The following is a 112,759-nucleotide window of genomic DNA, read 5'->3' as shown; positions in this document are numbered from 1 at the left end:
GCGTTGAAAAGGCTGGCCGGGCAAAAGCGCCCGCCGCCGCAATTCAGCACGCCCCAGGAGACAGCGATGAAAGCACCACTGCGATCCCACGGTTTCGACAAGCCCTCGGACCTTGACGACCATCTGGCCGAACTGGACGAAGAGGCCGTGGAGAAGAAGGCTGCAAAACCCGCTGTTGCCCGAAGGGTGCGGGCGTCCGCCCCGGCGGAATCATCCTTGCGGGCGGAGCTGGATGATTTGCGCAAACAGCTCGAAAAGATTCGCCGCGACGTCAAACGGCTGGAAGCCGCCTCCAACCCGTCGCACCACAAAGCCGTCGATGCCCGGCATGAGCGCGCCCGCGAGAATTCGCGCCTGATGACAGTGGTGCGCTCCGTTGCCGTCACGTCGCTGGCAAGCCGCATCTTCGCCTCCTCGCCCGTCATGGCGGCGCTGGTGGCCGTGGTGCCAATCGCGCTTGGCCTTGCCGCACGGCGCAATGAGGGGGCGTAAGCCGCCACCCGCTGCGCCGCTACCTGCTGGCCCGGCGGATGCCCGAGAGCGGGTTTTCCGCCGCAATCCGGCCTTCGCCGGGCAGACTTTCCAGCCATCCACAGGCGCCGTGAAAAAACTGTCAAAAAACTTCGCGATGGCGCTTGCCATGTCCGAACAAGATGTTATAACCCCGCTCACTTTCGGGGCACCAAACAGCCCCGCCCGCCAAAAGCGGAGGTTCTTCAAGGACCTGAAGTGCCCGGATAGCTCAGTTGGTAGAGCAGCGGATTGAAAATCCGCGTGTCGGTGGTTCAAATCCGCCTCCGGGCACCATTATAACATTGTTCCTAAGCGCTGAATTTATTTCCTATATCATTTTGGAGATCTCTTTGATTGTTCAATCGGCATCAAAGTGGTACGCCAGATTTGTAAATTGAAGCTCGCGTAGCGGTGGCTGACTAGGGAAATCTACAGGACTGCCCTGCGTGTCGAGCATCATGATGATGGTGCTGGTGCATACTCTGTGGCAAATATAATCGTGTATTATGTTTAACGCATATTCCATTTTTACCTTCGTCCTGCCAGTAATCGACGATTGAATCGGAGGTTCTGGATGGCTACTGTTTCTGATACGGCTGACAGCGTTAAGGACTTGAACGATCGCTTGATTGCGGTATTCAAATCGCACGGGTGGGGAGAAGGAATCCCTTTGAACTCGTTGCAGTCATATTTGCCATCATACAGTTTTACTTTTATAACCGACTATATCTCCTACACCGAGCGCCAAGTCAGAAGCTTGACCGATGACCATATGAGTAAGCCGGAACTGGCGGCCTTCGTGTCATCCATTCCAACACTCGTGAGTGCACTACCCGTTCAACAGTTGGCGAACGATCCCGCCACGACAGTTAGCGGCCTCATGATGACGTTACATATGATCAACTCGCGATTGCCGACCGAGCCAAGAGGGCCGATTAAGTTGGACTGGGAGAGTGTGGAGGATAAGTCATTCTTTCCAAAAGATTTAGCGCGGCGACTGAGAGATGTAGATAATCGTCTTATCTCATTAGAGCCGCGTTCCGCCGAAATCGATAAAAAAATCAGTGATATAGAAGCGGCGCATGAAACAGCCGAGCAGCTTCCTGAAGACCTTGCCGAGCTTGCATCAAAGCGCGCTGAAGTAAGCAAAATAGTCACGCAAACCGAGGAAATTTTCGAACGAGCCACAAAAGTTGGAGCAAAAATAGATGCGACAAGTGATGCTGCTGCTGATGCTCGGCAGCGTATGGCAGCTTCGGAGAAGCAAGCGGAAAAGCTCATAGAAAAAAGTGAACAAGCGCTTCGTGGCTCTACTGGCGTCGGGTTAGCGAATGCGTTTGAAAAACGAAAGGAAGGTTTGACCTGGGCCGGGGCAGCATGGGTAGCGGGGTTAGTCTCAGCACTTGTTTCCGCTTTTTTTATAGGAGCTAATAGGGTAACTGCCCTCCAAGCCGTTTTAAGTAACGATAGCCCGTCGCACATTGTTTGGATGAATGTTGTACTCGTCGTATTCGGCATCGGTGGGCCGATCTGGTTCGCTTGGTTGTCAACGAAACAAATTGCGGTGAACTTTAAATTGGCGGAAGACTATGCATTCAAGGCAGCGGTATCGAAGGCATATGAAGGGTATAGAAAAGAAGCGATTGAGATAGATCCTGCCTTGCAAGGTCGCCTATTCGCTTCAGCATTAGATAGGTTGGAGGAAGCCCCAATCCGTCTTATGGAAAAGGAAACGCACAGTTCTCCACTACAGGAACTCCTCGCAAATCCGACTATCCGTAAAGGTCTTGAGGGCATTCCCGGTATCGCCGACAAGATTATCGCGCTGATTCCGGAAAAAGGTGGAATGGCTGCTGTCGTTGGATCGGCCGCAGCCGTCTCAAGTGCCATGTCTACAGAAACGATGTCTGCTCCAAAGCCAAGAGCCAAGAAATCAGACGATGAGTAGGATATGTGGGGTCTGTATTTAAGCTGGCCTAGCGCGTCGCTGTTACGCTCGCGTTATTTAGCTGTTCAAGGCTTCGCGACAACGCTCAATCTCGCCGCGCACACGCCGCCATTTGCCCTGCTCGAAGCTTCGCGAATAGCGCCATGCCCGGTCTTCTTCCATTGCGGCGAATTCCTCCGCGCGCTCGCCATGTCGTTCAATCAGGTCATCAGCAAGGCGTTTAATCTCCGAGCTTGGTAAGAGAAGGGGTCGAATGCGGGTCTGCCATTCGAGCCAGAGGTAAGCCGCCAGGACGAAACTGCAGCACGCGATGAGATAGAGATAATCGGCGCTGAGCGGCATAGCCTACCTATAATGACGTGATCTTTAACGCCATAATGTACATAGACCCGTGGTTTCTGTCAGGAACAATCTGTTCCTATGGAATCATTTGCAGCAAATCTGAAAAAGCGCGCGAAGGAGCTTGGTCTCTCCAATGCGGAAGTTGCCCGCCGAGCGGGACTTACGGAGCGTCGTTACGGCAATTACATCATGGGCCGAAGGGAGCCAGATCTGGCGACACTCGTTCGGATAGCCACCGTTCTGGATAGCACTCCGAACGCATTGCTTGATTTTGAGAAGAAAACAGCCGTGCTGACTGGCCATGATCTGCTGAAAGCAAAGATCGCTTCGGCAGCAAATGCACTGCCGGAAAGCGATCTGGAAGTCATGGCCATCGCAATTGAGGCAGTGGCGAACAGCCGGGCAAAGTAGCCCGGCGCTCTAAAGATGCTCCCGATTATCCGTATTCTGCTCCGCCCGGTCCCGATAAAGCGCAGCACGTCCCAACAGCATCAGGGAAACCGGTGTCGTCACCGTCATGAAGATGCCGATGAAGATTTCGTGGAAGGCGAAGCGGTCGCCGGAGACGGAGAAATAGATGATCGAGGCCATGACGATGCCGCCGGTGCCCCAGCTGGTGCCGAGTGTCGGCGCGTGCAGGCGCTCATAAAAGCTGTTGAGCCTGGCAAAGCCGATGGTGCCGATCAGCGTCAGCGAAGCGCCCAGAAGGACGAAGAAGGCCACGGCAATGGCGGCCCAGAGGGGAAATTCGTGCGCCTCGCTCATTCGATCACCTCGCCGCGCATCAGGAATTTGGAAAGGGCGACGGTGGAGACGAAGCCGAGGATCGCAATCAGCAGCGACGCCTCGAAATAAATGTCGTTGCCGGTGCGCAGGCCGAAGGTCAACAGAAGCAGCATGGCGTTGACATAGAGCGTATCCACGCCCAGCACGCGGTCCTGCGCGCGCGGGCCGATGGCGATGCGGTAGACCGAAATCGCCATGGCGATGGCCAGCATGAACTGCGCCAGCGAAAAGGACCAGAAAAGGATAATCGAACTCATTCGAATATCTCCATCAGCAGTTTTTCATAACGGTTCTTGATGAGGCTTATCCAGGCCGCCTCATCCACGTCGTCGAGAACGTGAAGCAGCAGCGTGCCCTGGCTGGAATTATATTCGAGCCATGCGCTTCCCGGCGTCGAGGTCAGGATCGTCGCCAGAACCGCAAGCGCCATCGGATCGCGAATATCGAGCGGCACGGCCAGGAAGCCGGATTTGCGGTCCCTCTCGCGCTTGAACAGGATGATCTTCACGACCGAGAGATTGGACCTGACGATATCGTAAAGCACGATCAGGATGAGCTGCACCAGCCTGTGCCAGTTGCGGATGCGCGGTTTGGCGGGCCTGAGCGACGCCATCGCCCAGGAGGCGACAAGTGCGACCCCGGTGCCGAGCAGCAGATGCCCGGGCGAAAAGCTGTTGATCGTCATCCAGAAAAAGATCAGCGAGATCGTCAGCAGCGGGTAGGGCAGGACACGGCTTATCATGGCTCTGCCTCCGGGTTGCTTCCCGCTCGGGGTGCGGAAATGACGCCCTGAATATAGCTTGCCGGCAGGTCGAGAATACGCGCCGTTTCCTGCATGTATCGCATCACCGGTCCTGCCTGCACGGTCATGGCGAGCGTCAAGCCGAGCAGCAGCATCACGGGGGCGATTTCGATGACGAGAACGCGCGGCACAGTGCCTTCGATGGAGGCCCAGAAGGTGCGGATGCCGGCGCGCGTCATCGAGATCAGCGAGGCGAAACCGGCAAAGACGATCAAGAAGACCAGCCACCAGGACAGTGTGGAAACGCTGTCATTGGCGCCGAGCCCGGAAGGGTTGAGAATGGCGGTCAGCATCGAGAATTTGGCGATGAAACCCGAAAGCGGCGGCAGGCCGGCCAGAAGAATGCCGCAGGCGGCAAAACAGGCGCCGAGCACCGCCATGGTGGCGGGCATCGTCACGCCGACTTCCTCCTCCTCCTCTTCCTCGTCGCCCTCGCCATAGGCCTCCATGGTCACGGCAAGAACGTTCGCGCCGGCATCCTGTCCGCGTTCGACGAGTTCGATCAGCATGAAGAAGGCGCTGATGGTGAGGGTGGAGCTGACCATGTAATAAAGCGCGCCGGCCGCCACCGTCGGATTGCCGGTGCCCATGGCGGCAAGCAGCGTTCCCGATGAGACGAGAACCGAAAAGCCGGCCAGCCGCCCCAGCGCCTGCGATGCCAGAACGCCGATGGCGCCGAAGATGATGGTGGCGATGCCGCCAACCAGCAGCGCATCATGGCCGAAACCGGCCGATTCCCCGGCCGTCTGCCCGAAAAGCAGGAAGGAAAGGCGGGCGATGACATAAATCCCGACCTTGCTCATGATGGCGAAGAGCCCGCCCACCGGGGCCGATGCCGCGCCATAGGCGGAAGGCAGCCAGAAATTCAGCGGCCACATGCCGGCCTTGACCAGAAAGGCGATGCCGAGGATGGCCGAGCCGGTTTCCAAGAGCATGCGCTGATCGGGGTTGAGCCCCTCGATGCGATGGGCGAGGTCGCCCATGTTCAGCGTGCCGGTAACGCCATAGATGAGGCTGACGCCGATCAGAAAGAACAGGGCGGCGACGAGGTTGATGGCGATATAATGCAGCCCTGCCTTGACGCGCTGCTGGCCGGAACCATGCAGCAGCAGACCGTAGGACGCGGCCAGCATCACTTCGAAGAAGACGAAGAGATTGAAGAGGTCGCCGGTCAGGAATGCGCCGTTGACGCCCATCAGCATCATCTGGAACAGCGAATGGAAATGCGCGCCAGACCTGTGCCACTTCGCCATCGAATAGATCAGGGACGGAATGGCAAGCAGCGCCGTAAGCAGCACCATCAGGCCCGAAAGACGGTCGGCGACGAGCACGATGCCGAAGGGCGCCGGCCAGTTGCCGAGCAGATAGACGCCGCTCGAAACCACGGCGGCGATCTCGGTATTGACCGTCGAGTTCACTTCGCGGAACAGCAATATGGCGACCACCAGCAACAGCACGGTCGAGGTGAGGCTGATGGCGGCTTTCGCCACGCGCTGGCGCTCGTCGAAGAACAGCAGCAGCGCGGCGGTAATCAGCGGCAGAAGAATCGGCGCGATGACGATGTGGAAGGGGAAAGACATCATTTCGACTCCCTCCCGTCCACATGGTCGGTGCCAGTGAGGCCGCGGGCGGCGAGCAGCACGACGAGGAACAATGCGGTGGTGGCGAAACCGATGACGATGGCCGTCAGCACCAGCGCCTGCGGCACGGGGTCGGCGAGCGTCGAACTGTCGACGCCGTTCACCAGCACCGGCGGCGCATTGGTCTTGATGCCGCCGACGCCGAAGATGAAGAGGTTGACGGCGTAAGACAGCAGCGAAAGTCCGACGATGACCTGATAGGTGCGCGGGCGCAGCACCAGCCAAACGCCGGAGCCGGTCATGATGCCGATGCCGATTGCGAGAATGAGTTCCATTACACGTCCTCCGCTTTTGCGGCTTCAGGCGTGCGAACGCGGTAGTTACGCAACGATTGGTGTGCCAGTGCTATCAGGATAAGAACAACGGAGCCGACGACCAGCGAGAAGACGCCGAGGTCGAACAGCAGGGCGGATGCCGTCGGCATTTTGCCGATATAGGGTATCTCCGTATACTGGAAATAGGAGGTCAGGAACGGGTAGCCGAAATACCAGGAGCCGATACCCGTCGCCGCCGCCATCAAAAGGCCGAAGCCCATCCAGCGCAGCGGCAGGATGCGGATGCGGTCTTCCGCCCAGCGCGCGCCGCCGGCGAGATATTGCAGCAGGAAGCCGATGGCCATGGTGATGCCGGCCGCAAAGCCGCCGCCCGGCAGGTCGTGCCCGCGCATGAACAGGAAGATCGAGAAGGTGATGATGACCGGGAACATCCACTGCATCACGATGGACGGCACATAGAGATAGTCGCGAACCGTATCGCCCTTGCTGCGGTCCGGCCGTTCGGCATCGAAGGCGTTCTGCATCTGCTGCTGTTCCGGCACCCCGATGCTTTCATGGGCGGGGCGGAAACGGCGAAGCAGCGCAAAGACGGTGAGCGCCACGATGGCCAGCACCGCGATTTCTCCGAAGGTGTCGAAGCCGCGGAAATCGACGAGGATGACGTTCACGACATTGGTGCCGCCGCCTTCGGTATAGGCGCGTTCGAGGAAATAGGTCGCAATCGCGTTCGGCACCGGCAGCGTCATCACGGCATAGGCGATGACGGACATGCCGATACCGCTGCCTGCGGCCAGCAAAAAGTCGCGGGCGCGGCGAAGCTGCGCCGGCAGCTCATCGCTGCTGTCGACCTTTTCGACGCGTTTCGGCAACCATCTGAGGCCGAGCAGGATGAGAACCGTGGTGACGATTTCCACCAGCAGCTGGGTGATGGCCAGATCCGGCGCGGAAAGCCAGACGAAGGTAAGGCAGGTGACGAGGCCCGAGACGCCGAGCATGACGAGCGCGGCGAGGCGATGATATTTCGCCTGCCAGGCCGCACCCATGGCCGCGATCATGCCGATCAGCCAGAGAATGGCGAAGATCGGATCGAATGTCGTGACGCGCGGCAGCGACAGGGAGAATTCCGAAAGGAAGAGAGGCGAGAAACCGGCAAGAAGCGCCACGAGGATAAGAAGCCTCAGCTGCGGCTGCAAACGCCGGGTGCCGAGCGTGCTTTCCAGCCACCGCGCCCATTTCCAGGACACGGTGACGAGAATGCGCTCGAAGATGCGCTGTCCACGCAAATGCCGGAAGACCGGCGGTCCATCATCACAGCGCGAGAAATAACCGCCGAGCAGGGCATAGATCGTAACCCCGCCGATCAGCGCCGCGATACTCATGATCAGCGGCAGGTTGAAACCGTGCCAGATCGACAGGCTGTAGACCGGCGTTTGCGCACCCAGAACCGAAAGCACGGCCGAGTGCAGGAACGGGCCGATGGAGAGGCTCGGAACGATGCCGACGATCAGGCAGGCGAAGACGAGGAACTCGATCGGGAAACGCATCCAGCGCGGCGGCTCGTGCGGATGCGGGTTCGGCAGATCGACGGGCTTGGGGCCGAAGAAGACCGTATGGATGAAGCGCAGCGAATAGGCGACGGCGAAGGCGCCCGATAGCGTCGCGACATAGGGCAGCGCCCGGTCCAGCAGCGAGTCGGCATGGGTTTCGACGGCCTCGGCAAAGAACATTTCCTTGGAAAGGAAGCCGTTGAACAGCGGCACGCCGGCCATGGCCGCACTTGCCGCCATGGCGAGCGTCGCGGTTGCAGGCATATAGGTGTAAAGCCCGCTTAAGCGCCGCATGTCGCGCGTGCCGGTTTCATGGTCGATGATGCCGGCCGCCATGAAGAGCGAGGCCTTGAAGGTGGCGTGGTTGACCATGTGGAAGATGGCCGCCACTGCCGCAAGCGGGCTGCCGAGGCTGAGCAGCGTGGTGATGAGGCCAAGATGGCTGATGGTGGAATAGGCGAGCAGCCCCTTCAGATCCTGCTGGAACATGGCGAAATAGGCGCCGAGCAGCAAGGTTATGATGCCGGCCGCGCCCACCAGCCAGAACCATTCCGGCGTGCCCGCCAGCACCGGCCAGAACCGCGCCAGCAGGAAAACCCCGGCCTTCACCATGGTGGCCGAATGCAGATAGGCGGAAACGGGTGTGGGCGCCGCCATGGCGTTGGGCAGCCAGAAATGGAACGGAAACTGCGCGCTCTTGGTCAGCGCGCCGCCGAGAATGAGGATGAGCGCCGGTACATAGAGGGAATGGGCGCGGATGGCCGCACCGGCCTCGATGATCCTGTCGAGGTCATAGCTTCCCGCCATATGGCCGAGGATCAGCAGGCCGGCCAGCAGGCTGAAACCGCCGATGCCGGTCACTGTCAGCGCCATGCGGGCGCCGTCGCGCGCACCGGCGTTCTGATGCCAGTAGCCGATCAGCAGGAACGAAAAGATGCTGGTCATTTCCCAGAAGATCGACAGCAGGATGACGTTGCCGGAGAGCACCACGCCGAGCATCGAGCCCATGAAGGCGAGCAGGAAGGCGAAGAAACGGGGGATCGGGTCTTCGGCCGACATATAATAACGCGCGTAGAGCACCACCAGCAGGCCAATGCCGGTAATGAGCATCGTGAAAATCCAGGCAAATCCGTCCAGCCGCAGGGTAAAGTTCAGGCCGAGCTGGGGCAGCCATTCCACATCATACTTGAGAACCGCGCCGCCGCTGACGCTCGTATAGAGAAAAATGCTGCTGACAAGGCCGAAAAGGGCGACGCCGCCCGCAACGGAGGCGGGACCGGCGGCCGCACCCTCGCGCGGCATGAAGGCCGTCAGAAGCGCGCCAACGAAGGGCAATGCGACAATGAATGGAAGAATGGTTGCAAGTGTCATATGCGGCGGCGGTTTTCTCTCTGGAATGGGAGCCTACGGCGGGTTTCCGACGACTCCGATCCCTCAAGGTTCGCAATGAACCGAATGATGAGGACCGCCGGAATGACTAATACATAATATGCGGAGGCGCGCGTGGAACCACGCTGGCAAAGTCTCGGAAAGCTTGTGGCACGATGGCAACAGCAACGAGCGAGACGTCGGCATTATCCCTGAGGCTCGGGGCGGATGAGGCAAACGCATCCAGGCGAAAGCCTGAGCCGGCATCGCCGGTCCTGCAGCCGAAATCATTGCCGCTATCGCAATCCTTTTCGCGAAGAGAAAGGGAACGGCCGGGATCGACGCTCTGCAATCGTTCGAGGCGGCTGGTTTTGGAAAGGGGCTTGACGCCGGCCGGTGCCTGAAAGCCGATCATGACCAGCAGGCTCGCGACCACGAGACCGATCAACACTTGCGGATGGCGCCTTGAACTGCGGCCTTTCTCCATCCATGGCAAGTTGGCATCTCCTTGATCGTAAAGGTCTCTTTAAAGCATCACCGTTGAGCGAATATCCTGTTGATTTGTTTTAGGGGAAGCCGGACACGCTTGTCCAGCGCGCATGCGGGAAAAACCGCCCGCACCGTCCGATTCCTTTTCGTTTTTGCCCGTTTGCGGCAAAGTGAGGGCGGCATTGGCTAAAAGCTTTTACAAATTTTACCGTTTGACGCCGACGCCTGTGTTTCTTAACTTTCAAGCAAGGAATTAACCATAAAGATTGATGGTATTTCCACGGCGGAATGGGGTTCTCTCCCCTTCCAGGCATGACGCCGCACTGCCGTACCGGTGCCGATCCGGTATTTTCGTTTCTTGGTTCAAGAAGGTCTGGCAGGCGTCGATGCCGCATCGTCCGCGATGGGTATGTTCGTTCAAAAATCCCCTTAGGGTGCTGGCGTTCTGAACCTTGGCCAATTTGGCCGGGTTTTACCGGCCGTCATGTTGTTGGGGACGTCGGTTGGGGCAGGATTTGCCATCAGATCAAGCGCGCAGATCGGCAGGCGGAAGCCTGGCGGGACGGTTGCGTTTTGCCGGCCTCGACGAGACGCAATCCGATTTCCTGCGCAGCTATCGCAGCATGCTGGAGCCTTACGTCAAGGCCGGCCTGCGGGACGTGATGACCCGTTTCCAGTCCATGCCGGACTGTTCTCCGTCTTTCGAAAGCGAAAACCAGCTCGACCGCCTGCACGATCTGCAATCCTCGCACTGGAGCGTTCTGACCGATGCGCGTTTCGATGCGCTCTATGCCGAGCGGGTGAAGGTTCTTTCCGACAATGCCAGCCGCATGGGTCTCGATCCGCGCTGGCAGATCGCCAGCCACGCGGTGGTTCTGGAACATCTCGTCGGCGGGCTGGTGGCAGAACATGCACCGCGCTCCATCCTGCCCGGCAACCGCAAGAAAACCCGTGAACTGGCGGAAGCCGTCAAGAATGTCGTCCGTCTGGTGATGGTCGATACCGAAATCGCTGTCTCGCTGCGCTTCAACGAATTGCGCCTGCGCCATGGCCGCGAACTGGCGGAACAACGCGACAATGATCGTTCCGAAGCGGCGAAGTTGCTGGGCACGGCACTGACGGCCTTTGCCGCAGGCGATTTGCAGGCCCGCATCGGCGGCGAAGTGCCCGAAGCCTATCGCGATGTTGCGGCTTCCTTCAACACGGCTTTGGAAACGATTGGCGCATCGCTGATCGCGGCGCAAAACAGCATCGGCGAGGCCGAGGCGCTCGGCGCGCGCTTTGCCGATATGGGCCGCTCCATGGCCGAGCGCTCCCGCCAGCAGGCCGAAGCCCTTGCCGAAACCTCCCGCGCCATCCAGACGATGATCGGGAACGTTGCTGAAAACAGCGCCCGCATATCGGCCACGGAAACGGCTGTTTCCCGCGCCCGCGAGGCGGCGGTCGAAAGCGGCAAGGCTATCGGCGAGGCGATTGAAGCCATGTCGGACATCGAGCAATCCGCCGAACAGATCGGCAGGATCATCGGCACGATTGACGAGATCGCTTTTCAGACCAACCTTCTCGCCCTCAATGCCGGCATCGAGGCGGCGCGCGCGGGTGAAAGCGGACGTGGTTTCGCGGTCGTCGCGCAGGAAGTCCGGGCGCTCGCCCAGCGTTCCGCCGACGCTGCAAGGGAGATCAAGAGCCTTGTCGGCACCACCAAGACGCAGGTTGAGGGCGGCGTGCGCATGGTCAACCGCACGCAGGACGCAATCGGCGGCGTCGTCCGGCAGGTCTCGGGCATCAATGACATGATCGCGGAAGTCTCCCGGCATACGGCCGAGCAGGCGGGTGAACTGCAATCTGTTGCCGCCGATATCGGTGAGCAGCAAAGGCAGGCTGGCCGGAATGCCGTCGATATCAGCGCGAGCGCTTCCGAGGCTGACGCGCTTCAAGCCGTCATTCTCGAACTCGGCCGCACCATCCGCGAATTCCGCATCGCCCGTCAGGGGCAGGCGAGAGCGGCGTCCGGTGCGGACCGGCAGGACACTTCATTTATGGCCCGTGCGGATAGTCGCACGGATTACGGCCAGGATTACCAACAATTCAGACGTCAGGGAGTCATGTAATGGCAGCCAGAAAAGCAGCTGAGGCGACGCTGAAACTGTCACCGGTGCTGGATCTCAACGAAGCATCGGCCCTGCACGGCAAGCTGATGACGCTGAGGGGAGCACCTTTGTCGGTAGATGCGTCCGAGGTTGAGCGTATCGGCGCGCTTTGCGCCCAGGTTCTGATGGCCGGCGCGAAATCCTGGGAAGAGGACGGCAAGCGGTTCGGTTTTGCCAGGGTGTCCGATGCATTCGACAAGACGATGAAACTGATAGGCGTCGATATTGACCATTTGCTCCCCAAGGAGATGCAAAAGTGAAGAAAAAAGTTCTTACCGTGGATGATTCCCGGACGATCAGGAACATGCTCCTGGTCACGCTCAACAATGCCGGTTTCGAAACCATTCAGGCCGAAGACGGCATCGAGGGCCTCGAAGTGCTCGAGCAGAGCAACCCCGATGTTATCGTGACGGACATCAACATGCCCCGTCTCGATGGTTTCGGCTTCATCGAGGGTGTACGGCGCAACGAAAAATATCGTGCGATCCCGATCCTCGTCCTGACGACCGAAAGCGACGCAGAGAAGAAGAACCGCGCCCGTCAGGCCGGTGCGACGGGCTGGATCGTCAAGCCGTTCGACCCTGCGAAACTCATCGATGCCATTGAACGCGTAACCGCCTGATACGGGACATTTCACGATGGATATGAACGAAATCAAGGAAATCTTTTTCCAGGAATGCGAGGAGCAGCTCGCTGAACTGGAATCGGGGCTTCTTAAATTGAATGACGGCGACCGCGATCCGGAAACCGTCAACGCCGTTTTCCGTGCCGTTCATTCCATCAAGGGCGGGGCGGGTGCCTTCGGTCTCGATGATCTCGTGGCCTTCGCCCACGTTTTTGAAACGACCCTCGACTGCGTCCGCTCCAACAAGCTGGAGCCGACACAGGATGTTCTGAAAGTTATGCTGCGCTCCGCCGACGTGCTGGCGGACCTGACCAATGCGGCCAGAGACGGCGGCAGCGTCGATGAAAGCCGCACCCGCGGCCTCGTCAAGGAGCTGGAAGCGCTGGCAAATGGCGAAACCGTGCAGGTTTCCGCGCCCGTGGCAGCGCCGGCCGCCGTCAAGGCGCCGCAACCCGTCCCACCCAAGCCGACGGATGAGAGCGGCTTCGAGCCGATCCCGTTCTCCTTCACGGACTTTGCCGACGAAACCACGCCGCTGATGGAAGCGCCATCCTTCCAGATCACCTTCAAGCCGCATGCGTCGCTTTATTCGAAGGGCAACGAGGCGGCACTTCTCCTGCGCGATCTTTCGCGCATCGGCGATATGAGCATCAATTGCGACATGTCGGAGCTGCCTTCGCTCGACAAGCTCGATCCTGAAGCATCCTATCTCTCCTGGACGGTTTCGATTGCGACCGACAAGGGCGAAGAGGGCATCCGCAGCGTCTTCGAATTTGCCGAATGGGATTGCGATCTGGAAATCGTGCCGGTTGTTTCGGATGCCGCAGACGATGCGGAAGAGCTTCCGATGATCCCGGTGCCGTTCGATCTTTCGGCCCTCGATAGCGGACCGGAAGAGCAGCCCGCTGTTGAAATCGCCACGGCTGAAGCGTCCTACGTTGCCGCAGCCGTCGAAACGGCCGTCGCGACAACGCAGATCGCCCAGAGCGTCAATGCCGCCATCGAAAAGCGTGAAGCGGCGGCAGCGCCTGCCGCAGCTCAGGCGAATGCCAATGCGGCGGCCAATGCCAGCGCCGGCCAGACCATCCGTGTCGACCTCGACCGTGTCGACCGCCTGATCAACCTCGTCGGTGAGCTCGTCATCAATCAGGCGATGCTGTCGCAGAGCGTGATCGAAAACGATGCGAGCGGCACCTCCGCCGTCAATATGGGTCTGGACGAACTGCAGCAGCTGACGCGCGAAATCCAGGACAGCGTCATGGCGATCCGCGCGCAGCCGGTAAAGCCGGTGTTCCAGCGCATGTCGCGTATCGTCCGCGAAGTCGCCGACATGATCGGCAAGCAGATCCGCCTTGTCACCGAAGGTGAAAACACCGAAGTCGACAAGACGGTCATCGACAAGCTGGCCGAACCTCTGACGCATATGATCCGCAACGCCGTCGACCACGGCATCGAAACGCCGGAAAAACGCGAAGCGGCGGGCAAGAACCCGGAAGGCACCATCAAGCTTTCGGCCAAGCACCGTTCGGGCCGTATCCTGATCGAGCTTCAGGACGATGGTGCCGGCATCAACCGCGAGCGCGTTCGCCAGAAGGCAATCGACAACGACCTCATCGCCGCCGATGCGAACCTGACCGATGAGGAGATCGACAATCTGATCTTCGCGCCGGGCTTCTCCACCGCCGACAAGATTTCCGACATTTCCGGCCGCGGCGTCGGCATGGATGTGGTCAAGCGTTCCATTCAGGCGCTTGGCGGTCGCATCAGCATCTCCTCGCGCCCCGGCCATGGCTCGACCTTCACCATGAGCCTGCCGCTGACGCTTGCCGTTCTCGACGGCATGGTGGTGACCGTTGCCGGCCAGACGCTGGTGGTGCCGCTGACGGCAATCGTCGAAACCCTGCAGCCGGAAGCGAAGAACATTCATTCCTTCGGCGCGAACCAGCGGCTGATCTCCATCCGCAACTCCTTCTGCCCGCTGGTGGATGTCGGCCGCGTGCTGAACTTCCGCCCGACCCAGGCCGATCCGGTCGAAGGTGTCGCCCTTCTGGTGGAATCGGAAGGCGGCGGCCAGCGCGCCCTGATGGTGGATGCGATCCAGGGCCAGCGTCAGGTTGTCATCAAGTCGTTGGAAGCCAACTATACCCATGTTCAGGGCATCGCCGCCGCCACTATTCTGGGTGACGGCCGTGTCGCGCTTATTCTGGATGTCGATGCCATCGTCAGCGCCTCGCGCGGACAGCCCCTGAAGCAGGAAATGTCGCTTGCGGCGACAGGTTGAAAGCGGATCATCCATGGCATCACTTAACTTCAGCGACCAGCGCCAGTCTCCCGATGAGGTTCTTGCCAGCGGCGAATATCCGCTGACGAGACGCGACCTGTCGGAAATCGCGGCGATGATCTATGCCGATGCGGGCATCTATCTCAACGACACCAAGGCGTCGCTGGTTTATTCCCGCCTGTCGAAGCATATCCGCAATCTCGGCCTGTCGGGTTTCCGCGAATATTGCGCATTGGTGTCCTCGCCGGATGGCGCGCAGGCGCGGCGCGAAATGCTGTCGCACCTGACGACGAATTTCACCCGTTTCTTCCGCGAAAACCATCATTTCGAACATCTGCGCGACGAGGTCCTGCCGGGCCTCATCGCCCGGGCGAAGAGCGGCGGTCGTGTCCGCATCTGGTCGGCCGCCTGTTCGGATGGGCAGGAGCCCTATTCCATCGCGCTTACCGTGCTCGCAATGTTCCCGAATGCGGCGGATTACGATTTCAAGATTCTGGCGACGGATATCGACCCCAAGATTTTGGCGCAGGCCCGGGCAGGGGTCTATGACGACAATGCGCTCGAAACCGTGTCTCCCGCCATGCGCAAGCAATGGTTCACGGAGGTCGATGCCGGCGGTCGCCGCAAATTCCGCATCGATGACAAGGTCAAGCGCCTCATCACCTTCAACGAATTGAACCTGATGACGCAATGGCCCTTCAAGGGCAATTTCGACGTGATCTTCTGCCGCAACGTCGTCATCTATTTCGACGAGCCAACGCAGATGCGCATCTGGTCGCGTTTTGCCGGGCTGCTGCCGGAAGGCGGACATCTTTATATCGGGCATTCCGAACGCGTTTCCGGTGACGCCAAGAACCTGTTCGACAATACGGGCATCACCACCTACCGCTTCACTGGCCACGCTTCGGGGAGGAAGGCATGAGCGCACTCGCACGGGTACTCGTCGTCGATGATTCCCCCACCATGCGCGGTCTGATTTCGGCTGTCCTCAAGGCCGATCCGGAAGTCGAGGTGGTCGGGCAGGCCGGTAACGCCATGGAGGCGAGGGCCGCCATCAAGCAGCTCAACCCCGATGTCGTGACGCTCGACATCGAGATGCCGGAAATGAACGGGCTGGAATTTCTCGAAAAGATCATGCGCCTGCGGCCCATGCCGGTCATCATGGTTTCGTCGCTGACCCATCGCGGTGCGGATGCTTCGCTTGCCGCGCTTGAAATCGGCGCCTTCGACTGTGTCGGCAAGCCGGCGCCGGGCGATGCACGCCCCTTCGGCGATCTGGCCGACAAGGTGAAGGCCGCCGCCCGCTCGCAACACGCCGCCTACCGTGCGGCGCGCCCGGAAGCCGTTGCCGCGCCGCAGCCGGTCCCGGTCAGTGAATATCGGGCTGGGCGCAAGGTCGTGGCCATCGGTTCCTCCACGGGCGGTGTCGAAGCGCTGATCGCCGTGCTGCAGAAATTCCCGGCCAATTGCCCGCCGACCGTCATCACCCAGCACATGCCGCCGACCTTCACCAAGAGTTTCGCCGAACGGCTGAACCGCATCTGCGCCCCCGTGGTGGAAGAGGCGACGGACGGTGCACGTCTGCAGACCGGCAAGATCTATCTTGCGCCGGGCGGCGAGCGCCACTTGCAGATCGCCAACCGGTCCGCACCCTGCTGCCGGCTTGTCGAACGCGATCCCGTCAACGGCCACCGGCCCTCCGTCGATGTGCTGTTCGATTCGGTGGCTGAACTTGCCGGCCGTAACGCCGTTGGCGTCATTCTCACCGGCATGGGCCGCGATGGCGCAGCCGGGCTGTTGAAAATGCGTCATGCCGGCGCACGCACCGTCGGCCAGAACGAAAAAACATGTGTCGTCTACGGCATGCCCCGCGTGGCCTATGAACTTGGCGCCGTGGAACAGCAACTCCCGCTGGCCTCCATCGGCGAAGAAATCCTGAAACTAACCACTGCCCGCAAAGAAGGTGCTGACTAATGTCTCTCGCAGAAAAGATCAAAGTTCTGATCGTCGACGATCAGGTGACCAGCCGGCTGCTCCTCAGCGATGCGCTGACACAGCTCGGCTTCAAGCAGATCACCGCCGCCGGTGACGGCGAGCAGGGAATGAAGATCATGGAGCAGCAGCCCCATCATCTTGTCATTTCCGATTTCAACATGCCGAAGATGGACGGTCTCGGTTTCCTGCATGCCGTCAGGGCCAACCCGACCACCAAGAAGGCCGCCTTCATCATCCTCACCGCGCAGGGCGACCGCGCGCTGGTGCAGAAGGCAGCCCAGCTCGGTGCCAACAACGTGCTGGCCAAGCCCTTCACGATCGACAAGATGCGCGCTGCCATCGAGGCGGTTTTCGGATCGCTGAAATGATTGAAGCTGCGGCCAAGCGCGTACATATCATTCAGGGCGAGTATAAGGTCGTCAGCGATCCCGATGTGGTGCTGACGACTATACTCGGTTCGTGCGTGGCTGCCTGTCTGAGAGACCCCGTTGCCGGCCTGGGAGGCATGAACCACTTCCTGCTGCCGGGAACGGGAAATGTGACCGGCGGAGACGCCACGCGTTATGGTGTGCATCTCATGGAGCTCCTGATCAACGGCCTCTTGAAGCAGGGGGCGCGGCGTGATCGGCTGGAAGCCAAGGTTTTCGGCGGCGCGAAGACGATTGCCAGCTTCTCAAACGTCGGCGAGCAGAATGCCATCTTCGCCATGCAGTTTCTGAAGGATGAAGGTATTCCGGTCTTAAGCTCCTCCACGGGTGGGGACCACGGCCGAAAGATCGAATTCTGGCCGGTCTCCGGGCGCGCGCGTCAGCATCCGCTCAGCGGCGCGGAAACCCAGAAGACGGTTGCCATGGAAACGCGTCCGGTGCCGGCCCCCAAGCCAGTCGCCAACGACATCGAATTTTTCTAGTCACGGAGTTTCCAATGCAGCTTGCAGAGCACACCGCCGCCACTCCGTTCGAAGAAGCCCTGCCGGACGTTCTGATGCGCGTGGTATCGGAACTGCACGACGTCGCCTATCTCATCGAGCGCATCGAGCCGCAATTGCTTGAAGTGACCAGCGGTCAATTGTCCAGCGAAGGCGTCAAGCTGCTGCAGGGCATCGATCTTGCCGTCCAGAAAACCCGCGGCCTTGCGGAATTCATCGATACCATCACCGGTTCCATCCCCGGAAACTGGATCGTGGATGTTTCCACCGCCCTCAGCCTGGTCAAGCTGGCCGAAATGCAGAAGGCGCTCGGCGCGGCCTTCCGCCATGGCCATTCCCAGCCGCTCGACAAGGCCTCGGGCGACTTCGATCTGTTCTAGAACTATTTCGGCCAGCGTTGCCGTCCTTCGCGGAATGCGGAGAAAGGCAACGCTCGCGCAAGCTTCGCACCCTATTGTCACGACGGGGCCAAAAGGTCTCGGACTCTATGAATGACGGTGCGGAACAGAATGAATCTGTTAAATCAAATCCCTCAGGTCTTGAAGAATGTCGCGGCGCTGGGGCAGACACGGCTGCTGATGCTGGGCGGCGTGGGCGTTGTGTCCATGGCCATCATCCTTGCCGCAGCTCTTTACGTGAACCGTCCCGCTTACGAGACCCTCTATGTGGGGCTTGAAAAAAGCGACCTTAACAAGATCAGCATTGCGCTCGCCGAATCGGGTCTGGACTTTCAGGTGGGGACCGATGGTTCCAGCCTTCAGGTTCCCGTCGGCCTCACCAGCAAGGCACGACTGCTTCTGGCCGAGCGCGGCCTGCCCGACAGCGCCAATGCCGGTTATGAGCTTTTCGACAATGTCGGCTCTCTCGGCCTGACCTCCTTCATGCAGGAAGTGACGCGCGTTCGCGCCCTTGAGGGCGAGATCGGCCGCTCCATCCAGCAGATCGACGGCATTGCGGCCGCACGCGTCCATATCGTCATGCCTGACGTCGGCAATTTCCGCCGTGGCGAACAGAAGCCCACCGCATCGGTCATGATTCGTGCCAGTGCTTCGGCCGGCCGCAAGGCGTCCGCCTCCATCCGTCACCTCGTCGCCTCGGCTGTTCCCGGCCTCGAAGTCGACGATGTGACCCTGCTTGATTCGACCGGCCAGCTTCTCGCTTCCGGCGACGATGTCACCAATGCCGCCATGAACCGCTCGCTGACGCTGGCGCAGAATGTGCAGCAGGAAATCGAAACCAATATCGACAAGGCGCTGGCGCCTTTCCTCGGCATGGACAATTTCCGCTCCAGCGTCACGGCGCAGCTCAATACCGACAGCCGCCAGATTCAGGAAACCGTTTACGATCCGGAATCGCGCGTCGAGCGCTCCGTGCGCACGGTAAAGGAAGACCAGAAGTCCCAGGAAACGCAGCCGGATACGGCCGCGACCGTGGAGCAGAACGTACCGCAGGCCGCACCCCAGGGCGGCGGCGGCGGTCCGCAGTCCTCCGACCAGTCGGCCAAGAAGGAAGAGCAGACCAACTACGAGATCAATTCCAAGACGGTAGCCACGGTCAAGAACGGCTACACCGTCGAGAAGATTTCGGTCGCGGTCGTCGTCAACAAGGGCCGGATCGCCAAGATGGTCGGCGAGCCCGCCGATCAGGCAAAGATCGACGCTTATCTTGCCGAAATGCAGAAGATCGTCACCTCGGCAGCGGGCATTTCCTCCGACCGTGGCGACATCGTCTCGCTGACGGCGATGGACTTCCTCGAAACGCAATTGCTGGATGAGGCCGCAACCGGACCGGGCGTCATGGAAGTGCTGAGCCGCAATTCCGCCGGCATCATCAACTCGCTCGCCTTTGTCGCGGTCGCCTTCCTTGTCGTCTGGCTCGGTGTACGCCCTCTGGTTCGCACGGTGACCGGCAACGGTGCCGCCGCAGGTCAGCTCAGCCAGGAGGCCGCGGGTCTCGAACTGCCGGATTTCTCTCCCGGCATGGATGCGGGCGCAGGCGGTCTCATGGAAGGTTTCGGGGCGGATTTCGGCTTCGACAGCACCGACGACCTTCTGGCAGGCGGCGATGGCGAGGGCACATTCAACCGCCGGGTTCGCGAAGGACCGGAACGCAGGCTCTCCCGCATGGTGGAAATCAGCGAGGAAAGAGCCGCCAAAATCCTGCGCAAATGGGCGGTGGAAAAAGCAGCGTAATATCGAAAAGGCCGGTTTTACCCGGCCTTTTTCCCGTTTTTGGGCTTTTTGCTATGCTTGGCGGGCGAGCCGTGGCAATCTCGTTTCAGGACAGTGTTTACAAAAAATTCAGCAACGATACAGTTTGCTGGGAATTGGCTGAGAATGCCGTTTATGGATTGAACAGCTTTTCAGTATGTTTTTTTAGTAATAGACGAGCAGGGAAATACGTGGAAAGGCTGGTGTCAGGTAATGGCAAATCCCAGTCCGTTCCATAAAATGAAGTGATTCGGTCTCCGGGGGCTTGCCGTCCCATTTTGGTAAGCTTCTCGAATGGAATGATTCCATCCCGAGGTATAATCTCCCACTGGGAGCAAGAGGGCGTAGGCGATTGAAAGTCGATGTTGATATCCGCAGGCTGTCTGCCAAGCCTATGGAGGGCATGGGTAAGCCCTTGCCGCGCGATCAGCTTGCTAAAAACGTCGCAGCCACGGCTGCTGCCGGTAACGTTGCAGGCGCACTGGATCTGCTCGTAACCTACGCTGGCGCCTCGCATTATCTGCTGGCGCGGGATGATCTTCTCGAAGAAACCGGACTGAAATTCATCGTCACCTCCGACTGGCCTTTCGATCTGGTCCGCAGGCTTGGTATCGAACTGGCCAACAGCCAGAACAGATCGAGCGAAATGGAGAAATGCCTTTCGCTTCTGCAGCCGCGGCTGCTCTTCCTTCCCGACGATGTTTCTGTTCCCTACGGCATAGACCGGCAATATTCGGCGCTGTCTTTCTGTGTGGGACGTATCCGGCTTTCGCTGCTGCTGCTGTTTCCCGAAGAAGCGGTGCCTTCGCCGGAACGGCTGCGCGAAATCGCCTTGCTGACGGGCTATTGCGTCAGCTTCGGCATTGCCAGCGAAGCAAAGACCGTGCGCGATATCGATCTTACGGAGCGCGAGCTTGAATGCCTGTTCTGGATCGCGGAAGGCAAGACGAGCGATGAAATTGCGATGATCCTTGGCATTTCGCGCAATACGATCAATAATTACATTACAAGCGTGATGCGTAAAACCGCGACGAAAACCCGCTCGGAGGCAATTGCCTATGCCGTGCGCAACAACCTCGTATAATGGTCGGACGGATGGTACAGACGAAAGACAATGAGGGTTCAGGTCAGACGGGCATGTTTTACCGCAGCCCTGTCGTGACGAGCCGGTCGGATCTTTTTCCGAAGCTCGTCGCCATGCAGAAGCTGGTCGGCGCGCGCAATTTCGTGGTGACGAAGGCTGCCGCTTCCGGTTTCCCCAACAAGAAGAAGCTGACCTGCGAGCTGGAAAACTGGGGCATGAATGCCGCAGAGCAGAGCGCGCAGTTCATCCGCGCTGTCGGCGACATTCTTCTCGATCATATCGAGACATCGCTTTTGCCGGTTATCTGGCGCAACAAGAATGCCGGCGGCTTTGCCGATCTTCCCGATGTGCCCGCACTTCTGCGTCGCATCGAGAACGACACATTGCCCTATGCGGGGCTCGCGCTTCCGGTGCGGCTCGGCACCATCGGCAACGGTTACATCGTCTTCTGCGGCACCAACCTCGTTCTCGACAATGAGGTCGTGATCGAACAGCACATCAAGTGCTGCGAGATCATGGTGGACATGCTGGCGCTGGACGAGCGCAAGGCGGCGCCTTCCGAGGCGCTGAGCGAGAGGGAAATCGCCTGCCTGCAACTGGCGGGGGACGGCCGTATCAGCGAAGAAATCGCGGTCAAGCTCGGGCTTTCCGTGCACACCGTCAACGCCTATCTCGGTTCGGCGACGATCAAGCTCGATTCCGTCAACCGCATCCAGGCGATCGCCAAGGCCATCCGGCTCGGCTATATCCACTGATGGCGGACGGGTTTTCCCGTCCTTCATAAGCCGGCAGGCGCCGGCCCGGCTTGTGCCCCCCTAAAAGGCGCTATCGACACTTCGCGTTTTTTTAACAGTTGCCTACTAGAACTTTTATAAGTTTGGCTTTGGGGAACTGTTTCATGCACAACCGGCTCTTTAAGTCCGTTGCCGGCAAGGTCGTCGCGTTGACGATCGGCCTGATCACGCTCAGCGTGGCGGCAGTTGGTTTTTCGACCTACATTCGCTTGAAGGACAACATCATCACCACCGCGCTGCGTGATACGCACAGCGCAATGCGCGGCATGGCCATCCTCTATGAGATGAAGGTCGGCGGCGTTGCCCTCGAAATGGTGGATGGCGAGTTGAAGAGCGTCGGTCGCGCCAGCATCGGAACGATGCGTGACAATGATCTCGTCGATCGCACGGCAGCCGGCAACGGCGGTATCTCTACTGTTTTTGAAGCCAAGGCCGGCGAGTTCATTCGCCTGACCACCAATCTGAAGAACGAAAAGGGTGAGAGAGCAGCAGGCACCAAGCTTGCTACCGATCATCCCGCTTTCCCGAAAGTTTCCAAGGGCGAGGCCTATTTTGGCACCGCCACGCTGTTCGGCACCAGCTACATGACCGGTTATATGCCGGTTACGAACAAGACCGGCGCAACCGTCGGCATCCTGTTCGTGGGCGTTCCCATGGATGTCTACGATGCGCAGATATACAGCCTGCGCGACATGATGCTGATCTGCGGCGCGCTCGCCATGCTTGGCGTCGGATTGCTCGCCTATTTCGTCATCAAGCGCACGCTTCAGCCGCTTGGCAAGCTGACCGATGCGGTGAAGTCCCTTTCGGACGGCAATCTCGACACGCCGATCCCCTACGCCACCAACACCAATGAATTCGGCAACATCGCCCGCGCGCTGGTGATTTTCCGCGAGAATGCGATCGAGAAACTGGCGATTGAGGGCAAAAGCGCCGAGGAACGCTCCGCAGCCGAGTCCGAACGTCACCGCAACGACGCCGAGAAACAGGAGCTCGACGGCCAGATCGAATTTGCGGTCAGCGAGATTGCTTCAGGCCTCGGCAGGCTCTCGCGTGGCGATCTGAGCCGCACGATCGAGACGCCTTTCGCTGGTCGTCTTGACCGTCTGCGCACGGATTTCAACGAATCCCTTCTCAACCTGCGCGATGCGCTGGGGCAAATCCGCGAGCGCACGCTGATCATCCAGCATAGCGGCTTTGAAATCGAGCAATCGTCGGTCGATCTGTCGAAGCGTACCGAAAATCAGGCCGCCTCGCTGGAAGAGACTGCCGCCGCCGTGGACGAAATCACGGTTACCGTCAGATCCTCGGCCGAGCGGGCGCGGGAGGCCAATGAGGCCGTGCGCATCACCAAGCAGAGCGCCGACAGTTCCGGTTCGGTCGTCAGCAACGCCGTCGACGCCATGGGCCGCATCGAAGACGCCTCGCGCAAGATCGAGCAGATCATCGAGGTCATCGACGACATCGCCTTCCAGACCAATCTCCTTGCGCTCAATGCCGGCATCGAGGCCGCGCGTGCGGGTGAGGCGGGCAAGGGTTTTGCGGTGGTGGCGCAGGAAGTGCGCGAGCTTGCCCAGCGCTCCGCCGACGCGGCCCGCGAGATCAAGCAGCTCATCAACCAGTCGACGCATGAGGTCAGCTCCGGCTCGAAGCTGGTGCAGGAGGCGGGCACGGTTCTCTCCGCCATCAGCCAGCAGATCGTTACCGTCAGCCAACATGTCGAAACCATCGCGACGGCGACGCAGGATCAGTCCTCCGCGCTTCACAACGTCAACAGCTCCGTCAACCAGATGGATCAGATGACGCAGCAGAATGCGGCGCTTGCCGAACAGTCGAGCGCGGCCAGCCGGGTACTGTCAGGCGAGGTGGAAGCGCTGCTCGATCTGGTACAGCGGTTCCAGATGGAACAGGGTTCGGCGACCGGCAGGGATCGCTACAATCAGGCGGCCTGATAGGTCTGTTTTTTGAAGGTCAAAACCGCTCCCGGATCGCAAGGTCCGGGAGTTTTTATTCGGCGGCCGCCCGCACCGTACTGGATATCTGGTTGATATAGGCCCGCAGCGCCGCCGGTTTGACCGGTTTGTGCTGAACAGAAATCCCGTATTTTTCGGCATCGCTGCGCACTTCCGGGCTGCGATCCGCCGTCACCAGCAGTGCAGGGATCGTCTTGCCGTAAAATGTCCTGATGAGACGGATGGCGCTGATGCCGTCGCCATCGTCCAGATGGTAATCGGCGACGATGACGTCGGGTGCTGCGGCCAAAGTGAGGAAGGGTTCCTCCAGCGTCGCCACGGAACCTGCGGGTAAAACCTCACAGCCCCATCCCGTCAAGAGCAGCGTCATGCCCTCCAGGATTTTCGGCTCGTTGTCGATGCAGAGCACCCGGACGCCCTGAAGGCGGTCGCTGGCTGCGGGACTGATTGTCCCGCCATCGACTTTGGCCGGTACGAGGCGATCCGCCTCGCGCGGCAGGTGGATGCGGAAGGTCGTGCCTTTTCCGGGGGTGGAAATCAGCTGTACCGGATGGTGCAGCATGCGCGACAGCCGGTCGACGATGGAAAGACCGAGCCCGAGGCCGGATGCCGTTCTTGCACCCTCGTCCAACCGGGCGAATTCCTTGAAGACGGTGCGAAACTTGGATGAAGGAATGCCGATACCGGAATCCGTCACCTGAATGACCACTTCACCGCCCCGGCGGCGCGCGCCGACGACCACCTTGCCCTTCAGCGTGTATTTGATGGCGTTGGACACCAGGTTCTGTATCAGACGCCGCAGGAGATTGGGGTCGGAGCGGACCGTGAGCGAGGTCGGCATGACCACGAGGTCGAGGTTCTTTTCCTGCGCCATCGGCGCGAAATCGGTTTCGATGCGTTTCAGCAGCTCATTCAGCGGCACGGATGTCATACGCGCCTTCATCGAGCCGGTGTCGAGACGGGAAATATCGAGAACCGCGCCGAGAATGGTTTCGACCGATTCCAGTGCCGAATCGATATTGTGGACGAGATCGCTTTCTCCCGATGCGCCAAGCCGTTCGACCAGAGAGGAAGAATAGAGGCGGGCGGCATTCAGCGGCTGGAGAATATCGTGGCCGGCGGCGGCGAAAAACCGCGTCTTGCCGATATTCGCCTCGTCGGCGGATGCCCTCGCTTCCGCCAGTTCGCGGTTGACGCGGGTAAGCTCCACGGTTCGCTCCGCCACGCGCTGCTCCAGCGTCTCGTTTGCCTGTTTCAGCGCCTGATCGCTCGCCACACGCTGGGTGATATCGGTGAAGGTGGCGACGATGCCCTTGTCCGGCATGGTGTTGGAGCGCACTTCGATGATGCGCTCGCCGCCCGCCAGCACCAGCGAGAAGGGCAGGTCCATGGTCAGGAAGCTGGTAATCAGCTCGTTCGTGTCGCCGTCAGGCATGTCGCCGCGTTCCTGCAGCATCGAAACGATATCCGTGAGCGGTACGCCGACTTGCCCGAATTGCTCGGGCAAATCCAGCAGCGTGCGGAAGCGCCGGTTCCAGATGGTGAGCTGCTGCGAACTGTCGAAAACCGCAATGCCCTGATCCATCTGGGCGAGCGCGGTCTGCAGCATGTCCTGATTATATTGCAGGGCCTCGCTTGCCTGATCGAGCAGCCATGCCGTGTCCGCGCTGGTATCTTCCGCCTTCTGAAGAATGATCGAAAGCACCAGGCGGGCGGAGGAGGAGCCGATGGCGCTGCCCAGCAACTGTTCGGAGAAATGGATCAGCGCCATGTCCGCCGGCTGGTCGTCATTCAGTTTCCTGCCCGCCGTCTTTTCATAGGTCGCGAGTGACCGCAGCATGCGCTCCTCGCCGAGATAACGGGCGACCGCGCTTTTGAGGTCGCCGACGCTGACACGGGTTTTCCAGCCGCGTGTCGCAAATTGCGATTTCGAGTGGCGCTTGACGAAGATGCCGGACTGGATGCGCTCCACCGGCCTCGGATTGCGCGAAAGCGAGCCGAGCACGAAGGCAAGGCTGTTGACGAGCAGGCTGAGAATGACCGCATTCACGAACGGATCGGCTTCAGGCCCGTTGAATACCGTGCTGCCGGAAAACAGGAAGCCGAGAATATTCGCCGCGACCTCGGAATTATCCGGCCCGCCGAAGCTTGGGAGAAACAACAGATAGGCCCAGACGAAAAAGCCTGAACTCAGCCCGGCGATTGCGCCGCGCGCATTGGCGCGCCGCCAGAACAGCCCGCCGAACAAGGCAGGGGCCATCTGGGCGATGGCGGCAAATGCGAGAAGGCCGATGGAGGCGAGGCCCGTAGCGCTGTCGGCGGCGCGATAATAGCCATAGCCCAGAAGCAGCACCGCAAAGATTGCCGTTCTGCGGATGTTGAGCAGCGTCTTGGCGAAGTCGTCCCGGTGCGGAGAACGGTTCAGCAGCTTCTGCCGCAGGAAGATCGGCATGACGATGTCGTTGGAAATCATGATCGATAGCGCCACCGAAGCGACGATCACCATCGCGGTCGCCGCCGAAAATCCGCCGATGAAGGTGATCAGCGACACGACCGGCATTTGGTGATTGAGCGGCAATTGCAGCACGTAGAGGTCGGCATCGCCATTGGCGCCGAGCGTCAGAATGCCGGCCAGCGCAATCGGCAGCACGAAGATGTTGATCGCGATGAGATAAAGCGGCAGCAGGAACCCCGCCATGCGCAGCTCTTGCGGCGTGCGATTTTCAACCACGGTGACGTGGAACTGGCGTGGCAGCAGGATGATGGCGAAGCCGGAAAGCAGCGTCATCACGATCCAGCGGCTGACGGGCGTGTGATAGGATATGGCCCGCATGGCCTGTTCGTTCTCGGAGGCGAGCTGCCATAGGTGCACGGGACCGTTGAAGAGCACGAAGAGCACATAAAAGCCGACGGTGCACATGGCGACCAGCTTGACCAGCGATTCCATCGAGATCGCCAGAATGAGCCCGTCCTGATGTTCGGTGGCATCGGTGTGCCGGGTGCCGAACATGACGGCAAACCCCGCCATGACGATGGTGACGACCAGCGGCAGATCGAGGAAATAAAGATTGCCGCTGCCAATGCCGTAATCGCCAGGATCGACCATCGTCGCCACCGAGCTGGAAACGGCTTTCAGCTGCAGCGCGATATAGGGAATGGCGCCGACGAGCGCGATGATGGCGACGATCATCGCCACGGTGGAGTTCTTGCCGTAACGGGCGGCAATGAAATCCGCAACGGACGTCAGCTTTTCCGTTTTCGCCAGTTCGACGATGCGGCGGATGATCGGCATGCCGATGGTGAAGGCAAGGATAGGGCCGGTATAGATGCCGAGAAATTCCAGCCCCCTGTCTGCCGCGAGCCCCACGCCGCCGAAATAGGTCCAGGAGGTGCAATAGATCGCCAGGCTGAGCGCATAGACGAACGGACGTCCCTTGTTCGGAGCGTTTCTTTTGCGGCTCTTCCTGTCCCCATAGCTTGCAACCGCAAACAGCAGCAGGACATAAGCGAAGGCCGAACCGAATATGATCCACCCAGGAAGCACGCATCCTCCCCATGCAAGAATTCCCTGATATCAAGCATAGGCGAATTCAGCGCCGTTGAGAATGAGCGCGGTCTGAGCATAAAGTTCAAGGTGAGCGTGCAAAAAAGCTAATAAATGCAATCCCGCGGATTCCAAATGAAGCCCGGACCCTATATGGTTCGACCCGTAGGGACAGTCACATAGCTTCAGCTCGCGAAGCAGGAGAGAGGGACAATCTGAATGCTTAACGAATTTAAAACCTTCATTGCCCGCGGCAATGTCATGGATCTGGCCGTGGGTGTTATTATCGGTGCGGCTTTCAGCAAGATCGTCGACTCCGTCGTCAACGATCTCATCATGCCGATTGTCGGCGCCATCTTCGGCGGGTTCGATTTTTCGAACTACTTCCTGCCGCTGAGCTCCAGCGTCAACGCCACGTCGCTCGCCGCCGCCCGCGATCAGGGCGCCGTCTTCGCCTACGGCAATTTTCTGACGGTTCTCATCAACTTCCTTATCCTGGCCTGGATCATTTTCCTGATGGTCAAGGGCGTCAACAAGCTTCGTGATTCCGTTGAACGCAAGAAGGTCGAGGAAAAGCCGGAAGCAGCACCGCCGCCGGAAGACGTCAAGCTTCTCACCGAAATCCGCGATCTGCTGAAGACGCGTTGATTGTCGCCATCGTCCCCGGCCTGATGTGCCGGCCCATGAGGCCGGCGATCTCCTGCCGGGGATGACCCATAAAGAAAATCCATGATCGCCTCACGGAATATCATGCACATGGCTGGTTCGATGCGATAAGAAGGCACCAAACGGAGTGTCTTTAATGTCCATTTTGAACAGTCTGAGTGCGCGCTCTCTGGCGGCTCCCGAGAGCGGCATTGTTGAAGTCGTGAATTACGCCCGCGGGCGGGACAATCTCCTGCCGCTGTGGGTCGGCGAAGGCGATCTGCCGAGCCCGGACTTCATCAATCAGGCCGCCATCGATGGGCTGAACAACGGCGAAACCTTCTATACCTGGCAGCGCGGCATTCCCGAATTGCGCCAGGCGCTGAGCCGTTATTATCAACGTCATTTCGCAGCGTCGCTGCCGCCGGAGCATTTTTACGCGACCGGTTCCGGCATGCAGGCCATCGTGCTTGCCGTGCAGGCGCTGACCTCGCCGGGCGACGAAATGGTCTATTTGTCTCCGACATGGCCGAATATCGTGGCCGCCATCGGCGTGGCGGGTGCGAAGGCGGTTCCGGTCGGTATCGATTTCCGCGACGGCCGCTGGGATTTCGATATCAACAGGCTGGAAAGCGCGATCACCGGCAAGACGAAGGCGCTTTTCATCAATACGCCCTCCAACCCGACCGGCTGGACGGCGACGCTCGACAATCTCCGCGACGTTCTGACGCTCGCCCGCAAACACGATCTGTGGATCGTCGCCGACGAGATTTATGCGCTTTATCATTATTCCGGCAGCCGTGCGCCGTCCTTCCTCGACGTCATGGAGCCGGACGACAAGATCGTCTTCGCCAATTCCTTCTCGAAGAACTGGTCCATGACCGGCTGGCGCGTCGGCTGGCTCGTCGCCCCGCCGGCCATCGGTCAGGTGATCGAGAATCTCATTCAATATTCCACCTCAGGCGTGGCGCAATTCATGCAGCGCGGCGCGGTCGCCGCCCTCGATCACGGCGATGGTTTCGTCCGCGAGAATTACGAACGCGCTCTGACATCCCGCGATATTCTCTGCGATGCGCTCATCGCGACGAACCGTGTGGAAACCCTGAAGCCGGACGGCGCCCTTTACGCCTTCCTCAAGATTGACGGCGTGACGGACAGCCGGGCGACGGCGCTCGATATCGTCGACAAGACCGGCGTCGGTCTTGCGCCCGGCACGGCCTTCGGTCCGGGAGGGGAGCTGTTTCTCCGCGCCTGTTTCCTGCGCAACCCCAGGCAGATAGAAGACGCGGCCGACCGGCTGGCATCCTATATCCTCGGCAGGTAAGCGTCGGCTTTCCGTATAATGGTTTCCCCTGCCGTGCCGGGATCGCGCTTCGGTAGGGAAATCGACAACAAAATCACAGCGAAGACCTAAAACTGCAACCCCACGGCGCAACCATCGACGTGGGGCATTTTCTGTGATATGCGCTCCTTGTTCCATTTATGAGAACATTTTCACTAATAGATAAAAAGCACTTCATTGCGCTAACCAATCGTAAGCCACCTTTTTAATGGGGCGGTGGATTGGTCGCGTATTCGCTGTGCAAGTAATCAATGATGAAGAATTATTGGCTTTGATGAGCTCAAGAAAAGCAAACAGGGAAGTAGTGTCATGGCTGTTCTGGTCACGGGTGGGGCCGGTTATATAGGAAGCCACATGGTGTGGGCTTTGCTCGATGCCGGGGAAGAGGTCGTTGTTGTTGACCGGCTTTCGACGGGGTCGCGCTGGGCTGTTGCGCCAGCGGCGCGTTTTTATCTGGGCGACGTGGCGGACCGCGCCCTGCTGGACCAGATTTTCGAAGAAAACCAGATCGAGACCATTTTCCACTTCGCAGGCTCTGTCAGCGTTCCTGAATCGATCAGCCAGCCGCTCGAATATTACGAAAACAATACGGGCACGACCCGCGCCCTCGTCGCTGCGGCGGTCGCCCATGGCATCCGCAATTTCATCTTCTCCTCGACAGCCGCCGTCTATGGAAACCAGCCCTTTGATGGCCCGGTTCCCGAAACTGCGATCCTCAGCCCGGAAAACCCCTACGGCCTGTCGAAACTCGCTTCCGAGATCATGCTGCGTGACGTCGTCAAGGCGCATGATTTCAACTATGTGGCGCTGCGTTATTTCAATGTCGCCGGAGCCGACCCGCAGGGCCGCGCCGGGCCTTCCCTCACGGGCGTGGCAAACCTCATCAAAGTCGCCTGCGAAGCCGCAACCGGTCGCCGCGACCAAGTGGAAGTTTACGGAACGGATTACCCGACCGCCGATGGCACCGGCGTCCGCGACTATATTCACGTCAGCGACCTGATTGACGCCCATATGCTCGCCATGGCGCATCTGCGCGCCGGTGGCGGCACCCGCACACTCAATTGCGGTTATGGCGTTGGTTATTCGGTTCTGGACGTCCTGCAGGCCGTGCAGCGGGAATCGGGACGCGATTTTCCGATCATCCATTGTCCGCGCCGGGCGGGCGATATTGCGACCATGGTGGCGGATTCGTCGCGTATCCAGTCGGAGCTGGGCTGGCGTCCCCGCTTCAACGATCTGGCGACAATCGTTCGCACAGCACTTCAGTGGGAGGCCAAGCGTCAGGCCCAGCAAAGCGACAGGATTCCGCCGGTGCGGCGCAAGCTCGCAGCGATAGGCTGAGCGGCCTTTGCCTCACCGGACACGGTCTTTATTGACGGAAGGATAGAGCGCCGGCCGATCCATTCGCGCGGCTGGGCTAAGCCAGCCATCCCGGTCAAAAAAGCTGCGTGTCAGCTTCACCCCCGGCGATTGTTCGCTTGCGAGCAAAATCACGTTCAGGCGATGCGGCGCCGTCGGTTCCGGTTTTATGGAAACCGAAATACCGAAATGTTGTGCCTGATAGGGCTGCATCCGGCGTGCCGGCTCCAGCATGTCCGCTAGATCGGCCCAGCGTGTCTGTCCGATAATCATGGTGAGTGCTTCATCGAGCTTCGTCAGAACGGCCGCTCCGTCCGGTGTCTTGGGCGCAACCGCCTTCATCCGGATGGAGCGAACCTCCCCCGAGGCTTCCCCCCTGATTTCAAGAAAGAGCGATGCCCGCTCGGCCGGGTCCGATGCGTTTCCTGCCGCAAAATCGGCCATGCATTCGAAACTGCGGATGTTGACCGGGCTCGCGTGCCAGCCCCGCGGGTTGGAGAAACCTGCGGTGGTAAAGCGGTCGCAAAGCTCCTTGCCGGAAACAACGAAATCGCGGGCGAAAGATGCTCTGTCGCCCACTTGCTCGAACTTCAGCAGATGCGGCGGCAGAGAGACTTTTTGGACGGCGAGTTTCTGCCGCTTGACGGGCTTCATCTTCGGTGGCGTGGCGGACTGTATGGCGGGCGTCAGATTGAGATAGGCCAGCAGGCTTTTGAGGTGCTTCTTGTCATTGGCTAGCAGCACCGTCGCGCCTATGGCAAGGCAAACGGCCAGCACCGCAAACAGCAGCGCGCCATGGCTCACTCTCTTTTGCAAGCCTGCGTCCATCGCAAGACCTTAAGGGGCTGGCGGAAAAAGGCGTCAGCCGGTTCTGATATGGTTTTTCGGGCTGTCGGCAACCCGGTGAATATGTGGTGTGAGCGGTGGCTCTGAAAATCTTATGCAATTCACCGCCGAAGTTTCCGGCGGTGCAGGTTCTCATTCGGCGTTATTCTTGCCGCCGTCCTGTCCGCCGGCGCTGCTTTCATCGTCCGCAACCGGAATGGCGTAGGAGCCGTTCAGCCAGCGGGCGAGATCGAGCGAGCGGCAGCGATCCGAACAGAAAGGATAGTCTTCGCGCGTCGAGGGCCGCCCGCATTCCGGGCATGGCTGGGATTTGCGAAGCGGGGTGACGTTTCCAGCGCCTTCTGTGGGGGACTTTGCCATGGCCTATCCTTCGAGCCAGCCCGAAGTCACCTCAAATCCTTCTCCGGAAAGAAGCGACATGGTTTCATAAAGCGGCAGGCCGACGACATTGGTATAGGAGCCGGTCAGTTTCTGCACGAAGGCGCCGGCAATGCCCTGGATGCCATAGGCACCAGCTTTGCCGCGCCACTGGCCCGACGCGATGTAAGCCTCGATCTCCCGCGTGGAGAGGCGCTTGAAGCGCACCTTGGTCTCCGCGACCTTCTGGCGGATCTTGCCGCCGGGGGTCACAAGGCAGATGCCGGTATAGACCCAATGGCTGCGTCCCGAGAGAAGATGCAGCGCCGCCGAGGCCTCTTCCGTATATTCGGCCTTGCCGACGATGCGGCGACCAACGGCGACCACCGTATCGGATCCCAGAACATAGGCGTCTTTCCACGCCTGTTCGTTCTTCAGCGCCGCCTGCGCGGCTTCCGCCTTCTGCAATGACAGACGGCGGCAGAGCGTGCGCGGATGCTCGAGCTTGGCCGGCGTCTCGTCGATGTCCATCGGCATCAGACGTGCCGGTTCGATACCGATCTGATGCAGCAGCTCCAGACGCCGCGGCGAGCCGGATGCCAGAACGAGCTTTTGTTTTGAATTGGTCATTGCGCTGCCCGGGCGTCCGATGCGGAAGGTGGATTACTTGAAGCGATAGGTGATGCGGCCCTTGGTGAGGTCGTAAGGCGTCATTTCGACCAGCACCTTGTCGCCGGCCAGAACGCGGATACGGTTCTTGCGCATGCGGCCCGCCGTGTGGGCGATGATTTCGTGGTCGTTCTCAAGCTTCACGCGGAATGTTGCGTTCGGCAGCAATTCGGTTACGATGCCCGGGAATTCAAGGACTTCTTCTTTTGTCATGTAAGGGTTTTCTTCCTGTTGATAGTGCCGGACATATCGAGTCCGGGAAAATTGCGCGGAAACTACACAATCCCGGCACATTTGTGAACCTCTAAAGCATCGGCTTGAAAATCGCGATTGATTTTAACAGGCCGAGGCAGTTTTCAGTCTTTTGAAAGCGTATCCGCCACCGGCTGCTGCCGCCTTGGCAATCGTTCCGAGATCAGTTTTGCCAGATGGTCCCGCACCTCGCGATAGGCGTCGAGAATCTGCTCGCGCGTGCCTGTGATCACCGTCGGGTCCATGGTCGGCCAATAGACCACGTCCAGCGAATTCGAGCGCGTCAGTTCCAGTGCGGCGTGATGGGCTTCCGGCGTCAATGTAATGATCAGATCGAAAAAATCATCCTCGATCTCATCCAGAGTGCGCGGCTTGTGCTTGCCGAGCGAAAAGCCCTGTTCTTCCAGCACCGCATCCACGAATGGATCGCGCTCGCCCGCCCGCACGCCGGCGGACTGGATGTAGATGCCGGGCGCCACCAGCCGTTTGGCGATGACCTCCGCCATGGGGGAACGGATGGAGTTCATGCCGCACATGAAGAGGACCGATTTCGGCGCTCGTCCCTCGTTTGGCGCTGCGGCAGGATCGATCATCTCTAACCCCGCCAATAAAGCACGCAGACAAGGGTGAAGAGGCGGCGCGCCGTGTCGAAATCGATCCTGATCTTGCCCGAAAGCCGGTCCATCAGCGTCTGCGAGCCATCATTGTGAATGCCGCGCCGGCCCATGTCGATCGCCTCGATCTGGCTCGGCGTAGAGGAGCGGATCGCTTCGTAATAGCTTTCGCAGATCAGGAAATAATCCTTGATGATGCGGCGGAACGGCGTCAGCGACAGAATATGGGTCGCGACATCCTTCTCGTCTTCGGTGCGGATCGAAAAAACCAGCTTGGCATCGACCAGCGATATATGCAGCCGATAGGGGCCGCCATCATGGCCGAAAGGTTCGAAGCTGTTTTCTTCGATCAGGTCGAAAATGGCGACGGCGCGTTCATGCTCCACGTCGGGCGTGGACCGGCCGATGCTGTCGTCCAGTACCACGTCGCAAAGCCGGAAATCGCCTGAAGCCATCGCTTAACTTTCCGGATTGAGGCGAATGGAGACGGAACGCGCATGCGCGTCCAGTCCCTCGGACCGGGCAAGGGTGATGGCCGCGGGCGCAAGCTGTCGCAACTGCTCCGGCCCAAGCCGCAGGATCGAAGTGCGCTTGACGAAATCCAGCACCGAGAGGCCAGAGGAGAAGCGCGCCGACCGCGCTGTCGGGAGCACGTGGTTGGAGCCGCCGACATAATCGCCGATCACTTCCGGCGTATGGCGTCCGACGAAAATCGCACCTGCATTGCGGATATGCGCCATCAGGGCATCCGGGTCATCGACGGCAAGTTCCAGATGCTCGGCGGCGATGCGGTTGGCGAGCGGAATGGCGTCGGAAAGCTTTTCGACCAGAATGACCGCGCCGAAATCGGCCCAGCTTGCCGCCGCCGTCTCGGAGCGCGACAGGCGCTTCAACTGCCGCTCGACAGCGGCTTCAACGGCCTTGCCGAGTTCGGCATTGTCGGTGATGAGGATGGATTGCGCGCCGCGATCATGCTCCGCCTGCGCCAGAAGATCGGCTGCAAGCCAGTCGGGATCATTGTCCCTGCCGGCAATGATCAGCACTTCGGAGGGACCGGCGATCATGTCGATGCCGACGGTGCCGAAGACCTGGCGCTTTGCGGCCGCCACATAGGCATTGCCGGGACCGACGATCTTGGCGACCGGTGCGATGGTTTCCGTGCCATAGGCAAGGGCTGCGACAGCCTGCGCGCCGCCGATGCGATAGATTTCCTCGACGCCCGCAATACGCGCCGCAGCCAGCACCGCCGGATTGACCGCACCGCCATTGGCCGGCACGACCATGACGATGCGCTCCACACCGGCGACCCTGGCAGGCACGGCGTTCATCAGCACCGAGCTTGGATAGCTGGCCGTGCCGCCGGGCACATAAAGGCCCACGGCCTCGATGGCGGTCCAGCGCGAGCCGAGGCCCACGCCGATATCGTCCTCATAAATATCATCCTTCGGCATCTGCCGTGCATGGTGTTTTTCGATACGCCGGGCGGCAAGTTCAAGCGCCTCGATGACGCTTCTGTCGACGGCGGCGAAGGCCGCATCGATCTCATCCGCCGTGACACGCATCGAAACCTTGGTGAAATCGATACCGTCGAATTTCTGGGAATAATGGGCAAGGGCCGCATCGCCGCGATGGCGGACATCGTTGATGATCTCGCGAACGGTTGCGTTGACGTCTTCGGAAACTTCTCTCTTGGTTGTCAGGAAGGCCGCGAATTTCTGTTCGAAATCCGCCGACGCCTGCTCCAGCCAGATTGCCACGCCATTACCCTTTCATTGTCCCCGCGGGCGATCCCGCGAGGTGCACGAACTTACCGCAGAAAAATTGCGGCTCTGGTATGTGGCATAAATCGAAACGGTGACGAAAGGCAACCGTTGCAATGGCGCGGTGTGCTTATTCGCTGTCTGGATGGTGCGGTTTGGCAGCCGTTTCCCATGCGCCGCTCACATCGGTCAATTGCGCCTCGATGCATTCGACATCAAGCGCGATGGCGCCGCCGCCCGAAAGCGTCAATTCCACGGCTCCATCAGGTCCTTCGCCGTTCTGCACGAAGCGGATGGCCAGAAGCGACAGCACCTGTTCCCTGTCGGCGCGGTTGATACCGTGCGAGCGGACGGCCGAGACCCGTTTCAGGAAAACGACGCTGCGGCAGCGTTCCGGCGGCAGGTTCTTTTTGTCAGTGCTTTCCCAGACAAAACGGTTGGCGGAAAGCGTGAACTGGCCGTGCTTCGGCTCGAAGGCAACATCCTTCAGCTTGAAGACACTGTCCTGCATATGTGTCGAGATGACAGAGAGATCTTCAGTATCCAGCGCGAGCAATTTCAGGCCGCTCATCTTTTTCTTCCTTCTTCTGCGGTGCGGACCGCTATTTCCATGACTTACATTGGAAATAGGCAGTCCGGGCCCACTCTGCAACGGGTAGAAAACGGATGAGCGGCGAAGACAGGATCAATCGCTGACGCGTTCGACCAGTGCACCGCAGCGGGTGAGCTTTTCCTCAAGGCGTTCGAAGCCGCGATCGAGGTGGTAGACGCGCGAAACCATGGTCTCGCCTTCCGCCACGAGGCCGGCAATGACCAGCGATACGGAAGCGCGCAGGTCGGTCGCCATGACAGGCGCGCCCTTCAGGCGGGAGACGCCCTCGATGCGGGCCATCTGGCCGGAAAGCGAAATCTTCGCACCGAGACGGGCGAGTTCCTGCACATGCATGAAGCGGTTTTCAAAGATGGTTTCGGTGATATGCGAAACACCCTGCGAGCGGGTCATCAGCGCCATGAACTGCGCCTGCAGGTCGGTGGGGAAGCCGGGGAAGGGCTCGGTGACGATATCGACCGGCTGGATGCCGTTGCCGTTGCGCACGACGCGAAGGCCTGTCTCCGTCTCGCTGATCGTGGCGCCTGCAAGCCTGAGCGTATCGAGCGCGTTGTCGAGCAGCGCTGCGCGCGTGCCTTCCAGCACCACGTCACCGCCGGTCATTGCCACTGCCATGGCATAGGTGCCGGTTTCGATACGATCCGGCAGAACGCGGTGACGTGCTCCAGAGAGCGAGGTGACGCCTTCGATGGTGATGGTAGAGGTGCCGGCGCCTTCGATCTTCGCGCCCATGGCGATCAGGCATTGCGCAAGATCTACCACTTCCGGCTCGCGGGCGGCGTTGTGGATGACGGTGGTGCCGCGGGCAAGGCTTGCGGCCATCAGCATCACATGCGTCGCGCCGACGGAAACTTTCGGGAAGGTGTAAACCGCGCCGATCAGACCGCCCTTGGGCGCCGTGGCGTTGATGTAGCCGCCATCGATCTCCATCGTTGCGCCAAGCGCCTCGAGGCCCTCGATGAACAGGTCGACCGGGCGCGTGCCGATGGCGCAGCCGCCGGGCAGGGAAACGCGGGCGCGGCCCTCACGCGCCAGAAGCGGGCCGATGACCCAGAAGCTTGCGCGCATCTTGGACACCAGCTCGTAAGGTGCGGTGGTATCGACAATGGTGCGGCAGGTGAAGTGCACGGTGCGGGAATAGGCTTCGCCCTGGCTTTCGCGGCGACCGTTGACGGAAATATCGACGCCGTGATTGCCGAGAATGCGGATGAGCTGCTCCACGTCCGCCAGATGCGGCACGTTTTCGAGCGTCAGCGTGTCGCTGGTCAGAAGCGATGCGATCATCAACGGCAAGGCGGCGTTTTTGGCGCCGGAGATGGGAATGATGCCGTTTAGCTTGTTGCCACCCGTAATTCTGATGCGATCCATGCGTCCCTACGGGCCTGTGCCCGCCTTTCTTTATCGTGCCTTGCGGAAAGGCGCGTCCTTAGACGAATTTCCGCGGCGTTTCAATTTATGCTTGGTGAATTCTCTATGAGGATGATTCGTCCGTTTTTGCGGCAGGCAGGCCAATCGTCTCGTCCTCTTCGCCGGCACGGCGCGCGCGAACCTGCTGTTTGCGCTTTAAAAGATTTTCACGAAGCTTCTTGGCCGCCCGCGCCTTGCGTTCCGCCTCGCGCTGCCGCGCCTTTTCGCCGGGCCCCGCCTGCGGCTTACCATCGGCCACCGGGGCGGATGCTTCCGCGGAAGCGCCAGCGGAAACCGCTGCCTTTGCCTGTTTGTCATGATGTTCGTTCATAGATTCAGCAATATCTGAAAAATGTATTTTTCAACAGGGGGCACGCTTTTTTGCCCCGCTTGATGAAGAATATCGTTTTGCGACTTGCGCTCGTCAAAAACCTATGGCAATAGGCCGCCACGCTTGATGCTGAAGCAAACGCTTCGGCACCGGATGCTGCTATAGCTCAGGGGTAGAGCACTCCCTTGGTAAGGGAGAGGCCGAGAGTTCAAATCTCTCTAGCAGCACCATTTCTCTCCAAAATTTCAAATGTTTACGTGGTTGTTGAACCGGTCGCCTGCGGCGGTTGATGCATGCGCGCGCCACGCAGTTAGCGGCAAATGGAAAACCGCGCCCCTTTCGAAGCGCGGTTTCCATATCCGAATATTCTGTTGCTGCCAGAGCGGGACGAAACCGCCCGTAGCCATCGGGCGCCGCTTACTGACGGAATAGCGACAGGATATTTTCGGAACTGGTATTGGCGATGGAAAGCGACTGGATGCCCAGCTGCTGCTGTGTCTGCAATGCCTTGAGGCGGGTTGATTCTTCGTTCATATCCGCATCCACCAGGCGGCCGATGCCGCTGTCGATGGAGTCGGTGAGCTTGGAGATGAAATCTTCCTGCAGGCCGATGCGCATCTTGATGGAGCCGAGGGCGGAGGAGGCGCTGCTGAGCGACTGAAACGCGGTTTCGACATCGGTGAGAAGATTGCCGATCGTGTAGGTCGGGGGCGTTGCACTATCGAAAAGCTTGAGATCGATGTCCCATACGGAAATGCCCGAAGCTACGCCGGCCTCTCCGATGATGCCTTTCGTGGTGTCGACCGTTGCCGGCGTGCCGGTCAGGCCAAAAATCACATTGGGTGTTTCTGTCGCGGTCGTCGTATCGATAAGCGTATAGTCGGTTTTCGTAACGTTGACGGAACCGCTGCCGTCACGGACAAAGCCGGAAACGACGGTCTTTGCGCCGGTGCCCAGCAACCAGTTTTCACCGCTGAAAGACGCGCCCTGCGCAATCGATTCCAGCTGCTTTTTCAGCTGGTCGATTTCTTCCTGGATCTTCGTCTTGTCGACGCCCTCTTCGGTTGCCGCGACGATTTTCGATTTGATTTCTTTCACGACTTCGACGGCGCTTTCCATTGCGGAATAGGCGACATCGATCTTCGCGGCACCCAGTCCCAGTGCATCCTGAACCGCGGAAAGGGCCATGTTGTCCGAACGCATGGTGGTCGCGATCGACCAGTAAGCGGCGTTGTCGGAAGCCGTTTTAACGCGCAGCCCGGAAGAAACTCTGGATTGTGTGTCTTCGAGCTGGCCGCTGATTGCACGCAGTGTCTGAAGCGCCGACATGGCGGCGGTGTTTGTCAGAATACTTGTCATAATTGCCCCTCTGAGCTGGCTAAATGGGAAGGGACATTCCGGGATCGCCGGAAACGACAACGCGGCGTGATGCCTGTTAACCTCTTTTTCGTCTTGGTTAACGAGTCGTTTCGATGGCTTGATTTAGCGGTGATTTGGTTAATGAAGTCTTAATCAAGAAATGAATGAATTTTGCAGTCAATTGCACAAACAAAAACCGCGCCTTTCGGCGCGGTTGATTTTTTCGCTTTCGGTCTTCGATTAACGGAAGAGCGACAGGATGCTTTCGGAGTTGCTGTTGGCGATCGAGAGAGCCTGAACGCCGAGCTGCTGCTGGGTCTGCAGGGCCTTGAGGCGGGTGGACTCTTCGTTCATGTCAGCGTCCACGAGGCGGCCAATGCCCTTGTCGATGGAGTCGGACAGCTTGGAAGCGAAGTCTTCCTGCAGGCCGATACGCATGGAGAGCGAGCCGAGCTTGGCTGCGGCGCTCGTCATTGCCTTGAGAGCGTTTTCAACCAGCGTCAGTGCTTCGGCCATGTTGGTGGCGCGGTCTGCGGCTGCATACTGGGTGATGTCCAGTGTGTAGACGGACTGAGCGGTGACAGTCGTGAACGTTCCGGTCGTGCCGAGAATACCGCTCGTGTCGGGGGCGCCCGTGGCGTCAACCGAACCGAAAAGAGTGTTGCCGGTTGCGGTGTTGTCGAGGGCGTATTTCGTGGTCGTGACGTTAACGGCACCGCCGGTGGAGCGAACGAAGCCAGCGACGACCGACTTGTCCGGGTCCGTGCCAGGCGTGGTAGCGCCGAGGGTCGAAGTGCCTACGAGCCAGTTTTCGCCGTAGAAGGATGCGCCCTGTGCGATCGATACGAGCTGGTTCTGCAGCTGATCGATTTCTTCCTGAACCTTGGTGCGGTCGACGCCTTCTTCAGTTGCCGTGACCAGCTTTGCCTTGATTTCCTTAACGACTTCGATTGCCGATTCCATGCCGGCAGAAGCGGTGTCTACCTTGGCGGCGCCGAGGCCGAGAGCGTCGGAAACCGAGGAAAGCGCCATGTTGTCGGAGCGCATGGTGGTCGCGATCGACCAGTAGGCAGCATTGTCAGCAGCTTCGCCAACGCGGAGGCCGGAGGAAACGCGTGCCTGGGTGGATTCCATGTTCTGGCCGATGGTGCGCAGAGTCTGGAGCGCAGACATTGCTGCGACATTGGTAATAATGCTCGTCATAGTAGTGTGCCCCTTGAATGGCTGATTAAAGAAGGGACATTCCGGTTTCACCGGGAACGGCGCACAGCATCATGCCTGCTAACTGGCTGATTTTTAACGTTAGCTCGCCGTTTCGATGAGCTTAGGTAACGCCAGTTTGGTTAATGAATTGATAAGCGGGAAAAGAAAATCAGCATTATGAAAATTCAAAATTACAACTCTCGCGCGTGCGCGCGCGTATCCCGAAATATTTAAAAAAAAGATAAGGCCGCATCCTTATTCGGGATGCGGCCTGTCTGGTGCATTCGGTTCGATTCAGCCTATCGAACCTTTATGCTTTCTGCCCGGATATGCATTTGGTCAGCCCCCGAATGCATGTGGGAAGAAAATGGGTCCCCCAGCCCCGAAGGGCTATGAGAAGTTCAGCTCTTAGCGGAAGAGCGACAGGATGTTCTGCGAGTCGCTGTTGGCGATCGACAGAGCCTGGATTGCCAGCTGCTGCTGCGTCTGCAGAGCCTTCAGCTTGGTGGACTCTTCGTTCATGTCGGCGTCGACGAGGCGGCCAACACCCTTTTCGATGGAGTCGGACAGCTTGTCGGCGAAGTCGGTCTGCAGGTCGATACGTGCAGACAGCGAGCCGAGCTTGGCGCCGGCGCTGGTCATCTTCGTCAGGGCCGTTTCAACGGAGTAAAGAGCGTTGTCCAGGTCATCGGTGCCGACGTTGAGGTCGAGAACGGAGATCTGGGTGTAGGTCTTGGCGCCGACGGTGGTGGTTGCACCGGTAGCGTTCAGGATACCGGAGTTGGCATCGATCGTGCCCGGCGTCGCTTCGGTGTAGAGCATGGACGATGCATCCAGCGCGTAGTCCGTCGTCTTGACGCTGACATTGCCGTTGTCGTCACGGACGAAGCCGGATACGACCGTCTTGGTGGCGTTGGCGGTGGAAACGAGCCAGTTTTCACCGTTGAACGAAGCGCCCGTGCCGATCGACTTCAGCTGATCGAGAAGCTGGGTAACTTCTTCCTGAATCTTGGTCTTGTCGACGCCTTCTTCCTTTGCGGCAACGACCTTGGCCTTGATCTGGGTAACAACATCGATAGCGGCTTCCATACCGGCAGATGCGGTGTCAACCTTGGCAGCGCCCATGCCCAGTGCGTCAGATACTGCGCCCAGAGCCTTGTTGTCGGAACGCATGGTGGTCGCGATCGACCAGTAAGCAGCGTTGTCCGAAGCCGAACCAACCTTCAGGCCGGAAGAAATGCGGTCCTGCGTGGTCGACAGGTCGGAAGCGATGGAACGCAGGGTCGAGAGAGCGGCCATTGCGTTGGTGTTGGTGAGAATGCTTGCCATAATAAATGTGTCCCTTGTTTTTACGAGATACTGGAGTGGGGACATACCGGGTTTGGTATTACCGGTCGCAACGTTTCGGCTTCATGCCACTCGGTTCGGAAATGCTTAGTTTCAGAAACCAAACCCGCTGCGTGTAGAAAGAAATTCGCAGCGAAAAATTGCCCAATTATTAATTTGGCAGCCAAGAAATATTGGAAAATACTTATGGTTACTTTTTGATTTAGTTAAATGGTAATTTTTTTATTTAAAAAGATAGTTACCAAGTCGCCAGAAAAACTGGTAACCAAAGCGTAAAAACGCGCAAAACCCGCGTACCTGGGCACGCGGGGTTAAAAAACAGGGTTAACGGGTGTCAATCAGGCACAGAGGCCGTCAGTTGAACGATCTGACGAGACTGCCGACCAGCAGGTTCCAGCCGTCGATCAGCACGAAGAACAGGATCTTGAACGGCAGGGAAATCGAGGTCGGCGGCAGCATCATCATGCCCATCGCCATGGTGATGGTGGCGACGATCAGATCGATGACCAGAAACGGCAGGATGATGAGAAAACCGATCTCGAAACCGCGCCGGATTTCCGACAGCATGAAGGCCGGAACGAGCACGCGGTAATCGACGACATTGTCGGTCATCACTTCCTGGCCGCGCTCGCGGGCGATATCCACAAAAAGCTTCAGATCCTTGTCACGCGTATTGGCGTTCATGAAGGTGCGGAAGGGCTCGGCGATGCGCTGCACGGCCTGCTGTTCGTTGATCTGGTTCTGCAGAAGCGGCTGCACGCCGTCGGTCCAGGCTTTGTCGAAGGTGGGCGACATGACGTAGAAGGTCATGAACATCGCCATCGACAGCAGGATCATGTTGGACGGGGTCGAAGCCAGTCCCATGCCGGATCTGAGGATCGAAAAGGCGATCACGAAGCGCGGAAAGCTCGTGACCATGATCAGGATGCCCGGCGCGACCGAGAGAACCGTCAACAGGCCGAAGGTGCGGATGATCCATGCCGCGACGGAGCCGTCTATCTGCGTGTTGAACAGATCGGACGGAAATTGCTGGGCACTGGCAAGACCCGGCAAGGCAAGGAGGACGGCGATGGTTACAAGAAATCGAATCATTCGATGACAAAGGTCCGGAACATGACCTTGGATACGCGTCCTTGAGAGCGCAGGTCAACTCGTTCCTGAATGTCATCCTTAAGATATTGAAAGCCGCGCGGCCCTTCCAGCTGCTGAAGGGAAACGGTGCGGACATAGGCCATGATGTCCTGGTGGATCTCTTCCGCCAGACCCACCTCGACCGGCCCCTTGAACATCAGCGCCACTTCCAGCCGCACCCAGTTCGTCGAGGGATAGGCGAGGTTGGTGGTAATGGGATCGAGCTGGACGATGCCGTTCGCTTCGGCCGAGATTTTCTCGATACCCTCTTCCTTTTTCTCGCCGTGTCCGCCGGCGGCAGCCGGGGCATGCGCCTCCGCGCCGGCGATCTTCGGCGCGATCATGCCGCCCACCAGCCAGCCGCCGCCCGCGCCGAGCAGGGTGAGGATCGCAACGCCTGCGATGGTCATGACCAGAGGGGAGGATTTTTTCTTGCCCTCAGCCTGTTCGTTTTCCATGGGTCAGTCCCGTTCCCGTGTGCCGAGGTCAGAGCGGCGAGAACAGGTCGACGACCTGTTGCCCGACCGGGGGCTGCTGCACTTCCGTCAGACGTCCGCGACCGCCATAGGAGATGCGCGCTTCCGCGATGCGCTCGTAGGAGATCATGTTCTGTGCATCCACATCCTGCGGCCTGACGATACCGCCGACATTGAGGATACGGATTTCGTGGTTCACGCGCACTTCCTGCGAACCGCTGATGATGAGGTTGCCGTTTTCCAGAATGCCGGTCACCACGGCGGCCACGAGGAGCGTCAGCTTTTCAGAACGCTTGGTCTTGCCCTTTGCCTGGGTGTCGGTGTCGGAACCGTAATTGATGCTGGAATCGGCCTTCGGGTTCCAGCCGAACACCTGCGCATCCGCCTTCCAGTTCAAACCGCTGGAATTGGTGCGGTTGCGCTCGGTCTCGTTGTCGAAATCGGCCTTGTCGTTGATCTGGATGTTGACGGTCAGGATGTCGCCGATGTTGAGCGCGCGCAGATCCTTGAACAGGGCGCCCTGGCTGTCGCTCCACAGCGAATAGCCGCTCGCCATGTGCTTCGGCTGCTTCGGATACATGCCCATTTGCGGCGTCTGGCTGAATTGCAGGCCGCTGCCGATCGGGCTCATCGCCGGTGCGTTGCCGATTTCCTTCAGGGTCTGGTTGTTCTGGCAGCCGGCAAGCAAGGCGAGCGGCAGGAGGAGGGCCGGAAGACGACGCGTGCTCATGAAGGATCCTTCGAAGTGTTTTTATCGGTTGCCTGCGACATGATGCCGGCGACGACAGCGGCCTTCTGCGCATCCATCTCGCTGAGGATGAGGCCCGATTGGCGCGGGGGCAGCTGCATGATGATGGCGGCCGCTATTTCCACATGCATCTTTTCGAGCTGGGGCGCGGCGGCATCGGCCTTCATCGTCTTGTAGATATCGACGAGATTGCTTTTCGCCTGATTGAGGAAATGTTCGCGGCGGGCCAGCCAGTCCTCATATTCCGCCTTGCGGTCTTCCAGCACGGCAATGCGCTCGTTGACGTCGGACTGCAGCTTTTCCAGCTCCTGCTTTTGCAGCAGATAGCGCTGGTCGCGGGCCGCATCGGCGATGTTGGTGCAGAATTTCTGGATTTCATCCTGCGTGCTGAGTTCCGAAACCACGTTCTGCTGGCTTTCGGCGTCAGCAGCGGGAAGCAGGAAAAGCAGCGAGGCGACGGCCGCGAAGCGGACAAGACCATTCGGGAAAGCGTTGTTCTTCCGAGTTTCCATCATTGCAGCACAAGCTCCGCCTGAAGGGCGCCGGCGGATTTGATGCCTTGCAGAATGGCGATGATGCCGTCCGCCTTGAGCCCGATGCTGTTGAGACCGGCAACCAGCGTGCGAAGGTCAGGCCCTTCGACGATGGCGACCTTGCTGCCTTCCTGCAATGCCATGATATCCGTCTGCGGCTGGACGGCCGTCTGGCCGCGCGAGAAGGGCGCCGGCTGGATGACCTGCGGCGATTCCGTCACCTGCACGGTCAGCGTTCCGTAGCTGACCGCGACGCGGGAAATGCGCACATCCGCGCCGATGACGATCGTGCCGGTGCGCTCGTTGATGACGACCTTGGCCGGCGTATCCGTTTCCACGGTCAGGTTTTCGATTTCCGCCATCAGCCGGGTGAGATCCGCGACACGGGGCTTCTGCACCGCGATTTCCTGCGAATCGCGCGGCTCGGCGATGGGATCGCCATAACGGGCGCGCGCAAAGGCGTTGACGACATCGGCGACGCGAACGGCCGTCGAAAAATCGGGATTGCGCAGCTGAAGGACCAGATTGACCGAATCCTTGAACTTGGACGGCAGCTCCCGCTCGATGATCGCGCCGTTCGGCACGCGGGCGGAGGTGGTGACGCCCTGCGTCAGCGTCGCGGCATCGCCCTGCGCCGAAAAGCCGTTGACGATCAGCGCACCCTGGGCGACCGCGTAAATCTGCCCGTCCGCGCCGGAAAGCGAGGTCATGATGAGCGTGCCGCCGCGCAGCGACGAGGCATCGCCCAGCGAGCTGACCGTCACGTCGACACGGCTGCCGGGGCTGGCGAAGGGCGGCAGATTGGTCGTCACCATCACGGCGGCGATGTTCTTGGCATTCGACTGGCCGCCCTGCGTGGTGATGCCGAGATTCTGCAGCATCGCGCGCATGGATTGTTCGGTAAACGGTGAGGAGCGCAGGCTGTCGCCCGTGCCCTGCAGACCGACCACGAGACCGTAACCGATCAGCTGGTTGTCACGCCCCGCCTGCAGCGATGCGATATCCTTGATGCGGGATGTATCCGCGTGCGCTGCCGGAACGGAAAGGAAGGGCTGGGCCGAAAACAGAATGGCTGCGGCCAGGATACGAAGCACTCTCATTTCGCCATCACCTGAATGGTTCCGTCCTTCATGACCGTGCCGTTGACGATGACACCGGAATCGATGTTGCGCACCCGCACGATTTCGCCGAGCGAGCCGTCGGTCATCGGCGTTCCCGAAGCCATCAGCGTCATGTTGCCGATGGTGAAGACGAGTTTGACGCTGGTGCCGCGCACCACCAGCGAGGGTTCGCGCAGGGCGGCAACGGGGATCGTGCGTCCGGGAAGCAGGGTCTGCTTGGAGATCATGCCTTCCACTTCGCTGATATCGCTCGCATAACCCGAGGAAATATTGGGATTGGTCACTTCCACCGGCTTCACCTGTTCGGGCGTGATCGTCTCGCCCGGATAGATCGTGCGGGTGGGAACCAGCGCCATCGGCGCCTGGGCAAGAGCGGGCGTCAGGGCGCCCAGTGAAAAGGCAGACGCAAGGCATATACGGACGAGCGCCGTTCTGCTGCTGCTATGTTTCCGGCCAAACCTCATGTTCGCCTGCCTTTCCGCTCTTACTTCAGGTTCTTGCTGACAATCGAAGCCATTTCGTCAGCGGTGGTGATGACCTTGGAATTCATCTCGTAGGCGCGCTGCGCCGTGATCAGGTCGGTGATTTCCTTGACGGCGTCGACGTTCGAGCCTTCGAGATAGGACTGCTTGATGTAGCCGTAGCTCGGATCGTCAGGCACGCCGATCACCGCGTCGCCGGAGGCCGGCGTCTGGGCGAAAAGGTTGTCGCCAAGTGGCTTCAGGCCGGCTTCGTTGGCAAAGTTGGCGATGGTGAGCTGGCCGAGTTCGGTGAATTCCGTGGCATTGCCGATACGGGCGGTCACCTGTCCCGTGCGGGTAACGGTGATGTCCTGCGCGTCGGTCGGGATATTGATGTTCGGAATGACGTTATAGCCATCGATCGTCACCAGATTGCCGTCGGCATTCTTGTTGAAGGCGCCGGCGCGGCTGTAGAGCGTCGAACCGTCCGCCGCCTCGATCTGGAACCAGCCCTGGCCGATGATCGCGACGTCCAGCTTGTTGCCGGTCTCGATCAGGTTGCCCTGGGTGTGGATGTTGCGCACGGCCGAGGTCTGCACGCCGAGGCCGATATTGGCGCCTTCGGGTACGATCGCCTGGTTAGCGCGGTTCGGCACGCCCTGCATGCGCTCGGTCTGGTAAAGAAGATCGGTGAACTCCGCACGCGCGCGCTTGTAACCGGTGGTGTTGATATTGGCGATGTTGTTGGCGATGACTTCCAGATTGGTCTGCTGGGCGTCCATACCGGTGGCAGCGATGGCAAGAGCTCTCATGTCAATATTCCTGCTGGGCTAGATCTGCATCTTGGTAATGTCGAGATAGGCCGACACGATCTTGTCTCGGAGTGCGATGGCGGTCTGCAGCGACTGTTCGGCCGAAAGCATGGCATCGACCACTTCACGCGTATTCGCCTTACCCTGAATGCCTTCGAAGGAGGCCACTTCCGCCTTCTTCAGATTGTTCATCGCATCCACCGAGATATTGCCGAGAACGCTGGCGAAGCTTGCGCCCGTCTGCTGGGCGGGCGTCGTCTGCTCGCTGCCGAAAACGCTTTCCGTCAGTGAGGAAATGCCGCTTGCGCCGCGGGTGAGCGAAAGGGAACTGACTTGCTTGATACCGTCGATCATTGCGATGCCTTCAGAAGGTCGATTGTGGAGGCGACGAGGTCGCGTGTCTGGCGGATGACCTGAAGATTGGCGTCGTAGCTGCGGTTTGCTTCGCGCATGTCCGCCATTTCGATCAGGATATTGACGTTCGGCATCTTCACCATGCCGTTGCTGTCGGCGGCCGGGTTGCCGGGATCGTACTCGTTGACGAAATCGCCACGGTCGACGCCGAGCTTCTTCACCGTTACGCGCTCCACGCCGCTGACACGGTCGAGCTCGGAACCGAAAGTGATGGTCTTGCGGCGATAGGGGTCGGCGCCGGGGGTGTCGCCGGTCGATCTGGCGTTGGCGATGTTTTCGGAGACGATGCGCAGTCGTGTGGACTGCACTTCTAGGCCGCTGCCGGCAATCTTGCTCGCCGCACTCAAGGGATCCATGGCTTACCTCTTAACCGTCATCAGCATCATGCGATGGAAGGATTTGACGAGATTGGCGTTCAGCTCGTACTGCCGCTTGATCTCGCCGGTCTTGGTCATTTCTTCCGCAAGCGCGACCGAATTGCCCGATTCCTGCATGCCGATCTCGTTATTGACCGGGTTGTCGCGCACCGCGATATTGTCGCTGAGGGTGCTCTCGCCGAAGTGGGCAGGGTTGGTCCTCGCCATGCCGACCTGCTGGCTGGTGGCCTGCATGACCGCTTCGAAAGGGCTGACATCCTTGGCGCGGAACTTGGGTGTGTTGGCGTTGGCGATGTTGGTCGCCACGACTTCCTGCCGCACGCTCAGCCATTCCGCTTGGCGGGATGCCAGATCGAACAGTTGAATCGGTTGCATAGACTTCTCCATCTCGTATGGCCCGAACCTACGGGGCTAATCTTGCGTCAGACTTGCGGGGAGGGGAGAAGGCGCGGAACGGCGCAAGACGCGGATATGGATGCGGCCTGCCCAAAACAAAAAAGGCGCGCCGGCAGATGCGGCGCGCCTTTTGAACCAGAGAGAAATCTTTTATTTTTCAGGGCGATAGGTTTTCCCGGAAGACGTCTCTATCAGCCATTCGCCGTTGCGCTGCTCGATCTTCGTCAGCAACGCATTGTCCGGCAGGGTCGAACCGACCCTCACCATATACATGCCCGAACCGTCCTCGATCAGGGCGCGCCCGTTGGAAACATGCAGCAGGCGGAAGGAGGTCTGGCCGGGGAACGGCTGATCCTCGATCCCGGCTGCCAGATTGTTCTGTTTTTCCTTGCCGCCTGCGTTCACGGTCGCCGTCGTCAGCATGTCGGGCAGCTCCGCCGGCGGCGGGGTGTCTTCCTTGTTGCGGTTGGTCATGGCCATCGGCGAAACGCTGAAGACTTCCCGTGGGCCGGTATGGGGCAGATCGCGGGTGCGGTCGCCGCCCGCCACCTTCATGCCGAATTTTTCTTCGTTGAAAAACACGTACCAGGGGAAAAAGGCTGCTGCTGCGGCAAGCCCGATGCCCGTCCATGCAAGAATACGGTCAGGCGTAAAGAAAACGGGCCTGGGAAGCACGTCTTCATCGTGGCTAGTGTCGTTCCGCTTCTTGTTCACGGGTCAGCCTCTCATTCTCGGGTTTACCTGGGGCTGGCCATTCTGTGCTCCCCCGCGCAATGCGGTCGCCAGATCGGCATAGGCATCCTGCGCCGCCGGTTCGCTCGGCAGCTGTTTCAACGTTTCATAGATGATCGGGACCTGCTTCACCGCCATGTCGAGATCAGGATCGGTGCCGGGCCGATAACCGCCGATGAGGCGAAGATCGCGCGTTTCCTCGAAGCGATGCACCAGCGCCTTGAGGCGCGACACCAGCTTTTCCTGATCCGGTGTCCAGGCCTTCTTGGCGAGACGCGAGATCGAGGCGAGCGGGTTGATCGGCGGGTAACGGCCTTCTTCGGCAAGGCTGCGGTCGAGCACGATATGGCCATCGAGAATACCGCGCGTCGAATCGGCAATCGGGTCGTTGTGATTGTCGCCATCCACTAGAATGGAGACGATGGCGGTGATGGTGCCGGTGCCTTCCGCGCCCGGTCCCGCCCGCTCCAGAAGGCGCGGCAGTTCGGTGAAGACCGAGGCCGGATAGCCGCGCGCCACCGGAGGCTCTCCCGAAGCGACCGCCACTTCGCGGATCGCATGGGCAAAGCGCGTCACGCTGTCGATGATGAGAAGGACATTGTCGCCCTGATCGCGAAAATGTTCGGCGATGGTGACGGCAGAAAGCGGGGCCATCTTGCGCAGCATCGGGCTCTCATCGCTCGTCGCGACGACGGCGATGGACTTGCTCATATTCTCGCCCATCGTGTCTTCGATGAATTCGCGCACTTCACGGCCACGTTCGCCGACAAGCGCAATCACCACCTTGTCGAAGGCGTCCGCCTTGGCGAGCATCGACAGCAGCGTGGATTTGCCCACACCGGAACCGGCAAAAATGCCGAGGCGCTGGCCGAGGCAAAGCGGCGAGAAGATATCGATTGCCCGCACACCGGTCTTGAAAGGCGTCTCCACCCTTTTGCGCGTCATCGAGGGCGGCGCATTGTTGGAAATCGAACGGCGCTCGATGCCGGAGGCCAGCGGCCCCTGGCCGTCGATAGGTTCGCCGAGCGCATTGATGGTACGCCCGCACCAGCTGTCGTCGGGCGAGACGCGGAAGGCGCCCTTGCGGATGACGGTATCGTGTATGCCGATCGGCTCGCCGGGCTCGATGGGGCAGACATAGCAGATGTCCGGTTCCACGCGCACGACTTCGCCGAGATGAATGCCGGTCGCGCTGCGATGGGCGACGAATTCTCCAAGCCGCACATGCCGTGACAGGCCGGAAACCGTATAGTGCCCGGCGGCGATGGTGCGGACATGACCGCCATGCGCCACCGAAAACTCCGGATCGGCATAATGCCCGGCAAGGCTGGCCAGTTGTGCGAGCTTCGGTGAAATGGCGTCAGCCGAGAGCATGGATTCCGGCATTGTCATTACTCAGTTCCTCAACGCGCGCCGCCAAGCGTCTTGATGCCTTCGCCGAAGGTCGATTCGGTATCGCGCATCAGCGAGGAGATGCTTTCAAAGGCGCGGTTGACCTGGATGAGCTGGGTCATCTGGGAAATGCCGTTGACGTTCGACTGTTCGAGATAACCCTGAACGACGCCGACTTCATGATTGTTGACCACCGGAACCGGCTGGGCCACCGGCTTCACGCCGCTATTGGGATGACGCAGGAACCCTTGCGAGAAATCCGCCTGGAAGATGCCGAGGGTGGCGACGATGTTTTCGTTCTGCCGGATGGCGCCATCGAGACCGACGGTGATCGGGCCGCCATTCGGATTGAGTTGTATCGGACCGCCGCCGGCATCGAGAACGGGATAACCGTTCGAGGAGATGAGCGCGCCGTCCGGACGCATGGTGAAGCGGCCGTCGCGGGTCAGAATCTGGCCATCGGGCGTATCCAGCGAAAACCAGGCGTCGCCCTTGATAGCGAAATCGAAGGAGTTGCCGGTCTGTTCGAAAGCGCCCTGGCGGGTGGAGAGATAGTCGTTGCCCTGCGAAACGAAGGCCACCCGGGCATTCATGTCATTGTGGTTCTTGGCGACCATTTCGTCGAATTTCACTTCGGAGCCGCGGAAGCCGACCGTGTTCACATTCGCCATATTGTCGGAAATGGTGGTGAGACGGCGCTCCAGCGCGATCTGCGAGGACAGGGCGACGTATAGTCCGGATTGCATATCATTTGCCTCCGAGTTTCAGGGAGTTGATGGAGATCAGCAGGTCCGGGGAAATGCCGTAGCCGCTGGAGGAGCCGAAAACGGCGAGAGGGTCATAGGTCGTCGAGGGGTTTTGCATTTCCCACATGATGGTGAAACGCTCGAGCAGCTTGCCGACCTTTTCGGGATCCTGCAGATCCTTGATATCGATGGTTTTTTCGATGAGCGCCGCCTGTTTGTCGACATCGGCTGCGGCAAACTCGTCGGGAAGGTTGTAGGCCGTGCGAAACACCTGGGCGAGCGCATCGTCCGCCAGAAAGTCGAGGCCGGATGTGATGGTTGACGCTTTGCGTTCGAAATAAAGGGCGAGCCGGACGCCGTTATTGTCGTCGCCCGCTTCCTGTTCCAGCGTCTGGCGGGTGTATTTGCCGATGACGCCCGATTTGGCGGCGTCGGTGGAGGTTGCCGCGGCCCCCAGGCCGGCAAAATCCAGCGACTTCGCAAAATCCGAATAACGGCTGTCGGAAAGCTTGTTGGCGAAGGCGTCCTTGTCCGAGGTGCCTTCCGTCAGCACCTTGCGGATGAAGGCTTTCGCATAGGCCATGTCCTCGAGCCCGTGGGCTTTCAGCGTGTAATTGTAAAGGCGCGTATCGGCCATGAAGTCGTCGATGGATTTCACATCGCCGATCTTCGCGCGATAATATTCGGTCTCGCGCGCCACGTCGGGCTGCTCCGACACCCGCTCAAGCGATTTGCCGATATCCTGACTGATCAGTCTGTAGCTGGTGTAGGTGGAAGTCACTGAACCGCCGCTCTCGTTTGATCCCGATCTCAAGGCGCACGTCCGCCTTTGCCGGCATAGTGCCGTGGCTTGCTTGTGCGAAACTGGCTGGAGGCGGCAGCGCGGGAGAGGCTTTGCGGACAGGTTCACGCAAGCCACATTTTTTAGAGATGGCGGCATGGAACACTGTTCGGGCGTGGTCGATCAATGAATATTGTAATTGGACTTATAATCACCTTCGGCTGCATCATCGGCGGCTATATGGCGATGGGCGGTCATCTGGACGTGCTGATTCAGCCGTTCGAATTGATGATCATCGGCGGCGCCGGTCTCGGCGGCTTCATCATGGCGAACCCCATGAAGGTCGTGAAGGACTCGGGCAAGGCGCTCGGAGAGGCCTTCAAGCATTCGGTCCCGAAGGAGCGAAACTATCTCGACGTGCTCGGCGTGCTTTATTCGCTGATGCGCGATCTGCGCACGAAATCGCGCAACGAGATCGAGGCCCATATCGACAATCCGGAAGAATCCTCGATCTTCCAGAGCGCGCCCTCGGTTCTGAAGAACAAGGAACTGACCTCGTTCATCTGTGACTACGTCCGCCTCATCATCATCGGCAACGCCCGCAGCCACGAAATCGAGGCGCTGATGGATGAGGAAATCGAGACCATCCTGAACGACAAGCTGAAGCCCTATCATGCGATCACCACCATGGGCGATTCCTTCCCTGCCATCGGTATCGTCGCGGCGGTTCTCGGCGTCATCAAGGCCATGGGCAAGATCAACGAATCGCCTGAAGTGCTGGGCGGCCTGATCGGCGCCGCACTCGTCGGCACCATGCTCGGCATCATCCTGTCATATTCGATCTGCAACCCGCTGGCGTCGCAGGTCAAAATCGTCCGCACCAAGCAGCACCGCCTCTACATCATCGTCAAGCAGACGCTGATCGCCTACATGAACGGCTCGGTGCCGCAGGTCGCACTCGAATACGGCCGCAAGACCATCTCCAACTACGAGCGGCCGTCGATTGACGCCGTCGAGCAGGAGATGATGAACCCCGGCGGCGAAAACAAGGCGGCATGACGATGGCAAAAGCTGCAGCGCAACAAGCACCCGCCATCGACACCGCCCTGCTTGCAAAATTGACGGGAGGGTTGTCAGACCGCAAGACGATCGCCAAGATCGGCTCCGATATCGGCCATCTCTACAGCGAATTCCTGCCTGATATCTTCCACAGCGAGACCGGCATCGCGATCGACGTCGAATATGTCGGTTCCGAATCGGGACTGATGACCGACCTCATCGCCAATGTCGGGCGCAATGTCGCGGTTGCCGATTGTTCCCTGCGCAACTGGTGCCCCAATTTCATGATGACGGTCGGCAACGGCTTCGTCATCGCGCTCATGGAGCGCATGCTGGGCGCGTCGCCGGACATGATCGGCGAACCGGACGAGCGCAGCCTGTCCCATATCGAGCTCGACCTCGCGGCCATGGTTCTCGGCCGCATCGCGGGTGTCCTGCGCTCCGGTGTCAACGCACCGGGCGGTTTTGAGGCGGCCATCGATCCGCCGTTCAATTCCAACGGTAAAAGCGCCTTCGACGAGATGATCGCCGGCCTTTACGGTGTGACCATCCGCCTGAAGATCGATATCGGCAAGGTATCGTCGGAATTCTCGCTGATCGTGCCGCAGCGACCCCTGCTCAAGACCTCCATCGTTGCCCCCAAGGCTTCAGCCCAGGCGCTGAAGAAGCAGGAGGAATGGATGGAGATGATTTCAGAGCAGGTGAAGCGATCGCAGGTCACGCTCGAGGCGCGCATCAAGCTCGAAACGCTGACGCTGCGGACGATCTCGAAGCTGGTGGCCGGCGACGTCATTCCGTTCCAGTCTCTGAAGCAGGACGATATCGGCGTCGAGGTCAGCGCCAACGGTTCCAAGCTCTATAATTGCGAATTCGGCAAGTCCGGCGACCGCTACATGGTTCGGGTGAAGAACAATGTCAGCACGGACGACGAGATCTTACGACATTTGATGGGTTAAAATCCTGCCCGGCCTTCGGGGATTTGGGCAGGCTGACGCAAGTTTCAAAGGGAATAATCAGCGCATGGCTACGAAGAAAACACCTGTGACCGATGATGCGGCGCTGCCGTCGTTTGAAGACGGCGGCGACCTCGACCAGGCTATCGGCGATCTGCGTGGCGTCCTCAAGACGGATGCGGAAGGTTCGCTCTCCGATTTCGGCGACTTCGGCGATTTCGGAAGTACGGACGAGGTTTCGACGGATACCGATCTTTCCGCTTTCGGTGGCGGAACGGCCGATTTCGGGATGGATGATTTTGCCGCCGCCCCGCAGGTTGCGGGCGTGAAGGCGCCGCTTGGCAGCGGATTGTCCGAAAACATGGAAATGATCATGGACATCCCGATCGATGTCCAGATCGTTCTCGGCACCAGCAGAATGCTCGTTTCGGGGCTGATGAGCCTTGAAGAAGGAGCGACGATCGCACTCGACCGCAAGATCGGCGAGCCGGTCGAAATCATGGTGAATGGCCGCCGTATTGCGCGCGGTGAAATAACGGTTCTGGAAGACGACGATACGCGCTTCGGCGTAAAATTGATTGAAGTACTGAGTACGCGAAAAGCCTGATCCCTGTGGGGACGGAGAGGAAAGACCATGATGGACTTCGAGGATTTCGGTAACCCCCTGGCAGGGAAGCCGTTGTCTCAGGCCGACAAGGCGGCCGCGGTGCTTCTTGCCATGGGCAAGGGCGTCGCCGGCAAGCTGCTCAAATTTTTCACGCAGCACGAATTGCAGATGATCATTTCCTCGGCCCAGACCCTGCGCGTCATTCCTCCCGATGAACTTGCCCAGATCGTAGCCGAGTTCGAGGACCTGTTCACCGAAGGAACGGGTCTGATGGACAATGCCAAGGCAATCGAGAGCATTCTCGAAGAAGGCCTCACCCCTGAAGAGGTGGACAGCCTTCTTGGCCGCCGCGCCGCCTTCCAGGCCTATGAAGCATCGATCTGGGACCGCCTGCAGGAAGCCGAGCCGGAATTCGTCGGCAAGTTCCTGCTGCGCGAACATCCGCAGACCATCGCTTATATTCTTTCCATGCTGCCCTCGTCCTTCGGTGCGAAGGTTCTCCTGACCATTCCGGAAGAGCAGCGCGCTGATATCATGAACCGCACCGTCAACATGAAGGAAGTCAGCCCCACGGCTGCCCAGATCATCGAGAAGCGTGTGGTCAACCTCATCAACGAAATCGAAGCCGAGCGCAATGCCGGCGGTTCCACGAAGGTTGCCGATCTGATGAACGAACTGGACAAGCCGCAGGTCGATACGCTGCTCAGCTCGCTCGAGACGCTCAGCAAGGAAGCCGCAAACAAGGTCAAGCCGAAGATCTTCCTCTTCGACGACCTCATGTTCATGCCGCAGCGCAGCCGCGTCCTGCTGCTCAACGATGTTTCGGCCGATGTTCTGACGATGGCGCTGCGCGGCGCCACGATGGAAATCAAGGAATGCGTGCTCTCCAGCATCAGCCCGCGCCAGCGCCGCATGATCGAATCGGATCTTGCGGTGCCGCAGGCCTCGATCAACACCCGCGAAGTGGCGATTGCACGCCGCGCCGTCGCGCAGGAAGCGATCCGGCTCGCCAATTCCGGCCAGATCCAGCTGAAGGAAGCCTCCGCGGAGGAACAACCGGCCGCGGCTTAAGCGGAAGCCGGTTGATAACCCGCCCTTACGGCGGAAGCGGCCATTGCGATGGCCGGTCACGGACGCTAGTTTCGGGAATGACGGCCTGCCGGGATCGGCGGGCCTTTTTTTGATCCCGGGGACGTGCCTTGGCAGACGATCAGGACAAGGACAGTAAAACAGAAGCCCCGACGGAGAAAAAACTCCGCGATGCGGCGGAAAAGGGCAATCTTCCCTTTTCCCGCGAAGTGCCGATCTTTGCCTCGTCGCTTGCCTTTTATTGTTACCTGGTCTTCTTCCTGCCCGATGGCGCCGGTCGTCTTGGCGTCACATTGAAGGACCTGTTCGGCCAGCCGGAACAGTGGGACCTCAGCACCCGACCGGATGCCCTGTCGCTATTGTATTTTCTCGGCACCTCGATGGCCTATCTGCTCATGCCGGCGATGATCATGTTCATTGTCTTCGGGCTTGCCTCGTCGTTTTTCCAGAACCTGCCGTCGCCGGTGCTTGAGCGGGTGCGTCCGCAATGGTCGCGCGTCTCGCCGGCGAAGGGCTTCACGCGCATCTACAGCAAGCAGGGTTTCGTTGAATTCGGCAAATCCGTATTCAAGATCATGATCGTCTCGGTCATCATGTTCCTTGCTTTGCGTGGCGATTTTTACAGCCTCATCGATCTGATGTTCTCCGATCCGCAGGTGATTTTCGTCCGCGTCGTCGAGATCGTCAAAAAGATGATGGTCGTGATTCTGCTTTCGACCGCGCTGCTTGCCGCCGTCGACGTTTTGTGGACGCGCCACCACTGGTTCAGCCAGCTGAAAATGACGAAGCATGAGGTGAAGGAAGAATACAAGCAGTCGCAGGGCGACCCCGTGGTCAAATCCCGCCAGCGCTCCATCGCCCGCGACCGTGCCCGCCGCCGCATGATCAACAATGTGCCGCGCGCCACACTTGTCATCGCCAACCCCACACACTTTGCGGTGGCGCTGCGTTATGTTCGCGAAGAAGGCGACGCACCTGTTGTCGTCGCCAAGGGTCAGGACCTTATCGCATTGAAAATCCGCGAGATTGCGGAAGAAAACAATATCCCCGTTTTTGAAGACCCGCCGCTTGCACGCTCCATGTTTGCGCAAGTCTCGGTAGATAGTGTGATTCCACCAGTCTTTTACAAGGCTGTGGCTGAGCTCGTTCACCGGGTTTACGCCATGAAGTCATCGAAAATACGGGTTCAATAAAACCAATGAAAAAATCCGCCTATTCCGAACAGCGGGAAATGATCGTCGCAGAGGCGATCAACCCGATCGCCACCGAACTTCGATTGTTAGACCCGGCCGACCTGATTTCGCTGCTCCGATTCGAGTGCTACGGCAGTATCGCCGACCTCGTTTCATCGGCTGCGGAGCTTTATTATCATCCCGGTACGATCAATTTCGGCGCCGGCGGCGAATATAAGCTCGAATGGGAAGGCGCGCCGGAGATCGTCCTCGATCTCGAACTGAAGCCGAAGGGCGCCACGGTCTATGCGCGATTGACGCTCGCCAACGAACATGCGGCGATCGAGATCAATCACGTCTCGTTTCAGAACCCTTCCGAAAATCCGGACGAGAACACCGAGTTTCTTCGTCAAAGCCTGACGGCTGCCCGATTCGTGCCCACCCGTCAGGGCGAAGCGGCTTAACCGGATCACCCGCTCCCTATTTCCGTCATGTCCGTTGCGCGCGCCGAAATCGCGGGCGCAACGGCCTCGTTCCGGTGCGTTTTAACCCGAGCTTGCCTGAAGCCTGCCGGTTTATGCGAAACCCGGCTGCGAAAGCGAGGAACGCCTTGCAAATCAGTCTCGTTGTTTGTTACCTATCGCATTAACGATTTGTTAACGAACGGCAGGTCGCGGTGGTCGGTTCAGGCCATTGCCGATGCGCATGATGCCCCTGCTCGTTGTCGGCACAGCGCCGGATTTTTTCTTAAATTTTGAGTTGGGTGGACCCCATGACCAGCATTTTGACCAATGCGGCGGCAATGGCCGCGCTGCAAACCCTGCGGATGATCGACAAGAATCTGGAAACGACGCAGGCGCGCGTGTCCTCCGGCTATCGTGTCGAGACTGCGGCGGACAATGCCGCCTACTGGTCCATTGCGACGACGATGCGCTCCGACAATAATGCGCTTTCGGCCGTGCAGGATGCTTTGGGTCTGGGCGCCGCCAAGGTCGACACCGCCTATGATGCGCTTGAAAGCACGATCGAGGTCGTCAAGCAGATCAAGGCCAAGCTCGTCGCCGCCTATGGCGTGGGCGCCGACCGCAGCAAGATTCAGGATGAAATCAAGCAGCTTCAGGAACAGCTGAAAAGCATCTCCGAATCGGCCTCCTTCTCGGGTGAAAACTGGCTGCAGGCCAGTATCAGCAACGGTGGCACGCCGCCGGTTGAAGAATCGATCACCAAAAAGGTCGTCGCATCCTTCACCCGCACTGGCTCGGGCAATGTCGGGGTCACCACCGTTGACTATACGCTCGACGGCAGCACCGTGCTTTTCGACCTCAGTGGCGGAAAGCTCGGTATTCTCGACAAAAACGCCGTTTTCGTCAGCAAGACGGAATATGAAGTCACCCAGACGTCGACGACCGCCGGCACGGCGACGGAGGCGGGTTTTGTCGTACCGAAGCTCACCGACGCAGAAATCGGCGCGCTGAATGCCGCGACGACGGATACGAATACGGATCCGAATGTCTATAGCGACGGCACCGCCAATTATCTCCGCCTTGCCGAAAATGTATGGGTCAAGGTGACGGGGACGGATCCGTCGAGCGGCGGCACCACCGTTTCTCCCGCCTATCGCGACACCAGCAGCAACGACTGGTTTTACGATACCAGCAGCGGAGCGGCTTCCGCCGATCGTTCCCTCGGCTTTTCCGTCTCCACCCTCGATCTCGGCAATCTCGATATCGTTGCCGCGGCCATGGGCGGTTTTGCCGGCGGCGGCACGACCTATACCGACGCAGACGCCATCGACATGATGATGTCCTTCGTCGACGGGCAGCTTGAGGCGATGACCAGCACGGCTTCCAGCCTGGGTTCGCTGCAGAGCCGCATCAGCATGCAGGACAACTTCGTTTCCAGCCTGATGGATGTGATCGACAAGGGCATCGGCCGTCTCGTCGATGCCGACATGAACGAGGAATCGACCAGGCTGAAAGCGCTGCAGACGCAGCAGCAGCTCGGCATCCAGGCGCTCTCCATCGCCAACGCCAATGCGGAAAATATCCTCCAGCTCTTCAAGTAACGGGTCTGGCCGGCGTGGGCGCGCGGGGATGAATGGGCGCAGGCTTCCTGATCGAGCCCGCCTTCATCCTCGCACAAGTTTGAACACCTAACGTCGGGTCAATATGGGGCGGATCGCATGGCGTGATCCGGCCGGGAAACGTGGAAGAGACGGGCAGGGTAGCAAGGATGACGGTGGTGCCGCCAAACGGCTTAGAGCATTTCCAGGAAAAGTGGACCCCGGTTTTCCGTCCGGAAATGCGGCGAGGCTTTTGCGATTCGCGCGGGCAACGAAACATGTCTGGCCCCTTTCTCCTGTTTTGCCGGGGGCAGGCATGAGCGCGTCCATTGCACGGTTTCTCAAGGACTTCGGTGAAGCGCAACCGCAACCGGCGGCGCAGGCCTTCGGCGACCCGTTGGCCGACACAGATTTCCTGTCCGGTTTTGCCGATGGCGCTTCCGGTTTCGACGAATTTGCTCCCGTCGATGTGGAGAGCGAGAAACAGGCGGCCTATGACCGCGGCCGCGAAGATGCTACCCGCGAGATCACAGAGAAGATGCAGGCGGAGCGGGAAGAGCTGATCGCTGCCCATGCGGCCGAGCTGGAGGCCCTGCGTTCGGGGCACCTCGAAGAAATCGCGGCCTCCCTGTCCCATGGTCTGCGCGAGGGCATTGATGCGATTGCGGCCAATCTCAGCGAACAGACCGCCAATATCCTTGCTCCGCTCCTGACGGAAAAGCTGTCGCTCAAGGCGGTCTCGGCGCTGGCGGATGTGGTGCGTAGCGCCATGCCGGATGGCGAAGGGATCACGCTTGTCGTGAAAGGCCCGAAAGATTTGTTCGAGCGGCTGAAGACCCAGCCGGGCTTTGAAGAAGAAACGATGAAATTTACCGAGACCACCGATATCGATCTTTCCGTCGAGTTGGGTGAAAGCGTGTTCGTGACGCGCATGTCCGCCTGGGCGTCCAGTCTTCGCAAGGTGATGAAATGAGTGAAGGCGAAAATCACCACCACGGTAAAAACGAGATCATCATCGTCAAGCGCCACAAGGGCGGTCATGACGGCGCCCATGGCGGTGCGTGGAAAATCGCCTATGCCGACTTCATGACGGCGATGATGGCGTTCTTCCTCGTCATGTGGCTGGTCAATGCCGCCAATGAGGAAACCAAGGCCTCGGTCGCCAGCTATTTCAATCCGATCAAGCTGTCCGATGAGAAACCCTCGTCCAAGGGGCTGGAAAAGCCGGTGGACAAGGAAGAGGGCGTCCAGAAGAAGGACCAGTCCAACATCCAGGCGGAAAAGGTCACCAAAGGTTCCGCCGCGGCGACGGGCGAAGACCTGACCTCGCAGACCGGTGAGCAGTCGAACTTTTCCGAGGCGGACTTTTTCGAAAATCCCTATTCCGTGCTGGCGGAAATCGCCCAGCAGGTGGGCCAGCAGGCCAATGTCAGCGCCAAGGGCGAGGGCGGTGCCGCCGATTCCGGCCCGGCGACGGGCGCAAGCGGCGGTGAAGCCTATCGCGATCCGTTCGATCCCGATTTCTGGACCCAGCAGGTGAAAATCACCCGGGCCGATCAGCCGCAGAAACCGGTTGAACAGCAGCAAGTTGCCGAGAGCAAGCAGGAGGATGCGGCCGAAAACGCTCAGGCGGTCGCGCTCAAGGCGTCCGAGACCCCGGCCGACAAGGCGGAAGACGGCAAACCGATGGAAGTCGCCGCCGTTGTGCCGCAGCAGCGTCCGGATGCCGCCGAGCAGGCTGCGCTCGCGCAGCCAAAGCCGGATGAGCCGCGCCAGGCAAGCGATGCAGAGCAAAAGGCCAGCGACGCCGACTGGGAAAAGGCCGACACGCTGCGCGAGGAGATCGAGAAGCAGATATCCGGCATTACCGGCAAGCTTTCCGAAGGTCTGGTGGTGACGCCGGCCGAAGGCGGATTGCTGCTCACCATTTCCGACCAGACGGAAACGCCGATGTTCAACATCGGATCGGCCGTTCCCCGGCGTGAAATGGTTCTGGCCATGGAAAAAATCGGCAAACTGCTTCAGGAGCGCGGTGGCAGCGTGGTGATACGCGGCCATACTGACGGACGGCAGTTCAAGGGCGAGGCCAATGACAACTGGCGGCTTTCCATGGATCGCGCTCACAGCGCCTATTACATGCTGGTGCGCGGCGGCCTGTCGGAAGAGCGGGTAAAGCAGGTCTCGGGTTTTGCGGACCGCAGATTGCAGGTGCCGGCGGACCCTCTGGCGGACGCCAACCGCCGCATCGAAATTCTGCTTGAGGCCGATCGGGGGTGAGTGTGACGAAAACCTCGAAACGCTGGCTTCTTCTTGCGGCGACGCTTTGCGGTCTCGGCTCCGAGCCGGGCAGGGCGTTTTCGCAGTCGCAAGACAATCTCATGCCCTATGCCATGCTGCGCTCCCTGCAATTCGTGCAGGATTCGGTCGCCATGGGCGACCATTCCGCTTCGGAAATGCAGCGATTTCTACTCCAGACCATCGACGAGAGGCTGAAGAGCGCGCCTTCGGCGATCTTCAAGGATCCGCGCAATGTCGATGCGGCGCTTATCTATGCGATGAGCGGCGGCAATCCGGCTACGCTGGAATTGCTGGTCGCGCGTGATGTGGATGGCAATTTCGACAGCCGCGTTGCCGATATCCTGCGTAAATACCTCTCCGGCAAGGGAACGCTGGTCGCGCAGAGTATTGCGGCCATGGTGCCTGAATATCGCGGCAAGCGGATTGGCGCTTATCTGGCGCTGATCGGCGGTAATGTGACGATCCCGCGCGATCCACTGGCGGCGCTTGGTTTTTACGATATCGCCCGGCTCGAAGCGCCGGGCACGATCGTCGAGGAGGCGGCATTGCGCCGTTCGCTCGCCATCGCGGTCGAGGATGGCGATGCGGCACGCGGCGTCGATTATGCGCAGCGTTATGCGCGCCGGTTCCTGCATTCGCCCTATGCCAGCCAGTTCGCTGACCTTCTGGTCTCGCTGGTGGTTAAGCGCGCCGATTCCATTGGCGAGGAGGCGATACAGGAAACCTTCGCCATGATGGATACCGAGCGGCAGAAGGAAGCCTATCTTCGGCTTTCCCGCCTCGCGGCGATCAGCGGCAAGGATTCGCTGGCGCGCATGGCGGCTTTGAAGGCAAAGGCGCTGTCTCCTGCGCTGCCGGGTGAGCCGGAAGTACAGGCAAATCTCTATGAAAGCCTTTCCAACATCGGCACGCCCGATGTGGTGAGCGCAATCGAGACAATAGGGCAGATTCCAGAAGCGCAGCTTTCGGATCGGGACAGGGCCTTGCGGGAGGCGGCAAGGGCGATTGCCGAGCAGGTGGTTCGTCCTCCTTCCCCGCAGTCCGGTGTCGAGACCGACACTGCGGTCACGAAGGACACCGGGCGGAATGCGCCCGAAAACGAAGCGAACGCTGCCGATGCAAGGAGCATATGGCGGGTCGAAACCCAGAAGGCTGACGACGAGGGCGATAACGTGCGGCAACTCGTGACGAGCGGTCGCAGCAAGCTCGATGAAATCGACAGCCTGTTGAAGAAAGGCGAGGGGGCACCATGATCGACGCAACCATCAACGCGATAGTGAATGCGCCGCCATCCGATCCGCGCGCCGGCAGCGCCAATGCCAGGGACGACGCCAAGGGCGGCAGTTTCGGCGATGCCCTTTCCACGGTTCGGGACGAGCGCCCGCCGCAGGCGCTGCATTCGCGGCATCAGCAGGACGAGAACCCGGCTGAAGAACAGCAGGCGCAGCCCGATGGCGAGGCGGAAAAGATGGATGTCCCGGTCAAGCGGCCCGCAACATTTCTCAATGTGATCGTCAATGAGCATGCCGGCGAAGGTCGTGCCCAGGAGACGGTGGCCGAGTTTCAGAGCGCCGTGAAAACGGCCCGCACAACGCCGGAAAACGGCAAGCCCGGCAAGAAGCTCAAGGACGACGCCGACAAGGACGCCGAGGTGACGGACGATACGATCGATCCGAAGCTGGCGGAACTGCAGCTGGTGACGGCCAATGCCGCCGATATGGCGACGGCCAAGACACCGCTTGAGGAAATTGCCCAGGCGATTGCCGGCAAGGCCGACACGGTGAAATCAGAACGCGCTGAGCCTGTCCGTGGCAAGGTCGAGCATTCGGTCAAGGACATGCCGACAGGGATCGCACCAGCCGGTAACGAGGCGGGTTCTGCTTCGGAAAACGAGGGCGATGCCTCGGCATTCCGTTTTTCGTCTCCGCGCTCAGGCGCGGCCCGGGCTCTGGATATGAGCACCGTTCAGCGTGAAGGCCGTGTCGAGTTCGATGCACGCGAAAGCACCGGCAAGGCGGCCGACACCATAACGGTTCTCGATTCGCGGCGGTTCATCGGCCTGGCGCCCTCGACCAACGCTTCGGCCCTGACCGGCCTGATCGTTAATGATCCGGAATGGGTGAGCGCCATGCAGCCCGGTTCGTCGCTCTCCAATGCGGCGGCCCAGAGCAGCACCGGCAAGGTCGTCCATACGCTGAAGCTGCACATGACGCCGATCGAGCTTGGATCGGTGACAATGTCGCTGCGTCTTGCCGGTGACGAGCTTGCCGTCCACATGACGGTGGAGAGTGTTGCAGCCTATAAAAAGCTCCAGGAAGACAGCAAGAGCATCCTCGATGGCCTCAAGGCGCAGGGTCTGACGGTCGATAACATCACCATCAGCATCGCTTCTTCCGACAAGAGTGACCAAACGGGCACACAAGGCAACAATCAGCAAAATCAGCAGGCGCAGCAGCAGGGTCAGCAGGCCGCCGCCGGGCGCAACCGTGACGAGTCCGGAGCACGGGGCGACCGGCAAGGCAATGGCGATAATTTGGGGGTGCATAATGAAGGCATGGATGGCGCTCTTGGCTCTGCCCGCTCTTCTGCTGACAATGGCGTCTACCTCTGAGAACGCGTCCGCTTCGGCAACGTCAGGTGTCTGTGAAAGAGAGATCCAGTCGGCGGCACGCAAATATGGCGTGCCGGAGGGAATTCTCTATTCGGTGGGGCTGACCGAAACGGGCCGCAAGGGGCGTCTCGACCCCAACGCCATGAATATCGAAGGAAAACCGGTATTTGCCTCCTCCACGGAGGAGGCTTTGACCACTTTTGAGGCGGCGAAGCGCAGCGGCGCCAAGCTGATCGACCTCGGATGCATGCAGATAAATCATTATTTCCATGGCGAAAATTTCGCATCCGCGCGGGAAATGTTCGATCCGCGCCGCAATGTGGAATATGCCGCCATGTTTCTGCGCAACCTTCACAACAGGCATGAAACCTGGACCATGGCGGTCGCGCGCTATCATGCCGGCCCCAACAATGACCCGGCGCAGAAGAAATATGTCTGCCGTGTCATCGCCAATCTGGTGGCGACGGGCTACGGGAAATGGACCGCCAACGCGAAAAATTTCTGCGACGGTTGACAACCTGAAATTGCTTTCAGGCGCCGTAGGACTCGTATTTCGAAATGTGGCGATAGATTGATCGAAAAAAGGCATTTCAAGCGGTTTTTTCGGAATTTTGAAATTTCTACACAAAAATTTTGTGCCATATATGGTTAATACCCACTATATATAGATCAAATCGGCACAAAATGGTTAATCAATTATTAATATCTATCGATGATTTCCTACAGTTGTCCCTGAATCGCCCGATTCGTACCAATGCCACATTGGAAAACACCACACTGATTCGGAGGCGGACGAATGATCGTAGTGGTTGATGAGCGCGAGCTCGTTAAAGACGGCTATACATCTCTATTTGGGCGTGAGGGCATTCCCTCGACCGGGTTCGATCCGGTCGAATTCGGGGAGTGGGTCTCGACGGCGGCGGAAAGCGATCTTGCGGCTGTGGAAGCCTTCCTGATCGGCCAGGGCGACCGGAGCTTTTCTTTGCCGAAGGCGATCAGGGATCGCACGACGGCCCCGGTGATCGCGGTCAGCGACCAGCCCTCGCTGGAATCGACGCTGGCGCTTTTCGACAGCGGCGTCGACGACGTCGTGCGCAAGCCGGTGCACCCCCGTGAAATTCTTGCACGTGCGGCGGCGATCCGTCGCCGATTGCAGGTCATCTCGAATTTCACCGATGCTGGACCGATCCGGGTTTTCTCCGATGGCCGCGACCCGGAAGTGGGTGGTGAAGTGTTCCCCTTGCCGCGCCGTGAGCGCCGCATCCTCGAATATTTGATCGCCAATCGCGGACGCCGCGTTTCCAAGGCGCAGATTTTCAATGCCATCTACGGCATCTTCGATGACGACGTCGAAGAAAACGTCGTTGAAAGCCACATCAGCAAGCTGCGCAAGAAGCTGCGCAAGAAGCTTGGCTACGATCCGGTCGATTCCAAACGTTTCCTCGGCTACAGCATTGATTGGCAATGATTTTCATTGACCCGCGTGGTCTTTTTCAAACGCGGTATTTCCGACAGCTTCACGCAAGCCAAACGCTTTACCTTCTCCCTGAAAGATGACCACGAGGGTTTTTGAATGAGTATTTTCGGCACTATGCGAACCGGTGTGTCCGGCATGAATGCACAGGCGAACAAGCTGGGGACCGTGGGCGACAACATCGCCAACGCAAGCACCACCGGCTACAAGCGCGCATCGACGTCGTTCTCCTCGCTCGTTCTGCCCTCCTCGTCGGGCAGCTATGCGTCCGGCGGCGTGCAGTCCAACGTTCGCTACAGCATTTCGGAGCAGGGCAACCTCTCCTACACCACCTCCAGCACCGACCTTGCCATTCAGGGCAACGGCTTCTTCGTGGTTCAGGACGGTGCAGGCACGCCCTACCTCACCCGCGCTGGTTCTTTCGTGAAGAACTCGGAAGGGTATCTGGAAAACGCGGCTGGCTTCCAGCTGATGGGTTATCCCTACGGTTCCAACCCGCCGGCGGCTGTCGTCAACGGCTTCACGGGTCTTGAAGCCATCAACGTCAATAATTTCGGCCTGACGGCATCGCCCTCCACGCAGGGCAGCTTCCCGGCCAATCTTAACCGTGACGATACGGCTGTGGCGGCGGCATCGCTTCCAAGCACCAACTCCGCAACTGCGACGTTCGGTAACAAGACCTCGCTTACGGCATTCGATAGCGGTGGCGCTAAGGTGCTTTACGATTTCTACTATACCAAGACCGGCGACAATACCTGGGAAGTAGCGGTTTATCGTCAGGATCAGTCGACGAATGGCGGTTTCCCCTATACGGCTACGCCAGCATCGGACCTTGTTCAGGAAAGTGTCACGCTGACATTCGATCCTGCGACCAACAAGCTCACCACCACTTCGGACAATTCGATTACGATCAATGATCAGGTCAGCGGCGTGGCGCAGGCGATCAACATCGACCTGTCTGAAATGACGCAGTTCTCGACCAAGTTTACGCCTGGCACTGCAGTTCTGGACGGCAATGGCCCGAGCCAGATCAAGGATGTGGAAATCGGCAAGGATGGCGTGGTAACGGCGGTCTATCAGGATGGCGGTCGCCGCAACATTTACCAGCTGGCGCTGGCCACGGTGCCGAGCGTCGACAATCTCAGCCCGCAGAACGGTAACGTCTATCTGCCGAGCAACGAGTCGGGTGTCGTCACCATCGGCTTCCCGCAGTCGGGCAGCTTCGGTTACATCCAGAAGGGCGCGCTGGAAGGCTCGAACGTCGATATCGCCAGCGAACTCACCGACATGATTGAATCCCAGCGTATCTACACAGCGAATTCGAAAGTCTTCCAGACTGGATCGGATTTGATGGACGTCCTGATCAATCTGAAGAGATAATACTTCTCACGAGGACAGATGAATGTCGCTCACGTCAGCAATGAATACTGCGCAGTCGATTTTCAATAATACAGGTAAGCAGACGGACGTTACCTCCAAGAACATTGCCAATGTCGGCAATGCTAACTACGTCAAGCGAACCGCCATTCTCGGCACGACCATGGCTGGAGCGAGTATCGTCTCCAACGGCCGTGCCCAGAATGAAAGTCTTCTCAGGCAGACGATTTCCAGCTCTTCCCTTGCTTCCGGCCAGAGCACGGTTCTGACCGGTCTTGAGGAAATGAAGAGCATTTTCGGCGGCAACGATTATGAGAGTTCGCCGGCCACCTATATGAAGGAACTGCTGAAGAGCCTGGACGCTTACGCCGCCAAGCCGAGCGATGCCGCTCTGGCCGCAACGGCCGTCACCTCGGCTACCGATGTCGCCAGTTCCCTGAACAAGGCCTCGAGTGAATTGCAGGCGATGCGTCTGCGCGCCGACAAGGAAATCGCCCTTCAGGTCGACAAGCTGAACGGGCTGCTTGCGAAGTTCGAGGAAGCCAATAACGAGGTCAAGGCGCAGACGGCGATCGGCGGCGATCCAAGCGACGCTCTCGATCAGCGCGAGACGCTTCTGAAGGATATTTCCTCCATCATCGGCATCAATGTCGTCAATCGCCCCAACAACGATGTGGCGCTTTATACGACGGATGGCGCGACGCTGTTCGAAATCGTGCCGCGCAGCGTCACCTTCAAGACGCAGCCGGGTTTTGATGCGACGACCACGGGCAACGCAATCTATGTCGATGGCGTAGCGCTGAAGGCAGGAAGCGGCAGCAACACGACGTCTGAGGGCTCGCTTCAGGGCCTGATGCAGGTTCGTGACGATCTGGCGCCGACAATGCAGAGCCAGCTCGACGAAATCGCCCGCGGCCTCATCACCATGTTTGCGGAAAAGCCGGCCGACGCGACCAGCGGCCTGCCGGATATGCCGGGTCTCTTCACCTACGGCTCGCCGGCGGCGACGACCATTCCGGCAGACGGGATTGTCTCTCCCGGGCTCGCAGCCAGCATTACCGTCAACCCGGCGTTAATTATTTCCAAAGGTGGCAATCCGGAATTGTTGCGTGACGGCGGTATCAACGGTACCGATTACGTGATCAATACCGCAGCGTCGGGGGGAACCGGTTTCTCCGAGCTGATCCGCAGCTATGTTACTGCTTTCGACGCGCCCATGAATTTTGCCGCGTCGACACGTATCGATACGAATACCAGCATCCTGAAATACGGCACCAACTCGATGGGGTGGCTCGAACAGGAACGTTCCGGCGCGACTTCTGCCAACGAAGCGAAAAGCGCGCTTTATGAGCGCTCCGCGACGTCCTATTCGAACAATACGGCGGTCAGCCTGGACGAGGAACTGTCGCTGCTCATGGATATCGAGCAATCCTACAAGGCCGCGACCAAACTGGTGACGACCGTTGACGAAATGCTCAAGTCCCTGATGGACATGGTGAGGTAAACGATGAAAACGTCATTCATTTCATCGCTGGCGATGCAGAACAGCATGCGCAGCACCATCCTCAAGGCTCAGCTCGAGATGACCAATCTCAATACCGAGCTGACGACGGGCAAGCATGCCGATCTCGGCGTGACGCTGGGCGCCAACACCGCCCGCAGCCTCGATCTCAATCGCGATATCGACCGCATTACCTCGCTGGTCAGCGTCAATTCGATTGCAACGCAACGTCTCAAATCCTCGCAGACGGCGCTGGACGGCATGGCGCAGGCCGCACAGGAAATTCAGAAGGTTCTTGTCCCCAATACCAGCAGCGAAGCGCCGACGCTGACGACGGTCGCCAAAACCATCTCGAATGCCTTCAACAATTTCACCAGCTTCGCCAATACGGCGGTCAATGGCGAGTTTCTGTTCTCCGGCATCAATACGGATGTGAAGCCCGTCGATGACTATTTCGCTGAAGGGTCTACCCTGAAGGAAGCCTATGAGACCGAGCTGAACGCATTCATGGCGGCGCAGACGCCGGCGGTTGGCGATATCACCGGCCTGTCCAAGACCCAGGCCGAAGCCTTCATGACCCATATCGAAGGTGTGTTCAACGGCACCACGACGGTAACGAACCCGCCCCATAGCAGCCTGACGGCTGGCCAGAACTACGATTTCTGGACGACCTTCGGCTCCAAGGCGAGCGACACCAACATGACGAGCCGCATCAGCCAGAACGAGGTCGTGGAAACCTCCAGCAACAGCAATTCGCAGGGCATGCGTTATTTTGCACTGACGGCGATGACGGCGATGACCTTCCTCGACGAAAAGGTGGATAGCGGCGTTCGCGAAATGGTGGCGACCAAATCGGTGACCAATATCGGCACCGCCATCAGTGGCCTGAACCAGCAGCAAAGCCAGCTCGGCCTTTCCGAAAGCCGCGTTTCGAAGGCCAATGATTCGCTGGCAGCCCAGAAGAAGATCATCGAAACGCATCTGCTGGATATTGAGGGGATCGATACCTACGAGGCGAAGACCCGCCTCGATCTGCTGCAGCAGCAGATTGAAATCGCATACAGCCTCACGTCGCGTCTGCAAAAAATGAGTCTGGTGAACTACCTCTGATGAACAGGGGTGGCGGCAGATAAAGGATACATGAATGTACCAGTTTTCCTACGCCGAAATCATGGAGGATGGTGTCGCCAACGCGAAGGATCGCGAGCGGCAGGCGTTGACAAAATCGATCGACCTTCTGGTGGAGGCAAGGGATTCCTCTTCGCAGCGCCACACGATCGAAGCGCTTTTTTACACTCGACGGGTCTGGATCCGCTTCATTGAGGATCTCAAGCAACCCGACAACCAGCTTGCCATGGAGCTCAGGGCCAATCTGATTTCCATCGCGATCTGGATATTGAAAGAGTGCGAACTGATCCGGAAACGTCAGTCGACGAATTTCCAGGGCATAATTGACGTGACAACCATCATCAGGGATGGACTGAAATGAAAAGTACACTTCGGATTTCGCTGAAATCGGGCGAAAAGATTTTTATCAACGGCGCGGTTCTGCGTGTGGATCGCAAGGTGGCGCTCGAATTCCTGAACGATGTCACGTTCCTGCTTGAAAACCACGTTCTGCAGCCCGATCAGGCGACGACACCGCTCAGACAGCTTTATTTCATCGCGCAGATGATCCTCATCAACCCGGAAGGGCGCGAACAGTCCACCAACATGTTCCGCAAGTCGGTCAGCATGCTGCTGAACTGCTTCCAGCATGATGAGGTTCTGGCGGAACTCAAGCGGATCGACGGGCTGGTTGCCTCGGGCAAGGCTTTCGAAGCGCTGAAGGCCATTCGCGGTCTCTACCCGATCGAGGAAAAAATCCTCAACAATCAGGAAATGACCCCCGCAACGATCGAACAGATTCGCAAGGAGATCGCACCATGGCGGTAGATGCAGTCACTTCGGCAGCGTCAAATCCCTGGGCCAATGCCGGGGCGAGCAGCTCCGACAGCAGCGCGGCGTCGCTGAACTACGACAGCTTCCTGAAGCTCCTCATCGCCCAGATGAAGAACCAGGATCCGACCAGCCCGATGGATGCCGGTGAGCAGATGTCGCAGCTCGCAAGCTTCTCGCAGGTCGAGCAGACCATCAAGACCAACACCCATCTGAAGAGCATGCTTCAGGCGGAAGCCCTGACGCGCGCCTCCGATCTGGTCGGCAAGACCGTCAAGAGCGCCGACGACACCGTCACCGGCGTGGTGAAGGAAGTCGAGGTCTATTCGGACGGCGTTGTCGCCATCACCGAAGCTGGTGACAAGGTGCTGCTGCAGGCCGGCGTGACCTTCTCCAACGGCCCGATTACGAGTACATCTGATAGCGGAACCGATTCGGATAGCGCGACCGGTTCCTGACATTGAAGAGGCGGCATGACGCCGCCTTTCCGGATTGAGGATGCGACGATGAACGAGGCCGATGCGCTTGACATCATGCAGGCGGCTGTCTGGACGGTTCTCGTCGCGGCCGGTCCCGCGGTTCTCGCCGCCATGATCGTCGGTGTCGTCATCGCCTTCATTCAGGCCCTGACCCAGGTTCAGGAAATGACGCTGACCTTCGTTCCCAAGATCGTCACGATCATGCTCGTGCTCGGCGTCGCCGCCCCCTTCGTGGGCGCGCAGATATCGCTCTTTTCCAATCTCGTCTTTTCCCGCATCCAGTCCGGCTTCTGACGCCGTCCGCTGCGGATGCCACCTTCGCGCAAGCTTCAGCCGCTAGGGATAGGCGGAAAGCATCGGGCCGAATTGCGTGCGCTTTTCGAAAACCGGTGCCGTGGAACCGTGCGGCGGCTTTTCCGTCGCCCTTCTCATGAAGAGACAGGACGAATTTATGGCGCAACCACCAGTCATCTCCCTGCCCAAGGTCAGTCCGAGCACGCGTGACATCGGTTTCGCACTGGGCATCGTGGCGATCCTCTGCGTTCTCTTCCTGCCCATTCCGGTCATGCTGGTGGATATCGGTCTGGCCTTTTCGATTGCGCTTTCGGTCCTCATCCTCATGGTGGCGCTCTGGATTCAGCGACCGCTGGATTTCTCGTCCTTCCCGACCGTGCTGCTGATCGCGACGATGATCCGCCTGTCGCTGAACATCGCGACGACGCGCGTTATCCTTTCCCACGGCAATGAAGGGCCGACGGCGGCGGGCGGGGTGATTGCGGGCTTCTCCAGCCTCGTCATGTCCGGCGATTTCGTGATCGGTCTGATCGTCTTCCTGATCCTGATTACCGTCAACTTCATCGTCATCACCAAGGGTGCGACGCGTATCGCCGAAGTCGGCGCGCGTTTCACGCTGGACGCCATTCCCGGCAAGCAGATGTCGATCGATGCGGATTTGTCCGCCGGCATCATCGACGAAAAGGAAGCGCAGCGCCGCCGCCGTGAGCTGGAAGAGGAAAGCTCCTTCTTCGGTTCGATGGACGGCGCCTCGAAATTCGTGCGTGGCGACGCCATTGCCGGCCTCATCATCACCGCGATCAATATTTTCGGCGGCATCATCATCGGTTATTTCCGCCACGGCATGCCCATCGGCGAAGCGGCCGACGTTTTCGTCAAGCTTTCGGTCGGTGACGGTATCGTCTCGCAGATCCCGGCCCTGATCGTATCGCTGGCAGCCGGCCTTCTGGTCTCGCGCGGCGGCACCGCCGGCTCGACGGACCAGGCGGTCGTCAATCAGCTCAGCGGTTATCCGCGCGCGCTGATGGTCTCGGCCATGCTGATGGGACTGCTCGCCATCATTCCGGGCCTTCCCTTCCTGCCCTTCATCTTCCTCGGCGGCATCATGGCCTTCGGCAGCTGGTATATTCCGCGCCAGGCGGAGGCCGAAAGCGCGCTGCGGCGTCAGGAAGAGGAGAACAAGGTTCTCCAGACCACCGAGGCGGAAAAGGATTCGGTCAAGCAGGTGCTGAAGACGGCCGAGATCGAACTGGCGCTCGGCAAGCAGGTTTCCACCCGCCTTCTCGGGGCGCATCAGGAACTGGCCTTCCGTGTCGGCAAGATGCGCAAGAAATTCGCGACCCAATACGGTTTCGTCGTACCCGAGATCAAGGTTTCCGACGACATCATGATCCCGGAAAAGGCCTATCAGATCCGCGTTCACGGCACGACCATCGCGTCCAGCAACCTGCGCGTCGGCGACGTTCTTGTCGTGACCGGGGCAGGGCGCAAGCCGAGCATTCCCGGCGACGAAATCCGCGAACCCGCTTTCGGCATGCCCGCCGTCTCGATTCTCGAAACCTTCACCGAGGATCTGAAGCGCGAAGGCTTCCATCCGATCGACAATGTCTCCGTGGTGCTGACGCATCTGAGCGAAGTCATCCGCAACAACCTGCCGCAGCTCCTGTCCTACAAGGACGTCAAAATCCTCATCGACAGGCTCGATCCCGAATACAAGAAGCTGGCCGACGAGATTTGCTCGTCGCACATGTCCTATTCCGGCCTGCAGGCGGTGCTGAAACTGCTGCTCGCCGAACGCGTATCGATCCGCAACCTGCATCTCATTCTCGAAGCGGTCGCCGAACTTGCGCCGCATGTGCGCAAGACGGAACAGATTGTCGAACATGTGCGGGTACGCATGTCGCAGCAGCTCTGCGGCGATCTTGCCGACAATGGCGTGTTGCGCGTCCTGCGCCTCGGCAACAAGTGGGACATGGTCTTCCACCAGGCGCTGAAGCGCGACCAGAAGGGCGAAATCGTCGAATTCGACATCGATCCCCGCCATCTCGAGGAGTTTTCCGAGCAGGCATCCAAAGTTATCCGTGAATTCATGGATCGCGGGCTACCCTTTGTCCTTGTAACCTCGCCGGAAACGCGGTCCTATGTGCGCATGATTATCGAGCGACTCTTTGCGACCCTGCCGGTTCTTTCGCATGTGGAACTGGCCAAGGGTCTCGAGATCAAGATTCTGGGCGCCATTTCATGATAACCGACCCGCAGGGGACAATCATTGCATTGTTCCTTGCCATCTGCCGTATCGGCGCATGCTTCATGACCATGCCAGGCTTTTCAAGCTCGCGCATTTCGCCGCAGATTCGCATGCTTCTGTGCGTCGCGGTGTCCATGGCGCTTCTGCCCGTGCTGTGGGACACGATCTATCCGAAAGTTTCCGGCGCGAGCCAGGGCACGGTCGTCGGTCTCATCTTTACCGAGGTCGTCATCGGTTCGATGTATGGCCTGATCGCGCGGTTCTACACCCTCGGTTTCCAGTTCACCGGTGCGCTCATCGGCGCTTCCATCGGTCTCAGTGCGCCGGGCGGTGCAGATGTTATCGAAGACGTGCAGGAAAACCAGATATCCAACTTCATCACCTTCGGCGGCCTGCTGGTGCTGTTCATATTCGATTTCCACCATATCGTCCTCAAGGCGCTGGTGGATTCCTACACCGCCACGCCGGTCGGTGCGCTGATCAGCGGCCAGAAGATGCTGATTACGCTGACCGACACGCTCAGGGCCTCCTTTTCGATCATGCTTCGGCTTGCCAGCCCCTTCGTGATTTACGGCTTGATGTTCAACGTCGCGGTCGGCCTCATCAACAAGCTCGCGCCGCAGATTCCGGTCTTCTTTATCTCGACTCCCTTCGTTCTCGCGGGGGGGCTTTTCATGCTCTATTTGTCGGTCGCGGCCCTCATCCGCCAATTCGTGGATGGTTTCGGCCCGGTCTTCATCGGTTTTTGATCGGGAGAAATACGATGGCTTCGGACAAGCGCTCTGCCAAACTCAAGCGTCTGGTAACCGTCCAGCGGCACATGGAAAAAATGGCCGAGGTGGAACTGGCCGATACCACCCGCACACGGGCGGAAGTTGCACAATCCATGGAGAACGTGCTGGAAGCCATGAGTTCCATGGAACCGGTGCATCAGACATTTTCCAGGCACTATTCGGACCGCTACGGCCGTCTCGTCGTCCAGGACCGCCAGCTTGAGGGCGTTCAGCAATTTCAGGAAAACAAGGTCCTGAAGGAAAAGACCAAGGCTGACCGGCTCGAGGACAGGATGCACCTTGCGCGCGATCTTGAGGACCGCGAGGCCGACGATAATGCAATCTATGATTTGTTAGAAATTACGAATGTTTCCCACACACCAGCCTCCAGCAAGGTTGGCGATCCATAGTCTGTCCCATTGTTGCATCGCGGGCGTTTTTGAGGACGTCTCCGGCGATGTTTCTTGATTGAGCGAATGCGCCGGCTTTCCGTGCCGCCCATTCGTCAGCTCGGGAGATCTGGACGTGGCGATATCGGTGATAAGTGATCTGGTGATGGATGTGGTTCGCGCTGCGGACCCCCAGGAAGTTCAGGTCGCCCAGGAAAAACTCAAGGCGAACAAGGCGGCTTTTGCCGCAACCAGCCTTGCCGATGCCGGCAAGGGTTTTGGCGCCGCAGTCGAGATGCTGGATGGCGCTTCCTCGAAGGCTGGTCTCGGCGACACCAATATTCGCGCGGCCCGCACCGAAATCCCGGAAACATACCGCAAATATGAAGCCTCGGTGCTCCAGACCTTCGTGGCCAATATGCTGCCGAAAGACAGCGAGGAAGTTTACGGCAAGGGCAATGCCGGCGAGATCTGGAAGAGCATGATGGCCGAACAGTTTGCCGACACGATTTCCAGAAATGGCGGCGTCGGCATCGCGGAACAGGCTTACAAGGATGCGCTTCGGAAGGCTGAAAGCAAAGGCATTACCGACGTATCGATGAATGAAAAAGACAATAATGCTGCAATTCGGATGGTGGCGGAGTTCGAGCGGCAGGTCCTCGGCGTTTCCAATGAGAAAACGGACGAGGCTTGAGAATGAAAAACCCTAACGAGGAGACAAGCATGGACCTTATGTCGAACGACCACCGTATCCAATCCGTTCTCGGCCGCCTTGAGATGATCATCGACAACGAGAACGACAATATCGGTAAGGACCCCCAGTTCGACTTCAAGGTCTCCAACGCCCACAAGAGCCGTTGCCTCTATGAGCTGACGATGCTGTTCCGCGATACCCCGCGCGAGGAAATCGCCGCCGGTTATATGGAGCAGGTCAAGGGCATCAAGTCCAAGCTCGCCACCAATGCCAGCCGCGTCGAGGCGCATCTGAATGCGGTTCGCGCGGTCGCGGACCTCTTGAAAAACGCCATCCAGGAAGCCGACACGGACGGCACCTATTCGCAGGAACAGTTCATGTACGGCGCAGCCTCCTAATGTTGAAGCTTCTTCTCACCGGCGTCTGGGTTTGCGCCGTCACGCTCGGCGCGGTGTATTTCTCCGTCCAGTTGGCGACGGCGCCCGCGCCGGATGAGGCGGGGGCAAAAAAGGCCAATCTGCAACTGGTCAAGGGCGAAAGCATCACTATCCCCGTCATCAATGATGGCGGGGTGAACGGCTATTTCCTCAGCCGTATTTCGCTGCGCGTCGACAAAGCCAAGATGGCGAAGATCGAGCTGCCGGCAACGCAGCTGATGACCGACGAACTGTTCACGCTGCTTGCGGGTTCTTCCATGGTCAATATCGCCAATATTTCCACCTTCGATCCCGAAGCCTTCAAGCAGCGCATCCGCGAGGGGCTGAACAAGAGGCTCGATGACGAGGTGGTCGAGGACGTGTTGATCGAACAGCTCGATTACCTGTCGAAAGCCGACATCCGCGAGCAGAACGGCAATGGCACGCCCCGTTCGGTCAAGCTCGTCGAGGGCGAGAAGGCCGAAGCCGGGAAAGAAGCGGCGCCAAGCCACTGACGACCAGCAGGCGAGGGGTGTCGGCGGGATAGCGGATTGCGGAGCATCCTTCTGGTTAATTGTCTCTTGCCGCATCCCCAGGCATTCTAGAGATTGCTTTCAAGCTAAATTCAACCTGCACCTGTATAACAAACCCATGAACCACCATCCCGCAGGCCATGTCTCGGATCGGTGGCGATGGGTTTGGCATTTGGGGGTTGGTAATGAGTTTCGCGTCAGGTTTCGCGCGGCCGGAATCGCAACGGAATATCCACGGACTGCGCGTCTGTGATCTCGACTGGAATGGGGCGCTGGAATTGGTCAGCGGCAGGGCGTCTGCCTGTGAGGGGCACACGATGCTGTCCTTTCTCACCGTCGAGAAGGCGAAGCTTTCGCTCAAGGACAACGCCTACCGGCAGATTCTGGAAAGCTGCCTGCTTCTGCCGCAGGGCAAAGCAATGAGGGCCGCCGCGCGCAGCGATAATGGTGAGCCTCTGCCTGCGCCCATCGATGGCATCGCCTTTGTGATGGCGCTTCTCACCTATATGGCCGTGCCGAAGCGCATCGGTGTGGCGGGAGATGATGCTGCGCAGATCGGCGAGGTTCTCGCCAGGTTGCGGGCGCACGCGCCCTGGCACGATTTCGTCATGCTGAACCGCGATGCATCGGGCGTTAAGGTGGATGTTCTGCTGGCGGGAATGTTGAAGGAAAACCAGGAGACATGGCTGCACCGCACCGTCAGCCGCGAGAATGCGCGGGTCACCATCGCGGTTGGCCCGCTGTTCAAGGTCCTGTCGTCGGAAGTGGCCGGCATGCCGGAAATTTTCCGCAAGCTTCACATGAGCTGGCTCTACAGCCTCTGCGCCGAACCCTGGCACATCGCGCTCGGCAAGAGCTGAGGCCGTTCTCGCAGGCGTTGCGTTAACCATTTGTTTGCCACGATCCTTTAACCTCTCGTAAGGTTTTGACAGTCGCCCGTTACGGGCGGCACCGAGGGCGGCAGACGGCTTCAGATGGTTGATGACAATCCGGACATGATGGCGATCCGCCCTGACGAGGATGATGTCGCTGCGCCCGTATCGCAATGGCGCAGACATTGTCGGCGTCTCCTGACGTCCGGCTGCATCGCCGCCGCCACCGTTGCCGGGGCTGCCCTTCCGCTTCTGCTCGTCGATTCGGGCTTTCGCGGTTATGTTTCGCAGGCCCGGATCGAGGTCTCCCAGACCGCTTACGATGCCCCCGACGCCGCCCGTTTTCTCGCGATGGCGCGTCGTACCCTGCTTTCACCCTCCGGGCTCGACCGTATAACCGCCGATCTCAAGCTGAAGTCCGCCGATATGGTCGGCGTTCGCAATCAGGGCGAGCTTGGCCTGCTTTTCGACCTTCTGACCGGCGCGGATGCGCGTCCGCTGTCTGAGCGTGAGGCGCTGAACGGTGCGGTGGGCGAAGCGATCCGGCTGGAACTGACCCCGGATGAAAATACGCTGACCGTGACCGGCAAGGCCGCAACGCCGGAAACCGCCATGCGGCTGACCGATTATCTTTCGATGCGCGTGATCGCCGATGGCAAGGCCGGCACCATGACGCCCGCCATGCGTGAGACGGAGAGGGCGCGGACAAGGCTCGATGAGGCGGAAGCCGCGCTGAACGGTTTCCAGATGCGCCACGGTGACGCCGTGATGGCCGAGGCGCAGCAACTCGAACAGCAGCTGCGCGACGTAAACGACAGTCTGGCGCGAACCACCCGCCAGCAATTGTCCATTCAGGCCGATCTGACGGCGGCTTCGGCGCTGAAGCCGAATGATGTCTTTGCGAAGCCTCTGCCGGCCGGCGTGGGTTTTTCGGCGCTTGAGGATATCAGGCAGAAGCATTCGACCGCCAGCATGGCGCTTGCTGCGGTTTCGGTCGATTACGGCCCGAAACACCCCCGCCGCATCGCCGCCCAGAATGCGGTGGATGCCGCACAGGCGCTTGCCGCCCCCGCATTGCGGCAATTGCTGGAAGGCCTGCGGGCGGATGAAAAGCGCATCTCTCAGGAGATCGCGACCGCCAATGGCGAGCATAAGAAATACCTCGACCGCCTGAACGAACTCGGTGTCGCCCCCGGCGAGTTCTCCAGGTTGCAGGGCGAACTGGAAACGGCGCGAAACGCCTATCTCGAGGCAAGCGAACGCCGCGACCTGTCCGCATCCGCCACGCCCGCGGTCGAAACCCGTTTGGCGAAGAAGGCCGCACCCGGTGAGTTGACCCGCGATCTGACGCAGGCCGCCATGCTGGCTGGCGGCGGTGCATTGATCGGCCTGCTGGGCAGTCTTTATCTCCTGAGCTACCGTCGCCATGACGAGGAAGAGGAGGGCGCATTGCTCATCGAGGAGGGCGCGCAACCTCCATCCTCCGTCGAGCCGTCGGTCGAGTCTCGGCAGATTTCCGAGTTCGAACCGATCGAGCCGGCGGTGTTCGACGATCTGCAGGATCTTGCCGCAGAGGACAACATCGAGCCGGAGGAAGACGGCTTTGCCGATTATTACGGCGAGGCCGTCAATGACGACGACGACATGCCGCTGGACGAGCGCGTGCGGCAGGTCCTGATGGGCAACCGCACGGTCAGGAGTGCTGATCCGGCCTCTTCCGGACTTCCACCGCTTCTGGCCGAAGCCCTCGCCGGGAACTTCGACCATGCTCAGGCCGAAGCTGAGGAACTGATGGAATTGCGACGCGAACTGGCGTTCCTGAGAGAGCGTCTTGCCGATTACGCCGATCGCCGCGAAGACTACCGCAAAACAGCCTGAAAACGCCGCATTTTCGCTTGCATTCCTGCGAAGGGGGCACCATACGGAGCCTACGTAACCCAGCAGGAGCAGGACGCATGGCAGTTGTGATTGACGGGAAGGCGAAGGCGGCTTCGGTAACGGAGGCGGTCCGCAAATCGGCAGAAGCGCTTGAGGCTGAAAAGGGCGTAAAGCCCGGTCTCGCGGTTGTCATCGTCGGAAACGATCCGGCCAGCCACGCCTACGTGAACTCCAAGAGCAAGATGGCCAAGCAATGCGGTTTCAACTCCATACAGCACACGCTGCCGGAGGAAACCACCCAGGCCGCACTCCTCAAGCTGGTCGGCGAACTGAACGCCGACGCCTCCATTCACGGCATTCTCGTGCAGCTTCCGCTGCCGAAACACTTCAATTCCGATGAGATTATCCAGTCGATCCTGCCCGAAAAGGATGTGGATGGCTTGAGCGTGCTGAATGCCGGCAAGCTCGCGACCGGCGATCTCGCCACCGGTCTCATTTCCTGCACGCCTGCCGGCGCCATGCTTCTGGTGCGCGGCATTCACGGCGAAGATCTTTCCGGCCTCAACGCCGTGGTCATCGGCCGTTCGAACCTATTCGGCAAGCCGATGGGCCAGCTTCTTCTGAATGCCAATGCCACGGTGACCATGGCGCATTCCCGCACCAAGGATCTGGCCGGCATCTGCAAGACGGCGGATATTCTCGTCGCGGCGGTCGGCCGCGCGGCGATGGTGAAGGGCGACTGGGTGAAACCCGGCGCGACGGTCATCGATGTCGGCATCAACCGCATTCAGGCGCCGGAAAAAGGCGAAGGCAAGTCGAAGCTGGTGGGCGATGTCGCCTATGACGAGGCGAGCGCCGTCGCCGCCGCTATCACGCCGGTTCCCGGCGGCGTCGGCCCGATGACGATCGCCATGCTGATGGCCAACACCGTCATCGCCGCCCATCGCGCGCTGGGTCTGACCGCTCCGAAGTTCTAAGCGGCTGGAAACGGCCGGCTACGCTTTCGGAGCCGGCCCCGTCGAGGCGCGCACCACAAGTTCCGCCTTCCAGAGCTCCTGATGCGGTTCTGTCTGGTTGAGCTTGATCCGGTTGATCAGGCGCTGGCCCACGCGCACCCCCGCCGCCCGGAGTGATGAGCGGGTGGTGGTCAGCGGCACGGAGAAATTATCGGGCTTCAAAAGCGGCAGCACGTCGTCATGGGCGATCAGCGAAATATCCTTGCCGGGTTTCAAGCCCCGCTGGTTGAGCGAACGGATCGCGCCGAGCGCAAGCGCGGTACTGGCGCACAGAATAGCGGTCGGTTTTTCCGGGCGTGACAGTAAGGCCTCCATGCCGAGATAACCTTCCTCGTCGGTCATGCTGCTGTGTCTCTTGTTGTTCGCATGCAATGTCAGGCCATTTGCCGAAAGCGCCTTTTCCACCCCGAGACAGCGCCGGTAGGTGAAATCATAACCCTCCGGGCCGTTCAGAAGCCCGATGCGCGTATGGCCAAGCTGGAGGAGAAGCTGGGTCGCATCGCGGAAGGCACCCTCATTGTCCACGTCGAGATAGGGATAATCCTCCTCCACGCCAACGGAGCGGCCATGCACGAGGAAGGGCAGGGAGAGCGATTGCATCATGGCGATGCGCGGGTCGTTCTTCTTCATATAGGCGAGATAGATGCCATCGACGCTGCCGCTTGCGGCGAGCCCCCGCAGGGCTTCGCGCTCTTTTTCCGGCTCGGTCGGCATGATCACGAGATGAAAGCCGCTGCGTGATGCCTCCTCACCGAGACCGCTCAGGAATTCGCCGAAATGCACGTCGGAACGGTGATGCTCGCCAATCGGCATGACAAGCCCGATGGAGCCGACCTTACCTGTCGCCAGCCGTTGCGCGGCCGCATTCGGGCGATAGCCTGTCTTTTCGGCAGCCTCCATGACGCGGCGGCGCGTCTCGGCGCTGACCTCGGGATAGCCGTTGAGCGCCCTGCTGATGGTCGTCTGCGAAATGCCCAGCAGTTGCGACAGCTGTTTCAGGTTCATGTCTGTCATTCCTCCATGCGCGCGCCCCGGGAATACGGCAAAGCCTCTCCTCAATTCCCAAAGCGCTTTAGATTTTTACCAGTCTCCACCGCATTTCTCAATCGAAAAGGATAGCCGCCTTCCGAATTAAATATGACTATTCATAGGGCGCTGCAACGTTTCCGCAGAAAGAGCCTCTTGACTCCGTCTTAATGACAATGAGATGAATAGGCAGCCAAAGCGCTTTGATTGGAGAGGACGCTTTGAGCCTTTTATGTGATGGGAGGTAAATCACATGCAGAAGACTCTTTTGGCGACGGCCGCCGTCATGGCTTTGCTGTCCGGTGCGGCCTTTGCCGCCGACCTGAAGTTTGCACCCGGCGGCGACGCCAAGTTCAACTGGAAAAGCTACGAGGACTTCAAAGCGGCCCATGCCGACCTGAAAGGCCAGACGCTGACGATTTTCGGCCCGTGGCGCGGTGAAGACGAGGCCCTGTTCCAGTCGGTACTTGCCTATTTCGCCGATGCGACCGGCGTGAACGTCCGCTATTCCTCGTCGGAAAATTACGAGCAGCAGATCGTCATCGATACGCAGGCGGGTTCGCCGCCCAATATCGCCATTCTGCCGCAGCCCGGCCTTCTGGCCGATCTGGCCGCCAAGGGCTTCCTCGTGCCGCTCGGCGACAAGACCGCCGACTGGGTCAAGGAAAATTACGGCGCGGGCCAGTCCTGGGTCGACCTCGGCAGCTACAAGGGCAAGGACGGCAATAAGGCCTATTTCGCCTTTCCCTTCAAGGCGGACGTGAAGTCGCTTGTCTGGTACGTGCCTGAGAACTTCGAGGAAGCGGGCTACAAGGTGCCCGAGAGCATGGAAGACCTGTTCAAGCTGACGGACCAGATCGTTGCCGATGGCGGCACGCCCTGGTGCATCGGTCTCGGTTCCGGCGGGGCAACCGGCTGGCCGGCAACGGACTGGGTGGAAGACCTTATGCTGCGCACCCAGCCGCTCGATGTCTACCAGAAATGGACGACCAACGAGGTCAAATTCACCGATCCGGCCGTGGTCGAAGCGATCAACGAATTCGGCAAATTCGCCAAGAACGAAAAATATGTCAGCGGCGGCGTCGCGGCCGTGGCCTCCACCGATTTCCGCGACAGCCCCAAGGGCCTCTTCGACATTCCGCCGAAGTGCTACCTGCACCATCAGGCGTCGTTCATTCCGTCCTTCTTCCCGGAAGGCACCAAAGTGGGGACGGATGCGGATTTCTTCTACATGCCGACTTACGCGTCCAAGCCTGACCTCGGCAAGCCGGTTCTCGGCGCTGGCACGCTGGTCACCATCACCAAGGAAGCGCCTGCCGCCAAGGCTTTCGTCGAATTCCTGCAGACCCCGATCGCCCATGAGGTCTGGATGGCGCAGTCCAGCTTCCTCACACCCTATAAGGGTGTGAATGTCGATACCTATGCCAATGAGCAGATGAAGCGACAGGGTGAAATCCTGACGACCGCGACAAGCTTCGGCTTCGACGGTTCCGACCTCATGCCCGGCAAGATCGGTGCCGGCGCATTCTGGACCGGCATGATCGATTTCGTCGGCGGCAAGTCCGCGGATCAGGTCGCGAGCGATATCCAGAAGGCCTGGGACGGCCTGAAGTAAAGATATCGGATCGGGCCCGGCGGTTTACTGCCGGGCCCTTACCAACGGCGCTGCCCCGACGACCGCATAAATCAGCGCGGCGCGGAGAGGATCAAGGGAGGGAACATGGCTCAACAACTCGTTTCGGCCATCGGCGTGATGGTGGCGGGGGTCTTTGCCTGCGCTGCCTATTACTGGCTATCCGATAAGGTGCTTCAGGCGATCTTTCCGGTCCGCTCGGGAGACGTGCTGCAGGCATCCCGCAACCTCAATCGCCGCGCGGCGGTCCGGCCCTGGCTGTTCATCGGTCCGGCTTTGATCCTCCTGCTGGTCTATCTGGTCTACCCCGTCATCGCCACGCTGATCCTGTCCTTTTATGACCGGACCGGCAGCGAATTCGTCGGTCTTGCCAATTATCGCTGGGCGTTTTTCGATGCCGGTTTCCGGCAGTCGATCTTCAACAATATCCTCTGGCTGGCCGTCGTTCCGGCCGCCTGCACCTTCTTCGGCCTCGTTATCGCGGTCATGACCGACCGCATCTGGTGGGGCAATATCGCCAAATCCATCGTCTTCATGCCGATGGCGATCTCCTTCGTCGGCGCCTCCGTCATCTGGAAATTCATCTATGAATACCGCGCCGAAGGGCAGGTGCAGATCGGCCTCTTGAACGCGATCGTCGAGTTTTTCGGCGGCAATCCCGAGGTCTGGATTTCCATGCCCTTCTGGAACAATTTCTTCCTGATGGTTATCCTCATCTGGATTCAGACCGGTTTCGCCATGGTCATCCTGTCGGCGGCGCTGCGCGGCATTCCGGAAGAAACCATCGAGGCGGCCGTCATCGACGGGGCCAATGGCTGGCAGATCTTCTGGAAGATCATGGTGCCGCAAATCTGGGGCACCATCGCCGTCGTCTGGACGACGATCACCATTCTCGTGCTCAAGGTCTTCGATATCGTACTGACCATGACCAACGGGCAATGGAACACCATGGTTCTCGCCAATCTCATGTTCGACTGGATGTTCCGCGGCGGTGGCGACAGCGGCCGAAGTGCGGTCATCGCGCTCATCATCATGGCGGCCGTCACCCCGATCATGGTCTGGAATATCCGCCAGGCAAACCGCGAGATGGAGGGCCGCTGAGATGAATATTTTCAAACGCCTTCGCCGCGTCGGCCTGCCGCGCCTCATCGTCCATGCCAGTGTTCTCGTCGTCGTGCTGCTCTGGCTGCTGCCAACGCTCGGCATTCTCGTCAGCTCGCTGCGCGACAAGGACCAGATCACCGTGTCGGGCTGGTGGACGGCCTTCTCCAGTTCCGAACAGACCTCGGCAGTGCGCCTCGCCGATGCTTCCGTGCAGAAGCAGGATGGCAGCCGCTATGTCATATCAGGCAATGTTTTCGAAAACGGACAGGGCGGCAAGGTTGCGGCCTTCGGCGTTCGCGTACAGGAGCCCACGGCGTTCAAAGCCGGCGAGGCGGCCGATATCGGTGACGGCGAAACATTGCTCGTCAATACGGACGGCACCTATGAATATAGCAAGGCCGCGAGCTTTGAAGGCTCTCGCGGCAAGCGCGTTTACATCTCCGTCGCGACGCCGCCCGTCTTCACGCTCGATAATTATCGCACGGTCCTGACCTCGGAAGGCATCGGCCAGTCCTTCGTCAACTCGCTGACCGTCGCCGTGCCGGCAACCGTCATCCCGATCCTCATTGCCGCCTTCGCCGCCTATGCGCTGTCATGGATGAGCTTCTCCGGCCGCAATCTGCTGATTGCCATGGTGGTGGGGCTTATCGTCGTGCCGCTTCAGATGTCGCTCATCCCGCTTCTCAGACTCTATAATGAAATCGGCACCATCTTCGGCGTGCCGTCCAAGACCTATGCCGGCATCTGGCTGGCGCATACCGCCTTCGGCCTGCCGCTCGCCATCTATCTGCTGCGCAACTATATTTCCGGCCTGCCGAAGGAGATCATCGAAAGCGCCCGGGTGGATGGCGCGAGCGATTTCGAAATCTTCGTCAAGATCATTCTGCCGCTCTCTTTCCCGGCGCTCGCCTCCTTCGCCATCTTCCAGTTCCTGTGGACCTGGAACGACCTGCTTGTCGCCATGGTCTTCCTCGGCACGCAGAAGGACGAGCTGGTGCTGACCGGCGCCTTGAACGCGCTGCTCGGCTCGCGCGGCGGCAATTGGGAAATCCTCACCGCCTCGGCCTTCGTCACCATCGTTGTGCCGCTCTGCGTTTTCTTCGCCCTTCAACGTTATCTCGTGCGTGGCCTGCTCGCAGGCTCCGTCAAGGGAGGCTGATCATTCCATGAACGCCCATACCAGACAGGACACTTCCATGACCGCTTCGGTGACTTCCGCTTTGACGCCCAACAAGGACTGGTGGCGCGGCGCTGTTATCTATCAGATCTACCCGCGCTCCTATCAGGACTCCAATGGCGACGGTATTGGTGACCTCAAGGGCATCACCGACCGTCTGGCGCATATCGCCGGCCTCGGTGCCGATGCGATCTGGATTTCGCCCTTCTTCACCTCGCCGATGAAGGATTTCGGTTACGACGTCTCGAATTATGTCGATGTCGATCCGATGTTCGGCACACTTGCCGATTTCGACGGCCTGATCGCGGAGGCCCATCGCCTCGGCATCCGCGTCATGATCGACCTTGTGATGTCGCATACCTCGGACCAGCACCCGTGGTTCGTGGAAAGCCGCGCCAGCCGCAGCAATCCGAAATCGAACTGGTATGTCTGGTCGGACAGCAAGCCGGACGGCACGCCGCCCAATAACTGGCTGTCGATCTTCGGCGGCTCCGCCTGGCAGTGGGATCCGACCCGCATGCAATATTACATGCACAACTTCCTGACCTCGCAGCCGGACCTCAATCTGCATAATCCGGAAGTTCAGGAAGAGCTGCTGAACATCACCCGTTTCTGGCTGAAGCGCGGCGTCGATGGTTTCCGCCTCGACACCATCAACTTTTATTTCCACGACCTCGAGCTGCGCGACAACCCGGCGCTGGCGCCGGAGCGCCGCAACGCCTCGACGGCCCCGGCGGTCAATCCTTACAATTTCCAGGAGCATCTCTACGACAAGAACCGCCCGGAAAACATCGCCTTCCTGAAGCGCTTCCGCGCGGTGCTGGACGAGTTTCCTGATATCGCCGCCGTCGGCGAAGTGGGTGACAGCCAGCGCGGTCTCGAAATCGTCGGCGAATATACATCCGGCGATGACAAGATGCAGATGTGCTACGCCTTCGAATTCCTCGCCCCCGATGCGCTCACCCCGCAGCGCGTCGCCGATGTGCAGGCGGATTTTGCGAAAGCCGCACCGGAAGGCTGGGCCTGCTGGGCTTTCTCCAACCATGACGTCGTGCGCCATGTCAGCCGCTGGGGCGAGCATGTCGAAGATAAGGACGCCTTCGCCAAGGTGCTCTCGGCGCTCTTGATGACGCAGCGCGGCTCCGTCTGCATTTATGAGGGTGAAGAACTCGGCCTCACCGAAGCGGATATTGCTTTCGAAGATTTGCAGGATCCCTACGGCATCCAGTTCTGGCCGGAATTCAAGGGCCGCGACGGTTGCCGCACGCCAATGGTGTGGGATGCCGGACATGCGCAGGCCGGTTTCTCGACCGCCGACAAGACGTGGCTGCCGATTCCGGCCGAGCACAAGCAGCGCGCCGTCAGCGCCCAGCAGGGCAACGAGGCTTCGGTGCTGGAACATTATCGCCGCTTCCTGAGCTTCCGCAAAAAGCATCCCGCTTTTGCCAAGGGCGGCATCGAATTCCAGCCGGTTGAGGGCGAGGTGCTGAGTTACACCCGCACGCTCGGCAACGAAACCGTGCTTTGCCTCTTCAATCTGTCCGCGACACCCGCAAAGGCGACGCTGCCGGAAGGGAACTGGGAGGTTCTCGAAGGCCACGGCTTTGCAGGCGGCCTTGAAGGCAGAAGCGTAGAACTTCCGGCATGGGGCGCATTCTTCGCCCGTTACGCCTGACAGATGAGGGAGGAACACCCATGACAAGTCTCGTTCTCAAGGATATCCGCAAATCATACGGGCAGGTGAAGGTGCTGCACGGCATCGATCTTCAGATCGAACAGGGCGAATTCATCGTTTTCGTCGGTCCCTCCGGATGCGGAAAATCGACGCTGCTGCGCATGATCGCCGGTCTGGAGGAAATCACCGGTGGCGAGATGTATATTGACGGCCAGCTCGTCAATGAAATCCCGCCCTCGCGGCGGGGTATTGCCATGGTGTTCCAGTCCTATGCGCTTTATCCGCATATGACGGTTTACGACAACATGGCCTTCGGCATGAAGATCGCGAAAGAGAACAAGCAGGAGATCGACCGCCGCGTTCGCGCCGCCGCCGAAATCCTGCAACTGACGCAATATCTGGAGCGGCTGCCCAAGGCGCTCTCCGGCGGCCAGCGCCAGCGCGTCGCCATCGGCCGCGCCATCTGCCGTAATCCGAAAGTCTTCCTGTTCGATGAGCCCTTGTCGAACCTCGATGCGGCGCTGCGCGTCGCCACCCGCATCGAGATCGCCAAGCTCAACGAGCAGATGGCCGATACCACGATGATCTACGTCACCCACGACCAGGTGGAGGCGATGACGCTGGCGGATCGTATCGTCGTTCTGAATGCGGGCCGTGTGGAACAGGTGGGTGCGCCGCTCGAACTTTACGAAAGGCCGGCCAATCTCTTCGTGGCGCGCTTCATCGGCTCGCCCGCCATGAACATCATCGCCGCAAAGATTACCGGAACCGGCGAGAGGACCTCCATCGAACTTGCCGGCGGCAAGACGCTTGCCGTTTATGTTCCCACGCCCGCAACCGAAAAGGGCAAGGCGGCGAGCTTCGGTGTCCGGCCGGAAGATCTGAGCATCGTCACTGGGGACGATTATCTTTTCGAGGGAAAAGTCGCGATCGTCGAAGCGCTCGGTGAAGTGACGCTGCTTTATCTGGAGGCGCCCAAGGGGCAGGAGCCGATCATCGTCAAGGTGCCGGGCATCGTTTCCGTCGGCAAGGGCGAAACCCTGCGTTTTGCCGCCCCGCAGGAAAAGCTTCATCTCTTCGACGCCGACGGCAAGACCTATCGCAGGTAATTGCCATCGATACCGAAACCGAGCCCCGGAACCTCCTCGCTCCGGGGTTTTTTCCTGACCTTTTGCCGCTGTGGAAAAATGTCGGAAATGTCCCGCTTCCGGTCTGTTTAAGCCTGCGCTGATATGAATTGTTAAAGACTATGACCTAGTCTCAATCCATTGATCGAGCATGGGAGTCTGGGCGTGCAGAGCGGTACGGGTGTCATCAGGAACCATTACCTGAGCAAGGAAGAATCCTTCATGTATGACCGCGAAAGCCGGTTTCGCATGGAAGATACCATGAACGCCGCACGCATCGAATATACCGAAAAGGCCGTGATGCACATGGCGGCGCGCCGCTGCGATGTCATCCGCATCTCCCAGACCGAAGCGGTGCTGGCGCTGCTGACGAAATATAACCTGCCGAACCAGTTCTATCTCGATATTCCCGACGCCCGCATCACCAAGATCGGCTGCGTGATGTTGCGCGTCAACGCCAACAACACCATCCACGTCCGCTTCCTGCGCATGCTGACGCAGAAGGAACTGGACCGCATTTTCGTGTTCAGCACGCATCCGGCGCATAGAGACCGGAAGCTCGATATCCGGTCTTTCTGAAAATCGGATGATCGGCGAGGGTCTTAAGAAAGCCCGCCCAAAACCGTCTGCTTCAGCTTCACATCCGGCACCTCGGTGAACGCAAGGTCGCTGCGGCCGAAATAGGATTTCTGGTTGGTGGCGGACCAGTCGTTGCAGACCAGCTTGTAGCGCTCTTTGTTTTCCGGCTTTTCCGGCATGGCGTAGAGATAGTCGCCGGTGCGCGCGGCAAGCGGAATGTCGCCATCCTGATTGCAGCGCTTGAGGATTTGGGCGAGCGCCTCGCCATCGACTTCCGCCACCATCAGCTTGCCGTCGAAACGCAGCGAGGCGTTGAAATCGTAGCGGCGAATATCGCCCTCGGGCAGGCCGGCACCAAACGAAGTATGGCCGATGAAGCCGACATCCGCACCGGTTTTTGCAGCGATGAGTTGCGCCACACGGCGGCCGGCCTCGTCGACGGTCATCGCGCTGGCGGATTTGCCGACGATGGCCCGTTCTTCGGCCGTGAGGTGCTTTTCGAGCGTCTGTTCGATCAGGGTCTTGAGGGCCGATGAGCTGGGAGCGCTGCGATCGATCGTAACGGTCTCGATGGCCACAGCCTTGCCGGGAGCCGCAATCGTGCCCACCGTCATGGAGGTGCACCATGAGCCGGTATGGACATAGCGGGTAGCGCCCTGTTCGTGCACAAAGTTCAGATGGTCATGGCCGCCGACCAAGAGGGTGCCATCCGGCAGGAGTGGCAGTATATCGCGATCAGCGACGACGCCGGCGTGGCTGAGAACGATGTTGATCGCATCCGGTTTGACGATCTCAGGCAGATTGGCTTTCGCCCATTCGACCGGCTGCGGAATGTCCAGCATTTCGCGCGTGGCCTTCGGATAGGTGTTGATGGCATTGGTGGCGAGACCTGCCACAACGACCTTCCGCCCGCCGACGCTTACTTCGGCGCTGGCGGCGGCATAGGGCTGGCCGCTGCGCTTGTCGATGATGTTGGAAAGAACGGTGATACCGAGCGCCTGCGCGCGGCTGACGAAATTGGCGAGGTCGTTGTCGATGTCGGACTCATGATTGCCGATATTGACGACGGTGGGGGCGAGTTTTGCGAGCGCCGCCAGGAAGGTCCATTCGATTTCGCCGGCCGAACGGGCGGCCACCGCATTGCCGATCTCGAAAAGATCGCCGTTCAGCAAGATGATATGAGGCGCCTTGTCGGCGGCGATGCGCGTTTCGATGGCCGCGAGAAGCTGGCCGATACGCTCATAGGCCGAATGCAGGTCGGAGATGACGATTGCACGCAGCGCCACGTCCTGCGCCATCGCTGGCTTTGCAGCCACCATCAGCGGCAACAGGGCGGTGCCCGCCATAAGCTTCAGCACATCGCGGCGTTTACTTGAGAATATCGTCATGTCAGGCCCCATCATCCGAAACTGCGCCGCCGTCCCGCGGCCGGCTGAGAAGGCCCTAAAGGGCGATCATCACAGCCGCATGACAAGTCTGACGTTTAAGACGTGGGAAATAAAGCGGTTTCTGCGCCAGCTCTCGGTGATGAGGCGTGCATTCAGGCGATGCCGCAAAGTGGGGTTGAAAGGCGAAAGCCGCATCCGGCCTTCGCCCATCAAAAATCAATGAAACAGGACGCTGGCGCCCTGATCGGCCGGACCGGCATTGCGGCGGAAGGGGGCGAAAAGCTCGCGGCCCATGCCCCATTCATTGCCGGAAAGATCGGCGCGCGCCGGTTCTCGTTTCGCGAGTTCAGCGGCGGAAACGAGCACTTCCAGCGTTCCCGAAATGGCGTCGAGACGGATGATGTCGCCATCGCGGATAAGCGAGATCGGGCCGCAATCGGAAGCTTCCGGCGTGACATGGATGGCGGCCGGCACCTTGCCGGAAGCGCCGGACATGCGCCCGTCCGTCACCAGCGCCACCTTGAAACCGCGATCCTGCAGCACACCGAGCGGCGGTGTCAGGCGGTGCAGTTCAGGCATGCCATTGGCCTTCGGCCCCTGGAAGCGGACGACGGCGATGAAGTCGCGGTTGAGCTTGCCATCTTTGAACGCGTCCTGAAGCTCCTGCTGGTCGTGGAACACGATTGCCGGTGCTTCGATGATGTGGCGTTCCGGCTTGACGGCGGAAATCTTGATGACCGATTTGCCGAGATTGCCGGTCAGCATCTTCAGACCGCCGGTTGGCTGGAAAGGGGTCTCGATGCTGGAAAGCACCTTCGGGTCGTGGCTCTGCTCGGGGGAGGGCTGGCGTACAACCGCGCCCTTCTCGTCAAGCATGGCATCCACAGTGTAAGCCTCGAGGCCCTGTCCGAAGACAGTGCGCACATCGTCATGCACAAAGCCCTGCTTCAAGAGCTGCTTGATGAGGAAGCCCATGCCGCCGGCGGCGTGGAAGTGGTTCACATCGGCAAGACCGTTGGGGTAAACGCGGGCGAGCAGCGGCACGATGTCGGAAAGATCGGAAATATCCTGCCAGGTGAGGATGATACCGGCGGCGCGCGCCATGGCGATCAGATGCATGGTGTGGTTGGTGGAACCGCCCGTCGCATGCAGGCCGACGACGCCGTTGACGACGGATCTTTCGTCGATCATTTCGCCTGCCGGCGTGAATTCGTTGCCCTGCGCGGTAATCGCCAGTGCCCGCTTCGTCGCCTCGCGCGTCAGCGCATCGCGCAGCGGCGTGCCGGGATTGATGAAGGAGGAACCGGGCATATGGAAACCCATGATTTCCATCAGCATCTGGTTGGAATTGGCGGTGCCGTAGAAGGTGCAGGTGCCGGGGCCGTGATAGGATTTCGATTCCGCTTCCAGAAGTTCGGCGCGGCCGACCTTGCCTTCGGCATAAAGCTGGCGGATGCGGGATTTCTCGTCATTCGGCAGGCCGGATGTCATCGGGCCGGCGGGAACGAAGACGGCGGGCAGATGGCCGAAGGCGAGGGCTGCGATGACGAGGCCGGGCACGATCTTGTCGCAGACACCGAGATAGACGGCGGCGTCGAACATGTTGTGGGAGAGGCCGATGCCAGCCGCCATGGCGATGGCGTCGCGGGAAAACAGCGAAAGCTCCATGCCCGGCTGGCCCTGGGTCACGCCGTCGCACATGGCGGGAACCGCGCCCGCAACCTGCGCTATGCCGCCCGCTTCTTTTGCCGCATCGCGGATGATCGCCGGGAAGGTCTCATAGGGCTGGTGCGCCGAGAGCATGTCGTTATAGGCGGTGATGATGCCGAGATTGGGAACCCGGTCGCCGGCAAGGATGTCCTTGTCGGCGGGGGAACAGACCGCAAATCCATGCGCGAGATTGCCGCAGGAAAGCACGGAGCGGTGAACGCCTTTTGAGACCTGCAGCCGCAGCCGCTCGAGATAGGTCTCGCGGTAGGGCTTGGAACGTTCGACGATGCGGGCGGTGATGGCCTGAATGCGGGAATCGGCGGACATGGGCGTTCATCCTGTTCGTTGGTCGACAACCGGCGTTCCGGGAGGTGAGCGGCCGGTTGTCGTGTTTCGGTCTTCATGTCTTCGGGGCGCTTTGTCGCCGGGCCGCAATCGCGGCGGTGGCGTTTAGCTTATGGCGCCCAGTATATATCCACGGGCGTTTCAGCGCGATTCAGCACGGCGCGGATCGGCATTTCATCCTCATCCTCGCCCGACTGTGCCTTCTCCAGCGTCGCCTTCTTGGCAGCACCTTCGATATGCAGCACCAGAAACTCGGCATCGTGCAGGCTGGAGAAGTTGAAGGTCAACCGCTCCTCTCCCGCATTCTCCGCGGCCATGGTCAAAACGCCGCGCGGTTCATCAAGGTCCAGCGCTTCGTAGAGATTGTCTCCACCGGGGAAAAACGATGCCGTGTGGCCATCCGTTCCCATGCCGAGAATGACGACATCGAAGGGATCGCAGATCGCCTCGGTCTTGACGGTCGCAAGCGTCGCGGCATCTTCCGGCGAGGCTGCCGGCTGGAACAGCGGCACGAAATAAGCCGACTTCGCCTTGTCCTGCAGCAGGTTCTCCGCGACAAGACGATGGTTCGAACGGTCGCTTTCCGGTGGCACGAAACGCTCGTCCACCAGCGTCACGCTGATATTGGGCCAATCGAGATCGTGCTTGGAAAGCGCCTGAAAGAACAGCTTTGGCGTCGAACCGCCGGAGACGGCAATGCTTGCCGCACCGCGATCCTTGGTTGCCGCATCAAGGCGCTTGGCAACTTCCGCCGAAAGAGCGGTTGCCAGTTCGGCGGCGGTGTCGAAGACGTGGATCGTTTCGCTCATCGCCAGGCCCTCAATCGGCATCGTGCCAGGTGCGGCCGTCGCGCTCGATCAGCGCGATGGAACCGCTCGGGCCCCAGGTTCCGGCGGTATAACCCTGCACGCCCTGCGCCAGATCTTCCCAGCTCTTGAGAATAGGATCGATCCAATCCCACGCCGCTTCCACTTCATCGCGACGCATGAACAGCGTCTGGTTGGAGCGGATGGTGTCCATCAACAGCCGCTCATAGGCATCGGGGCTGCGCACGTTGAAGGCTTCGGCGAAGCTCATGTCCAGCGAAACCTGACGCAGGCGCATGCCGCCCGGGCCGGGGTCCTTGATGAGCAGAGACTGCTTGACGCCTTCATCCGGCTGCAGGCGGATGACCAGCTTGTTGGCTTCGATCTTGCCGGCCGCATCGTCGAAGATCGAATGCGGGATCTGCTTGAAGGTGACGACGATTTCGGAAACGCGGGTCGCAAGACGCTTGCCGGTGCGGATGTAGAAGGGAACGCCGGCCCAGCGCCAGTTGGCGATTTCGGCCTTGATGGCGACGAAGGTTTCGGTGTTGGAAACGCCGCCTTCCAGCTCTTCCAGATAGCCCTTGACCGGGCCACCGGCGGAAGCGCCGGCGCGATACTGGCCGCGAACCGTCTGCTTTTCGACATTGCTGGTGTCGATTGGCTTCAGCGAGCGCAGAACCTTGAGCTTTTCGTCACGCACGGCTTCGGCATTCATGGATGCCGGCGGCTCCATGGCGACAAGGCAAAGCAGCTGAAGGATATGGTTCTGCACCATGTCGCGCAGCGCGCCGGCCTTGTCATAATAACCGGCGCGGCCTTCCAGACCGACCGCTTCGGCAACGGTGATCTGAACGTGGTCGATATGGGCGGAATTCCACAGCGGCTCGTAAAGCGCATTGGCGAAACGCAGCGCCATCAGGTTCTGCACCGTCTCCTTGCCGAGATAGTGGTCGATGCGGAAGATCTGCTCTTCCTTGAAAACGTGGCCGATGGTGTCGTTCAGTTCCTGTGCGGAAGCCAGATCGCGGCCAATCGGCTTTTCAACGACGATGCGGGTCGAGCGGGTGATGAGCTTGTGCTCGCGGATCTTGTCGGCAATATCGCCGAAAATGCCGGGCGCAACAGCCAGATAGAAGGCGCGCACACGCTCCTTGCCCTCGTCCAGCAGCTTCTTCAGCACGTCCCAGCCATTATTGCCCTTGGCATCGACTGGCACGTAGAAAAGCCTGTTCAGGAAGATGGCGACCTGCGCGTCGTCATATTCGCCGGCCTTCAGGTGCTCCTTCAGCGCGTCCTGCGCGAATTTGCGATATTCCTCATGGGTCATGACCGAGCGCGACGCACCGATGATGCGGGTCGGCTCCGTGAACTGGCCTTCGACCTGCCGGTGATAAAGGGCCGGCAGAAGCTTGCGCTCGGCAAGATCGCCCGTGCCGCCGAAAACGACACAATCAAAAGGTTCAACAGGAATGATCTGACTGCTCATATCGATTCTCTCGATCTTCAAAGGTTGGGGCATCAATAATCTAATCGATTTAAAAATGCCAGACTCAGTTATGTGAAATTATGAATTTTGCTTCCGGCAACTCGTCCGTCGCCGGCAACAGTCTGTAAACATTGGCCTAAAACCTGTCTCGCAACGCGTACCAGGAGAGCGCGAGGAAAAGCAGCGGTGCGCGCAGCGACGCCCCGCCGGGGAAAGAGGGCACCTTCAGCTGCGCGAAGGGCGCCAGCATGTCCTTTTTGCCGAGAACGAGATCGGCATAGAGCTTGCCGCAATAGTTCGACAGCATCACCCCATGGCCGGAATAACCGCCGATGGAGGTGACGCCCGGCATGACCTCGCGCACGAAGACTTTGCGCGGCAGGGTAATGCCGACGGAGCCGCCCCAGGAATGGCTAATCTCTATATCTTTCAGCGCAGGATAGATTTCCGCGATCTGCCGGCGGATGTGGCTGGAAATATCGCGCGGCGTATCGGCCGTATAGGCTTCGCGGCCGCCGAACAGCAGCCGGTTATCGGCCGTCTTGCGGAAGTAGCGCACCACGAACCGCGAATCCGCTACGGCCTCCCGGTCGGGAATGATGTCGGGAAACGCATCCAGCGGCACGGTGGCGCCGATGAAGGAACGGATCGGCATGATATGGGCGGCCGTCACCGGTTCCAGATTGCCGATATAGGCATTGGTGGCGATCAGAACCCGCGGCGCGGTGATCGTACCGAAAGGCGTTTCGATGATGGTCTTGCCGCCAGCCTGACGGATGGATTTCGCCGGCGTCATTTCATAAATGCCGGCACCCGCCGCTTTCGCCGCCTTCGCCAGCCCGACCAGCAGCTTCAACGGGTGGATATGGCCGGTGCCGGTATCGCGCGTGCCGCCGAAATAATGGGTGGAGCCGACACGTTTGCGTGCTTCTACACGTTCCATGTAGGAAATATGCGGATAGCCATAGCGATTATTCATCGCATCGACACTGCGGCGATAGTCGTCCTCGTAAGCGGCCTTGTGCGCCACATAGAGCTGCCCGGGAAGATATTCCATGTCGATGCCGCGGCTGACGGCGAAGCCGCGCAGGTAGTTTTTGGCGTCCTCGGCAATGTCGAACAGTAGCTTCGATTGCTCGAAGCCGATCTCTTCTTCCATCTCGTCGGGGAAGGAGCGCTGGCCGGTGCCGAATTGCCCGCCATTGCGGCCGGAAGCACCATCGCCGAAGCGATGCGCTTCGATGAGGGCGACGGAGACGCCGTTTTCGGCGAGGTTACAGGCGGCCTGAAGGCCGGTATAACCGCCGCCGATGATGGCGACGTCCACCTCTTTCGACCCGTCGAGAGCGGGATAGTCCGGCCGCTCGCCAACGGTTGCCTGATACCAGGAAATTCCCGGCGCAATCGGGCTTTGCCATGTCATGCTCGGGGTTCCTCACACGTTGAGAAGCAGGAATTCCCGCTCCCAGGGGCTGATGACCTGCATGAAGGTCTCGAACTCCCCACGTTTCAGACCGGCATAGAGGCCCACGAATTCATGGCCGAACACCCGGTCGAACTGCTCTTCGCCTTCCAGCAGCGCCACGGCTTCCAGAAGACCGCGCGGCAATTCGATGGAGCCTTCATTGGCGGTATCGGCGGTGGGTTCGGTCGGCTCGATATTGTTGACGATGCCAAGCCAGCCGCAGCCGAGCGAGGCGGCAAGCGCGAGATAGGGATTGGCGTCCGAACTCGGCAGGCGGTTTTCGACGCGCCGCGCCTGCGGGCCGGAAATCGGCACGCGGAAGGCGGTCGTGCGGTTGTCGTAGCCCCAGGCATTGTTGACCGGGCAGGCCATGTCGGGCGTCAGGCGGCGATAGGAATTCACATAGGGCGCCAGCATGACGAGAGCGTTCGGAACATAACGCTGCATGCCGCCCACGAAGGAGAAGAATTCTTTCGAAGGGCTGCCATCGGCATTGGAGAAGATATTGCGGCCGCTGTCGATCTCCACCACCGACTGGTGGATGTGCATGGCCGAACCCGGCTGGCCCTGCATGGGCTTGGCCATGAAGGTGGCGTAGATGCCGTGCTTCAGCGCCGCTTCGCGGATGGTGCGCTTGAACAGGAAGACCTGGTCGGCAAGCTCGATCGGATCGCCATGGCGCAGGTTGATCTCCAGCTGCGCCGGGCCTTCCTCGTGGATCAGCGTATCGATCTCGAGGCCCTGCTTTTCGGAGAAATGATAGATGTCGTCGATCAACTCGTCGAATTCGTTGATGCCGGCGATGGAATAGCTCTGCCCGCCGACGATGGAACGGCCGGACCGGCCCTTCGGCGGATGCAACGGATAATCCGGGTCGTCATTCATGGCAACGAGGTAGAATTCGATCTCAGGTGCGACGACCGGCTTCCAGCCCTTTTCGGTATAGAGCGAAAGCACATTCTTCAGCACGTTGCGCGGCGTGTAGGGCACGAAATTGCCCTCGGCATCCACCACGTCGCAGATCACCTGCGCGGTCGGGTCCGTTTCCCAGGGCACGACGGAAAGGGTGGAAAGATCGGGCACCAGCTTCAGGTCGCTGTCACGCGGCTCGTAACGGAAATTCGCGGTCTCATCGGGATATTCGCCGGAGATCGTATGGCGGTAGAGCGCGGATGGCAGGGCAAGCGAGGTATCGCCCGTGAATTTCGCCGTCGGCATCATCTTGCCGCGCGGAACGCCGGCAAGGTCGGGCGTGATGCATTCTATGTCTTCGATCCCGCGCGCCCGCAGCCATTGCGCGGCTTCGCGCCAGGAGGAAACGCCACGGGGGGAGGAAAGGTCGAGGGGAGGTGTCTTTGCCATGGTTGCCTGTTTCTTCGGGCGGAGCATGGTTTTCTTGGCGGGCATGTATCACCGGGTCTGTGTTTCGACTGGCGCCATCATAACCGTAGTTTGGCAATTGGCGAGGGGGAAAGCGCCATTGACAAGCGGCGGCACTTCGAAAAGAGGAAAGGAAACGGATCGGATGGAATGATGACAGAGAAATGTGACGTGCTGATTTTGGGGGCGGGCGCCGCCGGCATGATGTGCGCCATCCGCGCCGGCCAGCGCGGCCGCTCCGTCGTCATTCTCGACCATGCGAAAGCGCCGGGCGAAAAGATCCGCATCTCCGGCGGCGGCCGCTGCAACTTCACCAATATCCATGCCGGGCCGAAGAATTATCTCTCCGCCAATCCGCATTTCGCCAAATCCGCGCTCGCCCGTTATACGCCGCGCGATTTCATTGCCCTTGTCGAAAAACACCGCATCGGCTGGCATGAAAAAACGCTCGGCCAGCTCTTTTGCGATGACAGCGCCAAGGACATCATTCGCATGCTGCTTGGCGAAATGCAGGCGGTGAATGCGAAGCTGCGGCTCGAAACGTCAGTCTCGGCCGTCACCCATGATGGCGCCCGTTTCCGCGCCACGACATCCGTCGGCGTCATCGAGGCGGAAAGCCTCATTGTGGCGACGGGCGGCAAGTCGATCCCGAAAATGGGCGCGACCGGTTTTGCCTATCAGATCGCCGAACAGTTCGGCCTGCCGCTCGTCGAGACTCGTCCGGGCCTCGTGCCGCTGACGCTCGATCCCGCCTCGCTGGAAAAGCTGAGCCCGCTTGCCGGCGTCGCCGTTCCGGCCGAGGTTTTCCACGGCAAGACGTCGTTTGAGGAAGCGCTGCTCTTCACCCATCGCGGCTTGAGCGGTCCCTCTATCCTGCAAATCTCCTCCTACTGGCGCGAAGGCGATGCCATCCGCCTGAAGCTTGAACCGCATCGCGATATAGCTGCGCTGCTGAAGCAGGCGAAACAGAAGAACGGCCGCCAGTCGCCCCAGACCGCCTTGTCGGAAATCCTGCCGAAGCGTCTTGCCCAGCACGTCGTCGAACAATCCGGTCTCACCGGCCATCTGGCGGATATGTCCGACAAGGTGCTGGCGAAGCTGGCGGGCGAGGTGCAGGACTGGCAGATCAAGCCCGCCGGTTCGGAAGGTTATCGCACGGCGGAAGTCACGCTCGGCGGGGTGGACACGACCGGCCTCGATTCCCGCAGCATGGCTGCGAAGTCCGTGCCCGGCCTCTATTTCATCGGCGAATGTGTCGATGTGACCGGCTGGCTCGGCGGTTATAATTTCCAGTGGGCCTGGGCGTCCGGGCAGGCGGCGGGTGAATTCGCGTGATCGTCTCTGGCCGTGGAAAAGTTCGGACCTTCCTCCTTCGTCATGCCGGACTTGATCCGGCATCCAGCCACCGCGCGTCTGCGCCGTGAAGAGTCTTTCGCGATCAAGGACTTGATCGCGCTGGACCCCGGAATTAGGCCGGGGTGACGGAGTGCGGATGTGACCTGTTCGCCAACTCAATTTCAGTTGGTAAAGTTGTGGCCCTTCCTCGCTCTTTTAATAATCTGTTAATGGGCGTGGAGTCATCCTGACCAAATGCCAGCAAAGCCGGATCGCTCAATGATCCCGCTGCACATGAAGTCATGCTGGAGGCCTTAACAGGGCATGGGTCGGTTGAGTTTTTCGTCAGGAACCCGCGCATGAACAGATCTGCACATCGCCGCCCTCGCGCCATTGCCATCGCCCACGTCGAAAGCGAGAGCCGACAACTGGCCTTTCGCCTGAGCCTCATCGCCGCCGGTGCTCTGGCAGCCCTGATCGCCCTCTTTCACTGATCTGCGGCTTTTTGCTCTAAGCCGGCTTATAAGCGCGCTGAAAAGCCGCCACGGCTGAGATGCCTCGGCCATATCGGCATAAAATTTCTCTTCCTGCAGAATGGCTTCGTGCCGTGTGCGCGGCTGCTGGTTTTCGATGATAATGCGGGCTGCAAAAATCGCGTGCATGTCGCTCTCCTTCTAATGCGGAGGGCCATGATGCACGCCGTTTTTTGATTTATCTGCGCAAGAAAATGCGCTACGTTTTTCACCCATGAAAAACGTCACCTGGGATTCCTATCAGCTTTTCCTCGATGTGTCACGTAGCGGCGGCCTGACGGGTGCTTCGGCGCTGACGGGCTTGAGCCCCGCGACGGTGGGGCGGCGCATGGTCGAGCTGGAGGAGCGTATCGGCAAGGCGCTGTTCCAGCGCAGCCAGACGGGATACGCCTTGACGGCGGATGGCCGCACGCTGTTCGACCGGCTTCAGGCGATGGAGAATGCGGCAAGGGACATCGAGGGATGGCAGAAGGCGTCGTCGGCCTCGTCTGTCGTGCGCATTGCCGTCGGCACCTGGAACGCCTGGCTGCTGACCGGAAATTTCTCCGCCATCTGCACCGACCGCGATGATTTCCGCATCGACCTTTTCATTGCCGAACAGAGGGCGTCTCTGGCCCATCGTGAAAACGACATCGGCATCCGCGCTTTCGAGCCGCAGGAAAAGAACCTTGCCGCCATCAGGACGGGGGAGGTGGCCTATGCGCCCTACAGGCTGCGCAACGCCGCCGTTTCCGTCGCCGACCGCTGGCTGGCGGTGGCGGAGGAAAACGCCATTTCAACCTATCTGCGCTGGCCGCATGAAAATCGTAACAACGAGATCGTGGTAACGGTGAACCGTCCGACGGCGCTTCTCGATCTGGTGCTGGCCGGGGCGGGGGTCGCGGTGCTTCCCTGTTTCGTGGGCGATGTGGATGCGCGGCTCGCTCGGGAAGGCGAAGAACTGGAGAGCCTTCGCCACAATCAATGGATCGTCATGAACAATGACGATCGCCACCGCCGCGATATCAGGGCGGTGGCGGATCGGATGACCCGTCTGATCAAGAGCCATTCCGATCTATATGCCGGACGCAAGAGCCGCCCCGCATAGGTGAAATTACTTTTAGTTGCATAAATAACTTTAAATAATTTATAGTTGCGCGTGCGTCAAAATATCCATAGGTTGCTTTTTGTAAGTTTAACCCCTTTAGGTTGAGGCCACCATGATAATTTCAGCATCATATGTAAATGCGATGTCCGCAGCAGGAACGCCGGAAGAAGCAGCAAAGCTCTTTTATGCAGCGGTCAGCAAGGGTCTCGCGGCAGTCGTTGCCGATGCTCTTTCGCAATCTGTCACGGCAATTGCGCCGGCAGCCGCAGGCACCAAGATCGCAGGCTGGGAAAAGCTCGTGGGCGGCGTGGCGATGCATTTGGCGTGGGAATCTCCCGCCGTTCTGAACCCGATTCCCCTGACGCAGCTTGCCTGCTTCGCTCCCTATGCGCCTCAACTCCAGAGTAACGTCGAGGCGATGGGCGTCAATGTAAGCATCGGCGTTTCCGTGTCGGCGAGCTTCTGAGGCGGGCACTTCTGACGTTTGCGTTGAAGACCGGAGCATCGATTATGATGTTCCGGTCTTTCGTTTCAGGCGGCGTCACGCCCCTGTGCGACGATGACGGGGATAAGCAGATCCCCCCAGTTGCCGCCGCCGCCATGGTGGCGGGCCGAGCGGACCAGCTCGACGGAAACGCCGGCCTCAACCGCTTTCATGACGGCCTGGTTGAGGCGGTGCAGATCATTGGCCAGCATGCGGATGGCGGCCTGCTGATCCTGCGTCATGGCGGAGGACTGTTCCTCGGCGCGTTCCTTGACGTGGGTCTTGATGGGGTTATGGGCATTCATGGCATTTCTCCTCTCATTATTGGTTGGGGTTCTTGATCCGGTTTGCAAGCCCTTCCCGTCACCGGGAAGGGCAGTTTTTCGATTTTATTCGGCCGCCGGGCGGAACTGGTCGTGCTCGGTGGATTCCTTCATGGCTGTCGTTGACGACGTGCCGCCAGAGATTGCCAGAGACACGGCGTCGAAATAGCCGGTGCCGACTTCGCGCTGGTGCTTGGTGGCGGTGTAACCATTGGCCTCGGCTGCGAATTCCGCTTCCTGAAGCTCGGAATAGGCCGCCATCTGCCGGTCCTTGTAACCGCGCGCCAGTTCGAACATGCCGAAATTCAGCTGGTGGAAACCGGCGAGCGTGATGAACTGGAACTTGTAGCCCATCGCGCCCAGCTCGCGCTGGAACTTGGCAATCGTCGCGTCGTCGAGGTTCTTTTTCCAGTTGAACGACGGCGAGCAATTGTAGGCGAGCTTCTTTCCCGGATGCACCTTGTGCACGCCTTCCGCAAACCTGCGCGCCTGCTCGAGATCCGGCTTTGATGTTTCGCACCAGATCAGGTCGCAATAGGGCGCATAGGCAACCGCGCGGGCGATGCAGGGCTCAAGACCGTTCTTGACCTGATAGAAACCCTCGACGGTGCGGCCGGCATCGTAATCCACGAAGGGACGGTCGCGCTCATCGATGTCGGAGGTCAGGAGCTTCGCGGCCTCCGCATCCGTGCGGGCGATAACCAGCGTCGGTACACCCATGACGTCAGCCGCAAGCCGCGCCGCCGTCAGGTTGCGGATATGCGCCGCCGTCGGTATCAGAACCTTGCCGCCGAGATGGCCGCATTTCTTTTCCGATGCCAGCTGGTCTTCATAATGAACACCCGCAGCACCTGCCTCGATAAAGGCCTTCATGATCTCGAAAGCGTTGAGCGGCCCGCCGAAACCGGCCTCCGCATCGGCAACGATCGGCGCGAACCAGGTGTCGACCGAAAGGCCCTTGCCCTCCGCCGTCTCGATCTGGTCGGCACGCTGCAGGGTGCGGTTGATGCGCTTTGCGAGTTCCGGTGCGGCATTGGCCGGGTAAAGCGATTGGTCCGGATACATGGCTGACGCCGTATTGGCATCCGCCGCAACCTGCCAGCCGGAAAGATAGATCGCCTTCAGCCCGGCGCGAACCATCTGCATGGCCTGGTTGCCGGAAAGCGCGCCAAGCGCGTTGACGAAATTTTCCTCGTTGATCAGCTTCCACAGCCGGTTCGCGCCCATCTCGGCCAGCGAATGGCGGATGTCGACGGAGCCGCGCAGCCGCTCCACGTCGGCGGCGGTGTAGGTGCGCTCGATGCCATCGAAACGTCCCTGCGCAGCACCCGGAACAAGTTTGTAAAAATCCGTCATACTTCTCTCTCCCATGATAAATGCGGTTTCCGTAACGGGCCCTCTTCAACATCATGTGGCGCCGTTCGATGTGACTACATTTACATTTTTCGAGATTTGAGTGCCAGAACAAACATAAAAACAGTGACTTGAAAGAGGTTATCCTGTAGTGTGCATGACAGGCGGGAGCTGTAAAATTGTAAATTTTGTAAAAGTCTTTTGCCCGCAGAGTTTGTAACAGGTTTGTATGAGTCGCAGGCACGGGGAGGTGAGGCGGTGTCGGAAAACAAGATTTTTGCAGGCCCGCGCGTGCGCCGCATTCGCAATGGTCTCGCGCTGACGCAGACGGCCATGGCCGAGGCGCTGGCGATTTCGCCGTCCTATCTCAATCTCATCGAGCGCAACCAGCGGCCGCTGACGGTGCAGCTGCTTTTGAAGCTTGCCTCCGTTTACAAGGTCGATCTGGATGACCTGCAGGGTGAAAGCGCCGGTTCCGCCGGGCAGCTGCGCGAGGTCTTCGCCGATCCGTTGCTGGCGGGGGAGGTGCCGTCGCCGCAGGAGCTGATCGAGGTGGCCGATGCCGCGCCCAATGCGGCAAGCGGCGTCCTCAAGCTTTACCGGGCCTATAGGGAGCAGGCGCAGCGCCTTTCCGACCTCTCCGATCTTCTGGCGCGGGAAGGGCATGAGACGGCACTCTCTTCCACCCGCCTGCCGATTGACGAGGTGCGGCATGTCTTTGAAAACCGGCCGGCCTATTTCCATGCCATCGATGCGGCGGCGGAAGAACTCCACAAACACTTATCGGCGGGCGACGATCTCGCCTCCGGCCTTCGTGCATGGCTTCAGAAAAACCACGGCATCGTGGTCCGCACCCTGCCGGTTCATGCCATGCCAAACCTCAGGCGGCGTTACGACCGCCATTCCATGCGGCTGTTTTTATCCGAACGCCTGTCGCAACCGGACCAGCTCAGGGAAATGGCGATGGAGACCTGTCTTCTGGCGCTTCGCGAAGAAATCGGCACGGAGCTTGAAGGGCTTGGCGTGAAAGGGGAGGAGGCAAGGCGCATCGCCCGCTTCGAACTGGCGCGCTACGCCGCCCATGCGTTGATGATGCCCTATGGCGCATTCCTCAGCGCCGCCCAGCGAGCCAGATATGACCTTGATGTCCTGCGCTCGCGCTTCAACGTTTCTTTCGAACAGGCAGCCAACCGCCTCGTCAGCCTGCAACGGCCGTCAGCCGCGGCGATCCCGTTTTTCCTGATGGAGATCGACAATGCCGGCAACCGTTTCCGCCTTGCCGGGGCCAGCGGTTTTCCAAGGGCGCGGTTCGGCGGCCTCTGTCCGCGTCTCAACATCCATGCCGCTTTTGCCCAGCCGGGACAGGTGCTGGTGGAAGCGGTGGAGATGCCGGATGGCGACGCTTTCCTGACCGTTTCGCGCACGCTGGAAGGTCCGCAGGCGGGTTTCGGCGAAAGGGTGAGGCGCACCGCCGTGCTTCTCGGCTGCGATCTCGCCCAGGCCGCAGATACCGTCTATGGCCCGGCCGCCTCGGGTGCTGCGCCCGTCGCCGTCGGTCCTTCGTGTCGGCTGTGCGAAAGGCAGGGCTGTCTGTCGCGGGCGGAAGCGCCGCTGACGCGGCCGCTCGGGCTCGATGAAATGGTGACCGGCCTCAGTGTTTTCGACTTCCAGTAGGTGTTTCCATTCGCTTTTTTGTGGCCGGAACACATTTGGTTGAAAATGCTGTGCTGCACATTTCCCGCTTGCTCCCTTTTGTTTTCCTTTCTAGTCTCTCCCAAAAAAGGGGATCACGCTCCCATCGTGAGGATGCGTTAACAGGAGACATCATGAAAAACCGTTCTCTCCGCCTGACCTTGGCTCTCACCACCGCGCTCGTTGCAGCAGGCTCGGCAATGGCCCAGGAGAAGGTCGTCCACGTCTATAACTGGTCGGATTATATCGACGAATCGATTCTTGCCGATTTCACCAAGGAAACCGGCATCAAGGTCGTCTATGACGTTTTCGACAGCAACGAGCTTGTGGAAACCAAGCTTCTGGCCGGCAGCTCCGGTTATGATGTCGTGGTGCCGACCGGGCCCTTCCTCGCCCGCCAGATCAATGCCGGCGTGTTCCAGAAACTCGACAAGTCCAAGTTGCCGAATCTGAAGAACATGTGGCCCGAGGTTTCCGAGCGTCTGGCGAAATACGACCCCGGCAACGAATATGCCGTGAACTACATGTGGGGCACCACCGGCATCGGTTACAACGTCGCCAAGGTGAAGGCGGCGCTCGGCGATGTTCCGGTCGACAGCTGGGATATTCTCTTCAAGCCGGAAAATGCCGAAAAGCTGAAATCCTGCGGCATCAATATTCTCGATGCGTCGGACGAGACCTTCGCCATCGCCATGAACTATCTCGGCAAGAATCCGGATAGCAAGGAAACCGCCGATCTCGAGGCGGGCGGCGACGTCTACATGAAGATCCGCCCCTATGTGAAGACCTTCAACTCTTCCGCCTATATCGATGAACTGGCGAACGGCGACAGCTGCATCACCATCGGCTGGTCGGGCGATATCCTGCAGGCGAAGAGCCGTGCCGAGGAAGCCAAGAACGGCGTCGAGGTGAACTACGTCATTCCGAAGGAAGGCACCTATATGTGGTTCGACAACCTTGCCATCCCGGCGGATGCCAAGAATGTCGAGGAAGCCCACGCCTTCATCAATTATCTGATGCGGCCGGAAGTCATCGCCAAGGCCTCCAACTATGTTCAGTATGCCAATGGCAACCTCGCCTCGCAGGCGCTGATGGATGAGTCCGTCGCCAAGAACCCGGCGGTCTATCCCGATGCCGAGACGCTGAAGAAGCTCTTCACCATCTCGCCCTACGGACCTAAGGAACAGCGCGTCCTGAACCGCGTCTGGACGCAGATAAAGACCGGCAGCTGACACTTCCGCCCGCTGGTTGAGGAACGGCCGGCGGGCCTGTTTCTCTGATCCTTTGCCGGCAGGTTCCTTTACCTGCCGGCGCTGCCCGCCTCAAAGCATCGGACCGAAAGTCGGAAAATCCGATGCTCAAATCTACACGACCAACGGGATTTGAGGGTAGGGTGAATGGCGAAAACTCTGGGGCCGGTCAAACGCAAATTTAGCCCTTGGGACAATCCCGATGCGGTGCCCTTCATCCGCTTTGAAAACGTCACCAAACGTTTTGGCGATTTCGTCGCCGTCAACAATCTGACGCTCGATATCTATGAACGCGAATTCTTCTCACTGCTCGGTCCCTCCGGCTGCGGCAAGACCACGCTGATGCGCATGCTGGCCGGTTTCGAGGAACCGACCGAAGGCCGCATCCTGCTGCAGGGCAAGGATATTTCCGGCGTGCCGCCCTATAAGCGGCCCACCAACATGATGTTCCAGTCCTACGCGCTTTTCCCGCATATGTCGGTGGAAAAGAACGTCGCTTTCGGTCTGGAGCAGGACGGTCTGCCCAAGGCGGATATCGCCGCTCGCGTCGAAGAAATGCTGCGGCTCGTCAAGCTCACGGAATTTGCAAGGCGCAAGCCAAGCCAGCTTTCAGGCGGCCAGCGGCAGCGCGTGGCGCTTGCCCGCTCGCTTGCCAAGCGGCCCAAGGTGCTTCTGCTGGATGAACCGCTCGGCGCGCTCGACAAGAAGCTGCGCGAGGAAACGCAATTCGAACTGATGGACATCCAGACCAATCTCGGTCTCACCTTCCTCATCGTCACCCACGATCAGGAAGAAGCGATGACGGTCTCGGACCGCATCGCTGTCATGGACAAGGGCAATGTCGTGCAGGTGGCGACGCCGGCCGAGATCTATGAAGCGCCGAACAGCCGCTACGTGGCGGATTTCATCGGCGATATCAATATTTTCGACGCCAATGTCGTCGCCAATGCTTCCGATATCGGCAAGCCCGGTCTGGTGACGCTGGATTGCGAAGGGCTGAAGGTGGCGGTGGAGCAGGAATGCGCCGCTGCGACCGGCAGCCAGGTGGCTTTCGCCATCCGCCCGGAAAAGGTCCGCATCTCGCTCGACCAGCCCGGCGACAGCAGCGTCAATTCTGCCTATGGCGAGGTCTGGGATATCGGCTATCTCGGCGACTTCTCCGTCTTCATCGTCAAGCTTGCCGATGGCCGCGTCATTCGCGCCGCGCAGGCGAATGTTTCGCGTCTCGTCGATCGCCCGATCACCTTCGGCGATATGGTGTGGCTGAACTGGAAGCCGGATTCCGGCCTCGTCCTGACGCGCTGAGGGAGGCTTCGATGGCGATCACCACTCCTGAAAACCGGCAAAGCCCCTGGCGCTGGCTGGTCGTCGCGGTTCCCTATTTCTGGCTGCTGTTATTCTTCGCAGCACCGTTTTTCATCATCTTCAAAATCTCGCTGTCGGATACGGCGATCTCCATGCCGCCCTATACGCCGGTCTTCGAGGGATTTTCGAAGCTCGGCGCGTTCTTCTCCGAACTGGATTTCGAAAATTACCTCTTCCTGACGGAAGACCCGCTCTACATCGACGCCTATCTGTCATCGCTGCGCATCGCCTTCATCTCCACCTTCCTGCTTCTTTTGATCGGTTATCCCATGGCGCTGGCCATGGCGCGCGCGCCGTCTTCCGTGCGCCCGACGCTGGTGATGCTGGTGATCCTGCCGTTCTGGACCTCGTTCCTGATCCGCGTTTATGCCTGGATCGGCATTCTGAAGCCGGAAGGCCTGCTGACTGTGCTGTTCCAATGGCTCGGTTTTCTCGGGCCGGACCAGCAGGTCAATATCTTCCGCACCGAGACGGCGATCTTCATCGGCATCGTTTATTCCTATCTGCCCTTCATGGTGCTGCCGCTCTATTCAGCGCTGGAAAAGCTCGACAATACGCTGCTGGAAGCGGCGGCCGATCTCGGCTGCCCGCCATGGAAAGCCTTCTGGAAGATCACCTTCCCGCTGTCGCTGCCGGGCGTCGTGGCCGGCTCGATGATCTGCTTCATTCCAATAACAGGGGAATTCGTCATCCCCGATCTGCTCGGCGGCGCCCAGACGTTGATGATCGGCAAGACGCTGTGGACGGAATTCTTCGGCAACCGCGACTGGCCCTTGGCCTCCGCCGTCGCCGTGCTGCTACTGCTGTTGCTGGTGGTGCCCATCGCCATCTTCCAGAACCAGCAGAAGAAGGTGGGGTGAGGCCATGAAGCGTGGAAAATTCGACATCACCGTCCTCACCCTCGGTTTTGCCTTTCTTTATATCCCGATCATCATCCTGATCGTTTATTCCTTCAACGCCTCGAAGCTCGTCACCGTCTGGGGCGGTTTCTCGCTGCAATGGTACCGCTCCATGTGGTCTAACCAGGGGTTGATGGATGCGGCCTGGGTGACGCTGCGCGTCGGTATCCTCAGCGCCACCATCGGCACCATCCTCGGAACGCTGGCGGCGCTGTCGCTGACGCGGTTCGCGCGGTTTCCGGGCCGGGTGCTGTTTTCGGGCATGATCTATGCACCGCTCGTCATGCCGGAAGTGATTACCGGCCTGTCGCTGCTGCTGCTCTTCGTGGCCGTTGGAGTGGATCGCGGTTTCTGGACGGTGGTTATCGCCCATACGACTTTCACCATGTGTTACGTGGCGATCGTCGTGCAGTCGCGGCTCCTGACCTTCGATCGCAGTCTAGAGGAAGCCGCGCTCGATCTCGGCTGCCCGCCGGTCAAGACCTTCTTCCGCATCACCCTGCCGCTCATCTTCCCCGCCGTCATTGCCGGCTGGATGCTGGCCTTCACCCTGTCGCTCGACGATCTGGTGATCGCCAGCTTCGCCACCGGCCCCGGCGCAACCACGCTGCCGATCAAGATCTATTCGCAGGTTCGTCTCGGCGTGACGCCGGAAATCAACGCCATCTGCACGATCCTGATCGGGCTTGTCACCATCGGCGTGATTGTCGCCTCCATCGCTTCCAAACGCACCGAATTGCAGCGGATGCGGGACGAACACGCGGCGGCGCGGAACTGATCGAATATCCTGCGTCGATTTTTACGCGTTACTGTTGAAATCGCCAGAAAAGTAGAAACTGTTAATTTAGTTTCGGCGCTTTACGGTCTCAGAATAGGAATTTTCGTCGGTAATTGATCGATTTTGGTTTTAACCGCTTGTTAATAGGAGTTGGCGGAAAGTAAACCCAACGCAGGGCCGTCAAATTTTTGATAGCCGGGACTGATAATTTCCATCTGGCGAGATTGTCCCCCTTTCTCTCGTTGAAAAGCACAACTCATCCAGGCGGCCGCAAGGCCGCCTTTCTTTTTGCCGCAAAGGCCCGCGCCATTCAGCGGTTTTCCGGATGATCCATCGATTTCGAGACGAGCAGCACGGGAATAAGCCCGGCAATGATGATGATGATCGCCGGCACGGCCGCATCCTGCACCCTTGAGCGCGACGCATCCTCATAAACCAGCGTGGCCAGCGTGTTGAAACCGAAGGGCCGGAGCAGGATCGTGGCCGGAAGTTCCTTCATGGATTCGATCAGGACGAGCAGAAAGGCGGTCAGCGCCGCGGGCCGCATGTTGGGCAACAGCACCTTGAACAGCGTCTGCGCCCGGTTGCGCCCAAGCGTCCGCGAGGCCATGTCGATATGCGGCGAAAGCTTCTGAAAACCGGCATCGAGCGTGCCTTCCGCCATGGTCATGAAGCGCACGGCGTGGGCGTAAATGATGGCGAAGGCGGTGCCGGAGAGCAGCAGCCCGGTGGAAAAGCCGAAATGTGCGCGGATGAAGCCATCGACGCCATTGTCGAGACTGGCCAGTGGAATGAGCACCCCGATGGCGAGCACGGTTCCCGGCACGCCATATCCCATGGAACCGAAGCGGGCGGCTACCTTAGAGGTACGCGAGCGCTCTGTGCGGATGGCATAGGAAAACACGAAAGCGGCTATCAGCGTCACGAAGGCGGCGGAAAGCGAGACTTCGAGACTGTGTCCGAGCGCTTTCAGAAGCTTCGGCGCAAACAGCGCATCGAGCCTCCTGGCGGCGTAACCGCCCAGCACGATGACGGGAATGAAAAAACCGCTCGCCACGGGAACGAAGCAGAAGAGGCTCGCGCCCCAGCGCCGCCAGCCGTTGAGCGCCTTCAGCCGGTGGCGCTGCGCCATGCTTGTCGCTTTCGGCGCGCCGAAGCGCTGTTTTTCCCGGGCATTGCGTTCGATGACGATCAGCGCACCGACGATGACGAGAATGACGGCGGCGATCTGCGTCGCATTGGCGAGATTACCGCGATTGAGCCAGGTTTCGTAAATGGTGAAGGTCAGCGTCTGGACGCCGAGATACTCGACCGCGCCGATATCGTTCAGCGTTTCCATCAGGACCAGAGAAAGCCCGATGGCGATGGCCGGCCGGGCCATCGGCAATTGCACGGAGAAGAACACGTTCAGCGGTTTTGCGCCAAGCGTGCGGGCCGCTTCGGCCGCAAACCGCCCCTGCATGGAAAAGGCGGCGCGGGCCGAGAGATAAACGTAAGGATAGAGTACCGAACTCAGAACCACCACCGCACCGCCGAGCGAGCGTATGTCCGGAAACCAGTAATCGCGGATGCTGTGATAACCGAAAGCGGCGCGCAACGCGCTTTGCACCGGGCCGGTAAAGTCGAGAAACTCGCCGAACGCATAGGCGGCGAGATAGGAGGGGATGGCAAGCGGCAGGACGAGCGCCGCGGACAATAACCGCCGCAGCGGAAATTCGAATGTGGTGACAAGCCAGGCGCAGACGATGCCGAAGAAAGCCGTCGTCGCGGCCGTCATCCCCAAGAGCAGGAAGGTGCGAAACCCGGCGCGCGGCAGGACATTGGCGAGAAGATGCTGCCATCCTTCCGTGCTGCCGGTGAGCGCCAGCCAGAAAATTGCCAGAATGGGCATGGCGGCAATGGCCGCGACGATGACCGCCGTGATGGGCAACACCGAGAAGCGTCTTGTTGCCGGAAGGGAAACCGTCATGGACATGCCAGTCTACTGTCGTGCAAAGGCCTCAACCGGCGACCATTGTGCCGGCGGCTTCCGCATTGCTACGCCCGCATGGCCTCAGTTGGCAAGAACCCGCTGCGACGGAAAGGTGATTTCCACCAACGTGCCTTCATTCGGCGTGGAGGTGATGGAGAAATTCGCCCGGTTGGCGTCCACCATGGCCTTGGTCAGCGGCAGGCCGAGCCCGGTGCCGTCGCCGCGCACGCGCTTGCCGGAGGAGGCCACCTGCCGGAACGGCTTCATGGCCTGTTCCAGTTCCGCCCGTGTCATGCCGATGCCGGTGTCGCGAATGCGCAGCGACACGCTGCCATTGGCCTCATAGGCGGTGGACACCACGATCTGGCCGCCGGAGGGCGTGAAACGGATGGCGTTCGACAGGATGTTCAGCACGATCTGCTTGATCGAGCGCAGGTCGGCGACGATCTGCGGCACGGATTGCGCAAGTGCGGTGCGGATGATGACGCGCTGGTTGTTGGCCTGCGGCTGCACCAGCGAGACCGCCTCAGCCACCGTTTCGTTGAGCGGCACGGCGACGAAATCCACATCCATCTGCCCGGCCTCGATCTTGGAAATATCGAGCAGATCGTTGACGATGTCGAGCACATGCCGGCCGGAACGGCCGATATCATTGGCATATTCCACATAACGCGGATGGCCGATCGGTCCGAAACGTTCGGTCGCCATCATGTCGGCAAAGCCGATGATGGCATTGAGCGGCGTGCGGATTTCATGGCTGACGCGCGCCAGGAAATCGGTCTTGTGGGCATTGGCGGTTTCCGCTGCCCGCTTGGCGTTGCGCAGTTCTTCTTCGGTGCGCTTCCACTGGGTAATGTCGCGGATCACGGCGCAATAGCCATGCGAGGATTTTAGCCGGCCGATGGTCATGAACAGCGGCAGGAAGCCGCCGGATGCTTCGCGGCCGATCACTTCGCGGCCGTCGTTCAGCACGCTGGCGACACCGTTATTGGCAAGGCCGGAGAGATAGTCCAGCACGGCGCGCTGGCTCTCATGGGCAAAGAGGGTGACGAAAGGCTTGCCGGCGATTTCACCATTGTCATAGTTGAACAGCGCGCTGGCGGAACGGTTGAGCGAGCGGATTTCGCCGTCGTCTCCCAGAAGCACCACGCCGTCGGTGGCCGTTTCCAGAATGGAATGCAGCTCCTCCACCTCGCCCTGCAACAGGGAGAGGCTGCCTGCTTCCGCATTTTCGGCATCGCCGGCAGCACTATTTTCGTTGGCGGCCGCAACCGGCGTCTGCTTTTCCTCAAGCGGCACCAAGGACAGCATCAGCGCCTTGGTTTCTTCCCAGCGGATGGATTGCAGCCGCGCCTTGACGGGAATGATGTCGTTGTCAGAGCTGACGACCACCATGCCGCCTTCGTTGTCCGGCATGTCCTCCAGCTCCTGCCGCTGCAGCAGCGCTTCCAGGCCGCCCACCTCTTCGAGTTCGGCGAGAGAGCCATAGCCCGTCAATCGCAGGAAATCCGGGTTGGCGTGGATCAGCCTGTCGCCGGCATGCACCAGAAGCGCCACGGGCATCTGGTCCAGCGTCTCGGCCGTCAAGGCATTCGCGGGGCGAACGTACGGGCTGACCATGGCGGCGGCAATATCGGCAGCCGCAGGCTCATGCTTTTCGTCGGAACCGCTTTCATCCGCCGCTGCGCGAATGGCCGCAGGCTGCTCACCACGAACATAATCGGCGAAAAGATCGTCTTCCTCCGCCGGTTCGGTTTTCTTGTCGTCATTTTCCGTATCGGAGGGCGCACTTTCCGAAGCATCCGCATCGATATCCTGCTGAATATCCTGCATGGTCGGCTCAGCGGAAATGGCTTCCGCATCCGTTTCCCGGTCTTCTTCGGAAGCAGCATCCGCCGGCGCCAGGGCCCGGCCGATTTCGCGGAAGGCGGCCTGCTCGCCTGCGGTCAGCCCCTCGCGGGAGCGCGAGCGGCGCTCCTCCAGATGGACGACCTTGTCGGAATAGGCCGGCTCCAGCGCGGGCGTCGCAACCGGGGCTTCGAATTCCGGCGGGGTATAATCATGGTGCTGTTCTTCTGCCGAAACCAGGTCCGATGCATCATCTGCCGCATCGGCCTCCGCTACCGGGACCTCATCTTCACCGATTGAGCCGGAATCTTCACCTGCCTCGCCATCTTCATCGATAAAGGCCAGCAATTCGTGGCTTTCATCCTCGATGGTGGGCTGCGGCAGGGCTTCCGCCGGATCGGCCTCTTCGCCGTTGAGGAAGGTCAGGCCCGTGGCATATGGGTCTTCGGCGGCATCGGCAAGCCGCACGATGCCGAAACCGCGGAAGCCGTCGAATTCGCGTGAGCGCGTATAGGTGGGCAGGGCGGCAAGATCGATCGGCACCATCAGCGATGTGCCTTCCACCGGCCAATAGATCGTCTTGCCCGACCATGTGTCGCGACGGCCGAGCAGCTCGCGGATCTTGCCGTCGGGATCGAGATTGAACAGGGCCGCGACATCGGCAAAGCCCATGCCTTCCACGGCAGCCGCCTTGGCGCCCACAGCCTCTGCAAATTCATGCGAGATCGAACTGAAGCGCCCTTCCGCATCGATTTTCCAGACGAAACGGGAAGCGCGCGCACCGGCATTGAAAACAAAAGGCTGCGCTTCTGCGCCAGCGCCGATGTCCGTCTCTTCGGTCTCCGCCTCCGCCGTTATCTCCTCATCCGCCGCAGGAGCAGCGTCTGACGGCGCGGTTTCGACGATTTCATCGTCCGCGACTGCGTTTTCTTCGGCCCGGGTCTCTTCGGCATGGGCATCGGCGATTGCCCGCTCGGTTAAGGGAGCTTCTGCTTCATCCTCATCGAGTTCGAAAAGATCGGCGATGTCGTCGGTCATCGCCACATGCGCAGCCGCGTCGGCGTCCTGGGCGGAAAGCGCCGCCGGGGTCTCCGCTCCGTTTTCCGGCAATGACAGAAGGCTGTTCTCATCCTGCTGCGCGGCCACTTCCTCTTCGGGATCGGCCGGCAGTTCCTGCACCTCTTCCACATCCTCGATGCCAGCGACGGCATCGAGCACGGAATCGAAGGAGGTTGCAGCGGCAACAGGCGCGACCTCCGCAACCGGCAGGGCGGGCTCGGCGACGGCTGGCGTTTCCTGCGGCCTGTCTTCTGCGAAACCGTTGACGGGATCGAGTGTGCCCAGCGCGGTTTCGACCACGAACATCAGGTTCAGTTCGGGCGATGCCGCGATCTGGCCGGTGGCGGCGGGCAGATAACCCTTGCCGGTCGGCACCGGCCGCTTGACGAGATGGCCGGACTGTCCGGCTGCCATTTTCACCAGTGTCCGTGCGGTATGCGGCGTGATGCCGAGCGACGAAAAGCCGGGCGAGGCGGCGACGATCTCGTTCTCGCCGTTCAGAACCGCCATATGGATATCGGGGTCGTCGAAACCTTCGATCATGCGCCGGGCGCATTCCGCCGTGTCGGGTGCGGCTTGGTCGGTGAGGGCGGAAAACAGGATGGCGGGCTGGCCGGGTTCGGCCTCGA

General features: G+C 59.8%; 110 protein-coding genes and 2 tRNA genes (1 of these 112 only partly in view). 64 read left to right on the top strand and 48 right to left on the bottom strand.

From position 1 onward, the window contains the following. Positions 1-66: 66 nt before the first annotated feature. From I3J13_RS03790 to I3J13_RS03780, 3 genes are all read left to right on the top strand, one after another. Positions 67-492, top strand: a complete 426-nt coding sequence (locus tag I3J13_RS03790; RefSeq protein WP_196378046.1) for a hypothetical protein — start codon at positions 67-69, stop codon at positions 490-492. Positions 493-731: 239 nt separating this feature from the next. Further along, positions 732-807, top strand: a tRNA-Phe gene (locus I3J13_RS03785). A gap of 280 nt (positions 808-1,087) precedes the next feature. Beyond that, entirely contained in the window at positions 1,088-2,461 is a 1,374-nt protein-coding gene (locus I3J13_RS03780) for an AAA family ATPase (protein WP_196378045.1), read from the top strand. A 57-nt stretch (positions 2,462-2,518) separates the two neighbouring features. On the opposite strand, the gene I3J13_RS03775 is transcribed toward I3J13_RS03780, so the two are convergent. Beyond that, complete coding sequence (locus I3J13_RS03775; protein ID WP_196378044.1) at positions 2,519-2,803, bottom strand: hypothetical protein; 285 nt, start codon at positions 2,801-2,803, stop codon at positions 2,519-2,521. A gap of 78 nt (positions 2,804-2,881) precedes the next feature. Between I3J13_RS03775 and I3J13_RS03770 the strand changes: the two genes are divergently transcribed. Then, the gene (locus I3J13_RS03770) at positions 2,882-3,214 is read left to right on the top strand and encodes a helix-turn-helix domain-containing protein (RefSeq protein ID WP_196378043.1); all 333 of its coding nucleotides are present in this window, start codon (positions 2,882-2,884) and stop codon (positions 3,212-3,214) included. 9 nt (positions 3,215-3,223) lie between these two features. On the opposite strand, the gene mnhG is transcribed toward I3J13_RS03770, so the two are convergent. From mnhG to I3J13_RS03735, 7 genes are all read right to left on the bottom strand, one after another. Further along, a complete protein-coding gene (gene mnhG, locus I3J13_RS03765) occupies positions 3,224-3,568 on the bottom strand; it encodes a monovalent cation/H(+) antiporter subunit G (protein WP_003522773.1) in 345 nt (114 codons plus the stop codon). Beyond that, positions 3,565-3,846, bottom strand: a complete 282-nt coding sequence (locus I3J13_RS03760; RefSeq protein ID WP_003522772.1) for a K+/H+ antiporter subunit F — start codon at positions 3,844-3,846, stop codon at positions 3,565-3,567. The genes mnhG and I3J13_RS03760 overlap by 4 nt, the downstream gene beginning before the upstream one ends. Further along, the gene (locus tag I3J13_RS03755; protein ID WP_003522771.1) at positions 3,843-4,331 is read right to left on the bottom strand and encodes a Na+/H+ antiporter subunit E; all 489 of its coding nucleotides are present in this window, start codon (positions 4,329-4,331) and stop codon (positions 3,843-3,845) included. Before I3J13_RS03755 ends, I3J13_RS03760 begins: the two co-directional genes overlap by 4 nt. After that, complete coding sequence (locus tag I3J13_RS03750) at positions 4,328-5,974, bottom strand: monovalent cation/H+ antiporter subunit D (protein ID WP_035239397.1); 1,647 nt, start codon at positions 5,972-5,974, stop codon at positions 4,328-4,330. Before I3J13_RS03750 ends, I3J13_RS03755 begins: the two co-directional genes overlap by 4 nt. Then, positions 5,971-6,306: a Na+/H+ antiporter subunit C gene (locus tag I3J13_RS03745; protein ID WP_003503487.1), complete on the bottom strand. Its 336-nt coding sequence runs from the start codon at positions 6,304-6,306 to the stop codon at positions 5,971-5,973. The genes I3J13_RS03750 and I3J13_RS03745 overlap by 4 nt, the downstream gene beginning before the upstream one ends. Continuing rightward, a complete protein-coding gene (locus I3J13_RS03740; RefSeq protein WP_196378042.1) occupies positions 6,306-9,224 on the bottom strand; it encodes a monovalent cation/H+ antiporter subunit A in 2,919 nt (972 codons plus the stop codon). Before I3J13_RS03740 ends, I3J13_RS03745 begins: the two co-directional genes overlap by 1 nt. 106 nt (positions 9,225-9,330) lie before the next feature. Continuing rightward, positions 9,331-9,708, bottom strand: coding sequence for a hypothetical protein (locus tag I3J13_RS03735; RefSeq protein WP_196378041.1), 378 nt, complete (start codon positions 9,706-9,708; stop codon positions 9,331-9,333). 454 nt (positions 9,709-10,162) lie between these two features. Here I3J13_RS03735 and I3J13_RS03730 point away from each other — a divergent pair, with 454 nt between their 5' ends. The 13 genes from I3J13_RS03730 to I3J13_RS03670 all read left to right on the top strand — a co-directional run bounded on the left by I3J13_RS03730 (position 10,163) and on the right by I3J13_RS03670 (position 23,729). After that, a complete protein-coding gene (locus I3J13_RS03730) occupies positions 10,163-11,821 on the top strand; it encodes a globin-coupled sensor protein (protein ID WP_338081631.1) in 1,659 nt (552 codons plus the stop codon). Then, complete coding sequence (locus tag I3J13_RS03725) at positions 11,821-12,120, top strand: STAS domain-containing protein (protein ID WP_003522766.1); 300 nt, start codon at positions 11,821-11,823, stop codon at positions 12,118-12,120. Before I3J13_RS03730 ends, I3J13_RS03725 begins: the two co-directional genes overlap by 1 nt. Beyond that, positions 12,117-12,482: a chemotaxis response regulator CheY1 gene (cheY1, locus tag I3J13_RS03720; protein ID WP_003493773.1), complete on the top strand. Its 366-nt coding sequence runs from the start codon at positions 12,117-12,119 to the stop codon at positions 12,480-12,482. Before I3J13_RS03725 ends, cheY1 begins: the two co-directional genes overlap by 4 nt. A 16-nt stretch (positions 12,483-12,498) precedes the next feature. After that, positions 12,499-14,766: a chemotaxis protein CheA gene (locus I3J13_RS03715; RefSeq protein WP_174056161.1), complete on the top strand. Its 2,268-nt coding sequence runs from the start codon at positions 12,499-12,501 to the stop codon at positions 14,764-14,766. A gap of 13 nt (positions 14,767-14,779) precedes the next feature. Next, the gene (cheR, locus tag I3J13_RS03710; RefSeq protein ID WP_174056163.1) at positions 14,780-15,688 is read left to right on the top strand and encodes a protein-glutamate O-methyltransferase CheR; all 909 of its coding nucleotides are present in this window, start codon (positions 14,780-14,782) and stop codon (positions 15,686-15,688) included. After that, on the top strand, positions 15,685-16,740 hold the full coding sequence (cheB, locus tag I3J13_RS03705; protein ID WP_196378039.1) for a protein-glutamate O-methylesterase CheB: 1,056 nt from the start codon (positions 15,685-15,687) through the stop codon (positions 16,738-16,740). Before cheR ends, cheB begins: the two co-directional genes overlap by 4 nt. Continuing rightward, a complete protein-coding gene (gene cheY2 / locus I3J13_RS03700; RefSeq protein ID WP_003503467.1) occupies positions 16,740-17,129 on the top strand; it encodes a chemotaxis response regulator CheY2 in 390 nt (129 codons plus the stop codon). Before cheB ends, cheY2 begins: the two co-directional genes overlap by 1 nt. Further along, positions 17,126-17,671 (top strand): chemoreceptor glutamine deamidase CheD, encoded by a 546-nt coding sequence (cheD, locus tag I3J13_RS03695; RefSeq protein ID WP_003522762.1) that lies wholly within the window; start codon positions 17,126-17,128, stop codon positions 17,669-17,671. Before cheY2 ends, cheD begins: the two co-directional genes overlap by 4 nt. Positions 17,672-17,685: 14 nt before the next feature. After that, complete coding sequence (gene cheT, locus I3J13_RS03690; protein ID WP_003522761.1) at positions 17,686-18,069, top strand: chemotaxis protein CheT; 384 nt, start codon at positions 17,686-17,688, stop codon at positions 18,067-18,069. Positions 18,070-18,198: 129 nt separating this feature from the next. Beyond that, entirely contained in the window at positions 18,199-19,881 is a 1,683-nt protein-coding gene (gene fliF / locus I3J13_RS03685; RefSeq protein ID WP_196378038.1) for a flagellar basal-body MS-ring/collar protein FliF, read from the top strand. A gap of 370 nt (positions 19,882-20,251) precedes the next feature. After that, positions 20,252-20,983 carry a transcriptional regulator VisN gene (gene visN, locus I3J13_RS03680; protein WP_035262791.1) on the top strand — a complete coding sequence of 244 codons (732 nt, stop codon included), beginning with the start codon at positions 20,252-20,254 and terminating at the stop codon, positions 20,981-20,983. A 53-nt stretch (positions 20,984-21,036) separates the two neighbouring features. Beyond that, positions 21,037-21,738, top strand: coding sequence for a transcriptional regulator VisR (gene visR, locus I3J13_RS03675; protein ID WP_003522758.1), 702 nt, complete (start codon positions 21,037-21,039; stop codon positions 21,736-21,738). Positions 21,739-21,881: 143 nt separating this feature from the next. Continuing rightward, positions 21,882-23,729 carry a methyl-accepting chemotaxis protein gene (locus I3J13_RS03670; protein WP_080817891.1) on the top strand — a complete coding sequence of 616 codons (1,848 nt, stop codon included), beginning with the start codon at positions 21,882-21,884 and terminating at the stop codon, positions 23,727-23,729. Positions 23,730-23,784: 55 nt separating this feature from the next. Here the strand turns inward: I3J13_RS03670 and I3J13_RS03665 are convergent, their stop codons facing one another. Further along, positions 23,785-27,294 carry a PAS-domain containing protein gene (locus I3J13_RS03665; RefSeq protein ID WP_196378037.1) on the bottom strand — a complete coding sequence of 1,170 codons (3,510 nt, stop codon included), beginning with the start codon at positions 27,292-27,294 and terminating at the stop codon, positions 23,785-23,787. A 219-nt stretch (positions 27,295-27,513) separates the two neighbouring features. Between I3J13_RS03665 and mscL the strand changes: the two genes are divergently transcribed. The 3 genes from mscL (at position 27,514) to galE (ending at position 30,622) form a co-directional block, all read left to right on the top strand. Continuing rightward, the gene (gene mscL / locus I3J13_RS03660; protein ID WP_003522754.1) at positions 27,514-27,942 is read left to right on the top strand and encodes a large conductance mechanosensitive channel protein MscL; all 429 of its coding nucleotides are present in this window, start codon (positions 27,514-27,516) and stop codon (positions 27,940-27,942) included. A 154-nt stretch (positions 27,943-28,096) separates the two neighbouring features. After that, positions 28,097-29,263 carry a pyridoxal phosphate-dependent aminotransferase gene (locus I3J13_RS03655; protein WP_196378036.1) on the top strand — a complete coding sequence of 389 codons (1,167 nt, stop codon included), beginning with the start codon at positions 28,097-28,099 and terminating at the stop codon, positions 29,261-29,263. Positions 29,264-29,590: 327 nt separating this feature from the next. Then, a complete protein-coding gene (gene galE, locus I3J13_RS03650; RefSeq protein ID WP_196378035.1) occupies positions 29,591-30,622 on the top strand; it encodes a UDP-glucose 4-epimerase GalE in 1,032 nt (343 codons plus the stop codon). A gap of 12 nt (positions 30,623-30,634) precedes the next feature. Here the strand turns inward: galE and I3J13_RS03645 are convergent, their stop codons facing one another. The 10 genes from I3J13_RS03645 to I3J13_RS03600 all read right to left on the bottom strand — a co-directional run bounded on the left by I3J13_RS03645 (position 30,635) and on the right by I3J13_RS03600 (position 37,486). Then, positions 30,635-31,468: a DUF6030 family protein gene (locus I3J13_RS03645; protein ID WP_196378034.1), complete on the bottom strand. Its 834-nt coding sequence runs from the start codon at positions 31,466-31,468 to the stop codon at positions 30,635-30,637. A 150-nt stretch (positions 31,469-31,618) separates the two neighbouring features. Next, the gene (gene yacG / locus I3J13_RS03640; RefSeq protein WP_065654468.1) at positions 31,619-31,846 is read right to left on the bottom strand and encodes a DNA gyrase inhibitor YacG; all 228 of its coding nucleotides are present in this window, start codon (positions 31,844-31,846) and stop codon (positions 31,619-31,621) included. A gap of 3 nt (positions 31,847-31,849) precedes the next feature. After that, positions 31,850-32,473 (bottom strand): Maf-like protein, encoded by a 624-nt coding sequence (locus I3J13_RS03635; protein WP_020010410.1) that lies wholly within the window; start codon positions 32,471-32,473, stop codon positions 31,850-31,852. 33 nt (positions 32,474-32,506) lie between these two features. Continuing rightward, positions 32,507-32,725 (bottom strand): translation initiation factor IF-1, encoded by a 219-nt coding sequence (infA, locus tag I3J13_RS03630; protein ID WP_003503453.1) that lies wholly within the window; start codon positions 32,723-32,725, stop codon positions 32,507-32,509. 143 nt (positions 32,726-32,868) lie between these two features. Continuing rightward, positions 32,869-33,357: an arsenate-mycothiol transferase ArsC gene (locus I3J13_RS03625; protein WP_004432476.1), complete on the bottom strand. Its 489-nt coding sequence runs from the start codon at positions 33,355-33,357 to the stop codon at positions 32,869-32,871. 2 nt (positions 33,358-33,359) lie between these two features. Next, positions 33,360-33,833 carry a UPF0262 family protein gene (locus I3J13_RS03620; protein WP_004432477.1) on the bottom strand — a complete coding sequence of 158 codons (474 nt, stop codon included), beginning with the start codon at positions 33,831-33,833 and terminating at the stop codon, positions 33,360-33,362. Positions 33,834-33,836: 3 nt separating this feature from the next. After that, entirely contained in the window at positions 33,837-35,135 is a 1,299-nt protein-coding gene (gene hisD / locus I3J13_RS03615; RefSeq protein WP_196378033.1) for a histidinol dehydrogenase, read from the bottom strand. Positions 35,136-35,268: 133 nt separating this feature from the next. Continuing rightward, a complete protein-coding gene (locus I3J13_RS03610) occupies positions 35,269-35,709 on the bottom strand; it encodes a DUF2948 family protein (RefSeq protein WP_004432481.1) in 441 nt (146 codons plus the stop codon). Positions 35,710-35,823: 114 nt separating this feature from the next. Continuing rightward, a complete protein-coding gene (gene murA / locus I3J13_RS03605) occupies positions 35,824-37,116 on the bottom strand; it encodes a UDP-N-acetylglucosamine 1-carboxyvinyltransferase (protein WP_004432483.1) in 1,293 nt (430 codons plus the stop codon). 103 nt (positions 37,117-37,219) lie between these two features. Further along, positions 37,220-37,486 (bottom strand): hypothetical protein, encoded by a 267-nt coding sequence (locus tag I3J13_RS03600; RefSeq protein WP_004432485.1) that lies wholly within the window; start codon positions 37,484-37,486, stop codon positions 37,220-37,222. 155 nt (positions 37,487-37,641) lie between these two features. Between I3J13_RS03600 and I3J13_RS03595 the strand changes: the two genes are divergently transcribed. Further along, positions 37,642-37,716: transfer RNA gene (locus I3J13_RS03595), tRNA-Thr, on the top strand. Between the two features lie 187 nt (positions 37,717-37,903). On the opposite strand, the gene I3J13_RS03590 is transcribed toward I3J13_RS03595, so the two are convergent. From I3J13_RS03590 to I3J13_RS03510, 17 genes are all read right to left on the bottom strand, one after another. Then, complete coding sequence (locus I3J13_RS03590) at positions 37,904-38,845, bottom strand: flagellin N-terminal helical domain-containing protein (protein ID WP_020810651.1); 942 nt, start codon at positions 38,843-38,845, stop codon at positions 37,904-37,906. Positions 38,846-39,085: 240 nt separating this feature from the next. Then, positions 39,086-40,048, bottom strand: coding sequence for a flagellin N-terminal helical domain-containing protein (locus tag I3J13_RS03585; RefSeq protein ID WP_142778667.1), 963 nt, complete (start codon positions 40,046-40,048; stop codon positions 39,086-39,088). A gap of 408 nt (positions 40,049-40,456) precedes the next feature. Further along, positions 40,457-41,377 (bottom strand): flagellin N-terminal helical domain-containing protein, encoded by a 921-nt coding sequence (locus I3J13_RS03580; RefSeq protein WP_020810649.1) that lies wholly within the window; start codon positions 41,375-41,377, stop codon positions 40,457-40,459. A 372-nt stretch (positions 41,378-41,749) separates the two neighbouring features. Continuing rightward, positions 41,750-42,487, bottom strand: a complete 738-nt coding sequence (gene fliP, locus I3J13_RS03575) for a flagellar type III secretion system pore protein FliP (RefSeq protein WP_059760555.1) — start codon at positions 42,485-42,487, stop codon at positions 41,750-41,752. Beyond that, positions 42,484-42,984, bottom strand: a complete 501-nt coding sequence (locus I3J13_RS03570) for a flagellar basal body-associated FliL family protein (protein WP_065654462.1) — start codon at positions 42,982-42,984, stop codon at positions 42,484-42,486. The genes fliP and I3J13_RS03570 overlap by 4 nt, the downstream gene beginning before the upstream one ends. Positions 42,985-43,012: 28 nt before the next feature. Then, positions 43,013-43,732 carry a flagellar basal body L-ring protein FlgH gene (gene flgH / locus I3J13_RS03565; protein WP_020810646.1) on the bottom strand — a complete coding sequence of 240 codons (720 nt, stop codon included), beginning with the start codon at positions 43,730-43,732 and terminating at the stop codon, positions 43,013-43,015. Then, the gene (locus tag I3J13_RS03560; protein ID WP_196378032.1) at positions 43,729-44,265 is read right to left on the bottom strand and encodes a MotE family protein; all 537 of its coding nucleotides are present in this window, start codon (positions 44,263-44,265) and stop codon (positions 43,729-43,731) included. Before I3J13_RS03560 ends, flgH begins: the two co-directional genes overlap by 4 nt. Then, positions 44,262-45,383 (bottom strand): flagellar basal body P-ring protein FlgI, encoded by a 1,122-nt coding sequence (locus I3J13_RS03555; RefSeq protein ID WP_004432497.1) that lies wholly within the window; start codon positions 45,381-45,383, stop codon positions 44,262-44,264. Before I3J13_RS03555 ends, I3J13_RS03560 begins: the two co-directional genes overlap by 4 nt. After that, positions 45,380-45,868 carry a flagellar basal body P-ring formation chaperone FlgA gene (flgA, locus tag I3J13_RS03550; RefSeq protein ID WP_059760559.1) on the bottom strand — a complete coding sequence of 163 codons (489 nt, stop codon included), beginning with the start codon at positions 45,866-45,868 and terminating at the stop codon, positions 45,380-45,382. Before flgA ends, I3J13_RS03555 begins: the two co-directional genes overlap by 4 nt. A 20-nt stretch (positions 45,869-45,888) precedes the next feature. Then, on the bottom strand, positions 45,889-46,677 hold the full coding sequence (gene flgG / locus I3J13_RS03545; RefSeq protein WP_004432499.1) for a flagellar basal-body rod protein FlgG: 789 nt from the start codon (positions 46,675-46,677) through the stop codon (positions 45,889-45,891). A gap of 18 nt (positions 46,678-46,695) precedes the next feature. Next, positions 46,696-47,031 (bottom strand): flagellar hook-basal body complex protein FliE, encoded by a 336-nt coding sequence (gene fliE, locus I3J13_RS03540; RefSeq protein WP_020811276.1) that lies wholly within the window; start codon positions 47,029-47,031, stop codon positions 46,696-46,698. After that, positions 47,028-47,447: a flagellar basal body rod protein FlgC gene (flgC, locus tag I3J13_RS03535; RefSeq protein ID WP_004432501.1), complete on the bottom strand. Its 420-nt coding sequence runs from the start codon at positions 47,445-47,447 to the stop codon at positions 47,028-47,030. Before flgC ends, fliE begins: the two co-directional genes overlap by 4 nt. A 3-nt stretch (positions 47,448-47,450) precedes the next feature. Then, on the bottom strand, positions 47,451-47,843 hold the full coding sequence (gene flgB, locus I3J13_RS03530) for a flagellar basal body rod protein FlgB (protein WP_004432502.1): 393 nt from the start codon (positions 47,841-47,843) through the stop codon (positions 47,451-47,453). 171 nt (positions 47,844-48,014) lie between these two features. Further along, positions 48,015-48,539 carry a hypothetical protein gene (locus tag I3J13_RS03525; RefSeq protein ID WP_233283552.1) on the bottom strand — a complete coding sequence of 175 codons (525 nt, stop codon included), beginning with the start codon at positions 48,537-48,539 and terminating at the stop codon, positions 48,015-48,017. 42 nt (positions 48,540-48,581) lie between these two features. Next, positions 48,582-49,988 (bottom strand): flagellar protein export ATPase FliI, encoded by a 1,407-nt coding sequence (gene fliI, locus I3J13_RS03520; RefSeq protein ID WP_020811273.1) that lies wholly within the window; start codon positions 49,986-49,988, stop codon positions 48,582-48,584. An 11-nt stretch (positions 49,989-49,999) separates the two neighbouring features. Further along, the gene (gene flgF, locus I3J13_RS03515) at positions 50,000-50,734 is read right to left on the bottom strand and encodes a flagellar basal-body rod protein FlgF (RefSeq protein WP_004432506.1); all 735 of its coding nucleotides are present in this window, start codon (positions 50,732-50,734) and stop codon (positions 50,000-50,002) included. Position 50,735: 1 nt separating this feature from the next. Continuing rightward, on the bottom strand, positions 50,736-51,515 hold the full coding sequence (locus I3J13_RS03510; protein ID WP_196378031.1) for a DUF1217 domain-containing protein: 780 nt from the start codon (positions 51,513-51,515) through the stop codon (positions 50,736-50,738). A gap of 186 nt (positions 51,516-51,701) precedes the next feature. Here I3J13_RS03510 and motA point away from each other — a divergent pair, with 186 nt between their 5' ends. The 29 genes from motA to folD all read left to right on the top strand — a co-directional run bounded on the left by motA (position 51,702) and on the right by folD (position 79,209). Continuing rightward, positions 51,702-52,574 (top strand): flagellar motor stator protein MotA, encoded by an 873-nt coding sequence (gene motA, locus I3J13_RS03505; RefSeq protein WP_004432509.1) that lies wholly within the window; start codon positions 51,702-51,704, stop codon positions 52,572-52,574. After that, complete coding sequence (locus tag I3J13_RS03500; RefSeq protein WP_035263931.1) at positions 52,571-53,530, top strand: FliM/FliN family flagellar motor switch protein; 960 nt, start codon at positions 52,571-52,573, stop codon at positions 53,528-53,530. The genes motA and I3J13_RS03500 overlap by 4 nt, the downstream gene beginning before the upstream one ends. Before the next feature lie 64 nt (positions 53,531-53,594). After that, positions 53,595-54,134, top strand: coding sequence for a flagellar motor switch protein FliN (fliN, locus tag I3J13_RS03495; protein ID WP_035263929.1), 540 nt, complete (start codon positions 53,595-53,597; stop codon positions 54,132-54,134). Positions 54,135-54,161: 27 nt separating this feature from the next. Further along, entirely contained in the window at positions 54,162-55,205 is a 1,044-nt protein-coding gene (gene fliG, locus I3J13_RS03490; protein ID WP_020811423.1) for a flagellar motor switch protein FliG, read from the top strand. A 128-nt stretch (positions 55,206-55,333) separates the two neighbouring features. Continuing rightward, entirely contained in the window at positions 55,334-56,416 is a 1,083-nt protein-coding gene (gene flhB, locus I3J13_RS03485) for a flagellar biosynthesis protein FlhB (protein ID WP_004432517.1), read from the top strand. A 5-nt stretch (positions 56,417-56,421) separates the two neighbouring features. Next, the gene (locus I3J13_RS03480) at positions 56,422-56,859 is read left to right on the top strand and encodes a hypothetical protein (protein ID WP_004432518.1); all 438 of its coding nucleotides are present in this window, start codon (positions 56,422-56,424) and stop codon (positions 56,857-56,859) included. A 308-nt stretch (positions 56,860-57,167) separates the two neighbouring features. Beyond that, positions 57,168-58,460, top strand: a complete 1,293-nt coding sequence (locus I3J13_RS03475; protein WP_196378030.1) for a flagellin N-terminal helical domain-containing protein — start codon at positions 57,168-57,170, stop codon at positions 58,458-58,460. 313 nt (positions 58,461-58,773) lie between these two features. After that, the gene (locus I3J13_RS03470) at positions 58,774-59,430 is read left to right on the top strand and encodes a hypothetical protein (RefSeq protein WP_196378029.1); all 657 of its coding nucleotides are present in this window, start codon (positions 58,774-58,776) and stop codon (positions 59,428-59,430) included. Next, entirely contained in the window at positions 59,427-60,734 is a 1,308-nt protein-coding gene (locus tag I3J13_RS03465) for a MotB family protein (RefSeq protein WP_174056186.1), read from the top strand. The genes I3J13_RS03470 and I3J13_RS03465 overlap by 4 nt, the downstream gene beginning before the upstream one ends. Next, positions 60,731-62,008 carry a chemotaxis protein MotC gene (motC, locus tag I3J13_RS03460; protein ID WP_196378028.1) on the top strand — a complete coding sequence of 426 codons (1,278 nt, stop codon included), beginning with the start codon at positions 60,731-60,733 and terminating at the stop codon, positions 62,006-62,008. Before I3J13_RS03465 ends, motC begins: the two co-directional genes overlap by 4 nt. Next, positions 62,005-63,366 (top strand): flagellar hook-length control protein FliK, encoded by a 1,362-nt coding sequence (gene fliK / locus I3J13_RS03455; protein ID WP_196378027.1) that lies wholly within the window; start codon positions 62,005-62,007, stop codon positions 63,364-63,366. The genes motC and fliK overlap by 4 nt, the downstream gene beginning before the upstream one ends. Next, entirely contained in the window at positions 63,314-63,880 is a 567-nt protein-coding gene (locus tag I3J13_RS03450; protein WP_196378026.1) for a lytic transglycosylase domain-containing protein, read from the top strand. Before fliK ends, I3J13_RS03450 begins: the two co-directional genes overlap by 53 nt. A gap of 282 nt (positions 63,881-64,162) precedes the next feature. Then, the gene (locus I3J13_RS03445) at positions 64,163-64,834 is read left to right on the top strand and encodes a response regulator transcription factor (protein ID WP_004432529.1); all 672 of its coding nucleotides are present in this window, start codon (positions 64,163-64,165) and stop codon (positions 64,832-64,834) included. A gap of 105 nt (positions 64,835-64,939) precedes the next feature. After that, positions 64,940-66,220 (top strand): flagellar hook protein FlgE, encoded by a 1,281-nt coding sequence (locus I3J13_RS03440; RefSeq protein ID WP_080852683.1) that lies wholly within the window; start codon positions 64,940-64,942, stop codon positions 66,218-66,220. Between the two features lie 22 nt (positions 66,221-66,242). Beyond that, positions 66,243-67,721 (top strand): flagellar hook-associated protein FlgK, encoded by a 1,479-nt coding sequence (gene flgK / locus I3J13_RS03435; RefSeq protein ID WP_004432533.1) that lies wholly within the window; start codon positions 66,243-66,245, stop codon positions 67,719-67,721. Between the two features lie 3 nt (positions 67,722-67,724). Then, on the top strand, positions 67,725-68,828 hold the full coding sequence (locus tag I3J13_RS03430; protein ID WP_004432535.1) for a flagellar hook-associated family protein: 1,104 nt from the start codon (positions 67,725-67,727) through the stop codon (positions 68,826-68,828). 34 nt (positions 68,829-68,862) lie between these two features. Then, entirely contained in the window at positions 68,863-69,207 is a 345-nt protein-coding gene (gene flaF / locus I3J13_RS03425; protein WP_004432537.1) for a flagellar biosynthesis regulator FlaF, read from the top strand. Continuing rightward, complete coding sequence (gene flbT / locus I3J13_RS03420; protein ID WP_004432543.1) at positions 69,204-69,653, top strand: flagellar biosynthesis repressor FlbT; 450 nt, start codon at positions 69,204-69,206, stop codon at positions 69,651-69,653. Before flaF ends, flbT begins: the two co-directional genes overlap by 4 nt. Continuing rightward, positions 69,644-70,114, top strand: a complete 471-nt coding sequence (flgD, locus tag I3J13_RS03415) for a flagellar hook assembly protein FlgD (protein ID WP_020812913.1) — start codon at positions 69,644-69,646, stop codon at positions 70,112-70,114. The genes flbT and flgD overlap by 10 nt, the downstream gene beginning before the upstream one ends. Positions 70,115-70,162: 48 nt before the next feature. Next, on the top strand, positions 70,163-70,429 hold the full coding sequence (gene fliQ, locus I3J13_RS03410) for a flagellar biosynthesis protein FliQ (protein ID WP_003503352.1): 267 nt from the start codon (positions 70,163-70,165) through the stop codon (positions 70,427-70,429). 157 nt (positions 70,430-70,586) lie between these two features. Beyond that, the gene (gene flhA / locus I3J13_RS03405) at positions 70,587-72,674 is read left to right on the top strand and encodes a flagellar biosynthesis protein FlhA (protein ID WP_004432552.1); all 2,088 of its coding nucleotides are present in this window, start codon (positions 70,587-70,589) and stop codon (positions 72,672-72,674) included. Next, positions 72,671-73,426, top strand: coding sequence for a flagellar biosynthetic protein FliR (gene fliR, locus I3J13_RS03400; RefSeq protein ID WP_020812910.1), 756 nt, complete (start codon positions 72,671-72,673; stop codon positions 73,424-73,426). Before flhA ends, fliR begins: the two co-directional genes overlap by 4 nt. A gap of 14 nt (positions 73,427-73,440) precedes the next feature. Continuing rightward, positions 73,441-73,860, top strand: a complete 420-nt coding sequence (locus I3J13_RS03395; protein WP_004432556.1) for a hypothetical protein — start codon at positions 73,441-73,443, stop codon at positions 73,858-73,860. A 115-nt stretch (positions 73,861-73,975) separates the two neighbouring features. After that, positions 73,976-74,533: a rod-binding protein gene (locus I3J13_RS03390; protein WP_035236043.1), complete on the top strand. Its 558-nt coding sequence runs from the start codon at positions 73,976-73,978 to the stop codon at positions 74,531-74,533. Positions 74,534-74,562: 29 nt separating this feature from the next. Beyond that, positions 74,563-74,931 (top strand): hypothetical protein, encoded by a 369-nt coding sequence (locus I3J13_RS03385; RefSeq protein WP_026363659.1) that lies wholly within the window; start codon positions 74,563-74,565, stop codon positions 74,929-74,931. Further along, the gene (locus tag I3J13_RS03380; protein ID WP_196378025.1) at positions 74,931-75,464 is read left to right on the top strand and encodes a flagellar basal body-associated FliL family protein; all 534 of its coding nucleotides are present in this window, start codon (positions 74,931-74,933) and stop codon (positions 75,462-75,464) included. Before I3J13_RS03385 ends, I3J13_RS03380 begins: the two co-directional genes overlap by 1 nt. 203 nt (positions 75,465-75,667) lie before the next feature. Further along, on the top strand, positions 75,668-76,342 hold the full coding sequence (locus I3J13_RS03375; protein WP_196378024.1) for a WecB/TagA/CpsF family glycosyltransferase: 675 nt from the start codon (positions 75,668-75,670) through the stop codon (positions 76,340-76,342). A gap of 114 nt (positions 76,343-76,456) precedes the next feature. After that, complete coding sequence (locus I3J13_RS03370) at positions 76,457-78,232, top strand: GumC domain-containing protein (RefSeq protein WP_196378023.1); 1,776 nt, start codon at positions 76,457-76,459, stop codon at positions 78,230-78,232. A 77-nt stretch (positions 78,233-78,309) separates the two neighbouring features. Next, complete coding sequence (folD, locus tag I3J13_RS03365; protein WP_196378022.1) at positions 78,310-79,209, top strand: bifunctional methylenetetrahydrofolate dehydrogenase/methenyltetrahydrofolate cyclohydrolase FolD; 900 nt, start codon at positions 78,310-78,312, stop codon at positions 79,207-79,209. An 18-nt stretch (positions 79,210-79,227) separates the two neighbouring features. Here folD and I3J13_RS03360 read toward each other — a convergent pair whose 3' ends face one another. Beyond that, positions 79,228-80,253: a LacI family DNA-binding transcriptional regulator gene (locus I3J13_RS03360; protein ID WP_065654439.1), complete on the bottom strand. Its 1,026-nt coding sequence runs from the start codon at positions 80,251-80,253 to the stop codon at positions 79,228-79,230. Positions 80,254-80,527: 274 nt separating this feature from the next. Between I3J13_RS03360 and I3J13_RS03355 the strand changes: the two genes are divergently transcribed. The 6 genes from I3J13_RS03355 to I3J13_RS03330 all read left to right on the top strand — a co-directional run bounded on the left by I3J13_RS03355 (position 80,528) and on the right by I3J13_RS03330 (position 87,569). After that, a complete protein-coding gene (locus I3J13_RS03355; protein WP_196378021.1) occupies positions 80,528-81,889 on the top strand; it encodes an ABC transporter substrate-binding protein in 1,362 nt (453 codons plus the stop codon). Positions 81,890-81,994: 105 nt separating this feature from the next. Beyond that, entirely contained in the window at positions 81,995-83,008 is a 1,014-nt protein-coding gene (locus I3J13_RS03350) for a carbohydrate ABC transporter permease (protein WP_078051247.1), read from the top strand. A 1-nt stretch (position 83,009) separates the two neighbouring features. Continuing rightward, positions 83,010-84,170 (top strand): carbohydrate ABC transporter permease, encoded by a 1,161-nt coding sequence (locus tag I3J13_RS03345; RefSeq protein ID WP_196378020.1) that lies wholly within the window; start codon positions 83,010-83,012, stop codon positions 84,168-84,170. A 37-nt stretch (positions 84,171-84,207) separates the two neighbouring features. Next, complete coding sequence (gene bglA, locus I3J13_RS03340) at positions 84,208-85,863, top strand: beta-galactosidase BglA (protein ID WP_196378019.1); 1,656 nt, start codon at positions 84,208-84,210, stop codon at positions 85,861-85,863. Between the two features lie 20 nt (positions 85,864-85,883). Continuing rightward, a complete protein-coding gene (locus I3J13_RS03335) occupies positions 85,884-86,972 on the top strand; it encodes an ABC transporter ATP-binding protein (protein ID WP_196378018.1) in 1,089 nt (362 codons plus the stop codon). A 240-nt stretch (positions 86,973-87,212) separates the two neighbouring features. Beyond that, positions 87,213-87,569, top strand: coding sequence for a hypothetical protein (locus I3J13_RS03330; protein WP_035236048.1), 357 nt, complete (start codon positions 87,213-87,215; stop codon positions 87,567-87,569). A 23-nt stretch (positions 87,570-87,592) separates the two neighbouring features. On the opposite strand, the gene I3J13_RS03325 is transcribed toward I3J13_RS03330, so the two are convergent. The 6 genes from I3J13_RS03325 to I3J13_RS03300 form a co-directional block, all read right to left on the bottom strand. Beyond that, the gene (locus I3J13_RS03325; protein ID WP_196378017.1) at positions 87,593-88,957 is read right to left on the bottom strand and encodes a metallophosphoesterase; all 1,365 of its coding nucleotides are present in this window, start codon (positions 88,955-88,957) and stop codon (positions 87,593-87,595) included. Between the two features lie 216 nt (positions 88,958-89,173). Then, a complete protein-coding gene (gene edd / locus I3J13_RS03320) occupies positions 89,174-90,994 on the bottom strand; it encodes a phosphogluconate dehydratase (protein ID WP_149743603.1) in 1,821 nt (606 codons plus the stop codon). A 128-nt stretch (positions 90,995-91,122) separates the two neighbouring features. Next, a complete protein-coding gene (gene pgl, locus I3J13_RS03315; protein ID WP_020812896.1) occupies positions 91,123-91,821 on the bottom strand; it encodes a 6-phosphogluconolactonase in 699 nt (232 codons plus the stop codon). Positions 91,822-91,831: 10 nt separating this feature from the next. After that, a complete protein-coding gene (gene zwf / locus I3J13_RS03310) occupies positions 91,832-93,307 on the bottom strand; it encodes a glucose-6-phosphate dehydrogenase (protein WP_196378016.1) in 1,476 nt (491 codons plus the stop codon). A gap of 136 nt (positions 93,308-93,443) precedes the next feature. Continuing rightward, positions 93,444-94,730 (bottom strand): NAD(P)/FAD-dependent oxidoreductase, encoded by a 1,287-nt coding sequence (locus I3J13_RS03305; RefSeq protein WP_196378015.1) that lies wholly within the window; start codon positions 94,728-94,730, stop codon positions 93,444-93,446. A 12-nt stretch (positions 94,731-94,742) separates the two neighbouring features. Next, the gene (locus I3J13_RS03300; RefSeq protein WP_035260676.1) at positions 94,743-96,179 is read right to left on the bottom strand and encodes a glutamine synthetase family protein; all 1,437 of its coding nucleotides are present in this window, start codon (positions 96,177-96,179) and stop codon (positions 94,743-94,745) included. 123 nt (positions 96,180-96,302) lie between these two features. On the opposite strand from I3J13_RS03300, the gene I3J13_RS03295 reads away from it, so the two are divergent. Beyond that, positions 96,303-97,487 (top strand): BaiN/RdsA family NAD(P)/FAD-dependent oxidoreductase, encoded by a 1,185-nt coding sequence (locus tag I3J13_RS03295; RefSeq protein ID WP_196378014.1) that lies wholly within the window; start codon positions 96,303-96,305, stop codon positions 97,485-97,487. A gap of 314 nt (positions 97,488-97,801) precedes the next feature. On the opposite strand, the gene I3J13_RS03290 is transcribed toward I3J13_RS03295, so the two are convergent. After that, a complete protein-coding gene (locus I3J13_RS03290; protein ID WP_196378013.1) occupies positions 97,802-98,149 on the bottom strand; it encodes a hypothetical protein in 348 nt (115 codons plus the stop codon). Positions 98,150-98,234: 85 nt separating this feature from the next. Here I3J13_RS03290 and I3J13_RS03285 point away from each other — a divergent pair, with 85 nt between their 5' ends. Further along, on the top strand, positions 98,235-99,107 hold the full coding sequence (locus I3J13_RS03285) for a LysR family transcriptional regulator (RefSeq protein WP_196378012.1): 873 nt from the start codon (positions 98,235-98,237) through the stop codon (positions 99,105-99,107). Positions 99,108-99,249: 142 nt separating this feature from the next. Further along, positions 99,250-99,573 (top strand): hypothetical protein, encoded by a 324-nt coding sequence (locus tag I3J13_RS03280; protein WP_196378011.1) that lies wholly within the window; start codon positions 99,250-99,252, stop codon positions 99,571-99,573. A gap of 65 nt (positions 99,574-99,638) precedes the next feature. Here I3J13_RS03280 and I3J13_RS03275 read toward each other — a convergent pair whose 3' ends face one another. Then, entirely contained in the window at positions 99,639-99,896 is a 258-nt protein-coding gene (locus I3J13_RS03275) for an SMc00767 family acetate metabolism repressor (RefSeq protein WP_004432604.1), read from the bottom strand. 84 nt (positions 99,897-99,980) lie between these two features. After that, positions 99,981-101,270 (bottom strand): isocitrate lyase, encoded by a 1,290-nt coding sequence (aceA, locus tag I3J13_RS03270; protein ID WP_196378010.1) that lies wholly within the window; start codon positions 101,268-101,270, stop codon positions 99,981-99,983. A 255-nt stretch (positions 101,271-101,525) separates the two neighbouring features. Here aceA and I3J13_RS03265 point away from each other — a divergent pair, with 255 nt between their 5' ends. The 5 genes from I3J13_RS03265 (at position 101,526) to I3J13_RS03245 (ending at position 107,251) form a co-directional block, all read left to right on the top strand. Then, positions 101,526-102,941, top strand: coding sequence for a short-chain fatty acyl-CoA regulator family protein (locus tag I3J13_RS03265; RefSeq protein ID WP_196378009.1), 1,416 nt, complete (start codon positions 101,526-101,528; stop codon positions 102,939-102,941). 152 nt (positions 102,942-103,093) lie between these two features. Beyond that, a complete protein-coding gene (locus I3J13_RS03260) occupies positions 103,094-104,191 on the top strand; it encodes a polyamine ABC transporter substrate-binding protein (protein ID WP_004432613.1) in 1,098 nt (365 codons plus the stop codon). A gap of 165 nt (positions 104,192-104,356) precedes the next feature. Next, entirely contained in the window at positions 104,357-105,514 is a 1,158-nt protein-coding gene (locus I3J13_RS03255) for an ABC transporter ATP-binding protein (RefSeq protein ID WP_004432614.1), read from the top strand. 11 nt (positions 105,515-105,525) lie between these two features. Further along, complete coding sequence (locus I3J13_RS03250) at positions 105,526-106,434, top strand: ABC transporter permease subunit (protein WP_196378008.1); 909 nt, start codon at positions 105,526-105,528, stop codon at positions 106,432-106,434. A gap of 4 nt (positions 106,435-106,438) precedes the next feature. Beyond that, positions 106,439-107,251: an ABC transporter permease gene (locus tag I3J13_RS03245; protein WP_004432617.1), complete on the top strand. Its 813-nt coding sequence runs from the start codon at positions 106,439-106,441 to the stop codon at positions 107,249-107,251. A 310-nt stretch (positions 107,252-107,561) separates the two neighbouring features. Here I3J13_RS03245 and I3J13_RS03240 read toward each other — a convergent pair whose 3' ends face one another. Continuing rightward, entirely contained in the window at positions 107,562-109,226 is a 1,665-nt protein-coding gene (locus I3J13_RS03240; RefSeq protein ID WP_196378007.1) for an ABC transporter permease, read from the bottom strand. A gap of 78 nt (positions 109,227-109,304) precedes the next feature. Beyond that, positions 109,305-112,759 carry the 3' portion of an ATP-binding protein gene (locus I3J13_RS03235; protein ID WP_196378006.1) on the bottom strand. The gene runs 319 nt beyond the window's last position, so 3,455 of the gene's 3,774 nt are visible here — the last part of the coding sequence; its start codon lies off the right edge, out of view; the stop codon is at positions 109,305-109,307.

Source organism: Agrobacterium leguminum, from assembly GCF_015704895.1.
In the GTDB taxonomy this organism is placed as follows: domain Bacteria; phylum Pseudomonadota; class Alphaproteobacteria; order Rhizobiales; family Rhizobiaceae; genus Agrobacterium; species Agrobacterium leguminum.
The sequence above is the reverse complement of the archived record's forward strand: the minus strand, read 5'-3'. Positions and strand labels throughout refer to the sequence as shown.

Excerpts from the sequence above, each read along its gene's own strand:
- I3J13_RS03790 (WP_196378046.1), top strand. The coding sequence starts at position 67 with ATGAAAGCACCACTGCGATCCCACGGTTTCGACAAGCCCTCGGACCTT.
- I3J13_RS03780 (WP_196378045.1), top strand. The coding sequence starts at position 1,088 with ATGGCTACTGTTTCTGATACGGCTGACAGCGTTAAGGACTTGAACGAT.
- I3J13_RS03775 (WP_196378044.1), bottom strand. The coding sequence starts at position 2,803 with ATGCCGCTCAGCGCCGATTATCTCTATCTCATCGCGTGCTGCAGTTTC.
- I3J13_RS03770 (WP_196378043.1), top strand. The coding sequence starts at position 2,882 with ATGGAATCATTTGCAGCAAATCTGAAAAAGCGCGCGAAGGAGCTTGGT.
- mnhG (WP_003522773.1), bottom strand. The coding sequence starts at position 3,568 with ATGAGCGAGGCGCACGAATTTCCCCTCTGGGCCGCCATTGCCGTGGCC.
- I3J13_RS03760 (WP_003522772.1), bottom strand. The coding sequence starts at position 3,846 with ATGAGTTCGATTATCCTTTTCTGGTCCTTTTCGCTGGCGCAGTTCATG.
- I3J13_RS03755 (WP_003522771.1), bottom strand. The coding sequence starts at position 4,331 with ATGATAAGCCGTGTCCTGCCCTACCCGCTGCTGACGATCTCGCTGATC.
- I3J13_RS03750 (WP_035239397.1), bottom strand. The coding sequence starts at position 5,974 with ATGATGTCTTTCCCCTTCCACATCGTCATCGCGCCGATTCTTCTGCCG.
- I3J13_RS03745 (WP_003503487.1), bottom strand. The coding sequence starts at position 6,306 with ATGGAACTCATTCTCGCAATCGGCATCGGCATCATGACCGGCTCCGGC.
- I3J13_RS03740 (WP_196378042.1), bottom strand. The coding sequence starts at position 9,224 with ATGACACTTGCAACCATTCTTCCATTCATTGTCGCATTGCCCTTCGTT.
- I3J13_RS03735 (WP_196378041.1), bottom strand. The coding sequence starts at position 9,708 with ATGGAGAAAGGCCGCAGTTCAAGGCGCCATCCGCAAGTGTTGATCGGT.
- I3J13_RS03725 (WP_003522766.1), top strand. The coding sequence starts at position 11,821 with ATGGCAGCCAGAAAAGCAGCTGAGGCGACGCTGAAACTGTCACCGGTG.
- I3J13_RS03715 (WP_174056161.1), top strand. The coding sequence starts at position 12,499 with ATGGATATGAACGAAATCAAGGAAATCTTTTTCCAGGAATGCGAGGAG.
- cheR (WP_174056163.1), top strand. The coding sequence starts at position 14,780 with ATGGCATCACTTAACTTCAGCGACCAGCGCCAGTCTCCCGATGAGGTT.
- cheB (WP_196378039.1), top strand. The coding sequence starts at position 15,685 with ATGAGCGCACTCGCACGGGTACTCGTCGTCGATGATTCCCCCACCATG.
- cheY2 (WP_003503467.1), top strand. The coding sequence starts at position 16,740 with ATGTCTCTCGCAGAAAAGATCAAAGTTCTGATCGTCGACGATCAGGTG.
- cheD (WP_003522762.1), top strand. The coding sequence starts at position 17,126 with ATGATTGAAGCTGCGGCCAAGCGCGTACATATCATTCAGGGCGAGTAT.
- cheT (WP_003522761.1), top strand. The coding sequence starts at position 17,686 with ATGCAGCTTGCAGAGCACACCGCCGCCACTCCGTTCGAAGAAGCCCTG.
- fliF (WP_196378038.1), top strand. The coding sequence starts at position 18,199 with ATGAATCTGTTAAATCAAATCCCTCAGGTCTTGAAGAATGTCGCGGCG.
- visR (WP_003522758.1), top strand. The coding sequence starts at position 21,037 with ATGTTTTACCGCAGCCCTGTCGTGACGAGCCGGTCGGATCTTTTTCCG.
- I3J13_RS03670 (WP_080817891.1), top strand. The coding sequence starts at position 21,882 with ATGCACAACCGGCTCTTTAAGTCCGTTGCCGGCAAGGTCGTCGCGTTG.
- mscL (WP_003522754.1), top strand. The coding sequence starts at position 27,514 with ATGCTTAACGAATTTAAAACCTTCATTGCCCGCGGCAATGTCATGGAT.
- I3J13_RS03655 (WP_196378036.1), top strand. The coding sequence starts at position 28,097 with ATGTCCATTTTGAACAGTCTGAGTGCGCGCTCTCTGGCGGCTCCCGAG.
- galE (WP_196378035.1), top strand. The coding sequence starts at position 29,591 with ATGGCTGTTCTGGTCACGGGTGGGGCCGGTTATATAGGAAGCCACATG.
- I3J13_RS03645 (WP_196378034.1), bottom strand. The coding sequence starts at position 31,468 with ATGGACGCAGGCTTGCAAAAGAGAGTGAGCCATGGCGCGCTGCTGTTT.
- yacG (WP_065654468.1), bottom strand. The coding sequence starts at position 31,846 with ATGGCAAAGTCCCCCACAGAAGGCGCTGGAAACGTCACCCCGCTTCGC.
- I3J13_RS03635 (WP_020010410.1), bottom strand. The coding sequence starts at position 32,473 with ATGACCAATTCAAAACAAAAGCTCGTTCTGGCATCCGGCTCGCCGCGG.
- infA (WP_003503453.1), bottom strand. The coding sequence starts at position 32,725 with ATGACAAAAGAAGAAGTCCTTGAATTCCCGGGCATCGTAACCGAATTG.
- I3J13_RS03625 (WP_004432476.1), bottom strand. The coding sequence starts at position 33,357 with ATGATCGATCCTGCCGCAGCGCCAAACGAGGGACGAGCGCCGAAATCG.
- I3J13_RS03620 (WP_004432477.1), bottom strand. The coding sequence starts at position 33,833 with ATGGCTTCAGGCGATTTCCGGCTTTGCGACGTGGTACTGGACGACAGC.
- I3J13_RS03610 (WP_004432481.1), bottom strand. The coding sequence starts at position 35,709 with ATGAGCGGCCTGAAATTGCTCGCGCTGGATACTGAAGATCTCTCTGTC.
- murA (WP_004432483.1), bottom strand. The coding sequence starts at position 37,116 with ATGGATCGCATCAGAATTACGGGTGGCAACAAGCTAAACGGCATCATT.
- I3J13_RS03600 (WP_004432485.1), bottom strand. The coding sequence starts at position 37,486 with ATGAACGAACATCATGACAAACAGGCAAAGGCAGCGGTTTCCGCTGGC.
- I3J13_RS03590 (WP_020810651.1), bottom strand. The coding sequence starts at position 38,845 with ATGACAAGTATTCTGACAAACACCGCCGCCATGTCGGCGCTTCAGACA.
- I3J13_RS03585 (WP_142778667.1), bottom strand. The coding sequence starts at position 40,048 with ATGACGAGCATTATTACCAATGTCGCAGCAATGTCTGCGCTCCAGACT.
- I3J13_RS03580 (WP_020810649.1), bottom strand. The coding sequence starts at position 41,377 with ATGGCAAGCATTCTCACCAACACCAACGCAATGGCCGCTCTCTCGACC.
- fliP (WP_059760555.1), bottom strand. The coding sequence starts at position 42,487 with ATGATTCGATTTCTTGTAACCATCGCCGTCCTCCTTGCCTTGCCGGGT.
- I3J13_RS03570 (WP_065654462.1), bottom strand. The coding sequence starts at position 42,984 with ATGGAAAACGAACAGGCTGAGGGCAAGAAAAAATCCTCCCCTCTGGTC.
- flgH (WP_020810646.1), bottom strand. The coding sequence starts at position 43,732 with ATGAGCACGCGTCGTCTTCCGGCCCTCCTCCTGCCGCTCGCCTTGCTT.
- I3J13_RS03560 (WP_196378032.1), bottom strand. The coding sequence starts at position 44,265 with ATGATGGAAACTCGGAAGAACAACGCTTTCCCGAATGGTCTTGTCCGC.
- I3J13_RS03555 (WP_004432497.1), bottom strand. The coding sequence starts at position 45,383 with ATGAGAGTGCTTCGTATCCTGGCCGCAGCCATTCTGTTTTCGGCCCAG.
- flgA (WP_059760559.1), bottom strand. The coding sequence starts at position 45,868 with ATGAGGTTTGGCCGGAAACATAGCAGCAGCAGAACGGCGCTCGTCCGT.
- flgG (WP_004432499.1), bottom strand. The coding sequence starts at position 46,677 with ATGAGAGCTCTTGCCATCGCTGCCACCGGTATGGACGCCCAGCAGACC.
- fliE (WP_020811276.1), bottom strand. The coding sequence starts at position 47,031 with ATGATCGACGGTATCAAGCAAGTCAGTTCCCTTTCGCTCACCCGCGGC.
- flgC (WP_004432501.1), bottom strand. The coding sequence starts at position 47,447 with ATGGATCCCTTGAGTGCGGCGAGCAAGATTGCCGGCAGCGGCCTAGAA.
- flgB (WP_004432502.1), bottom strand. The coding sequence starts at position 47,843 with ATGCAACCGATTCAACTGTTCGATCTGGCATCCCGCCAAGCGGAATGG.
- fliI (WP_020811273.1), bottom strand. The coding sequence starts at position 49,988 with ATGACAATGCCGGAATCCATGCTCTCGGCTGACGCCATTTCACCGAAG.
- flgF (WP_004432506.1), bottom strand. The coding sequence starts at position 50,734 with ATGCAATCCGGACTATACGTCGCCCTGTCCTCGCAGATCGCGCTGGAG.
- motA (WP_004432509.1), top strand. The coding sequence starts at position 51,702 with ATGAATATTGTAATTGGACTTATAATCACCTTCGGCTGCATCATCGGC.
- I3J13_RS03500 (WP_035263931.1), top strand. The coding sequence starts at position 52,571 with ATGACGATGGCAAAAGCTGCAGCGCAACAAGCACCCGCCATCGACACC.
- fliN (WP_035263929.1), top strand. The coding sequence starts at position 53,595 with ATGGCTACGAAGAAAACACCTGTGACCGATGATGCGGCGCTGCCGTCG.
- fliG (WP_020811423.1), top strand. The coding sequence starts at position 54,162 with ATGATGGACTTCGAGGATTTCGGTAACCCCCTGGCAGGGAAGCCGTTG.
- I3J13_RS03480 (WP_004432518.1), top strand. The coding sequence starts at position 56,422 with ATGAAAAAATCCGCCTATTCCGAACAGCGGGAAATGATCGTCGCAGAG.
- I3J13_RS03475 (WP_196378030.1), top strand. The coding sequence starts at position 57,168 with ATGACCAGCATTTTGACCAATGCGGCGGCAATGGCCGCGCTGCAAACC.
- I3J13_RS03470 (WP_196378029.1), top strand. The coding sequence starts at position 58,774 with ATGAGCGCGTCCATTGCACGGTTTCTCAAGGACTTCGGTGAAGCGCAA.
- I3J13_RS03465 (WP_174056186.1), top strand. The coding sequence starts at position 59,427 with ATGAGTGAAGGCGAAAATCACCACCACGGTAAAAACGAGATCATCATC.
- fliK (WP_196378027.1), top strand. The coding sequence starts at position 62,005 with ATGATCGACGCAACCATCAACGCGATAGTGAATGCGCCGCCATCCGAT.
- I3J13_RS03450 (WP_196378026.1), top strand. The coding sequence starts at position 63,314 with ATGGCGCTCTTGGCTCTGCCCGCTCTTCTGCTGACAATGGCGTCTACC.
- I3J13_RS03445 (WP_004432529.1), top strand. The coding sequence starts at position 64,163 with ATGATCGTAGTGGTTGATGAGCGCGAGCTCGTTAAAGACGGCTATACA.
- I3J13_RS03440 (WP_080852683.1), top strand. The coding sequence starts at position 64,940 with ATGAGTATTTTCGGCACTATGCGAACCGGTGTGTCCGGCATGAATGCA.
- flgK (WP_004432533.1), top strand. The coding sequence starts at position 66,243 with ATGTCGCTCACGTCAGCAATGAATACTGCGCAGTCGATTTTCAATAAT.
- I3J13_RS03430 (WP_004432535.1), top strand. The coding sequence starts at position 67,725 with ATGAAAACGTCATTCATTTCATCGCTGGCGATGCAGAACAGCATGCGC.
- flaF (WP_004432537.1), top strand. The coding sequence starts at position 68,863 with ATGTACCAGTTTTCCTACGCCGAAATCATGGAGGATGGTGTCGCCAAC.
- flbT (WP_004432543.1), top strand. The coding sequence starts at position 69,204 with ATGAAAAGTACACTTCGGATTTCGCTGAAATCGGGCGAAAAGATTTTT.
- flgD (WP_020812913.1), top strand. The coding sequence starts at position 69,644 with ATGGCGGTAGATGCAGTCACTTCGGCAGCGTCAAATCCCTGGGCCAAT.
- fliQ (WP_003503352.1), top strand. The coding sequence starts at position 70,163 with ATGAACGAGGCCGATGCGCTTGACATCATGCAGGCGGCTGTCTGGACG.
- flhA (WP_004432552.1), top strand. The coding sequence starts at position 70,587 with ATGGCGCAACCACCAGTCATCTCCCTGCCCAAGGTCAGTCCGAGCACG.
- fliR (WP_020812910.1), top strand. The coding sequence starts at position 72,671 with ATGATAACCGACCCGCAGGGGACAATCATTGCATTGTTCCTTGCCATC.
- I3J13_RS03395 (WP_004432556.1), top strand. The coding sequence starts at position 73,441 with ATGGCTTCGGACAAGCGCTCTGCCAAACTCAAGCGTCTGGTAACCGTC.
- I3J13_RS03385 (WP_026363659.1), top strand. The coding sequence starts at position 74,563 with ATGGACCTTATGTCGAACGACCACCGTATCCAATCCGTTCTCGGCCGC.
- I3J13_RS03380 (WP_196378025.1), top strand. The coding sequence starts at position 74,931 with ATGTTGAAGCTTCTTCTCACCGGCGTCTGGGTTTGCGCCGTCACGCTC.
- I3J13_RS03375 (WP_196378024.1), top strand. The coding sequence starts at position 75,668 with ATGAGTTTCGCGTCAGGTTTCGCGCGGCCGGAATCGCAACGGAATATC.
- I3J13_RS03370 (WP_196378023.1), top strand. The coding sequence starts at position 76,457 with ATGGTTGATGACAATCCGGACATGATGGCGATCCGCCCTGACGAGGAT.
- folD (WP_196378022.1), top strand. The coding sequence starts at position 78,310 with ATGGCAGTTGTGATTGACGGGAAGGCGAAGGCGGCTTCGGTAACGGAG.
- I3J13_RS03360 (WP_065654439.1), bottom strand. The coding sequence starts at position 80,253 with ATGAACCTGAAACAGCTGTCGCAACTGCTGGGCATTTCGCAGACGACC.
- I3J13_RS03355 (WP_196378021.1), top strand. The coding sequence starts at position 80,528 with ATGCAGAAGACTCTTTTGGCGACGGCCGCCGTCATGGCTTTGCTGTCC.
- I3J13_RS03350 (WP_078051247.1), top strand. The coding sequence starts at position 81,995 with ATGGCTCAACAACTCGTTTCGGCCATCGGCGTGATGGTGGCGGGGGTC.
- I3J13_RS03345 (WP_196378020.1), top strand. The coding sequence starts at position 83,010 with ATGAATATTTTCAAACGCCTTCGCCGCGTCGGCCTGCCGCGCCTCATC.
- bglA (WP_196378019.1), top strand. The coding sequence starts at position 84,208 with ATGACCGCTTCGGTGACTTCCGCTTTGACGCCCAACAAGGACTGGTGG.
- I3J13_RS03335 (WP_196378018.1), top strand. The coding sequence starts at position 85,884 with ATGACAAGTCTCGTTCTCAAGGATATCCGCAAATCATACGGGCAGGTG.
- I3J13_RS03330 (WP_035236048.1), top strand. The coding sequence starts at position 87,213 with ATGTATGACCGCGAAAGCCGGTTTCGCATGGAAGATACCATGAACGCC.
- I3J13_RS03325 (WP_196378017.1), bottom strand. The coding sequence starts at position 88,957 with ATGACGATATTCTCAAGTAAACGCCGCGATGTGCTGAAGCTTATGGCG.
- edd (WP_149743603.1), bottom strand. The coding sequence starts at position 90,994 with ATGTCCGCCGATTCCCGCATTCAGGCCATCACCGCCCGCATCGTCGAA.
- pgl (WP_020812896.1), bottom strand. The coding sequence starts at position 91,821 with ATGAGCGAAACGATCCACGTCTTCGACACCGCCGCCGAACTGGCAACC.
- zwf (WP_196378016.1), bottom strand. The coding sequence starts at position 93,307 with ATGAGCAGTCAGATCATTCCTGTTGAACCTTTTGATTGTGTCGTTTTC.
- I3J13_RS03305 (WP_196378015.1), bottom strand. The coding sequence starts at position 94,730 with ATGACATGGCAAAGCCCGATTGCGCCGGGAATTTCCTGGTATCAGGCA.
- I3J13_RS03300 (WP_035260676.1), bottom strand. The coding sequence starts at position 96,179 with ATGCCCGCCAAGAAAACCATGCTCCGCCCGAAGAAACAGGCAACCATG.
- I3J13_RS03295 (WP_196378014.1), top strand. The coding sequence starts at position 96,303 with ATGATGACAGAGAAATGTGACGTGCTGATTTTGGGGGCGGGCGCCGCC.
- I3J13_RS03290 (WP_196378013.1), bottom strand. The coding sequence starts at position 98,149 with ATGCACGCGATTTTTGCAGCCCGCATTATCATCGAAAACCAGCAGCCG.
- I3J13_RS03285 (WP_196378012.1), top strand. The coding sequence starts at position 98,235 with ATGAAAAACGTCACCTGGGATTCCTATCAGCTTTTCCTCGATGTGTCA.
- I3J13_RS03280 (WP_196378011.1), top strand. The coding sequence starts at position 99,250 with ATGTCCGCAGCAGGAACGCCGGAAGAAGCAGCAAAGCTCTTTTATGCA.
- I3J13_RS03275 (WP_004432604.1), bottom strand. The coding sequence starts at position 99,896 with ATGAATGCCCATAACCCCATCAAGACCCACGTCAAGGAACGCGCCGAG.
- aceA (WP_196378010.1), bottom strand. The coding sequence starts at position 101,270 with ATGACGGATTTTTACAAACTTGTTCCGGGTGCTGCGCAGGGACGTTTC.
- I3J13_RS03260 (WP_004432613.1), top strand. The coding sequence starts at position 103,094 with ATGAAAAACCGTTCTCTCCGCCTGACCTTGGCTCTCACCACCGCGCTC.
- I3J13_RS03255 (WP_004432614.1), top strand. The coding sequence starts at position 104,357 with ATGGCGAAAACTCTGGGGCCGGTCAAACGCAAATTTAGCCCTTGGGAC.
- I3J13_RS03250 (WP_196378008.1), top strand. The coding sequence starts at position 105,526 with ATGGCGATCACCACTCCTGAAAACCGGCAAAGCCCCTGGCGCTGGCTG.
- I3J13_RS03245 (WP_004432617.1), top strand. The coding sequence starts at position 106,439 with ATGAAGCGTGGAAAATTCGACATCACCGTCCTCACCCTCGGTTTTGCC.
- I3J13_RS03240 (WP_196378007.1), bottom strand. The coding sequence starts at position 109,226 with ATGTCCATGACGGTTTCCCTTCCGGCAACAAGACGCTTCTCGGTGTTG.